The sequence below is a fragment of the Streptomyces sp. B5E4 genome (assembly GCF_039871555.1).
In the GTDB taxonomy this organism is placed as follows: domain Bacteria; phylum Actinomycetota; class Actinomycetes; order Streptomycetales; family Streptomycetaceae; genus Streptomyces.
This window is the reverse complement of sequence record NZ_JBDPMI010000024.1, coordinates 1-115,343: the sequence shown is the minus strand read 5'-3', so window position 1 is coordinate 115,343 and position 115,343 is coordinate 1. Positions and strand designations below refer to the sequence as shown.

Here is a 115,343-nt window from a genome sequence, read left to right as displayed (position 1 = left end):
GGCAGACCAACGGCGTGGTGTGGGCCATGGCCGAGTCGAACGGCGTGGTCTTCGCCGGCGGTACGTTCTCCGCCATCCGCCCGCCCGGCGCGGCGGCCGGCACCAGCGAGACGAAGGTCGCGAACTTCGCCGCCTTCAACGCGGCGACCGGTGAACCGACGAACTGCAAGCTGAACTTCACCGTCGGCTCCGGCACCGCCACCGTACGCGCGCTGACCGTCTCCCCCGACGGCAAGACGCTCTACGCGGGCGGCGAGTTCGGCACCGTGGGCGGCGTCTCGCGCAGCCGCGTCGCGGCCATCGACATCGCCTCGTGCACAGTAAAGGCCGGCTTCAACGCCGGGGCCGTCTCGGCCCGGGTATACGGTCTGGACGCCGCGGCGAGCGGCCGGCTGTACATGGCCGGCGACTTCAAGACCGTCCGCGGCCAGAGCCGGGTGAAGTTCGCCGCCGTCAACGCGACCACGGGTGCGCTGAACTCCTGGAAGGCCAACGCGGGCCCGGACCGGGCCGGCCGCGTCATCGAGGAGACCCCGAACGGGCAGCATGTGGTCGTCGGCGGCGACTTCAACGGGCTCAACGGCGACAGCAGCGTGCACGGCCTGGGCGTCGTCCGCGCCGACACGGGCGCGACCGTACGGGCCTTCAAGGGCGTCAGCAACAACACGAACAACCCGTACGAGCTGCACTGGAACTCCCTCGTCAAGGGCATCCACATCGACGAGTCGGGCATCTACACCGCGCACGAGGGCCACGGCGGCGGCGTCTTCGACGGCCGCCTCGCGATGAACCTCAACAGCACCTTCACCCAGCGCTGGCGCGACACCTGCCTCGGCGCCACCCAGGACGTCACCGTCTACAAGGACGTGCTCTACAGCGTCTCGCACGCGCACAACTGCAGCAGCATGGGCCAGTTCCCGGAGCTGAACGAGCGGCAGCACATGCTCGCCGAGTCCGTGGACAACCCCAAGCCGCTGCTGTCCTGGTTCCCCGACACCGACGACGGCCCCTCCGGCACCGAGCAGATCGGTCCGCGGGTGATGGTCACCTCGTCCAGCGGCGGCAAGGACTACATGTGGATCGGCGGCGAGTTCACCCGGATCCAGTCCAACGGCAACAAGCTCCAGCAGGGCCTGGTCCGCTTCGCCAACACCCCGGACTCCCGCAAGCCCGTCGCCGGGGCCACCGGCGTGACGGCGGCGAACGTCGACGGCGGGGTGCGGCTGCGCTGGAAGGCCGGCTGGGACCGCGACGACAGCAAGCTGACGTACACGATCTACCGCAACGGCGAGGCGCTGGCGACCAAGCCGACCCTGGACTCCAACTTCTGGACGCTGCCGCAGGGCACCTTCACCGACAGCACGGTCAAGCCCGGCACGTCGTACAGCTACCAGATCACCGCGAGCGACGCCGTCGGCAACACCACCGCCAAGTCCGCGGCGGTGACGGTGACCACGCCGGGCACGCCGGCGGAGACCACGGTGGAGCGCACCGCGACCGCCGACGCCTACGTCAACGGCTCGTCGACGAGCACCAACTACGGCTCGCACAACCAGCTCCTGGTCAGGAAGACCTCCCCGTACCTCAGCTACCTGCGGTTCTCGCTGCCCCAGGCGCCGAGCGGGATGACGCTGAAGTCCGCGAAGCTGACGCTGCGCACGACGAACGACGCCAGCGCCGGTACCCCGGACACCGTCAGCGTGCAGCCGGTCACCGGCGCCTGGTCGGAGTCGGAGGTGACCTACGCGGGCCGCCCGGAGCTGTCGTCCACGGTGCTGGGTACGTTCACCGGGGCCACGGAGCTGGACACCGACTACACCGCGTCGCTGTCCGCCGCCCAGCTCAGCGGCTCGCTGGGCGACACCCTGGACGTGGCGCTGACCAGCGACGGCACCGACGCCTGGTGGGTGCGGGCGCGCGAGACCGCGTACGCGCCGAAGCTGACGCTGACGTTCGGAGCGGGCTGATGCCGGCCCGCACGGCAGGGAGGTCGCGGGTGGCGCTGGCGGCGGCGGCAGCCGCGGCGGCAGCCGTCCTGGCCCTGGCCGGCTGCAGCGGCGGCGACGACGGGGACGACGCGGCCGCGAAGCCCTCGGCGTCCCAGCAGGAGGACGACCGCGCCACGAAGGACCCGGGCCCGGCGGACGAGGAGAAGGCCGACGACACCGAGAAGGTGCCGGAGGAGGAGCTGGAGCCCGCCGAGGGCGAGTTCTCCGAGAAGGAGAAGACGTACCTGAAGGACCGGGTGCCCGAGGGCGTGGACCCGGCGGCGATCCTGGAGGCGGGCGAGGAGGCCTGCGCCAAGATCGAGAGCGCGGCGGCGACCGACGAGAAGCTGGCCCAGGAGGCCATCCGCTCCGGCGACATCGCCAACGCCGAGGACGCGATCCACACCCTCTGCCCCCAGTACGAAGACCTGCTGTAGGAGTCCGTCTTGAAGAGACTGCCCATCGTCGTCGCGATACCGACCAAGAACGAGGCCGAGAACATCGCGACGACGGTGCGGTCCGTCATCGACCACTTCGAGGCCGTGGTGGTGGTCGACTCGGACAGCACGGACGACACCCGCGCCCTCGCGGCGGACCAGGGCGCCGAGGTCGTCCCGTACACCTGGGACGGCAAGTACCCGAAGAAGAAGCAGTGGTGCCTGGACCACATCCACCCCGAATTGGACTGGATGCTGTTCGTCGACGGCGACGAGACCCCGAGCCCGGAGCTGATCGCCGAACTCCACCGCATCTTCGACCCGGCGGCCGACGGCTCGCTCAAGGTGGCGCCGGCGGCGTTCGACATCCCGCTGGGCTACTGGTTCGCGGGCAAACGCCTGCGCCACGGCTACACCATCGTCAAACGCGCCCTGATGGACCGCACCCGCGTCCGCTTCCCGGAGCTGGGAGATTTGAACGCGCCGGGCATGGGCGAGCAGGAGGGCCACTACCAGCCGCTCGCGGACGGAAGGGTGGTGCGGTTGAGGGCGACGCTTGAGCACGAGGACCTGGACCCGGTACGCACGTGGTTCGAGCGGCACAACCGCTACTCGGACTGGGAGGCGTGGCTGGAACTCCACCCGGAGGTCCGCGAGGAGATCCGCCAGGCGAAGACCCGCCAGGGCCGGCTCTTCCACAAGGCACCGCTGAAGCCCCTGGTGTCGTTCGCGTACGCCTACGTCTACAAACGCGGCTTCCTCGACGGGCGCGCGGGACTGGACTACGCGCTGGCGATGAGCTTCTACCGCTGGCAGATCGGGCTGAAGACCCGGGAGGAAGGCGCATAGTTTCCCCTCACGGAGTGACTCCGACTCACTACTGTGAGTAGAGAGACGAGGGGTGAGGTGAACGCGGTGACGACGCTTGAGAACTCCCAGCCGCCGGTGCAGTGGCGGTACTGCGGCAACCAGACGAAGCGGTGGCGGACGCGGGCGGGTGTGAGCCGGGAGGAACTGGCGGCGGAGGCGGGGTACGCCTACGACACGGTGAAGATGATGGAGCAGGGCCGTCGTCGGCCGACGCCGCGGTTGTTGCAGGTGGCGGATGAGATGTGCGATGCGCAGGGGATGTTGGTGGCGGCGCTGGGGTACTTGCAGCCGGAGAAGTTCGCGTCGTACTCGCAGGAGTACATGTCGTACGAGGCCGAGGCTGTCGCTCTGAGCTTCTACCAGCCCCACTACGTTCCGGGTCTGTTGCAGACGGAGGAGTACATCCGAGCGGTACTGGCAACGCTCCTACCCCCGCTGGACGGGGAGACGTTCGAAGAGCGGGTCAGTGCCCGACTGGAGCGGCAAGCACTCCTTGATCACGAGAAGCGCTCGTTCAGCTTCGTCATCGAGGAGGCGGTACTACGCCGGCGCTTCGGTGGTGAGAAGACGTACGAACGGCAGTTGCGCCGACTACTGGATGTCGCCGAGCGACGCAACGTCACCCTGCAAATGCTGCCATCGGATCGCGGCCTGCACCCCGGCCTCCGGGGTCCGATCGTCATCCTCGAAACACCTGAGCACGACCACCTCGCCTACGCGGAAAGTCAGGCAGGCGGGGTGCTCTACGCTGATGCGGAGAGGGTCAATATCGCCATGCGCCGCCGCGACATGATCACGGGCGAGGCCCTGTGCCCCCAAGACTCCGTACGGTTCATCACGCGGCTCCTGGAGGAGCGATGAAGGACAGGCTCGACTGGTTCAAGTCCAGCTACAGCGACAGCTCCGGCGGCGCCTGCGTCGAAGTCGCCGTCGCCTGGCGTAAGTCCACCCACAGCGACAACGAAGGCGGGGAGTGCGTCGAGGTGGCCCCCGTCCCCGGTGCCGTCCACGTCCGCGACTCCAAGGACCCCCACGGCCCCCACCTCTGCTTCACCCCCGAAGCCTGGTCCGCCTTCCTCACCCACACCGCCACCCACGCAGGCTGACCACTCCCGGAGCCGCGGAGCGGTACGCCCCCACGTAGCGCTCCGCCCTTCGCGGACAGCGACAACACCAGCTCATCCACGCCGGTCAGCCTGCGCTGCCGCTTCTTGACGATGGCCGGCCCGAACGAGCCGTCGCGATCCCGCGGCACCGCCACCTCGACCGGGCCGACCTCGCGTCGTGCTTGTCGTAGCCCAGGTGGTCAGTCATCTCGGCTTCAAACGCGGTTCCAGCAGCCGCTTCGTCAGCGCCTGCAGCGGCCGGCCCTCCCCGAGCGATGTCTCCGTCACCGCCGCCGGAGGCTTTACTTCTATGTTCTCGCTGGTCACAGGTGCATCCTCTTGGCCGCCTGGTTGGCCTCATTCTCTTTCACCGTGGTTCCCCGCTTCGATCTGGTGCGCTTCTGAATCCATGCGCTCGCGTAACCTGCAGCCTCTCCCGAGCGCTACGATCCAACGGGAGGTTGTGCATCCATGAAGATCCTGAGTCCCTCGGGGGAAGCATTCGCTGAGCACCAATTACTGGAGCTGCTAGCGAACGAGGGGATTGCATTCTTATCTGAAACAGATTGCGATGAGATCGTCACGGCTTTCGGTGGCCTGCTTGATTTCTATCAGCATCCGGACGCAACCAGCTCAGCCTGGACATTGATCCAACCCTACTTCGAAGGCCGGCAGCGATCCGGGTTGGACGGATTCACCCATTCGGCATTAGAACTCCACACCGATAGGAGCATGCTCGATGTGCCGCCTTCTGTTCTTTGCTACCTCATGCTTGCAGAAGCCGTGGGAGGCGGAGATTCGATCCTCTTCGACATAGAGCCGCTGCTATCACGATATGACAGTAAGTCCTTACTGTCCATTGAGCACAACCTCTGGATTCGAAGCAGCGTTCAGGGGTGGCGGCAGAAGGTGTTAACGGTCGGCCGTGACGGGAGAGTCGTCGTTCGTTTTAGGGATGATGACGTAGCGCGGCCTGAAGAGAGTGGTCACCTTCCTGAAGTGCTGCTGCGCCATATCCGTTATCCACGCGAAGGCGTGTACCAAATCCGCCTGCGCGCAGGAGAGGGTTATGTGATTCACAACCATCGAATCCTCCATGGCCGGACCAGCTTTCAGGGTCACAGAAAGGCTGCCCGGTTGCTCTTCCATGTCAAAGACGGATGCCCATTCGAATGCCTGAACCGGGGATTTGTCATTGATCGACAGGAAAACAAAAGAAGGAGTGAAGCCCGGTGACTTCGGCATTCTTTTCAGGAAGGCGTGAGGTGGAAGAGGCTCTGGTTGTTCTGCCGCCGACGAGCGATCCAGCATTCTTGCAGGAGATTCGTCGGGTGATCGACCGAACGAGGAATCCGGAACGCGTGTTCCGCAGGATCTGTGAAGATAGTTCGAAACCGGCCTCCATGCGCTTCTGCGCTTTATACGCGGTATTGTTGCGATTGCGAGGGACGGATGAAATCGAGCTGGCGCGCATCGGTGATCCGACATGCCTTGCTTTTGGTGGTCGAGAGATCGAACTTTCAACGACGTTCTTCGGTCGTCGTGAGGCCCAGGCGATCGAGCGGGCGAACGGTGCAGATCTCTCTGATCTGAATTCCCGGGACGGAATTCGCGAGCGCCGGAGAAAATACATCAAGGGAATATTTCCCGAATCTGTCTTCTCCGGACATCCCGAAGCCGTGTTGCACATTCAGGCGGAATCCATTCGGAAGGACTCCGCTAGGCATATCATTCTTTGCACCGACGGGTTCGCCAGGGCTGTCATGGACTATGGCATCTATTCCGACTGGCCGACTTTGCTTGAGGCTGCGCTGGAGTCAGGACTCAAATCAATCTTGAACAAGATCAGAATGTACGAGGCGGGCGGGATGAACGCCGTGCATTTCAAGAGGTCGGACGACGTGACCGCTTTGTTGGTCGAAGTGTGAGTGTGAACCGATAAATTCGAGAAAGGAAGAGGGAGTGGGAAACGCGAATCAGCCTTACCTCGTCGAGCGCAATCCGGGATATTTTGAGTACCAACTACCCATCTCAGTGAAGATGGTGGTGGAGGTGCGAGGGAAAATTCCTCTCCTGAAGAACGAGCGTGATGAATGGGAGCTACCTGGCGGGAAGCTGGAACTCGGGGAGACCGCGGAATCCACCGTGCTGAGGGAGGTTCAGGAAGAGCTGACGCTTGAGCCGGAGCTAATTTCAGGAACCGAGATCATTGATTCCTGGGTGTACGAGATCTTTCCGCATCGTCATGTCTTCATCGTGAGCTACGGCGCTGAGTACACCGGCTCGAAGGAGCCGAAGCTGTCGCACGAGCACAAAGAACTCGGTCTCTTCGACTATGTGGAGGTTCCCGGGCTCGTGATGCCCGATGCCTACAAGAAGACGATCGAGACTTGGCGTCGTCGACGCCTCGGCTGACGAGAGACAGAGCCTGGCCACGGCTACAGCAGCCCGTCCTGCTGTAGCCGTCGTTGCTTCAGGTGGCCGTGTCCGTGCGTGGCGCGGTCGACCCGTCACTGAACGCCCTGATGTGCGAAGAGTCGACCACGCAGCGAGACCGGTCCAGCCGCGAGGCCGCGTTCAACTCGCCCAGCAGCACTTCGTGCAGCCACTGACACACGCCGGCCTCGTTCCAGTCCCGCAGCCGGCGCCAGCACGTCATGCCCGAGCCGAACCCGAGCTCCTGCGGCAGGTACTCCCGCTGGATCCCGGTGTGCAGCACGTACAGGATCCCGCACAGCACCTCCCGGTCCGGCAGCGGCGCCCTCACCATGTCACTTACTCCTTCGCCGTGACCGGCGAGCACCGCCAGCGGCCCCCACGGCCGCGCCACATGCACCGCCGGACGCATGACGGGAACGAGAGGTAGACGCCTCAGCGGCGGACCTCGTCGTAGACGCCGAGGAGGGTGTCGACCACGCCGTCGATGGCGAAGCGGTCGTTGATGAGGTGCCAGGCGGCCTTCGAGGTCTCCTCGTTGGCCGCCGGGTCCAGGAGTTCCAGGACCGCCTGGCCGACCAGGGGGCCGTTGTCCGTGTCGGCGCGGCTGTCCAGGACGCGGCCCGCGCCGGCCTCCGCGACGTCGGGGCCGAGGCCGCAGGTGCGGGTGATCACGACCGGGACGCCGACCGACATGGCCTCCAGGACCGAGACCGGGAACGGCTCGACGACCGACGGAAGGACGTAGACGTCGGCGGTGCGGTGCCGGTCCAGGACCTCGTCGGGGGTGAGGGAGCCGACGTACGACACCGAGTCCGCCACCCCCAGTTCCGCGGCCAGCCGCATCATCGGCTCGGCCAGCGCGCCGGTGTCGGGTCCTGCGAGGACGAAGCGGGCGTCCGGGTGCTTCGCCAGCACCACGGGGATCGCCCGGATGAAGTCCTCCGGCCGCTTGCGCTCCTGCACCCGCGCGACGTACACGACCGTCGGCGGGCCCGACGTCCGCGCGGGCCTGCGCTCCTGCGGCAGCACGCCGTTGACGAGGCGCCGCGGCCGGTTCAGGGGCGTGTCCGGGATGACGGCCTGGATCTCGCCGTGCTCGAACTCCGTGAGATAGAGCGTCGCGTCCGCCTTGCGCAGCGCCCGGCGCAGCCCGAGCACGTCGACGGCGCGGGCCACCGGCTTCTCGGTGGGGTCGATCATGCCGTGCGTCTGCAGCACCACCGGCACCCCGGCCTGCTGCGCGATGAGCGCGAACGGCAGCGTGATGAGGTCCCGCATGAGGTGGACGTGCACCACGTCCGCGGAGCGGACGAGGCGGCGGGCGCGGGCCAGCAGCGCAGGCGAGGTGATGCCGCTCACCTCGAACCGCGGCAGCACGTGCTTGGCCTGGTACATCCACGTGGGCACGCCGTCGATGTCGCGGGGCAGCGGTCCGTCGAAGCCGTCGCCGAGGGTGGCGATGCGCGAGTCGACACCGCGGGCCCGCAGCCCCTTGGACAGGTTGAGCGCGACGCGCGTGGGCCCGCCGAAGTCGTTCGTGGGCGTGTGCAGCGTGACGACATGCAGAACTCTCAAGACGGTCCCCTCCCCGGCACCCCCCGGCACCGTACGTATGTTCCCGGAGCCTACCCGCCGCACAACCCCGGGCCTATTTAGACTGTCTTCGGTTGCGGGACGGCGATACGGGGCGATACGGGCGGGGGCGGTTCGGGCGATGGCAGACCAAACGGACGGGCCGCGGTCCGGCGACCGCGGAGGAGGCGGCGGAGGCGCCGAGGGCAGGGTGCCCCTCGACGAGACCGTCCAGATCCGGATGGCGCCGCTCGCCGCGAAGGCCGCCCGCCGCGCCCGCGCGGAAACCCCGGAACCGGGCCCCACCGCCACCGCCACCCGCGTCCGCCGGCCGTTCACGCCCTTCGTCATTCCCAAGAGCCCCGCCCCCCGCGCCGTCCTCTCCCGCGCGCTGGCCGTCCCGCTCGTCGTCGCGCTCGTCTTCGTCCTGCCGCTGGCCGTCGCCGGCCGCTCCCAGCCCGACGTACGCGACGCGGTGTTCTGGCTCCAGCTCGCCACCACCTGCTACGCGGGCGCCCGCCTCTCCGCGATGGTCCTCACCACCCGGCGGCGCCTCATCCAGGGCACCGTCTGGCTCTTCTGCTATGTCGCGATGGGCGTCGCGCCGCTGGCGCAGATCGTGCTGGAGCAGACCCCGACCCCCGTCGTCGGCACCCGGGGCGACTTCACCATGGCGGTGTCGCTGGTGCTGCTCGGCTTCGTCGCCTTCGACGTCGGCGCGCTGCTGTCGCGGCACGCCTCGGAGGCGCGGCTGAGCCGGCCGCGCCCGGTGGCCTCGGTCAACAAGCGCCGCCTGTACCTGCTGGTGATCTTCGCGTACGCGGGCAGCGCCCTGCTCATCGCGTCCTTCGGCGGCCCGGCGCCCTTCTTCGGCAGCCGCCAGGCGATCAGCGACGAGCTGACCGCGGGCGGCACGACCGATTCCCAGGTCGGCTCGGCGTTCCTGCGCGGCTTCGGTACGGTGCCCGCGCTGCTGGCGCTGCTGATGATGACGCGCTGGCTGGTGATGTCCCGGCGGGCCCGGCGGCAGCCGGCCGTGGTGCTGCCGTGGGCGGGGCTCGTCCTGATCAACGCGATCGTCAACAACCCGATCTCCAACCCGCGGTACTGGTTCCTCACCGTCGCCTTCGCGCTGCTGTTCACCGCCTTCCCCCGCAGCCCCGTGGTCTACCGGGCGGCGCTCGCGGGGGGCGTGGCGATGGCCGTGCTGCTGTTCCCGTTCGCGGACAAGTTCCGCTACGACGAGGCCGGGCGGAAGCAGACGCAGTCGGGCTCGGTGCTGGAGCCGCTGGTGATGAAGGACTACGACCAGACGGTGATGTTCGCGAACACCATCTCGTACGTGGACTCCGGCACGGGCCACACGTACGGCAAGCAACTGGCGTCGTCGGCCTTCTTCTTCGTGCCCCGGTCGGTGTGGGAGGACAAGCAGCTCGACTCCGGCGTCAAGGTCGGCACGTGGATGGGGATGACGAACGTCAACCTGTCCTCGCCGCTGTGGACGGAGCTGTGGCTCGACTTCGGCCCGCTGGGCATGGCCGGCGGGCTGCTGCTGGTGGGGTACGCGGCGGCGCGTACGGACCGGAGGTTCGCCGAGTCGGGGCACATGTCGCGGGACCCGGGGAACGTGATGGCGACGGTGGTCCCGCTGATCGCGGGGTACTCGTTCATCCTGCTGCGGGGGCCGCTGCTCCAGGCCACGGGACGGATCGGGATCGCGGTGCTGTGTCTGGCGCTGGTGACGACGTTCCGGCCGGAGGAGCACAAGCGGCTGCGCTGACCGCCTTCCGGCGGGGCGGCCGGGAGCGGACCGGGGGGCCGGGGTGGCCCGTTCCACCGGCGGGGTCCGGTACCGCGTTCCGGCGGGGTGCGGCGGGCCGTAGGCTCGGGGTGTGGATGTCGAGGATGATCTTCGGGGCGCGCTCGGACGGCAGTTGGAAGGGCTCGGCACGCGGCGGGCGGGAGCGGCCGTGGAGCGGCTCATCGCCGGCTACCGCGGCGACGGCCCTGCCCCCGCGCTGCGCGACCGGGACGACGTGGCGGCGTACGCCGCGTACCGCATGCCCGCTACGTTCCAGGCCGTGCGGGCCGCCCTGAGCGCGCTGGCCGACGCCGCGCCCGGCTGGGCGCCGGACAGCCACCTCGATGTGGGCGGCGGGACCGGCGCCGCCCTCTGGGCGGCGGCGGCCGTCTGGCCGGAAGACGGGCCGCGCCCGACCGTCGTCCTCGATCACTCCGAGCCGGCGCTGGCGCTCGGCCGCGAGCTGGCGGCCGGCGCCGCCGCGCCCGCGGTACGCGCCGCGCAGTGGCGCCGCGAGGCGCTAGGCGCCGCGGGCTCCGGGTGGGTCCGGAACCAGCCGGCGGACGACACCCGGTTCCGGCAGCCGGGCGGCTCCCGTGGCCGCCCGGCGGACGCCTCGGCGGGCGGCCCCACGGGCGGCTCGGCACACGGCCCCGCCGTCGGCTCGGCGGACGGCACGGCAGGTTCCGCATGGGCACCGGCCGGGCTCGTCACCGTTTCGTACGTGCTCGGGGAGCTGTCCGAGGACGTCCGGCGCGATGTCGTCGCGGAAGCGGCCCGCAGCGCACGCGGCAGCGTCGTGGTCGTGGAACCGGGGACGCCGCACGGCTACCGGCGGGTCCTCGCCGCCCGGCAGCAGCTCGTCGACGCCGGCTACGAGGTGCTGGCGCCGTGTCCGCACAGCGCGGCGTGCCCCATGGAGGGGACCGCCGACTGGTGCCACTTCGCCGCCCGCGTCCAGCGCTCCGCGCTGCACCGCCGGGTCAAGGGCGGCGAGCTGGGGCACGAGGACGAGAAGTTCGCGTACGTCGCGGCGGCCCGGATCCCCGCCGGGACGCCGGCCCCCGCGCGCGTCGTACGGCATCCGCAGCTCCGCAAGGGGCAGGTGCTGCTGGAGCTGTGCACGGCCGGCGAGGGGCTGGCCCGTACCACCGTGTCCAAGCGGCAGGGCCCCCGCTACCGCGCCGCCCGGGACGTGCGGTGGGGCGATGCGTGGCCGCCGCCCGGGGAGGGCGACGGCCACGAGGGGGTGTAGCGGCTCAGTCGCGCAGCTCCAGCGTGCAGCACTTCACGCTGCCGCCGCCCTTGAGCAGCTCCGTCAGATCCATCGGGACCGGCTCGAACCCGCGCGCCCGCAGCGGCGCGACCAGCCCGGCCGCCGCCTGCGGCAGCAGCACGTGCCGGCCGTCGCTGACGGCGTTGAGGCCGAGCGCGAGCGCGTCCTCCTCCCCCGCCAGCACGGCGTCGGGGAAGAGCCGGGCGAGGACGTCGCGGCTGCCCGGGGAGAACGCGGCCGGGTAGTACATGACGTCGGTGTCGGTGGAGTCGTCCAGGACGCACAGCGCGGTGTCGAGATGGTAGAAGCGCGGATCGACCAGGTCGAGGCCGACGACCGGGCGGCCCAGGTACTCCTGCGCCTCGGCGTGCGACTCGGGGCTGCTGCGGAAGCCGCGGCCCGCGAGGATCCAGGAGCGGGTGACGGCGAAGTCGCCCTCGCCCTCGTTGACGTGCTCCGGCAGGTGGTAGTCGGCGAAGCCGTGCGCGCGGAACCAGCGGCGCTGGGCGGCGGCCTCGCCGCTGCGCTGCGGGTACGCGAAGCGCGCGCCCAGCACGCGGCCGTCGACGACGAGCGCGCCGTTGGCGGCGAAGACCATGTCCGGCAGGGCGGGGTCGGGCTCCAGCAGCTCGACGGTGTGACCGAGGGAGCGCTGACGGGCGACCAGGTCCTCCCACTGCGCGAGCGCGAGCTGGAGGTCGACGGGTTTGGCGGGGTCCATCCACGGGTTGATGGAGTACGTGACGGCGAAGTGTGCCGGTGGGCACATCAGGTACCGGCGCGCCGAGGCTGTGCGCAACAACGAGGGCTCCTCACTGCTGACGTCCAAGCGCCGGCCCGCGGATCGCGCGCGCCGACGCACGTAACCGAATGGTGCCTGGTGAACGGCCGCGTGCGCAGTAGTGCGGCACGGGTGGCCGGGGTCGCGCCGCGGGGCGCGGGAGCGCGGACGATGTGCACAGCCCGGCAAAGGTGCATTTAGCGCGATACGCACAGGTGACCGGTGGTCACGTTTTCATCGCGTACGGCGCCGGGCGGGCGGCCTCCCCGTGGCCCGGAACCGACCGCATCCGCGCAGGTCCGGGCGTACGGGCCGGGCCACGGGCGGCGGCCGGGCCACCCTCCGGCGCCTCGGTACCGGAGGGCGGCCCGCGGGCGGGATGGCATACCGTGGCACAGTATCGGCCTACGGGCACCCGCTGCGGTGGCAGCATGAGGATCGGGTCCCTAGGGACGACGGGCCGAGGTGAGGGGACGCATGGCACGGGTACGCAGGCTTCCGCAATGGCTTCCCGGCACCCGCCGCGGCCGGACGCGCGGCAGTGCCGCCGCGGCGGAGCGCCTGCAGGCGGCCGCCGCGGAGCGCAGGGAACTGCTGCTCGCCGCCGCCGACGCGGGCCTGCCGCTGGCCCCCGCCGCGTACCCGGAGGGCTACGGCTGTTCCTGCGACCGCATCGGCTGTCCCTCCCCCGGCCGCCATCCCGTCTCCTTCGCCTGGCAGACGCAGGCCAGCGCCGACGCGCAGCGCGTCGAGCGGTGGCTCGCCGCCCAGCCGGAGGCCAACTTCATCACCGCCACGGGCCGCAGCCACGACGTGCTCGACGTGCCGCTGGAGGCGGGCACGCGGGCGCTGGCGCGGTTGGAGGCGGAAGGCATCGCGGTCGGCCCGGTGGCGGTCAGCCCGGAGCCGCCGGGGCCGGGCCGGATGCTCTTCTTCACCTCCACCCGCGGCACGCCGGAGGACGAGGACGAGTGGTGGCCGTGCGAGCTGGACTGCCGCCCCGAGACCATGGACGAGCATCCCGGGCTGCGCTGGCACTGCCGCGGCAGCTACGTGCTGGTGCCGCCGGCGCGGCTGCCGGGTGACGAGGGCGTGACGTGGCTGCGCGGTCCCGAGCATCCGCTGCCGGACCCGCTGACGCTGCTGGAGGCGCTGACGGATGCGTGCGCGGCGTACGCGGGCGCGGAGCGGGAGCGCGAGGCGGCCTGGCCGCTGAGCTGAGGGCCCGCGCGCCGGGCCGACGGCCCGTACGCGTACGCGGCATTCCGCCCCTCAGCTTCCCTCTGCGCCCACCAGCCCTTCGAGGCGGTTGTAGAAAACGATTCCATCGCCCTCGTCGTCGCGCGGCGGCACCACCGCGGCCTGCTGCGAGACCCGCTCCATCGTCAGCGACTTCTTCGGTGTCCCCGTCCCCTTCATCAAGGGCTCGGCCGCCGACGGCACCTCGACCTCGCGGCCCTCGGCCACGGTCTGCTTGACGAAGTGGCGGCTGCTGAACAGCACGAGCGCGCCGCCGTCGGCCAACCGCAGGGCGACCGGCGGGTATTCGGGGGTGGGCTCGTCGACGTACTGCGTGACGTACTCGGGGGTGCGCCGGTACTGCTCGCGCGCGCCGACCCGCTCGGAGGTGTGCTGCCCCGGCGCGAAGTCGTCGCCCGCACCGTCCTTCAGATACGCCGTGTACGTCTTGCCCAACTGCCCCGGCGCGACGGTCAGCCCGGCGGAGGCGCCGAGCGGCACGCGGCGGACGTGGCCGTCGTCGTCCTCGGCGAACTCGCCGATGGCGGCCAGCTCGGGCTCGTCCAGCAGCGACAGGTGCGTCGCATGCCAGCGCGCCTCCGGCCCCTCCTTGACGAAGACCAGGAGCCAGCGCAGCTCGTTGCGGTTGGTCAGGGTGTCGGCGACGAACCACCGCGGCCAGCCGCGCTGCTGGGGGATCAGATGCCGGGTGTCGCTGAACTCCAGCGGCTCGTAGTCCGGGTTGCCCTCCGGGTAGTCCGCCTTGCGCACCGTCAGGCCCGCCTGGTCGATCTCGCGCAGCCCGCCGGCCTCGATACGGGAGTTGACGTCGAGGTCGTAGTCCTCGTTGGCCTGGTTGTTCAGCTTCCCGAACCGGTCGAGGACGCGGCCGGCCTCGTCCTCGGTCACGGCGGGCTGGAGCACCTCCTCGCCGTGGACCGTGACGCAACCCGTGAGCGTCAGCAGCGCCGCCAGCAACGGCACCGCGGCGACGGTCACCCGGACGCGGCGTATCGGCATGATCTTTTTCTCCGACTCCTGCGCGGGGCCTGGGAACGGCGTCACCTTACCGGTTCCGCGGCCGGTCATCGGAGCGGGACCGGATCTGCCGGGACCTGCGTCCCGCCGGGCAGTGATTCGGCTCTCATTCGGCTCCGGAGGGCCAAACCCCTTCCCTGGGACGGGTCCGAGCGATCATCATGCTGCGCATGACATTCGGGGCAGCACTGAGCGAGTTGCGCAAAGCTCAGAAAACGGCGAAGGGCGTCTCGCTCTACTCGCGCTACGTCAACCGGCCGCTCGGGCGGGTGTTCGCGGCGGGCGCGTACGTCCTCGGGCTGCGGCCGAACCATGTGACGCTGCTCAGCGCGGCGTTCACCGGCGGCGGGATCGCGGCCGTCGCGCTGGTACGCCCCGGCTGGGCACTGGCCGTCGCGGTGTACGCGCTGCTCGTCGCCGGCTTCGCCCTCGACTCGGCCGACGGCCAGCTCGCGCGGCTGCGCCGGGAGTCGAGCGCGGCCGGCGAGTGGCTCGACCACGTCGTCGACTGCGCGAAGGTCACCGCCGTGCACGCCGCCGTCCTCGTCTCCTTCTACCGCTTCTTCGACCTCTCCTCGGACGCCTGGCTGCTGCTACCCCTCGGCTTTCAGCTCGCGGCCGTGCTGATCTTCTGCGGCGGGCTGCTGGCCGACAAGCTCAAGCCGAAGCCCGTCCCCGGCGCCGGTCCCGCGGCCGCCCCGCCGCCCTCGCGGCTGCGCGCGGTGGCGCTGCTGCCCGTGGACTACGGCGTTTTCTGCGTGGTGTTCCTGCTGCTGGGCAGCGAGAGCGCGTTTCTCGCCGGTTATACGGCGCTGGCCGTGGCGGCGGCGCTGTTCCTCATCGCGTTTACGGCGAAATGGTTCCGGGAGCTGTCTGCGACGAGCTGACCGGGCTCTCACCGCGCGGGCCGCGGTCGGAGAGTGCGTCGAGCGCCCGGCGCAGTTGTGTGCTCGACGTGTGCACGGTGTACGGGAAATAGACCACTTCCACGCCCACCGTCCTGAAGTCGGCCTCCAGCTTGTCCCCCTTGGGCGTGCCCCGCCAGTCGTCGCCCTTGAAGATCACGTCGAACCGGACCTGCTGCCAGGTCTCCAGCTTGTCGGGCACGGTCTCGACGAAGGCGGCGTCCACGTGCCGGATGCTGCGTACGATCTCCAGCCGCTCGACCAGCGGCACGACCGGAGCGCGGCCCTTCGCCAACTGCGCCATCTCGTCGGAGACCACACCCGCGACGAGATAGTCGCAACGGCTGCGGGCGTGCCTGAGGATGTTCAGGTGTCCGACGTGAAAGAGGTCGTAGACCCCCGGTGCATAGCCGACCGTGTGCGCCACGGCACCCCCCAAGTATTCCCCCTGATATGGGCGCAACCCCCGGCGCGCCAGGAGTGTCAACCATAACGGGCAGGTGCGGATAAGGTGCAACCCGGGCTTCGGGAAGGCAAACGAGGGATGGCATGGTGACGCGGGTACTGCTGGTCTCGACCAACTATGCGCCAGAACAGGCAGGAATCGGCCCATATGCGACACAGATCGCGGAGCACTGGGCCGAGACCGGTCGCGCCGAGGTGCACGTGCTGGCCGGCATGCCGCACTACCCGAACTGGCGCGTCGCCGAGGACTACCGGGGGGTCTGGCGCACGGAGGAGGAGCCGGCCGGCGTCCGCCTGCACCGCCGCCGCCACTTCGTCCCCGCGCGGCAGACCGCCGTACGGCGCGCGCTGTACGAGGCGTCGATCCTCGCCCACGGCGTCGTCGCGCCGCCCCGCATGCCCGCCCCCGACGCGGTCGTCGCGCAGCTGCCGAGCCTGGCCGGGGGCGCGCTCGGCGCCCGCCTCGCCCGCCGCCACGGCGTGCCCTACATACCCGTCGTCCAGGATCTGATGGGCGCCGCGGCGGCGCAGAGCGGCATCCGCGGCGGGGGCCGCGCGGCCGCGGCGGCGCGTGCGGTGGAGTCCCGGGTACTGCGCCGGGCGACGCTGGTCGGGGTGATCCACGAGACGTTCGTCCCGCGGGTGGCCGCGATGGGCGTCGACGAGAAGCGGATACGCGTCGTCCCCAACTGGTCCCACGTGAGCGGGCCCACACGGCCGCGCGCCGAGATGCGCGCCCGGCTGGGGTGGCGCGAGGGGCAGACGGTGCTGCTGCACTCCGGGAACATGGGGCTGAAGCAGGGCCTGGAAGTGCTCGTCGAGGCGGCCCGTACGGACCCCACGCTGCGGGTCGTGCTGATGGGCGACGGCAACCAGCGCGCGCACCTGGCCGCGCTGGGCGCGGGGCTGCCGAACCTGGACTTCCTGCCGCCCGCGGACGCCGGGGAGTTCACCGACGTGCTGGCCGCGGCGGACGTGCTGGCGGTCACGCAGCGCTCGTCGGTGCTGGACATGAGCGTGCCGTCGAAGCTCACCTCGTACTTCGCCGCGGGACGGCCCGTGGTCGCCTCGGTCGCCGGCGGCGGGGGCACGGCGGAGGAGATGCGGCGCGCGGGCGCGGGGGTGACGGTGCCGCCGGAGGACCCGGCGGCGCTGCTGGAGGCGGTGCGCAAGCTGGCCGGGGACTCGGAGGCGGCCGACGTACTGGGCGCCAGGGGGCCGGTGTACGTGCGGGAGCACCTGAGCAGCGAGGCGGGTCTGGGCCGGATCACGGCGCTGCTGGACGAGGCCCTGGGCGGGGCAGGGGACAAGGCGCTGGACGAGGCACCGGACGGGGCCGGGGAGCCGGTTGTCCACAACCGGCCGGTTGTCCACAGGCGGAAGGCGGCCGGGGAGCCGGCCGTGGAGTCCGTCACGCATACTGACAAGACCGGTTGAGGGGGGCCGCGACCATGTCACAGCACGTTCCGGGCGACAGCCACGCCACGCAGCCGCAGGACGAGCCGGACCTGCTGCGTGACCAGTTCCGGCAACTGCTGCGCTACCGCGGGATGATCGTCCTGGGAGTCGTCCTCGGGCTGTTCGGCGGCGGGTGGATCGCCCTCGCCTCCGGCGACGAGTACATCGCGTCCAGCGAGGTCACGCTCCGCCAGGTCAGCCTGGACCCCTTCTCCTCCGGCAGCGACGCGACGGCCATCAAGGAGAACATCGGCACGGAGCGGCAGACCGCCGCGAGCAACGCGGTGGCCAAGATCGTCGCCGACGAGGTCGGCCAGCCCGAGGACGGCGAGAAGCTCCAGCACGGCCTGCAGGTCACCAACCCGCCGAACACACTGGTGCTCCGCTTCGACTACAGCGCGGACGACGCCGAGACGGCCGCCGAGCGCTCCAACGCCTTCGCCGCCGCCTACCTCGCGTACCGCGAGGACAAGAGCAAGCGGACCATCGACAACATGGTCGAGGCCTACGACGACCAGATCAAACCGCTGATCGCGGAGCGGGACGCGCTCGACGACGAGATCGAGTCCCTCGGCGAGGGCCGCGCGCTGGAATCCGCGCTGTCCGCCCGCTCCTCGCTCAGCCAGAGCATCGGCCAGATCACCGCCGACCGCGCCAAGCTCCAGGCCCTCGACACCACCCCGGGGCACGTCGTGCGGGACGCCACGCGTCCCGCCGAGCCGGCGGGGCCGGGGATCTTCATGCTGCTGGGCCTCGGCGCCGCGTTCGGCGTGGGCCTCGGGCTGCTCGTCGCCTGGGTGCGGCTGGTCTTCGATCCCACGGCGCGCTCGGAGAGCGATGTCGTGCGGGCGCTGCACGCCCCGGTGCTCGGCACCCTGCCGCGCACCCGCAGGCCCGGCGGGCTGCTGGCCACCGGCAGGGTCGCCGAGGAGTACCGCTCGATGGCCTTCCGGCTGGCGTACGACCAGCGCTTCGCCGACCGGCGGCGGCTGCTGGTGGTCGCGCCGCGCGGCAGCATAGACATCCCCGCCGCGGTCTCGGTCAACCTGGCCGCGTCGTTCGTGGAGATGGGGCACGAGGTGCTGCTCGTCGAGGCGGACCTGCGCACGCCGAGCCTGTCGGCGCGGCTCAGCGCCGCCGACGGGGTGCGGCCCGGCTGGGCCCGTACGCCGGCGCGCGGTGACGGCGGCTGGCCGACGGGCCTGCAGATTCCGATCGACGCGGGCGAGTCCGGCGCCTTCGACCTCATCCCCGGCACCCGGGTGCGCAACGCGGCGCGGGCCCTGACGTCCGCCCCGGCCACGCAGTTGATCTCGGAGGCGGACGCCCCGGGCTCCGTCGTGGTGGTGCTGGCGCCGGCGGTGCTGTCGTACGCGGACGCGCTGGCGCTCGCCGACCGGGTCGACGGCGTGCTCGTCGTCTGCGACCCGCGGCAGGTGCACCGCGAGGATCTGGCACGTATCCGCGAGCTGATATCGGGCGCGGGCGGCACGGTGCTCGGCGCGGTGCTGCACTCGCACGGCAGCGGCGAGCCCGACGCGGGCGGGCGCGGCCGGTCCGGCAGAGGCGCGGGCCGCGCCGGCGCCCGGGGCGACGGGCGCGGCGGCGACGCGGGTTCGGGCACGGGGATGCCGGCGCCGCCGGCCGAGGCCACGGGGGCGGACTACCCGGCCGACGGCCGGGCCGTGCGCTCCTCGCGGCGGTAGATGCGCGCCCGCTGGGCGATCGCCTCCTCCGTCGCCGACCAGGGCGTGGCGGCGCTCACGAACATCGCGGTGCTCGTGGTCGCCGCGCGGGAGTCGTCGGCGGAGGGTTTCGCGGTCTTCTCCCTCGTCTACATGACGTTCACCGTCGTGCTCGGCGTGCAGAGCAGCTTCGTGGGCCAGGCGCTGGTGCTGGAGCGCGACGGCGGCAGGAACGGGAAGGCCGGCGCGGGCGGTCCGGGCGTGGGGCCCGACGGGGCCGACGCCACCGCGCACGAGGGGCCGGTCATCCCGTCCTGGGCGGAGCCCGACCCCGACGCGCCGCGCCCGCCGCCCACCGGCGTCGCGTCCGCATGCCGTTCCGCGGTGACGTTCTCGGCGCTGTCGTCCACCGCGGTGGGCGGCACGGCGGCGCTCCTGCTCGCGCTGGTGCCCGGCGAGCTGGCGCACGGGCTGGCCATGCTCGGCGTGGTGCTGCCCGTCGTGCTGCTGCACGACGTGCTGCGGTACTGCTTCGCCGCGCTCCGGCTGCCGCACCACGCGCTCCTCGCCGACCTGTTGCGGCTCGTCGTCGCCGTCCCGGCGCTCGTGCTGCAGCCGGACGGCTCGTCCCCGGCCCGGCTCATCGCCGTGTGGGGCGCCTCCGCGCTGCCCGCGCTGCTGCTCTGCCTGGCGCTGGCCGGGTACCGGCTCCGCGGCGCCCGCGGCGACTGGCGGCGCTATCTGCGCCGGGGGCACCTGGGCCGCCGGTTCGTGGTGGAGTTCGCGGTGGGCAACGGCGCGACGCAGTTGTCGGTCATCGGCCTCGGGCTCGTCGCCAGCCAGCTCGCGGTCGGCGCGCTGCGCGGCGCGACGACCCTGTACGGGCCGATGAACGTCCTCTACAACTCGGCGACTTCCTTCGGCCCGCCGGTGATGCACCGCATCCCGAACCTGCGCAGCAAGCTCCGCTCCGCCGCCGCCCTCGCCGTCCTCCTCGCCGGTACCGCCGCCGCCTGGACGACGGTGCTCGTCCTCCTGCCCGACTCCGCGGGCCGCGAACTCCTCGGCGACACCTGGGCGTCGACGTCCTCCCTGCTGCCCGCCACCGGCAGCCAGTACGCGGGCATAGCCCTGGGCACCAGCGCACTGCTCACGCTGCGCGTGCTGCGCCCGGAGAGCACACTGCCGATCCAGGTGGTCTTCTCCCTGCTGTCGGTCGGCTGCATGCTCACCGGCTACGCCGCCGGGGGCGTACCGGGGGCCGCCTGGGGCCTGTGCGCCGGTTCGGCGCTGAAGGCCGCGGCCCTGTGGCTCAGGGTCGCGGCCGTCAGCCGCTCGGTCGGCGCCACCGGCTCGGGCGGCCCGGGTGGTTCGGGTGGCCCGGGGGGCACCGCCGGGTCGGGCGGCGGTGCCGGGTACACGCCCACGAGCGGCCCCGCGCCCGCAGGCGGGACCGTCACACCCGGTGCAGTCCCGGCCGCCCGGCCTCGATCGCATAGGAAGCCGCGGTCGCGACCGGGGCGCCTTCGGTGGTGATGTACGGCACCACGCGGAAGTCCGCGCGGCACTGCTCGCGGTCCAGCGCGACGGTCACGTAGCCGCGGCGGCCGTCGAAGAACCGCAGATGCGGGTTGGCCTTCGTGAGCCGGTCGTAGCTCGCCGGCCGCTCCGCGCCGTTGCCGCCGCTGCTGATGGAGGTGGCGACGATTTCGCTGGCGACGACGGGCGCGTTCGGATCGGCGTAGTCGCGCTTGACGTCCATCGCGTAGTGCACGTGCACGTCGCCCGTGAGGACGACGAGGTTCTCCACCCGCGCCGCCTCGGCCGCGTCCAGGAACCGGGTGCGGGCGGCGGTGTAGCCGTCCCAGGCGTCCATGCTCACGGTGTACGCCTCGATCGGCTCGCTGCGCCGCTCGGCCAGCACCACCTGCTGCGGCACGATGTTCCACCGGGCCCGGGAGTCGCGCCAGCCGTCCGCGAGCCAGTGCTCCTGCCGTTCGCCGAGCATCGTGCGCGCCGGGTCGTCGGCGTCGGCCCCCGGCCGCGCCCAGGCGCCGCCGTACGCCTGGTCGGTGCGGTACTGCCGGCCGTCGAGGACGTCGAACTGCGCGAGCGTGCCGTAGTGCAGCCGCCGGTACAGCCGCAGGTCGGCGCCGCGCGGGCGCTGCGGCTTGCGGAGCGGCTGGTTCTCCCAGTACGCCCGGTAGGCGGCGGCCCGGCGGACGAGGAACTCCTCGGGCGGCTGGTTGTCCTGGGAGACGGCGCCCGCGTAGTTGTTCTCGACCTCGTGGTCGTCCCAGGTGAGGATCCAGGGGTGGGCGGCCTGGGCGGCGCGCAGGTCGGCGTCGCTGCGGTAGAGGGCGTACCGCAGCCGGTAGTCCTCCAGCGTGACGGTCTCGTGGTTGAAGACGCCGGGCAGGGTGCCGGCGGGGTAGGCGCGGCTGCCGCCGGTGGAGGAGACGGCGCCCTCGTAGATCCAGTCGCCGAGGTGGAAGACGGCGTCGAGGTCTTCGTTCGCAAGGTGCTGGAAGGCGGTGTAGTAGCCGCCGGGGTAGTTCTGACAGGCGATCACGCCGAAGCGCATGGAAGAGTTGCGCGCGTGCTGCGGGGGCGCGGTGGTCGTACGGCCGACGGGGCTGATCCAGGGGCCGAGCCGGAAGCGGTAGTAGTACGGACGGCCCGGCGCGAGCCCGTCGACCTCGGCGTGCACGGTGTGGTGGAACTCGGGGTGGGCCAGCTCCCGTCCGCGCCGGACGACCCGGCGGAAGCCCTCGTCGTGGGCGATCTCCCAGTGGACCAGGAACGGGGTCGGCGGCATCCCGCCGTCGGGCTCGAAGGCCGCGGGCGCGAGCCGGGTCCACAGCACCACGCCGTCGGGGGCCGGGTCGCCGGAGGCGACGCCGAGGGTGAAGGGCTCCTGGCGTATCGTCCCCGGGTCCGCCGGCTCGTCCGCGTGGGCCTGCGGCAGGCCCACGGAGAAGGCGAGCGCGGCGGCGGCACCGGTGACGGTGAGGAAGCGGCGGCGGCTCACGTGTGCCGCGGCGGCACGCAGGGCGTCCTGCGGGTTGGGAGGCGTCATGCGCGGTATTGCAATTGCTGGGGGCAACCGCTGTCCATACCCTGTGCGTCGGCCAGGTGACAGAGCGTTGACGTCTAGAGCGGATTCCAGGCGAACTGACGTTCACGTGATCGCGCCATAGACTCGCGGTATGGCCGAGGTGATCGCGAAAGACGGAACCTGGGAGTTCGACGGCGAGATCATACGGATCATCCCGGGCCGCGACCGGGGGGTGCACAAACTGCGGCAGTTGCTCGGCGAGGTCGCCGTGCCGCTGCCGGCGGTGGCGGGGATCGCGTACGAACCGGGGCGCAAGGGCGGGCTGTTGCGGCTGCGGCTGCGCGACGGCGCGTGTCCGCTGCTCCGGGCCTCGGGCGGCCGGCTGCCGGAGATGGCGAGTCCGTACCTGCTGCGGCCGGAGCGCGACCGCGGCGGGGTGGCGGAGTACTTCGCCGAAGAGGTGCGCAGGGCGCTGCTGTTGGACCAGGTGCCGGACGGCCCCGTCGACCGCTATCTGCTCCCGGGCCCGGCCGTGCCGCTGACCGCGGGCGGCATGGACGGCACCGCGACGTTCGACGGCGAGCAGGTCCGGCTGGAGTGGAACTGGCTGGTCGACGACGTGAAGAAGCGGGTGGGGAACCGGACGTTCCCGCTCGCCGACCTGGCGGGCGTGGAGTGGGCGGGCGGCGCGGGCCTGGAGTCCGGCGGGCTGCGGTTCCGGCCGCAGGGGAACGCGGTCTTCCTCGACCCGGACAAGGATCCCCACACGCTGGCGCTGTGGGGCACCAAGAAGGAGACGGGGGCGGCGGTGCTGCTGGCGGCGGCGGTGACCGTACGGCTGCCGCACCCCCACGCGCCTGCGGACGCCGTGGGCGACGGGGCAGGGCAGCCGCCCGCGGCGCTGCCCGCGGCCGGGCCGGAGCCGGCGGACGCGGTGCCGCCGGAGTTCCGCAAGGAGCCCGCCGCGGCGGACGCGGAGGCACCGGAGGAGACGATTCCGGGTGACGACCACGACGCGGTGCTGCGCCGGCTGCGTGAGCTGGGCGACTTGCACGCCGCCGGGGTGCTGACGGACGAGGAGTTCGCAGCCGCAAAGCGGGCGATACTGCAGCGCATGGGCGGTAACGGCTGACAATGCCCGGCGCCCGGTCCGTAGTCGGCGGAAACTTGGGCCGGAATTAAACGTTCTACGCTCTTCACTCCAGCCCCACCGGCCCCAATAATCGGGCCTCATGACTATTTACGACTCGATCGGCGGGGAGACGGCGGTCTCGACCGCCGTGGACAACTTCTACGACCGAGTGCTCGACGACCCGGAGCTGAAGCCGTTCTTCGACGGCATCGACGTCCAGCGGCTCAAGCGCCACCAGCGCGCCTTCATCGGCGCCGCCCTCGGCGGCCCCGGCGGCTACAACGGCCGCGGCATGCGGAAGGCCCACGAGGGGCTCGGCATCACGCCGGCCCACTTCGAGCGGGTCGTCGACCATCTGACGGCCACCCTCGTCGGCCTCGGCGTACCGGACGAGACCGTGAAGACCATCGGCGCCACCCTGGAGCCGCTGCGCGCGGACATCGCCCAGGAGGCGTAGCACAGGCCCGGAACTTACTCTGCCCGCATGACCGACCTCGGCGGGCTGCCGCACGTCCCGCCCATGCTGGCGGTCTCCGGCAGCCTGCCGACGGCCGCCGCGGACCCCTCGTGGGCGTACGAGCTGAAGTGGGACGGCATCCGCGCCGTCGCATACGCCCCGGGCGACGGCTCGCTGACGCTGCTCACGCGCAACGACAACGACGTCACCGCCCGCTACCCCGAGCTGGCCCCGCTCGGCGAGGCCCTCGCCGCCGCCGGGCACGCCTGCGTGCTCGACGGCGAGATCGTCGCGCTGGCCCCCGACGGCCGGCCCTCCTTCGGTGCGCTGCAGCGCCGCATGAACCTCACCCGCGGCGCGATCATCGCCCGCCTCGCCACCGAGGTGCCGGTCGACTACATGGTGTTCGACGTGGCGTACCTCGACGGCGCGTCCACCCTGCGCCTCCCGTACCGCGAACGCCGCGCGCTGCTCACGGACCTGCACCTGGAAGGACCGCGCTGGCGCACTCCCCCGCACTGGGAGGGCCACGGCACCGAGGCGTGGGAGATGACCAGGCGGTACGGGCTGGAGGGGCTGCTCGCGAAGAGGCTGTCGTCGCCGTATCTGCCGGGGCGGCGCAGCGACCTCTGGCTGAAGATCAAGAACGTCCGCACCCAGGAGGTCGTGGTCGGCGGCTGGACGGAGGGCGCGGGCAGCAGGTCGGACGCGATCGGCGGGCTGCTGATGGGCGTGTGGACGAAGGACGGCGAGCTGGCCTACGCGGGCACGGTGGGCAGCGGCTTCTCCCGGCACGCGCTGGAGGTGCTGCGGGAGCGGCTGGCGGGGCTGGCCCGCGACACGAGCCCGTTCGCGGGGCCGGTCGCGGACCGGCACGTGCGGGCGGCGAGGACGGTGCACTGGGTGGAGCCGGAGCTGGTGGGGGAGGTCGCGTACGGGGAGTGGACGGCGACGGGCGTGCTGCGGCACCCGGTGTGGCGGGGGCTGCGCCCGGACAAGGGCCCGGAGGAGGCGCGGGGACCGGGGGCGTAGCGGGGACCGTACGCGAAGGGCGAGGGCCGGGGCGTGGCGGGAGCCCGTACTGCGAAGGGCGAGGGCCAAGGCGGCGGGAGCCCGTGCTGCGAAGGGCGAGGGCCAGGGCGGCGGGAGCCCATGCGCGAAGGGCGAGCGCCCAGGCGTGGCGGGGGCCCGTACGCGAAGGACGGCAGCCGTACGCGTACGGGCCGGGCCCGGGGCCGGTCCCCGCGGCCCCGGGGGCTCCCCGCTCTCGCCGCGTGCCCAGCGCCCCGAGCACGCCGGGCACGCGGCCGGGGCGCGTCCGCGCCGCCGGTGGGACGGCCGTGCGGAGCGCGCCCGCGACCGGCGGCAGGGATCGTTCGCTATCCGCGGTTCCGGCGCGCGCCGCGCCGTTCGACCTGCGGAGTCATCCTGCTTCTCTGGGACTTGGCATCGTTGTGCGCCGCCGTCGAGGACTGCCGCTGAGCTTCCCTGTCGCGCTCGTTCCGGGCGTTCATCGCCTCCTGGAACGCGGCGTTCCCACCCTGCCGATGCCGGCTGGAGTCGTGCTTGTGGTGCTTGGCCATGACCGACGCCTCCTCGTGACCCTGTCGAACGTGTCGGTCGCTCTCCACTGTCCCACGAATGGACTAATCAGTCATATCCGGCAGGTCAAAGTGCTCGCCGAGCAGTGGCTCCAGCAGGTCACCATGCGTGTCGATGCGCTCCAGCACGTCACCGGGGAGGAAGACCAGCTCGTCGGGGTCCGCGCACGCCTCCACCTCGTCCCAGGTCAGCGGGGTGGACACGGTCGGCCGGTCCTTGGCACGCAGGACGTACGGGGCCACGGTCGTCTTCGCCCGCGAGTTCTGGCTCCAGTCGACGAAGACCTTCCGCGGGCGCAGCTTCCGGGCCATCCGGTGCAGGATCAGCTCCGGATGCTCCCGCTCCAGCCGCCGCGCCAGGGACTTCGCGTACGCGCTGACGGCCTCGGCGGAGGCGGGTGCGAGGGGCACGTACAGGTGCAGGCCCTTGGAGCCGGAGGTCTTCGGCCAGGCGTCGAGCCCGTCGGCGCGCAGCGCCTCGCGCACGAGCAGCGCGGCGCGGCAGCACTCGACGACGGTGGCGGGCGGGCCGGGGTCGAGGTCGAAGACGATCCGGTCGGCGAGCCGTTCGTCCGCCCTGACCGGCGCCCCGGGCTGCGCGCCGGGGTCCAGCGCCCTCCACTGCGGTACGTGCAACTCCAGCGCGGCCAGGTTCGCCGCCCAGAGCAGCGTCGGCAGGTCCTGGACGAGCACGTGGCGCACGGTGCTCCGGGTCAGCTCGACATCGACGGTGCTCACCCATTCAGGCGTGCCCGCGGGGGCGTTCTTGGCGAAGAACCGCTGCCCGTCGACGCCGTCCGGGAAGCGCAGGAAGGAGGCGGCCCGGTCGCGCACGTGCGGCAGGAGGACGTCGGCGACTTGGGCGTAGTGGTGCAACGCCTCGCCCTTGGTGAAGCCGTACTCGGGCCACAGCACCTTGTCGAGGTTGCTGAGCTTCAGGCGGCGTCCTTCGACCTCGGTGACCGGCATATGCTGAACCTCCGGGAGAGAGGACATATGGATGAAATCTATATGGAAGGGTGCGATCTCCTTCGGGTTGGTCAGCATTCCCGTCCAGCTCTACTCCGCCACCGAGGAGCACGGCGTGTCCTTCCGGCAGGTGCACGCCGCGGACGGCGGCCGGATCCGCTACCGCCGGTTCTGCGAGCTGGAGGACCGCGAGGTGCAGTACGCGGAGATCACCAGAGCGTACGAGACGGAGGACGGCGAACTCGTCGTGCTCACCCCCGAGGACCTGGCCGAGCTGCCGCTGCCCAGCAAGAAGATCATCGACGTGGTCGGCTTCGAGGAAGTCGGCTACTTCGACCCCATCCAGTTCTCCCGCGCGTACTACGTCAAGGCCGCCGACGCCGCGGCCGCCAAGCCGTACGTCCTGCTCCGCGAGGCGCTGAAGCGCTCGGGGCGGGTGGCGGTGGTCAAGGTGGCACTCCGCAACCGCGAGGCGCCCGCTCTCGTACGGGTGCTGGAGGAGGAGGACGTCCTCGTCCTGCACACGATGCTCTGGCCCGACGAGGTGCGCTCGGCGCAGACGGTGGCGCCCGACGAGAAGGTGACCGTGCGCCGGCAGGAGCTGGACATGGTCGACTCGCTGATGGACGCGCTGGGCGGATACGACCCGGAGGAGTTCACGGACGAGTACCGCGAGGCGGTCGAGGCGCTGGTGGCGAGCAAGGAGGGGATCGCGCCGCTGCCGAAGGAGGCGGCGGGCGGTGAGGAGCGGGGGCAGGTGATCGACCTGATGTCGGCGCTGGAGGCGAGCGTCCAGGCGGCGAAGGACAAGCGCGGGGGGACGGCGGCGCCACGGAAGAAGGCGGCGGCGAAGAAGACGGCCGCGAAGAAGACGGCGGGGACGAAGGCGACGGGGACGAAGAAGGCGGCGGGGAAGAAGGCCGCGACGGCGGGCAAGACGACGGCGAAGAAGACGGCGGCGAAGAAGACGAGCAAGAAGGCGGCGAAGAAGCCGGGCAAGGCGGCCTGAGGGAGCGGCGGGGGCGACGGGGGCGGTGAGGCTGCTGGGCGGTGAGGCCCGCCTGGACAGTGAGGCCGCTGGGCGGTGAGGGCCCTTCGACGGTGAGGCCGCCGGTGCGGTGGGAACCGACGGGCGGGGGCCCGCACGTCGGCGGGCCCCCGCGCTGGAGGCAGAGCGGGAAGGCGGTCAGAACCAGCGACCGCGCCCCTTGCCCTCCCCGATGTCCTCGGCGGCGCCGGGGGTGTCGGCGCTCTCCGGCGCGGCGGCGTGGCCGGCAGAGCCGCTGCTCTGCTGTTGCTGCTGTCCACGGCGGGAGCCTTCACGCAGGTCGTAGCCTTCCTGGACCTCGCGGACGCTCATCGCCGAACCCGAGTCGGCCGGCACGTTCTCGACGATCTCCTCGGTCTTGAGGACCGTCTCGAACGTCTGGGTGTCCTCGATCCGCCGGGTGCCGATGTCGGCGACGGCGTAGGGCTCGGAGACCTTGTGGACGACGACCTCGGCGTCCTCGCCGTAGAGCGGGACCTTCACGCTGCGCTCCACGAACTCGTGGTGGTCGCCGGCGATCAGATTGCCTTCCTTGCCGTCGATGTCGCTGCGTCGTACGACGCACTCGTCGTGGCCGCGGGTGACCTCGAACCGCTGCGGGGTCTCCCGCACCCGGATCGTGACCTCGGCCTCGCCCATCGGCTGCCGCCGGTCGACGGGCTCGACCTGCAGCCGCTCGCGGTACGCGACGACGCGCTGGTCCTCGGCAGCGCCCCCGCGCTGCGCGTTCTCGGGCTGCTGACCGCGCCGGCTCTGCTCGCCCTGGCCGCCGCCGCCCGCCGCGGCGGCGGCGTCGGTCTCGCGCCCTACCCCCGCGGCTTTCGCGGCCTTGCCACTGCCGCCACTGGCTGTGTTCCTGTCGGTCTGCACAGTTCCTCCCGCTGGATGGTGCGTGCAGGGATAGAAGCGGTCCGCCGACTTTTCTCGACGAAACCGGCATATCACCCATGTAACGCCTCCGCCGTTCAGGTGTCGACCGGAGGGAGTAATCAGCAGCTCGCACGCGGCTCACCGCCGCGCCCCACCGCCCTGCTCACCCCCGGACGACCGACCCGCCCGCTTCCGCAACCGGGCCCGCCCGATCTCACGAAGCTGCGGATCGGCGTCGATGGCCTGATCCCGCTCGTCGTCATACGGATCCCGCGACGACTGCTCGTCGCCCCGGCCACCGTTCTCCCGGCCGGAGCCGCTGGTCGGACGCTTGTCGTGGTGCACGGGTGCCTCCCACCGGAGGTAGGGGATGATCACGACCTTCCCCGGAGGTACGAACCGGGAAAAGCCCGGCGATTCCATGAAAACGCAGGCGACGGGGCGTGTCGAACGCAGGAGGCGGGGCCCGGCGGGGGGCGTGGCGGGCGGGCGGTACGGAGGGCCGGGGGCGCTGGGGGGGGCCGGGGGCGCTGGGGGTGCCGGGGCGCGCTGGGGGTGCCGGGGCGCGACGGTGGCCGGCAGGCGGGACAGGGGGCGGGGGAGGCACGAGGGCGGGCTGGGGGGTGGGCGGTGTCGGAGGGCACGGCGTCGGGGGTGCGGTGCCCCGGTGCCTCTCCTCTGGGCGGCGGGTGGTCCCGGGGCAAGGGGTCCGGCGGCGGGGCGGCTCCGAGGGCCGCCGGAATGCACGCCACCGGTACATGTTCAGGGAGACCGCCCGGCCAAATAGGGCCAAATCGCCCCCCTGGCCCGAGTTTCGCCCCGAAAGGCACACGTCCGCCCCTGAGGGGTCGAAATCCGCGAGGCAAACGACCTGAGCGCACGCAGCGGACACAACTCTTCGACATCACCCTTCCAAAACCTACTCAAATCACCCACGCGAACCGAGTTTTGCACAACGGGACGCGCTGACCCCCGCCCGGCCGCCCAGTGCGGGCCAGCGGTACGAAGTCGCGGTAACGGCTTGCCCGAACTGGGGCAAAGAACCCTAGCGGACCGCCTTTTGCCCATGGAGGGCACGCCTCCGCACCCACCCCCGGGGGCACCCACAACAAGCTTGGGCCCAACTCCGTCGCCCTCCCGCACCCGGGGCGGTCCGCGCGCCGGCTACCCCGCCCCGCAGGGCCCCGTGCCAGGGCGCCGGATGGGGGCGGTGCACCGGCTCGGTTGTCGTCCGGAACCCGGGCTGGTCCGCTTGTCGGGGCCTCGCTCCGGGGGTTCGCCCTGCCGTGCCGGGGTGTCCGATGCAGCAGGCGGCGGCCCGGCTCGTTTCTCGTCCGGAACGGGCGGCTTCCGCGCGCGGTTGGGCCCGGCTCCGGGGGGGGCGGCCCCCGTCCACCGGCCCGCCGACCCGTACGTGGCTTCAAGGAGTGCCAGGCCCTCCGGGCCACCCATAGCCGCCGGTCTGTCACGGGCCGGAGTCCGCAGTCAAGGGTGGGGCGAAGCCCCATCGCGTAGCGACGCCTCTCGGAGCGAAGCGGAGAGGGGCGCCCTTGACGGCGGGCGGAGGCCCGCACACTCAGGAGATGGGTGGCCCGGTGGGTCACCACACGACACCGGCAAACCCCGGCACCCCACCCCCGTGGGGGGCTCCGCCCACGCACCACGTCCGACCCGGTGCCCGGGTGCCGGGGGCGCCGGGGAACGGGGTGGACGCCCGGAACGGGGTGGGCCCCGGGCGGTGGGTACTTCCGTTCCGGGGGTGCGGCGTCGGGGTGTTCGGAGCTCGGTTGCGTGCTGCGTGGACGTGGGTGTGGAGCATGGGGCCCACCTCCCGCAGCCGCCGCCCCCGCAGCAGCGCCGGGCTCCGGCCTCGCGGCGACCGGGCCGGAACCGGCGGCGCCGGTGCCTTCCGGCCGGCCTGGAACGGGGTGGGCCCGGCGGCGGTTGCCGTGTCGCGTGCGGTCGGGCGGCTTGTCGTGCACAGGGTGGACGAATGTGGCCGTAACTCGGGGTTACACCCCCTGATTCAGGCCTGTACGGGGCCCGGGGGCCGACTTTCGCCCCCCGACGTGCGTGTGCCGGCCCGGGTGCGGGGTGGGGAGGGGTGCCCCGGCCCCGCCCCTTCCCGAAACTCAGGGGCTGCGCCCCCGAGACCCCCGCCGAGGGCTCCGCCCCCGGACCCCGCCGGGGGCTCCGCCCCCAAACCCCCAGGGGGCTCCGCCCTCGTACCCCCTGAGGGCTTCGCCCCGAGACCCCGTCCCGGGCTCCGCCCCGAAGGCCTCAGGGCGTGCCCCGAAGCCTGAGGGCGGAACCCCCCTAACCCCACCGCCGGGCGCTACGCCCCCGTCCCCACCGGCTTCGCCCCGACCGCACCTCAAAACCACCGAAGGCAGAACCCCCGCGACTACGCCCTCGCACCCACAGGCCCTCCGCCCCCGAGCCCCGCGAAGGGCCGCCCGCCCCCGGCTCCCCGCTCAGCGGCGGCGCCGTCCAGCTCACCGGCTCCAGGTCACCAGCTCCAACCCGTGGGAGCCGACGACCGCGATATCGCTGCAACACCGCCGCCGCGCACACAGGGCCCGGCGCTCCGCCCGCCCCTCGGGCGGCCTCCTCCCCGGACCCTCACCGGCGCCCCGCCCCGGACCCGCCGGCGCGCTCGGCCCTCGACCTCCTCGGTGCTCGGCCCGGACCCCGTCCGCGGCACCCCCCGCCCGCGCCCCGCCCCCGGCAGGCCTCCCGCCCTCACCCCCGCATGCGTCGTACCGCCCGGCGGGCCACCACCCGGACCAAGTCCTTCACCGGCACATTCCGCACCGGCCGGTCCTCCAGCGCCCCCGGCGCCGCCCGCGTCACCGGCACCTCCGGTGCCGGGGGCGGGGCGGGCGGGGTGGCCTTCGCCGCCAGGGCCGCCGACGCCAGTATTCCGCCCAGGACCGCCTCCGTCGCCGCCTTTGTGGGGATCTCCGTCGGCGTCACCGGCTCCGCCGGGGTGGCCGGCCGCCGCGACAAGGCGTCCAGGTCCCCCACCACCCTGACCCCCGACGCCGCGATGCTCGCCGTCACGCGCTCCGCCACCTCCGCCACCGCCGTCTCCGCCCACGGCGGAGTCGTGATGCGGGGTTCGTCCGGCGCCGGTTCGTACGACTGCAGGCGCGGGACCACCCCCTCGCGGATCACCTTGCTCTGCCGCCACGTGCTCCAGTTGCGGTCCCTCAGCTTGCGGTTGAGCTGCAGCAGCAGCTCCGCCTCGCTCTGCGTCAGCGACGAGTTGCCGCCGCTCTCCTGCGGCTTCAGCACCCCCTCCGGCAGGTCGAGCAACTGCTCGAAGACGCGGAACTGCCACAGCGGCCGCGCCTCGTCGACCACCACCGCCGTCACGTTCTCCGGACCCGCGGCCGCCGCCCAGCGCTCGATCAGCTCGTCGTGCCGCTGCAGGTGCCAGAAGTCCGGCGTCGGCTCCTCGTACGGGGGCTTGCGCAGCATGGCGTCGAGCCAGGTCTCGTACGACTCGCAGAGCCCGTGCTTGACGTACTGCTGCCAGTGCGACGGCATGATCTTCCGCAGCGGGCGCAGCGTCACCACCACGTGTACGCCGCCCTCGCCCGCCAGCTCCTTCACCGCCACCCGCGCCGCGTCCGCGGAGGCCGTCGCGAAGAACTCGCTGCTCGCGAAGAACCGCAGGTCACCCGCCTCCGCCGCTTCCCTGCAGAAAGCCTCCCAGGGCTCCCGCTCCGCCGCCGTCGGGTCCTTCCTGGCGATCGCGACCGCCGGGTCCTTCGCCTGGCGGCCCGGCCCGGCGTAGACGACGCCCTGTTCCCGGAGGGTGTCGCGGGCCTGGTGGAAGGCGGCCTGGAGGGCGGTGGTGCCCGTCTTGTGGGGGCCGATGTGCAGCAGTCTCGTGCCCGGTGGGGTGGGCGCGGTGAATCGCTCTCCCTGCATGGAAGGGCCTTTCGTGTTCCGGAGGAGGGCCTCGATTCTGCAACGGCGTGGCCACCGGTCGGTGAGGTGAAGCCGAACAACGGGCAAACAAACGGCCCCCGACGCGTCCGCGCAACTTTCCCTTCCGGTGATCGTTTCCCCGGTCGTGAACCTTACGAAGCCACGCCTTCGCCTCGCCGCCCTCGCCCTCACCGCGGCCCTCGCCGGTGCCGCCGCGGCCACCGCCCCCGCCGCCCTCGCGGAGGGCGACTCCGCCCCGCCGGTCACCCTGTCGCAGGCCGCGGACCTGGAGCCGTACGTGCAGAGCCACCTGATGTTCGGCACGGTACGGCCCGACGGCGGCCCGGACGTCACCGACCGGCAGTTCCGCGGGTTCGTGGACGAGGTCGTCACCCCGCGCTTCCCGGCGGGACTGACGGTGGACGAGGTACGGGGCCAGTACCGCGACCGGCACGGCACCATCGAGCGGGAGCGCTCGTACGAGGTCTACCTGCTCTACCCGCTCACCGAGGCCCAGGAGCAGGGCGTCCGGATCGAGGAGATCCGCGACGCCTACACGGCACGGTTCGCACAGGAGTCGGTGGCCCGGGTGGACGAGCCCGCCCGCGCCGGCTTCTGATCCCGGGCCCTCCGGTCCGGGTCCTCCGATACGGGCCTTGTCCCGAGGACCCGGATCCGGGTCCTCAGCCCGATTCCCTGACCACCAGCCGCGGCGTCGTCACCACCGGCTCCCGGTCCTCCTGCCCGCCCCCCAGGCTCCGCAGCAGCAGCCCGGCCATCACGCCGCCCATCCCCTCGACGTCCTGGTGCACCGTGGTCAGCGGCGGCTCCGTCCAGGTCGCCGGCTCCAGGTCGTCGTAGCCGACGACCGCGACGTCCGCGGGGACGCGGCGGCCGTGTGCGCGCAGGGTGCGCAGGGCGCCGGTGGCCATGAGGTCGGAGGCGGCGAACACCGCGTCGAGGTCCGGGGCCCGGGCCAGCAGCTCGGCCATCGCGCGCTCGCCGCCCGCCGGGGTGAAGTCGCCCTCCGCGACCAGCTCCTCGCGGGCGCCGGTGCCGCCGTTCCCCGCCAGCGCCGCCCGGTACCCCGCCAGCCGGTCCACCGCCGACGTCTGGTCCAGCGGCCCCGCGATGTGCCCGATCCGCCGCCGCCCCCGCCCCCGCAGGTGCCGGACCGCCAGCTCCGCGCCCGCCCGGTTGTCCGTGTCCACGTACAGCAGGCCCCGCTCCCCCGCCGCCCCCGGCCAGCCGGGCCGGCCGCCGTAGACGACGGGCAGCCCCGCCGCCTCGGCCATGCCCGGCAGCGGGTCGTCGCGGTGCAGCGAGAACATCAGCGCGCCGTCCACGTGTCCGCCGGCCAGGAACCGGCCGATCCGCGGGTAGTCCGCCCGGTCCGCGACGTAGAGCAGCACCAACTGCGTGTCCGCCGCTGCCAGTTCCGCGCTGATCCCCCGCAACTGCCGGGCGAAGAACGGGTCGGCGAAGACCCGGCTCTCGGGTTCGGCGATGACGACGGCGACCGCGCCGGTGCGCCGGGTGACGAGGGTGCGCGCGGCCTGATTCGGTACGTAGCCCAGCTCGGCCACGGCGCGGTGCACCCGCTCGCGCAGCGGCTCGCGTACCCCCGCGCCGCCGTTGACCACGCGCGACACCGTGGCCCGCGACACTCCGGCGCGCTCGGCCACGGCCTCCAGCGTGGGGCGGTTCCCGGACACCTCAACTCCTCTTCACTCGGTGGGCCTTGACAGTAGCCCGCCCACTCGGCAATGTGCCTCAACACAACCTGAGAGCGCTCTCAAACAGGCGCATCCCCAGGGGAGAACCTCCTCATCCCCCCACACCCCGAGGAGCAGCCAGACATGCACGCAACACGACTACGGTGGCGCAGGAGCCTGCTCGGCGCGGTCGCCGCGATGGCTGCGGTCAGCGCCCTGACCCTGCCCTCCGCGACGGCCGGCGAGGACGGCGGAAGCGACCCCGCGCCCCTCGCCGAGGTCTTCCGCGACGACTTCGACGGCGCCGCCGGCTCCCCGCCGGACGCCGCGAACTGGATCGTCGACACCGGCACGTCCTACCCCGGCGGCCCCGCCAACTGGGGCACCGGCGAGATCCAGACGTACACCGACAGCCCGGAGAACCTCCGGAAGGACGGCAACGGCAACCTCACCATCACCCCCCGCCGCGACGCCTCCGGCGGCTGGACGTCCGCGCGGATCGAGACCCGGCGCACCGACTTCCAGGCTCCGGCCGGCGGCGTGATGCGCATCGAGGCCCGGATCCAGATGCCGAACATCACCGGCGCCGAAGCCCTCGGCTACTGGCCCGCGTTCTGGACCCTCGGCGACGCCTACCGCGGCAACTACTGGAACTGGCCGGGCATCGGCGAGTTCGACATCATGGAGAACGTCAACGGCATCGACAGCGTCTGGGGCGTGCTGCACTGCGGCACCGCGCCCGGGGGCCCGTGCAACGAGAACAACGGCCTGGGCGCCTCCCGCGCCTGCCCGGGCGGCAGTTGCCAGTCCGGCTTCCACGAGTACGCCCTGGAGCTGGACCGCAGCGGCCCCGTCGAGGAGCTGCGCTGGTACGTGGACGGCCAGCAGTACCACTCCGTCAACGCCGGCCAGGTGGGCGCCGAGACCTGGGCGAACCTCGCCCACCACGGCCACTTCCTCCTCCTCAACGTCGCCATGGGCGGCGCCTTCCCCGACGGCGTCGCCGGCCACGCCACCCCCACCGACGCCACCCGGCCCGGCGTGCCGATGACCGTCGACTACGTATCGGTCGAGCAGTCCGGAGGTGCCGCCACGTGATCTCGCGACGCAGGCTGCTGGGTGGCCTGGCCGTCGCGTCCGCCGCCGCGGGGACACCTCTGGTGCTCTCCGCGGCGCGGGCGGGCGGCGCCGCCGCGGCCCTCGACGTGACCGTCGTCAACAAGACGGGCGCGTACGAGAACTCCTCCATCAGCGTCTACGTCGTCGGCAACGAGGGCGGCCGGCAGGTCCGCCTCACGCCCGACGGGTCGCTCGCGCCCATCGCGCTCGGCGACAACGGCCCCGACGGCTATACCGACTACGCCCTCCCCTTCGCCGGCAGCGGCGACACGAGCCTGACACTGCCGAACATGTCCGGCCGCCTGTACGTGGCCCTCGGCGGCAAGCTGAAGATGAAGGCGGTCACGGACGGCGCCGGCAACGCGGCGCTCGCCTACCCCGCCGGCTGGGTGGCCACCGACCCCAACTACCCCGTGGTGCACGACTGCATGGAGTTCACGCTCAACGACGCCGGCATGTTCTGCAACACCACCATGGTCGACATGTTCAGCGTGCCGATGTCCATCCACCTGACGGGCGCCGCCGACCAGACGACCGGGACGCTCAAGGACGGCGCCCGGCAGCAGGTGTTCGACACCCTGGCGGGCACCGAGGGCTACGGCCGGCTGGTGGACGCCGACGGGCTGCGGGTCATCGCCCCCGGGCACGGCCTGGACGCCGGACTGTTCGACGGCGCGTATCTCGACGGGTACGTGGACGAGGTCTGGTCGGCGTACGCGGGCAAGGACCTGAAGGTCACCACGAACGCCGGTACCTTCACCGGCCGCGTCGCCGGCGACCGGCTGTCCTTCACCGGCCCCGCCGACGTGGCCTTCGACCGGCCGCCCACCCGCGACGTGCTGTTCTGCGACGGCAAGCTGGCCGCCCCGAACGACGGCACCACGGGACCGGTCGCGGCCGTCCTCGGCGCCGCGCTCAACCGCACCACCCTGCGCGACCACGCCGACCAGCCGGTCACCGACGCGTCCGCCTTCTACGGCACCGACGTCTCGAACCACTACGCGCGGGTGATGCACGAGGTGTCGCAGGACGGGCGGGCGTACGGGTTCGCCTTCGACGACGTGTCCGGCTTCGCGTCGTACATCGAGGACCGGGCGCCGCAGCGGCTCACGCTGACGCTGACGCCCTTCTGACACCCACGGGAGCCGGCGGGGGGCAGCGGGAGCCCGCCGGCTTCCGCGGGGCCGCGGGAGCCGCGGCAGGCCGGGGCTGTCCGGTGGTCAGGGCCGGGCAGCCCGCGGCCGGCGGCGCGCGGGAGCCCCCGCGTCACGCGACCGGGCGGACGTCAGGCGCTGCTCATCGACAGCTTGGCGGCGAAGCCGAGGAACGCCGTCCCCGCGGCCGCCGACATCCCCGCCGTCAGCCGCCGCCTGCGGCGGAAGAGCGCGGCGAGGTGCGTACCGCTGAAGATCAGCGCCGTCAGGTACGTGATGCTGAACAACTGCGCCCACGCCGCCAGCACGAGGAACGTCAGCTCCGGGTGCGCATACGCCGGGTCGATGAACTGCACGAAGAAGGAGACGAAGAACAGGATCGCCTTCGGGTTCAGCAGGCTGACGACGAACGCCCGCCGGTACGGGCGCTCCATCTCCTCCCGCGCCGGCTCCGTCCGCGCCGCCTCGCCCTCCGCCCGCGCGACGGCCCGCGCCTCGCGCTCGCGCCACATCCGCCACGCCCCGCGCAGCATCCCGACCGCCAGCCACGTCAGATACCCGGCGCCCGCGAACTTGACGACGGCGAACGCCGTCGGGCTGGCCTGCAGCAGCGAGGCGACGCCGCCCGCGGAGAGCACCATGAGCACCATGTCGCCGCACATCACGCCGCCGGCCGCGCGGTAGCCGGCCCGGGCGCCGCGGCGGGCGGCGACGGAGACGACGTAGAGGGAGTTGGGGCCCGGGAGCAGGATGATCAGGGCGAGCCCGGCGAGGTACGTCGACAGATCGGTGACTCCAAGCATGGGCGTCAGGCTGCCACGCGCCCGCCGATCCGACGAATCGATTATCGGGCAATCCCGTATGCCGGACAGGGCGGTCCCGGGGCCCGGCGGTTAGGCTCGTAGCGGATCACCGGACACGGCGGAGGGGGCCCGTACGGCATGAACGGCACGGTCACAGCGGTCTGCAGCAGCGGCGAGTACACCTTCCACAAGCCGGCCCGCGAGGCGATCACCCTGCTCGCCGGCCTCGGCGTCGAGGGCGACGCGCACGCCGGCGTCACGGTCAAGCACCGCTCCCGGGTCGCCCGCGACCCGTCCCAGCCGAACCTGCGGCAGGTGCACCTGATGCACGAGGAGCTGTTCGCCGAGGTCGCCGAGGCGGGCTTTCCCGTACGCCCCGGGGAGCTCGGCGAGAACGTCACCACCCGCGGCGTCGACCTGCTCGGCCTGCCCACCGGCACGCTGCTGCACCTCGGCGCCGAGGCCGTCGTGGAGATCACCGGGCTGCGCAACCCCTGCCACCAGATAGACGACTTCCAGAACGGGCTGCTCAAGCAGGTCGTCGGCCGGGACGCGGCGGGGAACGTGGTGCGCAAGGCGGGCGTGATGAGCGTGGTGCTGACGGGCGGCGTGGTACGTCCCGGCGACCCGGTCGTCGTCGTGCTGCCGGACGCCCCGCACCGCCCGCTGGAGAAGGTCTGAGGCTTCTCAGCCCGCGCCGGTCCCCGTGACCGCGGACGCACCGATCACCCGGCCGTCCGCGTCCAGCGCCTCCGCCTGCACGTACGCCGCGTCCACCGCGTGCGCCGGCAGGTCGACGTCCGTGTCCAGCCCGTCCCACGGCGCGCGGGCGACGGGCCGCAGGGCGTCCTGCGCGTCGCCGGCCAGCACCCGCCAGCCGGCGACCTCCGTGGCGCCGTTCCACCATGCGTGCGCGTCGCCGGAGCCGCCGTCGATCCGAACCTCCGGCGCGGTCCCGGGCTCGCCCTCCCACGCGTCGCGGTAGGTGCGGTACGAGCTGTACTCCTCCGGGAAGACGGCGTCGAACACCAGCCGCCCGTCCGCGTCGAACTCCGAGATCCGCCCCGCAGAACCCCAGCCGACCAGGGTGTTGCCGCCCGGCAGGGCCTGGCTGCCGCCGGTGACGGCGGTGGAGACGCGGTCCGGGTGCACGAGCTGGCGCTCCAGCTCGGCGGTGCGGCGCCGCGGGTCGATGCGCACCCAGACGACGCGGGTCTCGTAGCCCTCGGAGTGCGTGTTCTGGTTGTCGAACATGCGGTACGTGCCGTCGCCGACCGCCACGACGTCGTGCTGGGCGATGGTGCGCGCGCCCGCGCCGAGCCGGAAGTCGCTGTTCTTGCCGCCGAGCCGCCAGATGATCTCGCCGGTCCGCCGGTCGAGCTTGTAGACGGTGCTGGTGCCGTGGGCGGAGACGAGGAGGTCGCCGTCGGTGTCCAGGGAGACGGAGTTGGTGTGCAGGTAGTCGAAGGGGCGGGTGCCGGCGCGGCCCGAGGGCCGCTCGTCGGACTCCTGCAGCGGTACGTGGTCGAGGCTGCGCCACTCCAGCAGCGGCTCGCCGGTGGCGACGTCCAGTTCCCACACGACGCTCTCGATCACGTCGCCGTCCGCGGGGCCGCCGACCGGGGTGAGGTCGTAGGGCCGCTGCTGGTAGCTGACGACCAGGGCGGTGCCCTGCGGGGTGAGCCGGAACTCGTGCAGGTCGATGCTCTGTTCCGGGTCCGGGGAGCGGACGGTGGCGATGACGTCGTAGTTCTCGTCCGCGAGGTAGCCGACGCCCTCGCCGAGTCCGGCGGTGTCGCTCGCGCCCTGCCACCAGGTCAGGACCTTCCGGCCGCGGTACTCCTGCACACGGAAGTCGGCGACGTACTCGTCCTTCGGGATGCGGTGGTACCAGACGGGCCGGCCCCGGTCGTCGACGATCTGGGGGCCGCGGCCCGCCTCGGGCGGCGGTTCCTCGCCGGGCGGCCCGGCCCGGCCGGGGTTCCTCTGCGGGCCGACGAAGAGCAGGCCGTCGCTCGTGCCGGGCCGGCGCTCCAGCACGTCGAGGGGCGGGGGCGGCCGGTCGGGCGGCGCCTCGGCGGCGGGTGCGGCCGCGCCGCGTGCCGCGGGCGGTTCCGCGGCCGCAGCGGGCGGGAGGGTCGCGACGAGACCGCCGAGGATGATCGCGGTGCACGTACGCGACAACCGGCGGGGCACACGACGGGATGCATGGGGGGTGGGCATGTCTCTCCCGGAGGTGGGGGCCTCCACGTCTACCAGCCGCGCGGTGACAGAGCGGTCACTCCTGGGGCGCGGGGGGTGGGCCCGGCCGCGGTGGCGCGCCCGGGACGCCCGCCCGAATTAAGGTGATATGCGTGCCCCAACGCATCCTGCACGCCGCCGACGCCGAGGACGCCCCGCTCCGCGCCGCCCTGCGCCGGCTGCGGGCCGCAGAGGACGTGCCCGCGGCGTTCCCGCCCGAGGTGCTCGCCGAGGCCGACCGCGCCGCGAAGGCCCCCCGGCTGCCCGAGCGGGACGCGACCGACATCCCGTTCTACACGGTCGACCCGCCCGGCTCCCGCGATCTGGACCAGGCCCTCCACGTCGCCCGCCGGGGCGGCGGCGGCTTCCGTATCCGCTACGCCGTCGCCGACGTCGCCGCCTTCGTGACCCCCGGCGGCGCCCTCGACGCCGAGGCCCGCCGCCGGGTGACGACGCTGTACTTCCCCGACACCTGGGTGCCCCTGCACCCCGAGCAGCTCTCCGAGGGCGCCGCCAGCCTGCTGCCCGGCCAGACGACCCCCGCGCTGCTCTGGGAGATCGACCTGGACTCCAGCGGCCAGGTCGCCGAGGCCACGGTCGCCCGCGCGCTGGTACGCAGCCGCGCGCGGCTCGACTACGGCGGCGTACAGCAGACGATCGACGAGGGCACCGCGGAGGAGCCGGTCGCGCTGCTGCGCGACGTCGGGCTGCTGCGCGAGGAGGTGGAGCGCGAACGCGGCGGGATCTCGCTGGGCGTACCCGAGCAGGAGGTGGTGCAGCGGGACGGCCGCTACACCCTGGAGTACCGCGCCCCGCTGCCCGCCCACTCGTGGAACGCGCAGGTGTCCCTGCTCACCGGCATGGCCGCCGCGGACCTGATGCTCGCCTCCGGCACCGGCATCCTGCGTACGCTGCCGCCCGCGCGGCGCGGCGCCCTGACGTATCTCCACCGGATCGCCCACGCGCTGGACGTCGACTGGCCCGAGGGCCTGGACTATCCCGAACTGGTCCGCTCCCTCAACCCGCAGATGGCCAACCACGCGGCGTTCCTCCAGGACTGCACCGCGCTGCTGCGCGGCGCCGGGTACACCGTCTTCGACGGCGAGCCGCCGGCCCGGCAGGACGTGATGCACGCCGCGGTGGCCGACGAGTACGCGCACTGCACGGCGCCGCTGCGGCGGCTGGCCGACCGGTACGCCCTGGAGCTGTGCGTGGCGGCGGCGGCCGGCGAGCCGGCGCCGGACTGGGTGCGCGAGGCGCTGGGCGGCATCCCGGAGCTGATGGCCGGGGGCGCGGCGCGGGCGGGGCGGCTGGAGCGGGAGTGCGTGGACCTGGTGGAGGCGGCGCTCATGAGCGGGCGGATCGGGGAGGTCTTCGACGGGCACGTGGTGGCGGTCGACGAGCACCGGCCGACACGGGGGACGGTGCAGCTCTACGAACCGGCGGTCATCGGCCGCGTGGACTCGGAGGACTCGGCGGGCGCCCCGGCGCTCCCGGCGGCCGGCGAGGCCGCGGAAGGCGGGGAGGCCGCGGCGGGCACGGAACGCGTTGAGGGCTCGGCAGACGCGGAGGATTCGGAAGGCGCGGAAGGCGCGGAAGGCACCGAACGCGCCGAGCCCGCGGACGGTGCGGCGCCCGACGGCTCCGCGGAGCCCGCCGACGGCGTGGGGCCCGCCGTCCGCGCCTGGCCCGCCCCCGGCGAGCCGTTGCCGCTGGGCCACCGGGTACGGGTGCGGCTGACGGCGGCGGAGCCCGGGGTGTCCCCGGTGCGCTTCGCGCCCGCGCCCTGAGCCGGCAGCGGCGCCCCGCCGGACTCCCCCCGGCCCTCCGCCCGCTCCCCCGCCTCCTCGCGCGCCGCCCGCGCCGCGCGCAGGGCGTCGACCACCGGCTGCGGGTCGTCCGCGTAGAACCGCAGCACCCGCGCCTTCGCGGGCTTCCCCAGCGGACGCACGAAAGACACCGGCTCCGTCAGCTCGACGGTCACCGACGTCTGCCCCCCGACCGCGAGGTGCGCCGTGCCGTCGTCGTCCAGCCGCAGCAGCCCGCCCCCGTCGGGGAAGCGGCGGTCGAGCCGGGCGTTCGCGATCAGCTCCGCCGGTACGGGGATGTCCAGCAGGACCCCGTACCGCACGCGCAGCGAGCCGTCCGCGCCGACGACGTGCGGCCGGACCGCGCAGGCCGCCTGGAGCGCGAGGATGAAGTAGATGCCCCAGATGTCGAGGACCAGCACGACGGCGTGCACCACCGGCCAGGGGATGACGAGGGCGAGCGCCACGGTCTCGACGACCGAGACGAAGAGGAAGCCGTAGAACGTGAACGCCTGCCCGGAGGCGTACGGCACGGCGGTGTCGCCGGGACCGATCCCGTGCTTCGGACAGCGGGCGAGCCAGCGCAGGGTGGCGGTGAAGAGCTTCACCTCGTGCACGGTCAGCTTGCGCACGGCGGCCGGGACGCTGTCCCGTACGGCCTCCAGACCCGCGGCGCGGGGCACGAGGCCGGCGCCGCGGTGGCGGCGGTAGTCGGCGGCCAGCAGCGTGACCAGGGCCGCGGTGACCAGCAGGACGGCCACCTCGACGGCGAGCAGCACGGGATCCGGGGTGCGGACGCCCGAGACGAGGCAGAGCACGAGCACCAGCTCGCCGGGGACGAGCGCGGCCAGGGCCCAGCGGACCGTACGGCGCAGCGCGTTCACGACGCACTCTCCCCGCGCCGCCGGTCCGTGTGCCCGGCCCCGCCCGCCTCGCCGGCCCCGCCCGTCCGCTCTTCGAGCAGGGTCATCGCCCGGCGCATGACCTCGGCCTGCGCCGGGGGGAAGTCCGCGAAGAACACCTCCGCGAAGGCTTCCCGGCCTTCGTCACCGTCCTCCCCCGCGGCGGTGCCGGCCGCGTCGGGCCCCGCGGCCATCAGCGCCAGCGCCTCGTCCGGCAGGACCGCGACCACGTCACGCGCCAGCTCCCCGACGCGCGGGTCCGTGGCCCCGGCGTCGGCCAGCTCGTCGAGCCGGGCGTAGATGCCGTACGCGCGGGTCATCGCCGCCGGGTCGGCGCTGAGCGCGTGCAGCAGCCCGGCGAGCCAGCCCCGGTGCGCGTCGTCGGCGGTGGTGTCCAGCAGCGCCAGCAGCTCCCGCTCCTTCGCGGCGCTCGCCGGCTCCGGGACGCCGAGCGCCGCGGAGGTGCGGGACATGTCCGCGAACACCGCCGCCAGCTCGGGCGACACCGGCCCCTCGGCGGTCAGCCCGCCGCCCTCCGCGTGCCGCAGCAGCTCGGCGAGTCGGGCCCGGCGCTGCCGGATGGCGGCCTCCTGCCGGGCGAGGTCGGCGTCCAGCTCGGCGAGGATCTCGTGCAGTTCCTTGCCGATGTCGTCGGCGAGCGCGTCGCGGACCTCGTCCAGACTGAGGCCCAGCTCGGTCAGGCGGCGGACACGGGCCAGCTCGACGGCGTCGCGCAGGGTGTAGACGCGGTAGCCGTTGGCCCGGCGGGCGGGCTCGGGCAGCAGCCCGATGCGGTGGTAATGCCGCACGGTACGGGTGGTGACCCCGGCGAGCGCGGCGAGCTCTCCGATACGCATGACCTCAGTAGAAACGTTGACGTCGCGACAAGGTCAAGTGGCGCCCCGCGGGCCCGGCCGGTTCAGGCGGTGCCGGCGGCCTCCTCCCGATCCGCGGTCTCCCCCTCGTCCGCGGCGGCCACCGCGTCCGCCGCGGCACACAGGTCGTCCCACAGCGTCCGTACGTGCCGCTCCTCGGTCTCCAGTCCGCCGACCGCGACCCGCAGCAGATAGCGGCCGTCGACCACCGTGTGCGTGACGTAGGACCGCCCGCCCGCGTTGATCCGCTCCAGCACCGCCTTCGTCGCGGCGTTGTCGGCCCCGGTGCCGCGGCCGGTGACGGCGTGCAGGCACACCAGCGCCAGACTCCGCGGCACCCCCGGCGTGAAGCGGGGGTCGGCCACCGCCCACGACTCCAGCTCCGCGGCCAGCCCGATGTGCCGGCGCACGTGGTCCCGTATGCCTTCGAGGCCGAAGCGGCGCAGCACCGTCCACAGCTTCAGCGCGCGGAAGCGGCGGCCGAGGGGCAGGTGCCAGTCCCGGTAGTCGACGACGGCGCCGGACTCGCTGGCGGCGTTGCGCAGGTACTCCGGCAGCACGGTCAGGGCGCCGACGAGGGTGGCGGTGTCGCGGGTCCAGAAGAGATTGCAGTCGAAGGCGGTGAGCAGCCACTTGTGCCCGTCGGTGCTGTACGAATCGGCCAGCCCGGCGCCGTCGAAGAGCCCGCGGTGCTCGGGGCAGAACGCGGCGGCGCCCGCCCACGCGGCATCGACGTGCAGCCAGATGCCGTACTCGGCGCAGACCGCGGCGATCTCCCGCACCGGGTCGACGGCGCCGGTGCCGGTGGTGCCGATCGTGGCGCAGACCATCACCGGGCGGCGGCCGGCTCCCAGGTCCTCACGTACCGCCGCGGCCAGCGCCTCGGGGGCCATCGTCTGGCCGCCGTCGTCTCCGGCCGCCACGATCCGTACGGCGTCCGCGCCCAGGCCGGCGGCGATCGCCGCCTTCTCCAGCGAGGAGTGCGTGTGCGCCGAGACGTACAGCACCTCGCGCCCGTCCCGGCCCGCCGTCCGCCACGCGCCGCCGGACGTGCGGTGCAGCGCGGCGAGCAGCGCGACCAGCGAGGACGAGGACGCCGAGTCCTGGATGACGCCGCCGCCACCGCCGGCGAAGGTGAACTCGGCGGGCAGTCCGGTGGCGTCGGCGAGCTGGTCGAGCAGGTGCTGCTCCAGCTCCGTGCAGGCCGGGGACGTCGACCAGAGCATGCCCTGGGTGCCGAGGCCGGTGGAGAGCATGTCGCCGAGGAGGGAGGCGAGGGAGGCGTTCGCGGGGAAGTACGCGAAGAAGCCGGGGTGCTGCCAGTGCGTCGAGGCGGGCACCACGACGCGGTCCATGTCCGCCAGCACCTCCGTCAGCGGCTCGCCCTCCTCCGGCAGCTTCGCCGGCAGCCGCTCGCGCACCCAGCCCGGCTCGACGCCGGGGAGCACCGGCAGCTCGCCGACGCGCGCGCGGTAGTCGGCGATCCAGTCGACGTAGGCGTGGCCGAGCTCGCGGAACTCTTCGGGGGACAGATCTCGCTGCGACATCCGCGCATCGTAGGCAGCCGCGGAATCCCGCTGGCAAGGGGCGTACGGCATCGCGCACAATGCGACGCATGAGCGGCAAGGGGGGCGGGCGGGGGCCCGAGGAGTACGCGCGCTGGACGCGAACGCCGCTCGGCGCGGGCCAGTCCCTGTACCTGATGACGGCGTGCTTCACCGACCACCGCTACGCACCGCACGCCCACCACGAGTTCGCCGTCGGGGTGTGCACCGACGGCGCCGAGGTCATCGACTACCGCGGCGAGCGGATCCGGGCCCGGCCCGGCAGCATCGTCGTCCTCGGCCCCGGCGAGGCGCACACCGGCGGCCCGGCGGGCGACGAGGGGTACGCCTACCGCGCGTTCTACCCCTCCATGGCGCTGCTGACCGACGGCGCCTGCACCGACGCGCACTTCGCCGAGCCCGTCATCGACGACCCGGCCCTGGCCGCCGCGCTGCGCGCCGCCCACGTCGCGGTCGACCGCGGCGCGGAGCCGCTGGAGGCGGAGTCGCGGCTGCCGTGGCTGCTCGCCGCGCTGGCCCGCCGGCACGGCCGCGCCCGCCCGGCGGCCCCCGCGCGGCTGGGCGGCGGCGTCGCCCGTGCGGTACGGGACCGGCTGGCCGACGAGCTGACGGACCCGCCGTCGCTGGCGGCGATCGGCTGCGACCTGGGGCTGTCCCGGTACCAGGTGCTGCGGGCGTTCCGGGACACCATGGGCATGCCTCCGTACGCCTGGCTGGCGCAGTACCGGGTGGAGCGGGCGCGCGGGCTGCTGGAGGCGGGGCACCGGCCGGCGGAGGTGGCGGGCCTGGTGGGGTTCGCGGACCAGGCGCATCTGACGCGGTGGTTCCGGCGGGTGCTGGGGGCGACACCGGCGGCGTACCGCAGGAGCGTGCGGCCGTAGCGGCCGCAACGGCATTCAAGACAGCGGGCCGTCGGGGCGCGGACGCTGGGCGGCATGACTGCACGCGGCTGGGTCCTGTTCCTCCTCATGGGCGTCGTCTGGGGAGTCCCGTATCTGATGATCAAGGTGGCGGTGGACGCGGTGTCGCCGTCGGGGGTCGTCTTCGTACGGTGCGCGCTGGGCGCGCTCGTCCTGCTGCCGCTCGCGCTGCGCGGCGGGGGGCTGGTCCGTACCGTACGGGCGCACTGGGCGCCGATGCTGGCGTTCGCCTGCATCGAGATCATCGGCCCGTGGTGGACCCTGACCGATGCCGAACGCACGCTGTCGAGCGCCATGGCCGGGCTGCTGATCGCCGCGGTGCCGACGATCGGTGTGATCCTCGCCCGGCTCCTCGGCGACGAGGAGCGCCTGGGCCGCCGCCGCCGGCTGGGCCTGGGGCTGGGTCTGGCGGGCGTCGCGGTGCTGGCGGCGCCGGAGTTGAGCGGCGGCTCGGCGTGGGCGATCACGGAGGTCATGCTCACCGCCCTCGGCTACGCCACCGCCCCGCTGATCATCGCCCGCCGCCTCAAGGACGTACCGACGCTCCAGCTCATCGCCCCCTGCCTGCTGCTGGCCGCGATCGTCTACGCCCCCGCCGGCATCGCCACCTGGCCGGACACGACGCCCTCGGGCAAGGTGCTCGCGTCGCTCGTGGGCCTGGGGGTGCTGTGCACGGCGCTGGCGTTCGTGGTCTTCCTGGAGCTGATCCGCGAGGTGGGCCCGACGCGCGCGGTGGTCTTCACGTACGTCAACCCGGCGGTCGCGGTCGCCGCGGGCGTCGCCTTCCTCGACGAGCCCCTGACGGGCTCCATCGGCGCCGCCTTCGTCCTCATCCTGGCCGGCTCCTTCCTGGCCACCGCCGCCGGCTCGGACCCGGGCGGCGGCAAGGAGACCGTCGCAGCCACTAACATGGACCCCACGGCGGACGAGCCGGCCGGGCGGTCGCGGCGGTCCCTTCCAGGGATCGTCGAGGAACGTCCGGGCTCCACAGGGCAGGGTGGTGGGTAACGCCCACCCGGGGTGACCCGCGGGACAGTGCCACAGAAAACAGACCGCCGGGGGCGTGCCCCCGGTAAGGGTGAAACGGCGGTGTAAGAGACCACCAGCGCCCGGGGTGACCCGGGCGGCTAGGTAAACCCCACCCGGAGCAAGGTCAAGAGGGGCCGCGGAAGCGGCCCTGCGCGGACGACCGAGGGCGGCCCGCCCGAGTCCGCGGGTAGACCGCACGAGGCCGGTGGCAACACCGGTCCCAGATGGATGACCGCCTCCCCGGCGGCCGCAAGGCCCCCGGGAGACAGAACCCGGCGTACAGGCCGACTCGTCCGCCTTTACGGCCCTGACCTGGGCGTTTACCTGGATCAGGGCCGTTTTCCACGCCAAGATACGCAACGTCTCTACCTGCGGTTTCCCGGGAGTTCCCGCGCGTTTGTGTCATGGATGTGTAACGCGATCTTGGCGTCGGGGCAGACGCGGAATGAACGGAACAGCGTGCGCGAATCCGGTCTCCAAACCGGTGGCATGGTTCTTACCGGCGCCCCACCTTCGGGTCGGGTCGGGTCGGGTCGAGGATCATGGCGAGAGCTTCCGGTTCGGCCGCGCCAAGGTTGTCGATGGGCCGTGCGGCGGGAGCCTGATGCCGTCGGGCCGAAGACATCGGGCTGGGCCTACCGCACGGACACCATCAGCGAGGCTGTCCCCGCCGACAGGGTTGCCCGCCCGGAGCAGGAGAGCGCTCCTTGCCGCTGGACTGCTTCACCAAGCCCGATTGCTTCGGCACCGCCGATCAATACCCAGATGCACGGTCCTGTCAGGCAGTTGAAGCTTTGATGCGCGAATCGTGTGGCACAATAAAGTGACGTCCTGGCCGATCCACGGTTCCGGACGCGGATTGCAGGAGATGCATCACATGACCCCGGACTCGCCCGCCGAAGCTCTCGGCCGTCACGCTGCAAACGTCCGTGATGTGATCGTCGAGGTCGTGCGTTCCCTGCACGACCGCTTCGCTGAAGCGCATCAGATATCGGGATCGCGCTACACCATGGGCTTCGGAGGCCAGTGGCGAGACCTGCTGGAAGACGCTCATGACGCGCTGACGAGGCGCGGCTTCGTTTCGCACAAGCTGAGTCCAGGAGGGTACAAGATCCCGGTTGTCAACGACTGCCTCTTGTACGTATGGCGCATCCCAGACACCGCGGACGCTGTCAGCCAGTTCGCGTCGAGCCCGACTCGGAAGAACGGCTTCAGCGCCCCGCCGCCTGACCCGACGCTGTTCGACCCCGGCTTCATGCACGAGACCGAGCCGGGAGATAACGCTCCTGACGACGGCGGGCTCGGCCGTGAGCTGATGGCGGTGAGCGACACGATGCCAGTGGTGCTCGTAACGGTCCAGTCGTCACCGCGACAACTGCGGTCCATTCAATGGGGGATCGCCGTCTACGACGAGGGAACCGGCACGGTTCACATGCGCGGGCAGGAGGTCATCTGGGAGTCCGAGCCCATCATCGAGACCGAGACGTCGGACGTGGAGTCGTTCGACACCGGTGAACCTGCTGGTCCCACTGTCGAGCTCCGAGAGCAGGAGGGGCCCCGGTCGGATGCGTGAGGACTCTCCGAGCCTGTTCGACCCACCTGTCTCCGGGAAGACGTATGGTCGGTTCGAGCCGGCGCGGCTCACCCAGGCCCGTGCTCGCCTCGCAGTGAGCAAGACCGACCTGGCCTCCGAAGTGGGGGTGTCTGCTGCAGCCGTCGGCCAGTACGAGGCCGGAGTCAACTCGCCCCGCCCCGACGTGCTCGATCGGTTGGCACGGGCGTTGAAAGTGCGACCGGAGTTCTTCGGCGTCGGTCGCCCCCTGGCACGGATCGACAGCGTGAACGCTCACTTCCGGAGCCTACGGTCGGCGCGTGTGAGCGACCGCCAGAAGGCGCTGGCCACAGCAACGCTGGTGTGGGAGCTGACGTTCGCGCTCGAAAGGTATGTCAAGCTCCCCGAAACGGATCTCCCCGAAGTCGAGGGCGGGGCCTCGCCTTCGGACGTCGCCGCGCTCCTGCGGAGGCATTGGGACTTGCCCGACGGCCCGATCAAGCATCTGGTCGCGACGGCGGAGTCCCGAGGCATCGTCGTGGCGGCGCGCCCGCTCGGCGAAATCGATGCCGTGGACGGCTTCTCGGCCGTGATCGTGGACCGTCCCATCATCATCACGACGCCACGACGGAGCGAGAACGTGTTCCGGCACCGATTCTCGATCGCGCACGAGATCGGGCACCTGCTGCTACACGCCAACTCCCGTGATCATAGCCAGGTAGTGGAGCGAGAAGCCGACGAGTTCGCCGCCGCGTTCCTGACACCCGCGTCATCAATGGACACGGTTCTTCCCCGACGGCTCGACCTGGCTGCCTTGGACCGGCTGGGCAGGACATGGGGCGTTTCGTCGCACTCACTTGTACGTCGGATGGTCGAGCGCGGCCGAACAACGGAGTCATCGGCACGACGGGCCTATCAGCGCCTCGCCCTAGCCAACGATCCGTCCGCCGATCCGACCAGTGCGTACTCCGGAGAGGTACCGACGCTCCTGAAGAAGGCCGCGGAGCTTGCCACGGACCACGGAGCCGGGGTGCCGACGCTCGCTGATGCCCTCAGACTCAGTCCCGGACAGGTACGCGATCTGCTCGGAGAAATCGACCGTCGCCCGGTGCTGCGCCTGGTCGGTAACGAATGAAGGCCGGGCACCAACGGGGAGACGGTCTAGCCTCGCGCTTTCACGCGGCGGGGCGTCCGGTGGGTGATCAGAAACCCAGAGAGTGCTCCCGACCTGCAACGATGGGACTTGTCTAGGGTCCAGGTCGTCGCATGAAAGAAGCACTCTCCAGGTGAAGAAGCGTATCGGGTCCTACCCGCGTGTCCGTAGCGAAGGCGGCGGTCGCGGGGTGGTCTGCCAGGCCGGTGGAGTGTTGCTGGTGGAGACGGTTCGCAAGGCCGGCCTGGATCAGGCGATATCGGCGGCGTTGGCGCCGTGGCGCAAGCCGCGGGCGGTGCATGATCCGGGCAAGATCCTGCTGGATGTGGCGCTCGCGGTCGCGCTGGGCGGAGACTGCCTGGCGGATGCGGGCATGCTGCGGGCCGAGCAGGCGGTGTTCGGGCCGGTGGCCTCTGATCCGACGGTGTCCCGGCTGGTCAGCGCGCTGGCAGCGGGCGGGAAGCGTGCGTTGACCGCACTGCGTCAGGCCCGCGCTCAAGTGCGTGAACATGTATGGAGGTTGGCCGGTGACGCGGCGCCGGACGCGGCCGGGCAGGTGGTCGTGGACCTGGACGGGGTGCTGGTAATAGCGCATTCCGAGAAGCAGGATGCGGCCGCGACCTGGAAGAAGACCTACGGGCACCATCCGCTGATGGGGTTCGTCGACCACGGCCGGGGCGGGACCGGAGAACCGGTTGCCGGGCTGCTGCGGCCCGGGAACGCCGGCAGCAACACCGCTGCAGACCACATCGAAGCCGCCCGGCTCGCGCTGGCGCAGCTGCCGAAGAAGTACCGGCGCGGACGGCGGACGCTGATCCGCACCGACTCGGGCGGGGGCACCCACGAGTTCGTCGACTGTCTGTCCGCCCGCGGCCGGTGGCTGGCCTACTCCGTCGGCATGACCATCACCGATGCCATCCACCAGGCCGTCCTGAAGGTCCCGGCCCCGGCCTGGACACCGGCCGTCGAGCCCGACGGCGAGATCCATGACGGCGCCTGGGTAGCTGAGCTCGGCGGTGACTGCCTCAAGGGCTGGCCCGAGGGGATGCGGCTGATCGTGCGGAAGGAACGGCCCCACCCCGGCGCCCAGTTGCGCTTCACCAACGCCGACGGCATGCGCCTGACCTGCTTCGCCACCAACACCAAGCACACCTCGATCGCCGAGCTGGAGCTGCGGCACCGCCAGCGTGCCCGCGCCGAGGACCGTATCCGCGCCGCCCGTGCCACCGGCCTTACCAACCTCCCCCTGCACGACGCCGCTCAGAACCAGATCTGGCTGGAGATCATCCAGATCGCCCTCGATCTGCTGGCCTGGATGCCCCTGCTCGCCCTCACCGGCCAAGCCCGCCTGTGGGAGCCCCGCCGCCTGCGACTTCGCCTTTTCTCCGCCGCCGCGCAGCTCGTCACGACGGGACGACGCCGCATCCTCCGCTTCGCCAAGCACTGGCCCTGGACCGGTCTGATCACCGACGCTCTGCAACGGCTCGCGGCCCTGCCGACCCCCGACTGACCAGCAACTTCCCGTCCCTACGAGCAGCCCCACCCGGCCGGAGCCGTGGAACCCGGCGCACACCCGACGCGACAGCCGGGCCACTAGCCTGCCCACCTGCAGAAATGACCACCCCGAAAGAGCCGAAAGGGCCCATCAGCAAGCTGACGGACCCTCACGCAAGATCGAGGCTAGCCTCGCGCTTTCATGAAGCGGGCTGTCCGACGGGTGGTCAGGTAAGAGAAAAGTGCCTCTGAACTGCAAGAATGAGGATTGTCTAGGTCCTTGTTCCCGCTGAATCCAGAGGCACTTTCCAGGTGAAGCAGCCTATCGGGCTCTATCCCCATGTCCTTGTCCGGGACGACGGCCGGGCCGCGGTCTCGCAGGCCGGTTCAGTGCTGCTGGTCGAAACGGTCCGCAAGACCGGCCTTGACCAGGCCATATCCGCAGCACTTGCACCCTGGCGGAAACCGCGGGCCGTCCACGACCCGGGCAAGATACTCGTAGATCTTGCGCTGGCGGTCGCGCTCGGTGGGGACTGCCTCGCCGACATCGCGATGCTGCGGGCCGAGCCGGCCGTGTTCGGACCGGTCGCTTCCGACCCCGCGGTCTCCCGCCTGATCGACACCCTCGCCACTGTGGGCGAGAAGGCACTGAACGCCATCCGCACCGCCCGCTCCGAAGTCCGGGCCCGCGCCTGGTCGTTGGCCGGCAGCCGGGCACCGGACACCAGTGGGCAGGTGATCGTGGACCTGGACGGAGTCCTGGTCGTCTCCCACTCCGACAAGCAAGATGCCGCCCCGACCTGGAAGAAGACCTACGGCCACCACCCGCTGATGGCCTTCGTCGACCACGGGCCGGGCGGAACCGGCGAACCCGTCGCCACTCTCCTCCGCCCCGGGAACGCGGGCTCGAACACCGCCGCCGACCACATCACCACCGCTCGCCTCGCCCTCGCCCAACTGCCCAAGAAGTACCGGCGCGGACGGCAGACCCTCATCCGCTGCGACTCCGCTGGCGGCACCCACGAGTTCGTCTCCTGGCTCGCCCGGCGCGGGCGCTGGCTGTCCTACTCCGTCGGCATGGTGATCACCCACGCCATCCACCAGCACGTGCTGAAGATCCCCGCCTCGGCATGGACCCCGGCCATCGAGACCGGCGGCGGGGTCCGTGACGGGGCCTGGGTCGCCGAACTCACCGGCGACCTGCTCGAGAGCTGGCCGCGAGGGATGCGGCTGATCGTCCGCAAGGAACGGCCCCATCCCGGTGCCCAGTTGAGGATCACGGATGCGGACGGCATGCGGATCACCTGTTTCGCCACCAATACCCCTGACGGGCCGATCGCCGCACTGGAGCTCCGTCACCGGCTGCGGGCCCGGGCCGAAGACCGGATCCGGGCCGCCCGCGCAACGGGACTGCGCAACCTGCCCCTGCACGACACCGCGCAGAACAAGGTCTGGCTGGAGATCGTCCAGCTCGCGCTCGACCTGCTGGCCTGGATGCCCATGCTCGCCCTGGCCGGCAACGCCCGGCTCTGGGAACCCCGCCGGCTTCGGCTCCGCCTCTTCTCCGCAGCCGCTCAGCTCGTCACGACCGGCCGACGTCGCATCCTCCGCATCGCCCGCCACTGGCCGTGGGCCGACGAGATCACCGCAGCTCTCGCACGGCTCGCTCTCCTACCAAAGCCCGGCTGACCAGCTACTTTACGTCCCTACGAGAAGCACCACTCCTACCGGAGCAGTGGAACCCGGCGCCCACCCCGAGGCGACACTTGGGCTGTCGACCTGCCCGCCCTCAGCCACCGAAAGCGAAACCGTCCGCCGACCCCGTCGGCAGACCGTCAAGAAAGATCGAGGCTAGAGAGAGACACGTCCATCACTACGACTTCCCCTCGGCTGCAACTTAGCCGCCGGCAAAGCTGCGACTCTGGACACCAGAACGACCCGAGTTACTCCGGAAATACTTTTCGAATCACAGGATTTGAAACCAACTCAGGGATCTCTGAAATCAAGCTCGAATGCGCCTCGTGGAGGAAGTTGGAAAAAGCACTCACAAGCTCTTCACGCTCGACGGCTACCTGCCAGGGCCTTTTCGATGAGGTCACAGCAATAAGATCACCATCACGCCGCAAATCAATAACCTCTTCGCTCTCTGTGAAACCGAATGCCGCGTCTCCTCCCGAGGATATACGCCTCGCCGCATGAGAGAGTGAAAGGGCCAGATCTACGAGAGTCACAAACCTTCTCTTCGAGATTACCTCCACGCCAGATACGACCATCTCGACATTAACGCCGAAGTACTTGTAGCGAAGGTCAATCTCCGAAAGATCCGCCGGCTCGGCCTGCTTCGCCCCCTCCCAGGTCTTGCGCCAGGGAGAATCTGGCTCGGGGAGAGAGAAGGAAATACGAATCATGACTCCTCCTTACAGGAAAGGGCACTCGCCTAGAACGGGAAGGCGGTCACAACTTTGCCGTCATTCACGATCACACGGATTCTATTCAAATCTCCGCCCCCGTTTTCCGGACCAGCCTTACCGATCGGGGTACCGAAGTCCCAATCGTATATCTGACCGGGCCGCGGCTCACCAGTGACCGGGTCCGGCGTGTTTGGCCTCGGGGTACTGCGATTGATGGTATCAATAATCCTCTGACGAACCTTCTTCTCCTTACCAATTAGAATGCCCGACTCGTCGTCTACGAGCGAACCACCTGGCCTGTGACGGTCCACAATGTGCTTCCAGTCCCCGTTCTCCAGGGCTGCGGCTCCGCAAAGTCTGTTCGAGTTGTGAACCAGGACTGGAGTCTGGTCCGCGAGCACATAGTACGTGTGCTTGTCGCTGATGGTCAGGTTGTAGACGGTGGTCTGGGTGGTCCAGCGTTTGAGGGCTGTGATCTGGATGTGGGTGCCGGTGCTGGTCTGGAGCCACTGGCCGGGCTGGAGGTTGGCGGCGTCGATCCATTCGTCGAGTTCGGGGACCCAGAAGGGGTGGCCGTCGGTGGCGGTGACGGTGGCGGTCTTCTTACCGGGTTTGCCGTCGAGGTCGATGGTGATCTCGACCAGGTTCTTGGATCCGGTGCCGACGATCTCTGCGGTGACGGTTTCTATGCTGGTTTTGCCGGTTTCGGGGTCGGTGGCGAGTACCTTGTCGCCGACCTTCACGTCTTCGATGGGTTTCGTGGTGCCGTCGGCCATCAGAACCGGCGTGTCGGCAGTGAAGCTGTTGCTTTCACATGAAGGAGACTTGGAACCTGCTTTGGGATCCGCTTCGTCAGATTTTCTTGCCTTCTTGGCGTCTCGGGCCAGCTCACCCGCATTCTTGGCCAGCTTTCCCACGACCTTGAGGCCTTTGAGAAACGGGACATCCAGGAGCATGGACCCACAGACCTTGGTCGGCCCAGGCGCGGTAACGCAGTCTGTTGCAGCTCCCACGTCCGGCAGCAGGAGGTCCTCAACCGCTTCGCGTACTGGCGCGCCGTCTTCCCAGAATGGGGTCACTTTGGGAATGCAGGTGAGCACGTGCATGCCCACACACCCGCCTGACGGGGCGGTTGTGAAGGTTGCCTGGGTTGCGGTCGCACCGCCTCCGCCGCCTCCGCTGCCGCCGCCGCTGGAGACGCTGCGGTTGTAGTTCTTGTGCTGGACGACCCGTCCTACCGTCTCCTGGATGAGGTCGATGATGCCTTTCCAGAAGAGGCCGGTGGGGTCGGCGTGGGTGATCGGGTTGTTGTTGGCGTAGGCGTATCCCTGCCACTGTTGGGGGTCGGTGAGATCCATCAGTGGGTCGACAGAGATGAATCTTCCGGTTGTCGGGTCGTATTCGCGTGCGCCGAGGTGGGTCAGGCCAGTGGTGGTGTCGGTGGTGCCGCCGACGAAGCCCTTGCTGCCGGGCCAGTCGGCCGGTTCCTGGCCGCGGGGGCTGCCGAAGGGCAGTTCGCGGCGGCGCTGGAGGTCCGTGTTGGCGGCGTTGATGGCGAGTTGGCCGGTGGCGTGGTGGTCGGCGATGGTGAACCAGAGGCTGCCGTCGTCTTCCTGGACGGCCTGGTGGCCGTCGCCGAGGTCGTAGTAGCGGGTGGCCTGGGCCTTCGTGGCGCCCTTGGGGAGGGTGACCTCGGTGTGGCCGAGGTAGAGGGTGGTCTCGCTGGAGGTGCGGCCGATGAGGCGGTTGCCGTCTGCGTCGTAGAGGTATGAGGTGCTCTTCGTGCCGCCGGCGCCGTCCGGTTCGGAGACCGAAGCCAGGTGGCCCTCTGCGTCCCAGGTCAGGTTCTGGGTGCTGCCTGCCAGGGTGCGGGTTTTCGTGTTGCCGGCTTCGTCGTAGGTGTAGCTGTCGGTGCTCGTGCCCGTCGGGCCGGTTCTCGTCACGTCGGTGAGAGCGTGGGGCTGCGGCTGGCCGGGGGCGGGGTAGCTGTAGGTGTACTTGGTGTCCTGGGCCGCGCCGCCGGGCGCGGTGTGGTCGGTGTGGGTGGTGCGGTTGCCGGCCTTGTCGTAGGTGAAGGACTGCCAGTACGCCGCCGGGCCGCCCACTACGCCTTGGGACGGTGCTGTCTCGCAGCTCTCGTCGGCTTCGGTCCAGGCTTCGGTCATGCGGCGCAGGTAGTCGTAGGTGAAGCACTGGTTGTCTGTGCCGGTGCGGTTGACGTCCGAGACCGAGGTGATGTTGCCGGTCTCGTCGTAGGCGTAGGTGGCGTACTTCTCGACACCGGGGACGTTCTCCCGGTCCACGCGGGAGTTCTTCAGGCGCTGGGTGCCCCACTCGTAGGTGTTGGTGATCCTCGCGCGCCGGCTGCCATCGCCGGCGGCCAGGTCGTACTGCAGCGGCTGGCCGGTGTTGCGGTACTCGAGGACGGACGAGCTGCCCCAGGCTCCGTACGCCTTGGTGGGCCGCAGGATGTCGTCGTAGGCGAAGGTGATGCCGCCGCCGGGCAGTGATCCGGCCGCCGAGTAGGTTTCCCCGGCGACCAGGCCGTTGGCCTTGTACGAGGTGCCGGCCTGGTAGGTGCCGGCCAGCGCTCCTTCCTTGGCGGGGATGGTGACGGCTGTTCGGAACGGCCGGTAGAGCTGGTCGTAGGCAGTGACCCGGTAGGTGTAGGCGGCTCCGTCTTCGTACCGGGTGGAGGCGGCGAGCTGGCCCTTGGCGCCGGCGATGGTGTCGTAGACCCACTGGGACCGGAGGGTCCCCGTCGGTGAGTCGTTACGCAGCTCGGTCTTGCGGCCCAGGCCGTCGTAGACATGGGCGAGCTTCACCCCGCGGGCGTCGGTGGTCGTGGTGAGCTGGCCGCGGTCGTCGTACGTGGAGGTGGTGGTGCCCTTGTCGGGGTCGTTCGCCGTGATCTGCCGGCCGAGCTGGTCGTAGCGGTAGGACCATTCGTTGCCTGCGGGGTCGGTGAACTTGGCCAGCTCGCCGCGGGGGGTGTAGGCGTAGCGGGTGGTGTCGTAGGCGGCCTCGGCCGCGCGGGCGTGGTGCTGGCGCAGTTCGGTGGTCTGGCCGTGGGCGTCGGTCAGTGTGGTGGTGGCGGTGCCGCCTTGCGGCGGGATGACGGTGGTGCGGTCGCCGTGGTAGCTGGTGGTCGTGGTGGCGAGGATCCGGTGGGGGTTGCCTTCGCCGTTGCCGGAGACCTGCTCCTCTTTGATGACGCGGCCGAGACCGTCGTAGCCGAACCAGGTCTGGGTCTCTACGCTCTCCGCGTCGGCAGGCTTGAACAGGGCCGCGGCCGGGGCGCCGGTGGTGTAGTACTGGGAGAAGATCTTCTCCCTCAGGCCGCGCTCGTCGTAGAACACGTCATTGACCAGCCGCCCCCCATCGGGCCCAGGGGTCTGGGTCTGGCGCTCGCGCAGGAAGCCGTCGTAGAGCAAGTAGGAAGTGAGCTGTCCGCCGCCGCCCTCGGTGAGCGTCTTGGTGGATACGGCGACCGGTTTGCCCTCGGTAACCTGGTAGTCGAACTCGTGGGTGGGCAGTTGGCTGGTGTTGCGGTCGGGCAGCCAGACTTTGGTGGAGCGGCCGAGTGCGTCGTAGGCGAACTCGGTGGCTTTTCCGTTGGTGTCGGTTTCCCTGAGCGGCAGGCCGCGCAACGTGGCCACGTCCGTCGTGGTGGTCTGCGCGGTGGTGGCGTCTCCGGCCTTGGCCGGCGGGCTTGTCGTGACGACCTGGGTGACGAGGCCGGTGGCCGGCTTGTACTGGGTCTTGTCGGTGCGGCCGTCGTCCCGCTGCGTCCGTGAGACGAACTTACCGGCCGCATCGAACACCAGGTTCGCGGTCAGGTCGGTGCTGCTGGTCTCGCGGCCGTAGGCGTCGTAGGTTGCCCCGGATTCCAGGTACACCGCCTCGGAGGCGGTGTGGGACTTCAGTACGGCGGTGGCGGTGGCGTCGCCCTTCGTCGGCTTGCCGGGGGCGGCGGTGATGGCGTCGCCGTCGTAGGCGGTGCGGGTATCGGAGATCACGTCCTTGGTGCGGTCCACCGTCCCGTCGCATCCCTTGGCGACCGTCTCGACCCGGGCGGGCAGGGTGAGGATGTTGTCGTCCTCGTTGGTCGCGTACGTGGTGCGGGTGCAGCGGTTGTCGACCGCGGTGGAGGTGTCGCCGAAGTCGTCGACGTGGGTGACGCGCCCGGCGATGGTGTCGTAGGTGTTGCTGACCTGGGTGGTGCGCCAGTCGGTGCCGGCGCCGTTGTCCAGGGAGGTGAAGGTCTTGCGCTGCGCGGCGCCGGTGAAGTTGGCGGTGACCGTTCCCCAGTTGCGTTCCTTCTTGGCCGTCTGGTGGTGCCAGGGCCGGCTGACGGCCTTGTTGAGTACCTTGCCGCCGGGGCCGGAGAACTCGACCGTCTTGTACGCGAAGCCGGCGGCCGACTCATGGTCGGTGAGCGGGTCGCCCTCCCCGGTGCCGAGGCTGACGGACACGTTCTTGGTGCCGCCGGAGGGGCTCTCTCGGTCGCCGTGCATTCCGCGCAGGAAGTAGGTGTCGGACTGCGACTTCATCGCAGCGTCACCGCCCTGCCCGCCGGTCTTGACGCGCACCTGGCCGTAGCCTCGCCATTGCGACCAGGTCTTGAACTTCTCCTTCGTCAGCCCGTCGTCATCGTCGTAGTGCCAGGCCGCCCCGCCCAGATACTCGTAGCGGGTGACGGAGTCGAGGGCGCTGCCCGTGCGGTCGGAGGCGGTCACGGACGTGGTGACGTACTTGTTGAACCACTGCCGTTCCGGGTCGGCGGCGGCGCTGCCGCCGATGTACTGGGGGAAGCAGCGGGTGGTGTTGGTCTGCGGGGTGGGCAGGGCGTTCCAGTCACAGGCCGGTTCGGAGTAGTTGGCGATGGTCTCGCCGCCGTACTCGTCGGCGATGGTGGACAGCCGGGCCTTGATGAAGGGCGCGTAGCCGTCGCCGGTCTTGTCCAGGCGGTTGGCCAGTTGGGTGTAGGTGAAGGTGGTCTTCGGCAGGGTGATCGCCGGGGTGGCGGTGTGGCCGGTGTGCTGGATCGAGTCGAGCAGGAGTTGGTAGTCGATGTCGGCCTGGCCCCAGCGGTGTTCCAGCTTCCAGGAGTCGACCGGGCCGTAGGTCCCGTCGCTCTTGAGGACCTCGGTGGTCACTTCGGTCAGGCGCTTGCGGGTCCAGAAGCTGGGCGCAAGTCTGCCCTGGTCGCAGGTGGCCGTTTCGCCGCAGTTCAGGTCCCAGGGCGTGTCGTACCAGTAGGCGGAGTCGGTGCCGATCGAGTCGCAGGTCGTCTGCGCGTTCGGCAGGCACCGCTCGCCGCTGCTGAAGTCGACCTTGGCCAGGGGCTTCGTGTCGTACACGGAGGAGTGCTTCAGCCCGTACTCGATACGGTCCAGGCTGCCGCCGCGGGTGTAGCGGGTGTTGTTGTCCGCCTTCAGGTTGCGGCCGTAGGAGTTCTCCTCCTGGTGGTAGTAGTAGGAGATGGCGTTGCCGTGCGGGTCGACGACGTAGTCGAGGTTCCAGCGCCAGGCCTGCTGGCACCAGGACGAGCCGAAGCCGGCGGCGTCGTGGCACGGCTCGCCGGAGTCGTCGCCGAACACCGGGACCTTCCAGGCCGAGCCCGTGGTCTCCTTGCCGCTGGCCCAGCCGGGCAGGCGGTTGTAGCCGAAGTAGTAGCGGATGCCGTTGGGGTCGGTCAGCCGCCAGTACTCGCCGTCGTTGTCCCCGTTGCCGCGGTCTGCTGAGGCGAGGCGCTTGATGCGGGTGCCGTCGTCCTTCTTCAGCTTCCACTCGTCGGCGCCGGCCGGGACGAGTTCACCGGCTTGGCCGTTGAAGGAGATGAACGCGTTGTCGTAGCCCCAGCACAGGTCGGCCGGCTTGTTGCCGTCGGGGTGCTCGACCCCGTCGTCCGCGCACGGCTTGTACCGGCGCTCGATGAACCCGGGCCACATCTCGAATCCGTCGCCGACCCACGAGGACTGGTTGTTGGTGCCGCCCGTGCGCCCGTCGACGCCACCGGAGGAGTACGACAGGCCGACCTTCGGAGTCAGCTCGCCCGGCACCTCCGGAACAGGGATGTCGTACTCCCAGGTGAAGTCGCCTGTGTTCAGGTTGGTGTTCCAGGTGGCAGAGGGAGACAACTGGGTGGCCTTGAAGTCACCCTGGTCGCCTTCCGCCGCGGTAGTGACAGCCAGGACTGTCGGCTCGCCAGCACGGAGGGCGACCGCGTTGCCGGTCAGAGTCTGGTTCTCGGTGTCGTTGGTCGTCGCGACGGGCATGGCCGTGCGGCAGGCGGACTTCGCCGGGGTGGTCAGAGCACAGGCGGGCAACTGGACCAGCGTGAGCCGGGAAGCGTGGCCGCCGCCATATGCCTCCGCGAAGCTGCTGTAGTCCAGTTCGACGCCCGCGCGGCCCTGCGTACCGTCCTTGCCGGTGAGACTGAAAACGGGCCCGCTGGCGCCGGTCTTCTCCGCAGTCGTGCGTGTCAAGGTTCGGATCTCGGCTCGGCCGGTCGCGATCCGCTTGCCATCCTTCACATCGGCCTTGGCTGCGAGCAGCCGGACGGGCGGCCTGCCGGCCGAATCCGCCTTGCGGGCGCCCGCGGCCGGTATCTCGACGGTCGTGCTACCAGGTTCGGGCCATGCCGCCTCGGGGGCTCGTGAGGGTGTGCGGGGGCCGTCGCTCTGAGGGCGGGGCTTGACTTTGCCCACCGTGCCGGGAACCACCTCGCCGGGCGAGGGCGCTTGGGGCAGTACGCCGCTGTCGGCGGTGGCCGCCGGTAGCGCCGCGGCCTGCAGCAGCGTAGCGCTCATCACCGCCGCCGCACCGAGAGCCACCTTCCGGCGCAGCCCGGCGCCGATGTGCCCACGCGATCTGATCATGCTCATGCTTGCCCCTCCCGGGCGCGGCGCCCGCTGTCCAAGGCAGCAGGTACCAGAAGAGAAGATCGAAGACTGGCTGGCGGAACTCGGCGGTGCGTCAGCCGCCCGGTGGTACCTGGGTGGGTACGTCGAACCACTGGGAGGCGAGCCAGGCGACCTGGTCTTCGCTCAGCGGGCCCTGGAAGGCCCAGACGTCGTCGATCGTGCCGGGGAAGTACTCATCGAAGCCGCCGGCTGTCTTCGCGCGGCCGATCTGCAGTTCCCCGGTGGCCTTGAACGACTGCGCGTGTTCCGCCCACGGCACCAGGTCCTTGCACCCGGCCTGGTCAGGCTCACCGTCGCCATCGCTGTCGGCGCAGGCGGTCTCTTCCAGCACGCCGTTGACGTACAGCTTCAGCTCGCGGGCGAAGCCGTCGTAGACCAGTGTCAGGTGGTTCCACTCGCGTACGTCGTAGAAGTTCGCGTTGTCCGCGCGTACCACCGGCGCGTCCGCGGCATCGGATGACGGGAGGACGACCTGCCATCTTCCCGGTGCGTTCGGATCCGCCGCGTCCGGTAGATACCGGACGGAGAAGGCGTTGGTTGCGCTGCCTTCGGCGCTGGCTACCGTCACCGCGCCGTCGGGCGTGGCCGCGGCCTGGGCCCAGCCTGTGAGGGTGAAACTGCCTGAGGTGTCGACCGGCATGCTCGCGGCAGCGTGGTCGTCGACGCCGTCGAGTTGCAGGCCGGAGAAGTCGATCCAGCCCGGGCCCAGTTTCGATCCGCCCTCCAGGGTCATGGGCCTGCCTTCCCCGCTGGCGTCCGGGGTGGTGGCCGGGGCGCTGTCCGACATCTCCTCGAACAGCCACCGGCCCTTGACGAAGGCGCGCTGTTTGTAGAGCTGCTGGACCTCGGCCGGGGAGATGGGTCGGTCGAAGAGGCGGACGTCGTCGATGGTGCCGGGGAAGTGGCTCTTGAGGGTGTTGTTGACGGAGACGGCGCCGACGTACATGGAACCGGCGGCGTAGAAGGCGTCCACGAGGGTGGTGGAGCCGGCTTTCTTGCCGTTGATGTACAGGGTGAGGGTGTTGGCTGTGGTGTCGTGCACGCCGACCAGGTGCGCCCACGTGCCCGCGTAGGCATCTCCTGGCTGGTCGGCCATGGCCCGGACGATCGGCGCGCCGGGAGTGTCGGAGGCGTATTGGTTGAAGACCCAGCGGTCGTAGGCGGCGGAGTAGTAGAGCTCGAAGCCCAGCGCGAACTCCCCTGCCTGGGCGACGACGGTCGCCTGGCGGTCGGGTTTGGCGTCGAGCTTCGCCCAGGCGGAGACGGCGAAGGATCGTTCGCTGTTGATGTGCGGTCCGGAGGTCTGTCCGATACGGGCGTAGCCGTCGGTGCCGTTGAACTTTGTCGCCTTGCCCGCCACGCCGGGCACGCCGGTGGTCACGCCGCCGTGGTACCGCGCGGGGAGCACGCCGCCGCGGCCGGAGACCTCGGTCGCGCCGGCGGGCTCGTCGAGTTCGAAGACGGCGATGGCGGGGCGGCCGGGGTCGCCGATGGTCTGCTTGGCGTAGAGCTTGTCGACCTCGTCCTGCGCGATGCGCTTGTCGAAGATCTGGACCTTGTCGATAGTGCCGGGGAAGAAGTCCCTGGCCAACCCGGCCGCCGAACCGGCGCCGAGTTGCAGCCCGCGGCGCGCGTTCCAGGTACTGACGAAAGGTGCCTCGCCGACGAGGGTGCCGTCGACGAACAACTGCAGCTTGTCCTCGACGGAGTCGTACGAGCCGACGAGGTGGGTCCAGGTGCCGGTCTGGACGCCGCCGGGGTTCGGTGCCATGGCCCGGGAGACGGTGGCGTCGGGGGTGTCGGCGGAGAAGCCGTTGAAGATCCAGCGGTCATGGGCGGCCGCGTAGTGCAGCGCGAAACCCATCCGCTCGCTACCCGGTTGGGAAGCGACGACGGCCGCGCCGGTCGTGGGTTTGGCGTCCAGCTTCACCCAGGCCGAGACCGTGAAGCCACCGGTGTTGTTGACCGCTGACAGATCGGTGGCCGCGTAGGCGTCGGTGCCGTTGAGCCCGAGCGCCGTGCCGTCGGCCCCGGCAGCGCCGGTGGCCGCCCCGCCCTTGAGGGCAAGGGTCCGCGCCGGCGTGGAGCCTTCGGCCTCGGTGGCGCCGGCCGGCTCGTCGAGTTGCCAGGTCGCGCGGTCCGGCTGGCCGGCCTTGACGCGGAACTGGTAGGTGCGGATCTCGCTGTTGTTCCCGGCCGTGTCGAAGGACTGGGCTGTGATGAAGTTCAGCCCCGGCCTCGTCGGGAGGATCTTCACGTCTCTGGCGGCGCCGCCGGAGGTGGAGATCTGGTTGCCGGGCATGGGGTCGCCGTTGATGCCGTACAGATAACGGGTCGCATCCGCGGCGGGCGAGTCGAGGGTGAACGTCCCGTACTGGCCCACTCCGTCGAGCCACGGATCATCGGGGTTCGATGGATCGGATTCCGGATACTCACCTGAGCTGATGGTTGGCGCCGCGGGCTCGTTCGTGTCCCAGACGAAGTAGCAGGCGGTCTTCGTATCGCCCGCGTACGACCACGGCGACCACTGCGCCCCGTCGTAGGCGCGGGCATACCAGTTCACGTCCTTGTTCTTCGGGATGGCGTCGGGGCCCGAATTCGGCAATGCCATCGGGAAGGTGGAGCCGGAGCTCTTGGACGTGGTCTTCGGTGGCTTCCAGCTACCGCCGTCCCATTTGGCCTGGAACTGCACCGCGACGTTGTCGCCGTCCGGGTCTCGGACGTCATGGGCCTGGATCTTGCCCAACGAGCGGATACGGGCCTTCTCACCGGGCCGCTTGCACACCCCGCCGTACTCCATGGTGAGCTGCGCCATCTTGATCTGCGGCGGCGGACGGTTGTACTTCACCCGCAAGAAAGCCTTGTCCGAGAACCGCTTCCACGCGTACTTGTCGTCCTCGCTGGCCGCACGCAGCCCGAACGTCATTGTCGACCACTTGTTGTTGGCCGCCTGCTGCACCGCGGCCTTGATGCCGAACTCCGCGTCCTTCGCGGCACAGCCGTCGTAGCCGTAGGCGAAGGATCTCGTGTCCAGCTTGTCGAGCCAGAACCCGGAACCCGCGTCCTGGCTGTTCCACGTGGTGGACGAGCTGATGTCCTTCGTCCTCCACAGCTCCACACTCCGCTCGGAGCAGGACGCTGACCAGATGTTCCGTACGACGAACTCCGCCGACAGGATCGACTTGCCCGCGAACCGGGACGTCGGGATGCGGTAAAAGACCCGCTTGGTGTCATGCGGCGCGCAGTAGTCCCAGCCGCAGTAGCCCATCCCGGCGTTGTCCTCGCCGTTGAACTTCCACTGCGGCGACGACGCCCAGTACTTCGAGGCGAAGGTCCACGCCGACGCCCGCGGCGAATACCACTGCGGATCGATGAACACCGGATAGACCGTGTCCGCACCCTTCAGCACCTGAGCATCCGGCGTAAGCACCAACTGGTCAGGCGCATGGGCGACCTGGACGTCGACCGGCGCCAGCTTGCCTGTCTCCCCCGCCGCCGGCTCATCCGCCGCAGGATCGCTGCCGGCCGCACCGTGGGCGCCGGGGGTGGTCCCGCCGCTGGAGTCCCACATGACCGGCTGCGGTGCCTCGAACACCGCGCCCCCGGCACCGGCGTCGACCGCTTCGAGGCCACCGGCCGCCGTCTCGCGCACGGACATCCCCGTCGAGTCCAGATGCAGCCGGAGTTGCGCCAGCTCCGGATTCTGCGCGGCCTCCGCGGACTTGACGACCAGCAGTTGGGTGAAGCCGTCAGCCTGCACTCCCATGCGCAAGTCGACTCCCGGCAACACCTCCGGGTAGACGGCCGCGTCATCCTCCAGCCTCGGCTGCGGCAGCTCACCCGGCCACGACAGCGACAACTCCCGCCCGGCCTTGGACATGCGCACCAGCGGCGCCGTACCGCCGCCGGAGAACTCCATACCCACGGTGGTCGCTCCCGGCGCCACCATGCCGTCCTCAGCCGGGGCGAGCCGGGTGTCGATCGCCTTCCACTCACCGCCCACGCGAGTCCGTACGGGCCGGAGGTACTCGCGCGCCTCCAAGTTCCCGTCGGGGGTGGCGAACACGTCACTGGACTCGCCGCGCAGCGAGGCGATCTCCACCGGCTCACCGGTACGTTCCGCCCGCGCCGCCGCCTGTTCCTCGGTGTCCGCAACCTCAGTGTCCTCGGCCGCCGCACCCGCCTTGGCATCCGACGCTGCCGAGGGCGCGCGCGTGCTGCCCGGAGCGGCACCCGCCTCCACGACGGGTGCCGTGCCCAGAAGCAGCGCAGTGCCCAACCCCGCCGTCAACCAAGCCCGATATCGCCGCCATTGCTCACGCATCACCACAGAGCCCCACCCCTGAGACAACGGAACGTAACGTCGCGCTAACCTAACGGGATGAGCACGGGTGGACTAGACCTTCTTAACGGGCAAACCCGGTAATTCACCCGTGCCACTCGTGACTTGCATCACACCAATTGCCCCTTCAGGCATGTGTACTTCAACAAAGACCAGCGAATATAAACCAAAGAGCACCCAAGTCAGGACACTTCTGAAGAGATTCGGGCACACGCGTGCGATTCCCTCGGCCGCCTCCTCCCTCCGCGGCTCCGTCAGTCCCGCAGGCACCTCCGAATCGCGGCGGGCATCGCCGTCACCGGGTTGGGTGCAGAAGTTCACGTCGCGATCGCGTGTGACGTGGGTTCAGGCACGGCGTCCATCGCGGAGGACACGAACCGGCGACCGGCCGTCTATCACGTGACCAGAATGGTGCTGGCAATCACCACTCCCCCAGTCTCCGGTTTCCCCGCCTGTTCCCATGCTCTGGGTCCCCTGCCGGGGATTCGCGGGGGAACGGGATGGCCGAGCGGCCCCGCCCAGCGGCCCACAGGGGCGACGGTGTGCCGTTCACACTCCGCCCCCCGGGGGGGGCGTTCCTCGATTGCTCGGCCGACGCGGGCGTACATGCCCGTCCGCCCGCACTCCGTGCGCCGACTCGCCCGTTGAGCGCTCCCCAGTCAATATCCAGCCAGGGCGTTCTGCCTGATCGACGGCAGATGATTTCAGGGCAGTCCGCTGTGTGTAGTGGGTGTGTAAATGGACCGTAGTGATGCATGAGAAACCCCAGGTCAGCCGCAAGAACGCGCGAGGCGCAACTGCCCTCGGCGTACAGGCCGACTCGTCCGCCTTACGGCCCTGACCTGGGTGTTTACCCGGGTCGGGGTCGTTCTCCACGCCAGGATGCGCAACGTCTCCACGTGCGGTTTCCCGGAAGTTCCCGCGTGTTTGTGTCATGGATGTGTAACGCGATCTTGGTGTCGGGGCAGCAGTGAGGCTGGAGGATAGCTGGACAGCGGTGAGAACCGCCACGGGCCTACTCCCCGAGCCCGAACTGGGCCCTCAGCCACGCCGGGTTGAGCTTCAGCGTCTTGTTGTCGGGGAGGAGTTCGAGGACCTGTATTCCGTCCATGTTCAGGAGCTGGGTGAGGACGGCGGCGTAGCCGCGGGCCCGGGTCGGCGGCATGCCCGCGGCGGCGGCCACGGCCGTCTGAGGGAGCGTGTTGTTCTCGCAGAGCGCGGCAAGGGCCTGGCGGAGTCTTTCCGGGTCCTGTTTGCGAGGGAGCAGAGCGAGCTGGTCACTGAAGGCCGGCGAGACGAAGAGGTCGTCCAACAGCTGCTCCACCGGCGACTGACCTTGCACGGAGAGCACTGTTCCCTCGGTCTCGGAGGGTTGGGGGGACACCGCGACCTCAAACAGACCCGCGTCCTGAGGAGCAGACTTCTTCGGGGTACGCCTGGGCTTCGCCGACTGCGTCGTCCCGGTCTTCACGGAGCGGGGTGCCGAAGTCGCGTGCAGACGCATCGTGTCCAGTTTCCACCAGCGGGGCTCATATGTGTCCGTGAGTTGCCGCCACCCTGGCGGGATGTGCTCGGCCGCGCCGTCCGGCAGGTACGCGAGCACAGGGATCGTGAACTCGGCCGGGTGCACTCCCCCGTGGTAACCGGCGGCACGGTTGGTGTAGCGAGTGTCGGCCGACCACAAGGCGACGATGGGGCCTCCAACCACGCGTGGCCCAGCGAGCACCATCTCCGCCTCGCTTACAAGTGGTTCGGCGCCACCGTCCGGGACCTCGCGGTAGCGCGCGTTGACCACCTCGGGGGTGGGTACCTTGACGCCCCGGTGCTCCAGTACGTGCCCGTGGTCGCTGGTGATCACTACGGCCATACCCTGCCGGCGGGCCTCGTCCAGCAGTGGCGTCAGGGCGTCGATGTCGTCGATCGTCCAGTCCCACTCGTCGAGGCGTTCGTCGTTCTTCAGGCCGTCGTCGACGGTGTTGAGGACGATCGCGAGGTGTGACGCGTCGTCAGCCAGCGCCGCTTCCAGGTCGGGCCCGAAGCATCCACCCGTGTCGGCGGGGCGGAGGTCGTCCTTGTGGAAGACAGCCGCCTTCTGCCCCGACCACAGCCGCAGGGACGGGAATTCACGCCTCTCGGCCTTCTGGTCGCCGCGTTGCAGCCTGGCGGTGAGGAGGGTGGTACGGCTGACGGCGGTGATGGTGGGCAGCGCGGCGGCCATCGCCTGACGGGTGGGCGGAAGCTTCTTCTCGCCGGTGGGGTCGTACTCGGTCCAGTGCGCCGCGAGTTCCTCACCGAGCTGTCCCGCGAGCGCGGCGCTCATGCCGTCCACGACGAGCAGCATCAGCCTCCGTTGGGACTTCACCACAGGCTTCGCGACCCGCTCCAGGAAGGTCTCGACCGTCAGCATCGAACCAGGGGCTGCACCCGCCGCGGTCCACTCGGCGACCTGCTCGGCGAAGGCCCGGTCCATGCGCCGCCGCACCTTGCGCACGTCAGCGGCGAGCGCCTCGTAGGCTCCGGACAGGGCGGGCTCGGTGTCGCCGCCCGCCTCCAGGTGCTCCAACGCGCGGTCGGCCCAGGAGAGTTCGGCGTTGTAGTGGGCCAGGGCACCCGCGACGGTGTCCGGTGTCCACACGGGTTCGGTAGCCAGCCACTGCACCAGGCGCACGGCCATCCGGGCGCGGCCGATCCGGGTGCGGGCCGTCTCCGCGAGGTGGTGCGCCTGTACCGCGCGCAGCGCCGTACGGCAGGCGTCGAGATCGCGGCCGGTGATCGCCGACCCCACGGCGGCCAGGCGCGCTTCGAGTCCGGCCGGCAGGTAGCGGCTGTGCCCCATGGCCTCGGTCGCCCCGAGATGTCCGGCGAGCCGTTCGGCGTCCGGGGTGACCTCGGCGAGGAGTTGTGCGTTGCGTGCGACGAGGTTCTCGACGGATTCCCCGTAGCGCCGCATGGCCTCGTCGGGGTACTCCCGGCCGAGGATGTTCTCCGCTCGACCGCGCGCCCGGAATACCTGGGGGGCGGCTGGGGCGTGGTGCCACAGCGCTCCGGCGACGAGCCCGAACGGCAGGGCGACGGACGGCTCGTCGTGCTCCAGGATGGACAGAAGGACATCGGCGGTCGGCCCGGCCTGCTCCACCTCGGCGAGAAAGCACCGCAGCCCGGCACGCTCCCCGTCGCGCAGTGCGCGGTAGGCGCGCGGCCCTTCGGAGGAGGTGCGGCTCCACAGCAGCAGGGTGTCGATGTCGAGCGGGGAGGCCTCGTCGAGCAGCAGCCGCCGCCGCGCGAGGGCGGTGAGTGCGTGCGTGCGGGACAGGACCTGCCGGTTGAGGCCGGGCCAGCCGCCCGCGGGGGCGGCTTCGAGGAGCGCCTCGGCCACCCCCCAGGTCTCGTCGCTGAGCCTCGGATCGATACCGGAGGCAGTGAAGGTCTCGCGGATGAGGTCCCAGTTGTCGACGTGCTGGATGGCGTGCCGGTAGGCGCGGACCAGGATACCGGGGTCGAGTTCGGCGTCCTCCCGGTCGGTGAGCAGGACGAGAAGGGACGGATCCTCCGCCGAGCCAGGCCCGGGGGCGCCCAGGTGGCTGAGCGTCTCCTGGTAAAGGGCGAGCACGGAGGGCGCGGCGGCCACCCGGGCGCGTCGGCCGCCGTTCCAGGGCAGGATCGCCTGCTCCTCCCACATGGGTGCCGAGCGCAGGAGCACCACCTGGCGAGTCTCGCCGTCCGGCTGCAGTGGCTCTTTGAGCAGCGCGCGCTGACCCGCGAGGTAGTTCGCGACAGCGGTGGGCGTGAGGCGGGCGACCCCCGGGCCGGCCTGAGGCATCAGTCGACCACCTTCCACGTGATCTCGATGCCCTTGCCGGGATGCGCCGCCGCCACCTGGTGCAGGGCCTGCTCGACCTCGGCAGCGCTGCCCTGCAGGGAACCCGTACGCGCAGTGGTGTCGACCTTGGGGTGCGAGGTGTCGGTGGTCAGGGGCACCTGGTCCGGGCCGGGCGAGGCCGGAGTGTCGGTCGGTGGTTCGGTCCGCTGCTGTTGCCGCTGGACGGCCAGAGCCTGGGTGATCGATCGCTGGGCGCGCGGCAGGGAGTCCTGCAGCTTCCTGCTGAACTGATCCTCGCGCGCGTCCTCCTGGAGGGTGGTGAGAGCGTCCATGCCCGTGCCGAGTTCGAGCACGTCCCAGGAGGCGTTCTGCAGGGCGGGCGCCACCACGTCCGCCGTGGTGACGGAGGAGCCGAGCCGTTCCGGCGTCAGTTCGCCGAGGCCGAACGCGGCGAGGGCCTCGACGACCCGCTTGGCCCCGCGTCCCTTCTCGGCGAGCAGCTCCTCGAGCAGGGCCAGCCCGCGGCGTGCGGTGTGCAGGCGGCCGGTGACGGCGGTGTCGTCAAGGCCGAGGAAGTCAGCTCGCCGCTCCAGCTCGGCCACCAGCTCGCGATTGGCCGGCAAGAGCTTGTCGACGTGGGTGCGCACCAGATCGGCGAAGGAGTTGACGATCCGCCCGCGCCGCTGCACGGGGGCCTTCTTGCCGAAGATCTTCTCGTAGCGCGCGCGGGCCGTCTCCCAGTCCGGCTCGGAGGGCAGGGGCTGGCGGCGCAACGCCCAGCCGTCCTTGATCTCGCCCAGCTTGAGGTCGGCGACGGGGGCTCCGCCGATGACCCACACCCGGTCTTCCATCTCGCCGTACGCGGCCGCGACGAGCTGCTGGACGTGGGTCGGGAGCCCCATCCGCTGCGGTTCGTCCATCCACGCGGTCAGCAAGCCGTAGCCGATGTCCGCATCCGGGTCGTTCTTCGCGAGCCGATTGAAGTGCTCACGCCAGTAAGTGCCGAGGGTGAAGTAACTCTCCCCCATCGTACCGAGCTTGAGCGGCTGTGCGACCGTCTCCATCAGCTCCCGGTCTCCGCGCGGCACTACCTCTGCCTTGCCCTCCTTGGCCCGAGCGGCCTCACTGACATAGCCCAGGACGGTGCGCGCCTGGGCGGGCGTGACGGCCTCGGCGCCGAGGTCGGGGTGGCCCGGGTACTGCCAGGCGAGCACCCTGCCCGCGATCTCGCGGATCGCATCACGCGGGGCGGCGCCCAGTGCGAGCGCGGGCGTCGTCACGCCCGGCTTGGTGGCGATGTGGTCCGAGAAGTCGTCGAGGACGTCCCCCTCCTGCTTCTTCGCCAGGCCGTACGCCTGCCTGAACGCGGCGACGACCCGGTCGCGCAGGGTGTCGGCCTGCGTGGAAAGCAATCCTCGAGCCCGCACACGGTCGTCGGGGCCGAGGTGGGCGGCGAACCGGCTGTCGAAGTCACTGCCGCTGTTCAGGATCCGCTTGATGACCACGTACCGGTTGAAGTCCCCGTACATCGTCGTTGTCATATGGGTGGGCACCCAGGCGAGGGAGTGCTGAACCTCGGGGTGCCGCTCCCAGAAGCCGTTCATCCGGTTCACGTCTTCGCGCGGCCCGTACGCACCCTCGTCCCACGGAAGATCTATGACGAGTCGCCAGGTCTCGGTGTCGGTGGGAGTGAGCGTGGCGTAGGGGGTCTCCTCCCGGTCGGCGATATTGGCGAAGACGACCTCGGTACGGCGCTTGCTGCCCCGCCAGGTGAAGTCGAGGGTGTCGTACGCGTCGAAGCCGCCCTGCCCCTTGGCCGCGGTCAGCGCGAACTCCGAGCGCAACAGCTCGACGGCGGCGTCGTGGCGGTAGCGGGGCTTGTCGAAGGCTTCGCGTCCGTTGCGGACGACGGAGTCGATGTCCACACCGGACAGTTCCAGGCGTACGGTCATCGCCACGCCGTCGCCCGCGAGTTTGATCTCGGGAATCCGGCCCGCCCACTCCTTCAGCTTGTTGATCAGGGCGGGGATCTCGCCGCCGGGAAGGAGCGCCTTGATGGTGCCGGCGTTCAGGGCCAGGAGCCGCTTGACCGTCATGTTCTGGAAGGCCGGCGCGGCGGGCGCGAGGGCGGACAGGACGAGGGTCGACATCAGCCGGTCGTCGTCGGTGAACTGCTTGAGCCGACGGGAGAGGTCACCGTCCTCGACGGCGGCGGGGTCCTTCTGGTACGTCGCGACCTGCTCCTCCGTGACCCGGTGCTGGTCGAGGAGGTAGGGGCGCATCCGGTTGCGGTACAGCCGGTCGGCCTCCTCGAAGACGGCCCGCAGCTCGTCGGTGAACGGCTTGTCGCCGCCGCCCGAGATCAGCGCGTAGATGTCGCCGAGCGGCACCAGCTCGCCCACGCGCAGCAGATTGCGGCGGTGGGCAAGGAGTTCACCCATCAGCTTGAGGCCGGTCCGGGAGCGCTGAAGGGCCGAGGACAGGTGGACGAGGGTGTCCATGAAGGCGGGCGAGAAGGGATACGTGAAGCGGAACGCGGTCTCCGTGGCACCCACGTTGTTCCCGTCGCCGCCCAGGAGTTCGTCCCAGAACTTGGCGTTCGTGGACTTCGCCTTCTTGAACGCCTCCTCGATGACCGCCGCCTTCTCGGTCGTGTCCGGTTTGAGGAGGCGCGCGTGGGCGATCTGAGGAAGGTTCCGGTCCTCCAGGCTGATGCGGTCGAACCGGCCCGAGGCGAGCTCCAGGTTATCGACGATGGCCCGCTGGTAGCGGCCCCCGTCCTCAGCGGATCCGACCAGGTCGCGCAGGTCGCGCTGGCGCGCGATGAACGACACGACGGGGATGGCGCGGCGCTCGTCGCCGCTCTCCACCAGATTCGTGATCTTGGCGGTCTCCCGGGACACGAACTCAGACTCGGATATGCGGGAGGCGAACCACAGGATCAACTCGTCGAGGAAGAGCACGATCCCGTCGTAGTTCAGACTCTTCGCGTGCTGGGCGATCACCGACAGGCCCCGGTCGAGGCTGATGAAGCCACCGTCCTGTTCGACAGCACGCTCCTCGTAGCCGGGAAGCACCTTGGCCGTGTCCTGAGCGAGCCGGGCCCGCAGCTCGCCGGGGGTGGACGGATCGGCGGGGTTGAACTCCTGCCCGACCTCCAGCTCCTCGGCGGCCATCGCCTGGTCGAGAAGCTCAGCGGTCCAGGCGAAAGCGGACCCGAACTCGCCCCATTCGCCGCTGGCGGCCTCGGCGGACGCGGCCTCGGCGGACGCGGCACCCTCCAGGAACTTGATCACGTCCTCGTCGCCGAGCCGCTCCCGCATGGACTGCAGGTCGCGGAACATGGCGTCGGTTCGGTACACCCGCGGGATCGGCGCGCCGGGCTCCAACTCCTTGATCCGCTTGACGTATCCGCCGAGGATCCGCTGCTCCATGGACTTCGCGTCCAGCATGTGCACCGGCACCATCAGGAATCGCCGGTCGCCGCCCTGCAGCCACCCGTTCTTCGCGAACACCGGGTCGAAATCGGTTCTGCCGCGAGCTGCCGGCGCCTGGTTGAGCAGGGCGTGCAGTACGGCCATGAAGTGCGACTTACCGGCACCGAACGAGGCGTGCAGATACGCGGCCTTCGAGGAGTGGCTGTCGACGGCCGCCTTGATGATGCCGAGGGCCTCGTTGAAGTGCTTCACGAGGTCGTCGGTGACGACGTACTCGGCCAGGGCCTTCGCCACGCCGTCGGGGGTGGTGGCGTCGGCGAGCTGCAGGACGTAGTCGGAGCTGGACACCTCCGGCTTGATGTTGATCAGCTCGCGGAGGAGAGGGGTGCCGGGGTTGCCGTTCGCGGGGTTCGCTGCCATGTCTGCTTCTCTGCCTCTGCCTCTGTTCACTTCGTCTTCTTGGCGCGCCCGCCGCGCGCCGCCGCCGCGGGCCGCCAGGCCCGGATGTCGTCGTCGGTCAGCCCGTGCTCACCCTGGAGGGCGAGACGGAAGTCGTGGAACGCCTGCGCCGCCGACTGGCCGAAGTCGGGGAGGTACTCGCCGTGCCACTGGTCCAGCCACGGCTGGAGTTCGAGCAGGGCGGCGAGGTACGGGATGAGTTCGTCTTGCGTCAGCTGGTTCTCGTTGAGGTAGCCGACGATCGCCTGTGCCTGCTGGAGGTGGTCCCAGCCCGCCCAGCCGAGGAGCGCGGGGGTCTGGGTGTTGTGCGCGCCGTAGGAGATGAAGCGCTCCTTGGGGACGTCGAGCTTTCCGCGCTGAGCCCAGAAGCTGGTGCGCAGGAAGTCGGCGGAGGTGTACTTGGGTGGCACGTCGGTCGCGGCCCTGATCTTCCGCTTCTCGTCCTCGGAGGTCGCGGCGTCCTCCGCACGCTGCTTCTCCCAGGTCCGCTCCCAGTCGGCACGCTTCTTGAGACCGGCGGGCTTGTAGCGCAGAGCGGCGGTGGCCGGGACGTGCTTGTCGCCGACCAGCTCGGCGACGGTCTTCGCGAAGTCGGCGCGGGGTGTGTAGAGGTTTAGGACGGCGGCGAAGTCGTCGTCCTCCTGGAGGCGGTCGGTCAGACGGGGTAAGGAGATGAGGGACGGCTGATCGGCACCGTCGAACCACAGCTCGCGCTTGGCCTCGATCCGGTCGAGCAGCCAGGCACGCAGGGCCGCCTTCTGCATGGCGTCCCAGCCGTCGGTGGCCCAACGCCGTTTGTACTCGGGGCGCTCGACCATGCCGATGGCGGAGTTCGACTCCATCATCGCGATGCGCTGCTCGACGACGTCCTTGTACGCGGCCGGCCAGTGGTCCGGGAGTTCGGTGATGGGTGAGGAGTTGTGCCGCGTGAACCACTCGGAGGACGCCTCGCCGCGCTCGATGGCTCGGGCCAGCACGATCTCGAAAGCGCGCTCGCCGAGGTCGAGCGGCGGGACGTCGGCCGGGTCGGCGGGGCGGAGGTCGGTGTCGGTGAGGCCGTAGAGGGAGTAGACCTGCCAGTCCAGCTCCTCTTGGAGGGCGATCATTTGGGCACGGGTGGCTTCATAGGTGGCGCGGGCTTCCCGGAGGGATGCGGCGGTGGGGGTGCCTGCGGTGGTTACGGCGGAGGGGGTGGTGGAGAAAAGTCTCTGCGCGGCGGTGTCCAGGGCGGTTGCGAGATGAGTTGGGTAGGCAGGAGGAAGCGGGAAGTCCTGGAGTTTGGTGCCGGTGAACTCGTACCTGTCGGACCAGGGGTGAATGCTCACGCGGGCTCCCTCGTCCCCCACTGGATCCCCGCCCTTGGGGTAGCTGACCATGCGGAGCCAGAATCCCGCCGTCGAACTGTTGAGAACGCCGAGAATCCGAAGGTGCTCCTCCTCCGTGGCACCCTCACGCAGCTGGATCACGGGGGCGTGACGGTTGTAGACACGTCCCGGCCGTGCCATCGAGAAGTGGTTGTGAGTGGCTACGAAAGGAAACGTAAGCAGGAACTGTGCCTGAAGTCGGGAAGTGCTATCGAAGGCATAGTTGGACCACGGGAGACCGCGTTCCTCCTTCGTCTTCGAGAACATGAGGCTCTTCCGTAGGACCGTGCGGCCAGGCCACAGGGTGCGCTTCTCCAGGATGGACCGCTGCTCCGCTGATCCGTCAGGCGCGAAGATTGCCTCAGCTGCGAGATGACAGTCCCAATCCCTCACTTGGTCACCGGTAACGAACGGCCGCGACGGGACGGGACGCGAACTGAGCCAGACGGAGCTCGGCAGTGAGTGGACAAAGAGTTCGTCGTCACCAGTGATCGCGGCAAATCCAATGGATTCGCTCACCAGGGACAATGGTCCCGACGCTCGCTCAGCGAGTTGGTCGAGCATCTCTCGACCGCCCGCGGCCAACACCCAAGGCTGCGCCCCGAAGTATTTCCCCCGATCCAGATCCCCCACCGACACCCATTGACTCACCGATCCCGGCTCATCGATCTGCCCGACGATCGCCGACCACACCAGCCCCCGCTCCGGATCCTCCGGAGCCGAAGGCTCCCCCTGCACCGACCGCACCGTGCGAATCGTGTCCCCACGCCCCTGCGTCCAGTCGCGGTTCCGGCCGACGAGGATGACCGTCGGCGTCCCGTGCCCCGGGATGTACGCGCCGGAGGTGTCGATGACCTCGGTCAGTTCCACCTCGTCGCGGAAGAAGGACTCGATGAGCTTCGTCCCGAACTCCCGCTTCGTGAAGGAGTTCGACGTGATCTGGCCGACCATGCCGTAGCCCTTGCCGTCGGCCCCGCCCTTCTTCGCCAGCCCGAAGAAGCGCTGAGCGAACGGCACCGACAGCGCGTACTTGCCCGAGCAGACGTCGTATAACTCCCGGTAGCGCTTGTTGAGTTCCTTGTCCTTGACTGTGATGTACGGCGGGTTGCCCACCACCACGTCATACCGGCCTTCGTCCAGCAGGTACGACCGCTCCTGGATGTCCTCGGTCGCGTACTTGAACTCGGCGAGCGGGTCGGCCTCGGACGTGAACAACTGATCCGTTACCTGGCGCGGCTTGATGAGGGAGTCCCCCACCGCCAACTGCATAGGCCAGTCGTACCCCGCCGCCTCCCCTAACGTCCGCACCCCCGCCGCCGCCATCGCCGCGATCAGCAGCCGGAACCGCGCGATCGCCACCGCGAACGGGTTGATGTCCACCCCGTGCACCGACTCCAGCGCCCCGCGCACCCGCGCGTGCGGGTCCAGCTCCGGCCGCCGCTCAGCCCACTCCCGTACCAGCCGCCGGAACGCACCCAGCACGAAGTGCCCCGACCCGCACGTCGGGTCGATCATCTTCAGGCCCTCAACGCCGCCCCGCTCCCGTACCACCGGATTCATCGTCCGGTCGAGGATGAACTCCTCCACGAACTCCGGCGTTTGAAGCAGCGCGTAGTTCTTGCGCGCCGCCTCGCTCAGGTCCTGGTACAGGTCGCCCAGGAACCGCGTGTCCCACCCCCGCGCGCCGTCGCCGTCCTCCACCAGCGGGTCCCTGAAGTCGTGGACCAGGACCGACGTACCCGCTTCGTCGTCGACCGTCCGCTGCCAGAAGTCCCGCAGCGCACCGGCCCTCTCGTGCGAGAGCGGAATCTGCCGCAGCGGATTGTGGTCCGAGAACAGCAGCGCCCCCGCCGGCCCCTCCGCCAGTTCCTCGAAGGCCCGCTCGAACCAGCCCCGATACGTGGGGTCCTCCGTCTTGTCCACGTACTCGTCGTACCGCGCCTGCGCGACCTCGCGCCCGGCGATGTCGGGCGCGGTGATGTACGGCTCCGGCAACAGGCCGTTGTCCTCGACGAACCGTACGAAGACCGTCCCGAGCACCCACGCCACCGCCACCTGCGTAATCCGCTCATCGAGCCAGGACTGCCAGGTCGCCGCCGTACGGCCGACCTTCTTCGACGCCTCGTATTCGGCGCGGAGCCGGTCGCGTAACCCGTCCTCGCGCTTCACCTGGCCCTCAAGGTCCGTCTCCGCCGCCTTGACCTGTGCCTGCAGGTCGGACAGCAGCGCCTTGCGGTCGATCACGCGGTGGCTCCTTCGAGAGCGGTCGGTTCGTGCATGCGGGTCCAGGACTTGGGAATGGGGATCCACTCCTGCTGGGCCTCGAGGTACGGAACGGGGCGTCCGGCGAGTTTCGGGACGGCGGTCTCGTCGTCCTGGGCGGCAAGGACCCAGAGGGGGCGGCCACCGCGCCGGGCGAGCGCGGTCAGCCGGTCGAGGACGTGCATGCCGTCGTAGCGGGCGAAGACGGCGGCGTCGGCGAGGAGGACAGGGGCATCCCGGCCATCACCGGAAGTCGGGGCCGAGGCCGAAGCCGCCAGCTCCGCTTCCAGCACCCCCTGCACGGCCTGCCACACCGCTCCCACCAGGTTGGTGAACCCCGTCGGACGCTGCCCGGCCGGAAGGACGTCCGCCCTCACCACGACCTCCCACGCCGGCATCGCGCGCCCGGGCGTGAGTTCGCCCCGCAGTCCCTTCAGGAACAGCTCGGTCACCGACACCGCCCGCGCCCCGTACCGGCGACGCAGCTCCCGTCCCACCGCCGGGGCGCTCCGCGCGCGCACGGTCAGTACCCGGAACCCGTCGCGCCGCGCGGCGCCCGCCAACTGCGCATCGGCCCGCGCCGCGGCCGACTCCGGGTCCAGCGGGCCGCCGGTCCCGGAACCGCTGCCGCTGAAGGCCGAGGTGTACGACAGGACCGCCTCGAATTTCCGGGGCAGGAATGCCTTCTTGTCGGCCGCGTACTTGAGGTCGAACCCCGCCTCACGCAGCGCCTTGAGCAGTTCCTCGGGCCTGTCCTTCATCCCGGCGAGCGCCGCCAGAGCGGGGAAGCGATCGTTGACACGTTCGAGGACCTCGCGCAGGGGCAGCCCCGGCTGCTGCTTCTCGGGCAGACCCGGCAGGACCCGGACCAGACCCGCCTGAGTGAGTCGCAGGGCGCGTATGAGGCCCAGGTCGCGCGGGTAGATCTCGAGCCGCGGCGACAGCGCGGCGTTCTGGCTCGCCTGGGCGGCGAGGGTGGCCACCCGCCGGTCGTCCCAGGAGAAGTCGCCCTCCGGCAGCCTCACCGCGCTCAACTCGGCGAGGACCGTACTCGAACCCGGCAGGGAGTCCCGTCCCGCGAGCCGGTCCGCGGCGTCACCGAGTCGCTTCACATAGCTGAGCAGCGCGGGCGCGGCCGGGGTGTCGGGTCCGTCCGCTTCGTCGTCCGGGTCGACCTCCAGCGCGAGGAAGCCCGCGCGGCGTACCGGATCGGTCGCCTTGTACGGGGCGAAGTGCTGGAAAGCCCCGTCGCCCACGGACAGTTGCTGCTCGCGTTCGATCAGCGCGCGCAACACGGCGAAGGCGGCGGCCCGCCGTACCTCCGGGTCTCCCAGGGAGTAGCCGCGGGTGCCGAGCAGCCAGCCGGCCAGCGCGTCCACGGAGGCGACCCGGCCGAGCGTGCGAAGCTGCTCCAGCACCGCCGCCCGCACGTCCAGCAGGCCCTCATCCTGCGCCCAGAGCTTGCGGAGCTTCTTCAACTCTCTTGAGAACGTCGACTGGTCGGCGAACCCGACGGCCTGCGCGGCATCCTTCTGCAGCGGCCACACTGGAAGGTCCGGCAGCGTGCCGTCGGCGCCGGGTGCGCGCAGCAGGTGCACGGCCACCTCGTGCAGCCGCTTCGTCCGGCCGGCGGCAGGCGGGACGATCCGGGCGAGGAGGTGGTCGATGTCCTGGACGTCGGGGACCACCTCGACGATGTGCTCGAGATGCGCCTCGAGCGGCGTCCTCTCCTGCTCTGACGGCGACGGCTGCAGCTCGGGCTGCGAGCCGAGGCGGCCACGCCACTCCTTCTGCCGTCGCTGGATCTCCGTCCGCGTACGGGCGCCGAGCCCCGGCCGGTTGATGAACGTACGACTGGCCCGGTCGAGGAACTCACCGACCGTGGTGAGCTTCATGTCCCGCAGGATCGAGTACGCGGACGGCGTCAGGCCCGCACGCACCAGAGGAGTGTCACGGGTGGCGACCTCGGCAAGCTGGTCGCGCAGCTCGGCGGTGTCGGCTTCGCCATCCGGTGCGGAGCTCTGCCCCTGCCGCCTCAGCGACTCGTGTCCGGCGCTGGCGGCCAGGCGTTGCGCGTCCAGGAAGACCCGCTGCCAGGACGTGCGCATCTCCCGCAGGTCCTTGTGGCGCTGCTTCGCGTCGCGGGCGAGCGCCTTGCGGAAGAACTCGGTGAGCCCGTCGCGCAGTTCGTCCTCGAAGCCCTCCGAGGCGATCGTCGGGTACGGCCACTCCTTCGGGTCCGTCATCCGCGGGGTGACGGACCCGTCGCCCCACTGCGGCAGCTCGTTCGACGCCATCTGGTGCAGCGTCGCGGCGAGTGCGTACCGTTCCGCGGCGTCGTCGTACAGGTTCCGCATCACCGTGCCGACGAACGGGTCGAGATAGCCGGCTGTGCCCGCGCCGGTCTCGCGGGCCGAGACGGAGGCCAGCGAGAAGTCGAGGAGGAGGGCCTGCCTGGTTCCGTTCGGACGGATCCGGATCGCGATGTTGTCCGGTTTGATGTCGCGATGCCAGACGCCCTCGCCCTCCAGGTAGTAGAGGGCGTTGAACAGGTTGTCGCTGTAGCGCTCCAGCTCGTCCATGGTGAGGCGGCCCTGGCGCCCCAGGACGCGCGCCATGGTCTCGTCCCGCGCCGTGCGGTCGTCGCGCCTATCGTCGGCCTCGGCCTTGATGTTGCCTACGTACTCGGTGGCCAGGACCGTACGCCCGCCCACGGTGAACGTCCCCGGCACGAGCAGCCGGATGATGCTCGAGTCCCGCAGTCGGTCGAGAGTCTCCGCCTCGCGCTGCAACGCCTCCGACTTGTCGTCGTCGAGCGCGACCTTCAGGACCGCGAACGCGTCACTCTTCCCTTGCCGTTCATCCAGCACCAGGAGGGCACGCGCCGTCGAGCCGGTACCGAGGCGGCGGCGCACCCGCCAGCGCCCCTGCAGGAGCGTGCCCGGCGGGACCTCAAGCGGGTCGGGGTCGTCGGCAGGCTCCTGCTCCGGCTGCTGCTCCTCCTGTACGGCGGTGGGCCTGAGGTCCTCCTCGACCGCCGCCAGCATTTCCAGGAAGTCGCTCACCGCGTCGAGCCGCCGGTCCGGCTGCTGAGCGGTGGCGGTGTCGATCAGGTCGTCGAGGAACGGCGGGATGCCGTCCCTGACCGCCGAAGGGGCGAGCCGCTCGCCCCTCTCCGAGCTGGCCTGCAGCTCTGCGCGGGTCCCGGCGGGAGAGCTTCCGGTGATGAGCAGATAGGCGAGTGTGCCGATGCCGTACACGTCCATGCGCGCCGGATCGGCCTTCGGGGCCGTCAACTCCGGCGCCAGATAAGGATCCGAGGCGTCGCCGACGCTCCCGTCCGACACCGTGGACGGTGTCAGGCTCACTCCGCTCGAGGTGATCGTGCGCGAGGCCAGCTGCCAGTCGGATACTTGCATCATGGGCTGCCGCCAGCGCTCCTCCTCGCTCAGTTCACGCCCTTCCGCACCCTTGTAGCGAGGGATGACATGGATCGAGCGCGGCGTGAGAGCACGGTGGTAGAGACGCTTGGCGTGCGCGTACTTGATCGCCTCGGCGATCTGGCGGACGAGTGCGAGCCGGTCTTCCAGGTTCAGCACTTCACCCCACCGGTCGAGGAACTCGTCCAGGTGCAGTCGCTCGGGGTGGTGGTCGAAGGTGAGGGCCGGGCCCGCTTCATGGCCGGAGGGGTAATAGTCCCGAATGCGCACCACACCGGGGTGGTGGATCCGCTTGAGTGTGTCGGCCTCCCGCCTCGCCGCCTCGACGAGTGCCTTACGCGCCTCGCTGCTCGAGTTGCGGGGCCGCAGATGGACCCGCACGCGCACGGTCTCGGATAACTGCTCGTGTCTGCCCGCGTAGTCGGCCCAGGTGACACCCGTGTCGAAGGGCCGCTTGTCCAGGATGAACGGGCCGACCTTCGCCTCCCTGACCACTTGCTGGATACCGACCTGGGTGAGCGCCCTGCCGATGCCCGTGCTGGCCTGCGACGAGATCCTGAACCGGTCCTCGCGAGGCGGCAGCCGGAGCTCCGCGAGGAGGGCCGGGACGCCGTTGTAGATGTGGGCGTTCAGCTCGTGCGGCGGCAGCGCCAGGTCGAGGCCGTCCTCGGTGAAGCACACGCCCTCGGTGACGTACACCCTCGCGCCGTACCTGCGCAGCAGGGAAGCCAGTTCCTTGGACTTCTGGTTGGTGAGGCGCAGTGGATCGCCGAGGCCCTTCCTGTACCCGCGTCGGTTCCCCGGCGGGATCTGCACCCACTGGCCGCCGCGCCGTTCCACCCGGCCGTGCAGACTCTTCAGCTCGATCATGTGCACGCCACCCGGCGTCACGACCAGGAGGTCGACCTCACGAACGTGACCCGTCTGACTGACGAAGGTGAAGTTGGACCACGCCCGCCACGGACCGTCGTCCGGTAGAGGCGTGAGGATCCTCTCGAGGGCCGCCTGTTCGTGCGGGTACTCGGAAGGAGCGACGGCCGTCCAGCAACCCTTCTTCATCAGCCTGGCTCTCCGATCCCCCGCGCCCTGCCGTCAGAACTGGCCTCGGTGGGTGGTTGCACCGAGCAGCTCGTGGCCGGCATCTCGGCAGGCCGCCCTGACGGTTTGTTAGTTTGTTGGATTGTACGGGCGCGATCGCCATCCCCCAGCCCTTTTCGGCTCATCCCGCCCAGGGGCTTCTGGCACTGCGATCGCGGTACCGAAGTCCTCGCGCAACACCGACTCCCGGGCAGCAGGAGGGTCAGGTTTGCGAGGATGGTGCCCGTGAATGACGTACGTGGTCAGGTCAGCACCGTACGGCGGCGAAGCGTCGTGGACGCACTGCGGCGGGGAGCCGTGCCCGAGCAGGGGCTTGATCTGCTCGCGGCCGGCCTCGACCGGTTCACCCCCGCTGTGGACGAGGAGCTGGAAACTGTCGCAGGCGGCGGCTCCGTCTTCAAAGCGGTGCGCGGCGAGTACGGCTCCGGCAAGACGTTCTTCACCCGGTGGCTCGCCGAGCGCGGCAAGGCCCGCGGGTTCGCCGTCTGTGAGATCCAGGTGTCGGAGAACGAGACGCCGCTGCACAAGCTCGAGACCGTCTACCGGCGGCTCATCGAGCGGCTCGCCACCTCGGCCTTCCCGCCCAGCGCGCTGCAGCAGGTCGTCGACGGCTGGTTCTACGCACTGGAGGAGGACGCGCTCGCCGACGGAGTGGGCGAGGACACCCTTGCCGATGCCGTGGACCGGTTGATGTCGGCGCGGCTCGCCGAGGTGTCCCGGCACGCACCGGCCTTCGCCGCCGCACTGCGCGGCTACCGGCAGGCGCTCGAAGCCGGCGATGACACGTCGGCCGCCGCCGTCCTCGCCTGGCTCGGCGGACAGCCGCACGTGTCCGCCGCGGCGCGCAAGACGGCCGGGGTGCGTGGTGACCTCGACCACTTCGGGGCCCTCGGGTTCCTCCAAGGGCTCCTCACCGTCCTGCGTGACACCGGTCACGCCGGCCTCGTCGTCGTACTCGACGAGGTGGAGACGCTGCAGCGGGTCCGCTCCGACGCCCGCGACAAGGCCCTCAACGCGCTGCGCCAGCTCATCGACGAGGTGCACTCCGGCCGGTTCCCCGGCCTCTATCTGGTGATCACCGGCACCCCGGCCTTCTACGACGGGCCGCAGGGTGTGCAGCGACTCGCCCCCCTCGCACAGCGGCTCGCCACCGACTTCACGACCGACCCTCGCTTCGACAACCCGCGTGCCGTGCAGATCCGGCTGCCAGGCTTCACCGGGGAGCGCCTCGTCCAGCTCGGGCTGAAGGTCCGGGACCTGTACACCGCCGGAGCGGGCGATCCGGTACGGATCCGGGAAGTGGCCGACGAGGCGTACATCGACGACCTCGCCAAGGCAGTCGGCGGGCGCCTGGGCGGGAAGGTCGGCGTCGCCCCTCGGATCTTCCTGAAGAAGCTCGTCGGAGACGTCCTCGACCGGATCGACCAGTTCGAGGAGTTCGACCCGCGGCTCCACTATCAACTCACCTTGTCCGGGAGCGAGTTGACGGATGTGGAACGCAACGCGGCGGCAGCGGACGACATCGGCCTGGAGCTGTGATGGAGCCGGACCGGTTGGACCGCCCGGATCCGGTGGACCGTCTGCATCCCGTGCTCCTGCACCACATCGTCAACACCCTCGGCTGGCCCGACCTGCGGCCCCTGCAGAAGGCCGCCATCGACCCGCTGATGGACGGCGAGGACGCCGTGCTGCTCGCCCCCACCGCGGGCGGCAAGACCGAGGCCGCCTCGTTCCCGCTGCTCGCGGCCATGGAGAACAGCGACTGGCAGGGCACCTCGGTGCTCTACCTCGCCCCCCTCAAAGCCCTCCTCAACAACCTTGAACCACGCCTCGGGACCTACGCGGGATGGCTGGGCCGTACTGCGGCGCTGTGGCACGGCGACACCAGGGAATCCGCCCGCAAGCGAATGCGGGTCGACAGCCCTGACATCCTCCTGACCACCCCCGAATCCCTCGAAGCACAACTCATCAGCAAGAAGACCGACCACAAGCACATGCTCGGCGGGGTACGGGCCGTTGTCGTCGACGAGGTGCACGCCTTCGCTTCGGACGACCGCGGCTGGCACCTGCTCGCCGTACTCGAACGCCTTGAGCGCCTCGCGGAGCGGCGCATCCAGCGCATCGGCCTGTCCGCCACCGTCGGCAACCCCGAAGACCTGCTGCACTGGCTGCAAGGGGCACAACCACACGAGCGCGGGGGCCGCGTCGTCGCACCCGGCGTTCCTCCCAAGGCACCCGAAGGAAGCGCCCCACCACCCGGCGACATCGAACTCGACTACGTGGGCTCCCTCGACAACGCGGCCAAACTCATCTCCCTCCTCCACGGTGGCGAAAAGCGTCTCGTCTTCTGCGACTCCCGCGCATCCGTCGAGGAACTCGGTGAGAAGCTTCGTCTCCGCGGCGTGACGACGTACCTCTCCCACTCCTCCCTCTCCCTCGAAGAGCGGCGCCGCTCCGAAGAAGCCTTCGCCGAGGCCCGCGACTGCGTGATCGTCTCCACCTCGACCCTCGAACTCGGCATCGACGTGGGCGACTTGGACCGGGTCGTCCAGATCGGCGCCCCTGACACCGTCGCAGCCTTCCTACAGCGCCTGGGCCGCACAGGACGGCGCACCGGAACGGTACGCAATGCCCTCTTCCTCGCCACCGAAGAGACCGACCTCTTGAAAGCCGCGGCACTGCTCCTGCTGTGGGGCCGCCACTGGATCGAGCCCGTCGTCCCGCCGCCACAGCCGCGCCACCTCGTCGCCCAGCAGATTCTCGCCGCGGCCCTGCAGCAGCACACACTCGGCGACCGCACCTGGCACGAGGAGTGGAACGGTCTCGCACCCTTCGACAAGAGCGCGACGCCGATCATCAAGTACCTGGTCAGCGGCGGATTCCTCGACACCGACGGAGGGCTCCTCTTCATCGGCCCCCAGGCCGAGAAGCACTTCGGCCGCCGCCACTTCATGGCCCTCACCGCGGCCTTCACCGCCCCGCCGCAGTTCACCGTCTACTTCGGCCGCAAGGACCTCGGCACCATCGACCCTCGGCTCCTGCTGGAACAGCATGAGGGGCCGCGCCTGCTGCTCCTCGGCGGACGCAGCTGGCAGATCGGCCACATCGACTTCAACCGCAGACGCGCCTTCGTCGAACCCGCCGAAGGCGGCGGCCGCGCCCGCTGGGACAGCTACGGGCTCAGCGGCCTCTCCTTCCCACTCACCCGCGCCATGCGCGACGTACTCCTCGGCGCGGACCCGCCCGTCCGCCTCACTCGACGCGCGCAAGCACGCCTCGCCGAACTCCGAGAGAACCGGGCCTCGTACGTCGACGCACGCGGGACGCTCCTACGCCGCGAGGGCGACAAGCTCGAGTGGTGGACCTGGGCCGGCTTCCGCGCCAATGCCACCCTCATCGCATCACTCGGGGCCCTCGCCGACCCCGTACAACACCCCGACGACGCCCGGATCCGCCTCAATACGGCAACGACACCGCAGAGTTGGCAGGCCGCCTGTGCCGCCCTCGCCCACCACCTTGTCCTGCCTGACGTCAACCCCCGTGCTGTGCAGGGCCTGAAGTTCTCGGCCGCCCTCCCCGAGCACCTCGCCGCACGCACGGTCGCCGCTCGCCTGGCGGACTTCGACGGCGCCCGGGCCGTCCTTGACGAGGCCGTGCGCTGGGAGACCTGGCACTAGCCTGCCGAAGCCTTGACGTGAGTCCCCATGGGAGCCTCGGGCCCTGAGCTAGGAAGGCCGCACGGAACACGCCGCGGCACGTGTTCGTCCCCCGCTGGTGGGACGCCACCCCGATCGGGGCGGTGCTCTGCGACGGCCGAGCGACCGGTCCGGGTGGATGCGCGCGGCCTACCGTGACGCCACGCTCGTCACCCGCCTCGGCGAACCGCACGCCGACCACGCCAAGCCCGACGACCGCCCCGAATGGTGGCCGTCGTCGTCCTCCAGGCTGCCGTCGCTGGTGGTGCAGATGGCCAGGCACCCGCGCCCGGACGAGGGCGTGGACGTGCTCGACGTGGGCACCGGCACTGGCTACGGCGCGGCCCTACTGAGCCGCCCCCTGGGCGACCGGCAGCCGGAAGTGCGCGGTCTCGTTCGTCTTCGCTCCGACCTCGCCTCGCCCCCCGGTTGCACAGTGGTCTGTACGGCCGGAGCGGACCTTGTAAGAGTTGCAGTTATAATAGGCGCAATTATACTTCTCAAGGATGCGTGCCTCCATGGACAGACCCGCCGAGATGTTCGACCGCGACTTCGAGTGGTCGGAACTGGCTCGCTTCGCAGCCATGCCAGGATCCCGGGCCACCCTCGGCGTGGTCTCCGGACGGCGTCGCCAGGGCAAGACCTTCCTGCTCGACGCCCTTATCCGCGCGAGCGGCGGGTTCATGTTCACTGCTACGGAGACCACGGAAGCTGACGCCTTGCGTCAGTTCGGCGCGGCTCTCGCTCACTACCGCGATCAGCCGACGCCTTTCCGTTTCGCCGACTGGGGTGAAGCTGTCACCGAGCTCATGCGTATCGCGGACGGGGGCAGCCCCGTCACGGCGGTCATCGACGAGTTTCCCTTCGTCGCGAAGGCGTCCCCGGCTCTCCCCTCGATCATCCAGCGTGCCCTCGATCCGACGGCCCAGCGCATCAATACCCCCGTACGGCTCTTGCTGTGCGGTTCCGCGCTGTCCTTCATGGGGGGACTCCTCGCCGGAAACGCCCCGTTGCGCGGCCGCGCCGGCCTGGAGCTCGTCGTCCCCACTCTGGACTTCCGTCTCGCCGCCGAGTTCTGGGAGATCGCCGACCCGCGCACCGCGCTGCTCACCCACGCCATCGTCGGCGGTACTCCCGCCTATCGCCGCGAGTTCACCCAAGGCGACGCCCCCGCCGGCCCCGACGACTTCGACGCCTGGGTCGTCCGCGCAGTCCTCAATCCTGCCCGCCCGCTCTTCCGGGAAGCCCGCTATCTGCTCGCCGAAGAGCCAGAACTCCACGACACCGCCCTCTATCACTCGGTCCTGGCCGCCATCGCCGCCGGAAACACCGCTCGCGGCGGCATCGCCGACTACCTCGGCCGTAAGTCCACCGATCTCGCCCACCCGCTCAGCGTCCTTCAGGACGTCGGCATGATCACGCACGAGGCTGACGCCTTCCGCCGCAACCGCTCCGCCTACCGCATCGCCGAACCCCTCATCGCCTTCTACCACGCAGTCATGCGTCCTGCCTGGGGTGACCTGGAGCGCCCCGGACGCGCCGGTGCGGTGTGGCGCCGCGCCCAGTCCACGTTCCGCAGCAAAGTCGTCGGCCCGCACTTCGAGCAGGTCTGCCGCGAGTGGGCCCGTTGGCACGCCTCGGCCGAAACCCACGGCGGGGTGGCCACCAGAGTGGCGAGCGGCACCGTCAACGACCCCGCCGCGAAGACCGGCCACGAGGTCGACGTCGCCGTCCACGGCGAGATTGAAAACGGCGTCGAGGGGCTTTTGGCCATCGGTGAAGTCAAGTGGAACGACGTCATGGGGCAGAGACATCTGGACCGCCTCCAGCGCATCCGCTCCCTGCTCATGGCACGCGGCACAGCCACCGACGCCACGAGACTGCACTGCTACAGCGCCGCCGGCTTCACCGACGACCTGCGCCTCCGCGCCGAAAGCGACCCCACCATCCAACTGATCGAGCCGCATCGCCTCTACCACGGCGACTGATCGACGCTCGGACCTCGTCACACTGTGCACGGGATGGGTAACGCCGTCGCCGTAACACCGCATCTCTCCAGGTCAGAGCGCTACGCCCGAAAGGGAGACAGGACCCGGCGTACAGGCCGACTCGTCCGCCTTTACGGCCCTGACCTGGGTGTTTACCTGGGTCGGGGTCGTTTCCCACGCCAGGATGCGCCACGTCCCTGCCTGCGGTTTCCCGGAACTTCCCGGCGCGATGGTGTCATGGAGGTGTAACGCGACCTTGGTGTCGGGGCAGAGGTGGAACGGGCGGGGCAGCGTGCGCGAACCGAACCCAACCTCCGAACCATTGCGCAGCCACGGGCGTCGCGGTGGAGTTCCGCTTTAATGTATAGGCCATGCAATGCCGTGGATCCGGCTGCCCGGCGTCACGGCGGTCAGCCTCCCGCCACCGGGGCATGGCCACCGCCGGCACTACGGCGTCCGTACCCTCGGCGGTCAGGGCTGCCACCGAGGCGCAGAACCACAGCGAGCCGACGAGGGCGCCGTCGGCGTGCAACCGCCGAAGCTGCCGTCAGCTCTCGCCGGAGCGCACCACGGCGACCGGGCAGTGCGCGTGATGCAGCACCGCCTGGCTCACCGAGCCGAGCAGCAGTCCCGCGAACCCGCCGCGCCCTCGTGCACCGACGACCAGGAGCTGCGCGGTACTGCTTGCCTCGATCAGAGCCTCACGGGTGGGACCGTGCACGACGCGAAGCTCGACCGGGACGTCCGGGTACCTCTCCCGATGACCCGCGAGCGCCTCGCAGAGCAGACGCTCCTCGGCCTGGGCGAGCATGCCCGGCCTGCTCGCGTACGGTTCTGCGGGATCCTGCGGCGGAGGCACGGGGGCGTTCCACGTGGTCCATGCATGCAGGGCGAGGACGCCTGCGCCGCGCAGCGCAGCCTCCGCGAACGCGAACTCCACCGCCGCCCCACCGGCCCGGGAGCCGTCGGCTCCCAGCACGATCGGCCCGGCCGGCTCCGGCCCGCCCCGCACGACGAGCACGGGACATCGTCCGTGCGCCGCCAGGTGCACCGCCGTGGAGCCCGCCAGCAGCCCGGCGAACCCTCCCATGCCCCGGGACCCGACGACCACCAGCTCCCCGGCCCGCGACTGTCCTTCCAGCACCGTGAGCGGCTCGCCCGTCACCACAGCATGGGTGACGTCCACCGACGGCGCCACGGCTCTGGCCCGATCCACGGCCTCGGTGACGAGGCTCTCCGTCATCTCCCGGATCTCGCGCTCGTCCGGCGGCGGCACCGGCGGCCCCATCGGCACGCGGTTCGGCGGCCAGCGGAAGGCATGGACGATCCGCAGCCCTGCGCTTCGCCACCGGGCCTCCCTGGCGGCGGCGTCCACAGCGACAAGACTCGGCGCCGAGCCGTCCACTCCCACGATCACCACACCACTCACCGCTCTCCTCCGCTAAGGCCCCTTGCGTCAAGCCTGACCCCGATAGAGCCGCACGGCCAACCGGTCGCCGGGGCCTCGGCATCCGCGACGGGCCGGCGCCGGCTCCCGGCCCGCGCTCCGGCGGCGCAGCTCTCGCAGGACGCCTGTTCCACGCCCTTGTCATGTCCTCACCTGGCCAGCGGCGACCGGCCCAGGAGCACGATGCCTGTCACGGCCGCCGCCGCCCCCAGCATCTGCACCGTCAGGGCCCAGTCGGTGAGGGCGAGCTGCTCGCCGAAGACGGCGATGCCGATCGCGACGGCACCGATCGGCTCCAGGGTGTCGATGATCGGCAGGCTGATGGCCAGGGAGCCGGCCTGGAAGGCGCTCTGTGACAGAACCAGGCCCGCCACCCCGACGGTGATCAGCCCATACGGTTCCCAGTGGAAGAGTGTGTCGAGGCCCTCGGTCCTGAACCGGGCGGCCGTGCTCTTGGTCAGGCTGTCGAGAAGCGCCAGCACCGACGCCGCGCAGACGGCGTACGCGGCGGCTCGTAACCGTCCGGGGTGCCACGCTCCCATGGGCGCCAGCAGTGCCACGACGCCGACCACCGCCACGAGCGCAGGCGCCCAGTCGAGGATCCCCGGGATCGTGGTCCGGGGCGAGAGCGGAAGCACTGTCAGGAAAACGGCCACGCCCCCCGCTGTGCAGATGATCCCGGTCATCTCCGAACCGGTCAGTCGCTCCCCACGCCGCAGGGCCAGGAACGGCAGCGCGAAGAGGAGATCGGTTGCCGCCAGCGGCAGGACCAGGGCCAGGGAACCGAAGGCGAGCGCGATCCACAAAAAGGCGAAGGAAGAGATGGCAAGCCCCAGCCCTGCCAGCCATCCCGGCCGTCGGGCCAGGTCGAGCAGGAGCCGAAGCCGCAGCGACATGTGCATCGGCGCCTGCCGCGCTGCCTCGTGCTGCAGCACCGACCCGATACCGAAACACAGGGCGGCCAGCAGAGCGCTCGGCACCGCGACCGCGATGTTCATGTGCCAAGGATCCTCACCGGTGCTGGACGGTCCACGTCCGACACACAGGAGGGCGGCCTGAACGGGCCGATCAGCCCCGCGGGCACGCCGGGCCCCGCCGGGGTGTGCGCGACGGCCCTCGGCGAAGGCACGGTCCGGGCGGCGAACGCGTCAATCATGAGCGATGACGGCGACGGGCACGGGGCAGTGGTGAATCACGGCATGGGTGACGGACCCGATGTGCGCCCCCCAGGGGCCCCTGCGCGCACGCCGGCCGACCACTACGAGGTCCGCGTTGCCCGTGGCGTGCAACAGCAGTTGCGCCGGGCCGCCGATGGGCGATCGTTCGACGACCTCGACCGACGGGAACTTCCGCCGCCACGGTCTCAGGGCTTCCGCGAGGCGCCGCGCGATGTCCGGGCCCACCTCCCGCTCGGCTGCGACGAGCGCCGAGGCGTCGCGGACCACGGGTCGGATCGACCACCCGTACAGGACGACGACGCGGTCGCCACGGGGCGCGGCCTCCCGGAAAGCGAAGTCGAGCAGCGGGGCGAAGCACTGGTCGATGTCCACACCCACGACCACGTCGCGCGTGGGACCGGCCGGGGCGACCCGGTCCGGAGTGTCCGGCCCTCCCGGTTCCCGTACGAGCACGACCGGTCGCTCCGTGACGCTGATCGTCGCCATACCGACCGACCCGAGGAGAAAACCCCTCACCCCGCCCAGTCCGCGCGAGCCGAGTACGAGGAGACCGGCCTCGGCCGCCTCGTCGGCCAGGACACCTGCGGGCTGACCGGACAGGTGCCGGATCTCGATCTCCAGAGCCGGGTACTCGCGCCGCCCTGCTTCCGCTGCCTCGTCCAGTAGCTCTTCGGCCCAGCGGCGCCGTGCTCCGGGGCTGCTGTGCTGAATCGTCTCCGCACCCAGCCACTGATCTGCGTAAACGATACGCAGGTCCACTCCACGCAACGCCGATTCCCGCGCAGCCCATCCGGCAGCCGCGACGGCCTCTGGGGACCCGTCCACACCGACGATCACGGGACGGGACATGCGGCGGCGCACTTCCTTCGTACGGTGGATCGCCGAGCCCTCCCCGGGCTCACGGTCATGACCCGCGCGACGTGACTCCGCACGCCGGGGGAAGCGACGAGCAACTCCCTTCCTGCTCCCATATGCCCAGTATGTCCATGAGATGTCCCGCGGCGCACCCTGCTCGTCGGTGCTGCTCACAAGGGCCGAGCGCAGGGTGTGGGCGCCCGGGCCGGTCGGAGGAAGCCGGGAGCGTACCGCGGCGGCGGATGCCGAGGGGTGACGCAGTGGAACGAGCCGCCGAGCGGACCGCAGTGCAGCAGGGCGCACAGGATGGGGCCCGAAGCCCCGTTCCGGTGCGGCCTTCCGGCACGCTTCCACCGGCGACGGCGAACCCGTCGCACACGACGTGGGCAAGGAATCGATCGCCGCGAAGACAAGCGTGGCCGCCGGCACGGAGGAAGGAGTGCGGGCCGAGCGGCCGTAGGGGAGGCGCGCCGGCCGTTACTGTGGGCCCGTTTCATCATGGTGTGGCCTGGCGTGCGGCATACGGTCACGGGAGGCAGGCTGGGAGGAAATCGAAAGACGCGTGGGCGAGAACCTCTCTGGAGGCAGTCATGGCTGGTGCGACCGGGCGTCGGCCGATCGTGGTGGGCGTCGACCCCGATCGTACGAAGCGTCTGGCACTGGGCTGGGCCGCCGACGAAGCGGGCCGGCGTCACCTGCCGCTGCGGCTCGTGCACGCACAGGCCCTGCCGCCCGTGGCCGGTGGATACCGGGCGGAGGCGACACGGCGGTACCGGGAGGAGTGGGACCGGGCGCTGCGCGGCGTGGGCGACCAGTTGCTCCGTCAGGCGGCTGTGTTCGTCGGGTCCCGGCAGCCGTCGGTGGAGGTGTCGACGGTGCTGGCAGAGGAAGAGCCACCCTGGGTTCTGCTGCAGGAGGCCCGGAACGCCTCCATGGTCGTGGTGGGTTCCCGGCACCTGAGCAGACGGCGCGAGCTGTTCTCCCCCGCCTCGGTGGCGCTCCCGCTCACCGCCCGTGCCCCCTGCCCGGTCGTCGTGGTACGGGAGCCGGAGCACGTGAGCCAGGAGCCCGCGTACTTCGTGGTCGGCGTCGACGGCAGCCCGCAGTCGGCGGCGGCGGTGGACATGGCGTTCGAGGAGGCAGAGCTGCGCGGGGCGCGGCTGCGCGCCCTGTACGTGTGGCATCCCCCGCTCATCGGCGCGCCGGACGAGCACGCCGCGATGCGGGAGTGCCGCCGGGTGCTCTCGGAGACAGTCGCAGGCCGTGAAGCGACGTACCCGGACGTGGAGTTGCACCACGAAGTCGTCCGCGGTCACCCGGTGCAGGCCCTGACGGACGCCTCGGAACACTCTCTGGGCCTGGTGGTGGGGACCCGGGGCCACGGCGGGTTCACGGGAATACTGCTCGGCTCGGTGAGCCAGGGGGTGCTGCATCACGCCCGGTGTCCGGTCATCTCGGTCCCGGCGTGAGCCGACGAACGGCTGAGCGGCACGCCACCGGTGCCGGCCCGCCGGCGCCGGACGGCGGCGCTCCGCCCGGCGGGAGCGCGGGTCCCGATGTGCCCCGGCTCGATGCCGGAGAGGTCCGTGCACCAGATCCACCGCACGCCAGGGCCGCATCGCCGCCCGGCTGGTCGCCGGGGACGCCTGCGAGCCGTCGCTCCTGGAACACGCCGGTGCGCTGGCCGCCGACCTCGTCGTCGCGGTCACGGGCGCCGACGAGGGCAACCTCGTCATCAGCCTCCTCGCCAAGCGCCGGTTCTCGGTGCCCCGGGTGACCGCCCGGGTGAACGAAGCCGACAACACCTGGCTGTTCGACAGTCACTGGGGCGTCGACGTCGTCGTTCCCATCGCCGCGCCGCTGATCTCCCTCATCGAGGAAGCCACCGAGGCCACCGACACGGTCGCGCTGCTGCGGCTCAGCAAGGCCGGTGTCGCCGTCATCGAAACGGCCATCACCTCGCAGTCCAGAGCGTCGGGCCGGACACTGGGCGAGATGAGGCTGCCCGAAGGGACGATCGTCGCCACCGTCGTCCGGAACGGACAGCCCACCGTGCCGGACCCGTCGGTGCTGCTCCGGCCCGGCGACGAACTGCTCCTCGTCTCGCACTCGGCGACCGAGCAGGAGATCCACGCGGCTTTCCAGTAAGCATGCGCCGGGTTACCGCGTGCGGGCGACGAGGAAGTCGGCGCTGCCGGACAGCGTGGAAAGCCGGGGCGCGTCCTCGTCCTCGATCCGGACGCCAGACCGTTCGCTGAGCAGTTCCACGAAGCTCAGGAAGTCCAGCGAGTCCATGTCGAGCATGTCGCGGAACGGATCGTCGGGGGCCAGGTCAGTGACATCGGCGCCGGGGACGACACGGGAGATCGACTCCCTGACCAGGTCCAGTGCGTCGGTTCGGTTCATGGTCACAGTCCCTCCGGGTTCTGGAGGAGGTGGCCGACCGCATCGAGGTAGCGGGCGCCGACGGCACCGTCCGTGGCCCGGTGGTCCGCCGCAAGCGTCGCCGTGACCACGGGGCGCACCCCCAGCAGACCGTCGACGGCGCAAGGCCGGTCGGCCACCCGGCCGAAGCCGATCAGCGCCACCTGCGGCGGGTAGATGACGCCGAGGACGGTCTCCACCCCTTGATCGCCGAGATGGGTGACCGTCATCGTGGCGTCGGACACTTCGGAAGCCCGCAGCCTGCCCGCACGGGCCCGGCTGACCACGTCCTTCAGGGCGGTCATGAGCTGCGGAAGGGCCAGGGTGTCGGCGTGGCGGAGCGCCGGGGCGACGAGTCCTCCGCCGCGCAGGGACACGGCCACGCCGAGGTGGATGCCCTCGCCGGCCGTGAAGTGGTCGCCGGTCCAGAAACCGTTGAGCCCGGGGACCTCCCGGGCGGCCAGGGCCGACGCCTTGAGCAGCAGCGCCGCCGGGAGCAGCCGTTCACTGAGCGGGCTGCGCCGGTTGTGCTCATGCAGCCACTCCATGGCGGTGGCCATGTCCACGGTGGTGGAGAGGTAGTAGTGGGGGATGTCCCGGTTGGCGCGGCTCATCAGGGCCGCGATCGCCTGCCGCCTGGCTGCCACCCGGTCTTCTGGCGGACCCGTGGTGGACGGCCGTACGGCGGACGGAGGCCTGGCGGTACGTGCGGGCGGGGCCGGCTGCCCGGAGGCCGCCTTCCGTACGTCGCCGGCACGGACGGACGACTCCTTGCCCGTCCCGTTCACCTCGGCCAGGTCGACGCCCAACTCGGCGGCGAGGCGCCGGGCGAGGGGGGTTGCCCGCACCCGCCGCGTCCGGGGGACCGTGCGAAGGGCGGCTTCTTCGACGTCGGCCCGGGTGACTCGTCCGCCGGGACCGGAGCCGTGCAGTGTCTCCAGGTCGACACCCGTGTCCTCGGCGCGACGACGGGCCAGAGGGCCCGACTCGATGTGTCCGTGCCGTCGTGTGGCAGACACCTGCTCGGCCTCTGCGTGCTTCCCGGCTTTGCCGGACTTTCGCGGTCTGCCTGGCGCGCGCCGCTTCACCGGCTTCTCCTGCGCGGGTCCGATCACGGCGAGCGGTGTCCCGACCGGCACCGTGGTGCCGGGCTCGGCGAGCAGCTCCGTCATGGTCCCGGTCTCGAAACATTCCACCTCGATCGTCGACTTGGCGGTTTCGACGACCGCGACCGGATCGCCTCTGTGTACGAAATCTCCGGGCCCCACCAGCCATTCCAGGAGGGTGCCCTCGTCCATGTCGGCGCCGAGGGAGGGCATGGTGAACTCCGCCATGCTCAGTCCACCGCCCGGTGGGCCGCCGCGACGATGTCGGCGGTCTGCGGCAGGGCGGCCTCCTCCAACTGCCGGGCATACGGCATGGGAACCTCCGCACTGCACAACCGCTCGACGGGCGCGTCCAGTTCGTAGAACGACTCTTCGGCGATGCGCGCGGAGACCTCGGCGGCGAGGCTGCCTGTACGCCAGGCTTCGTCGATGACCACCGCACGGTGGGTCCGGGCCACGGAAGCCGCGATTGCCGCGTCGTCGAGAGGACGCAGCGTGCGCAGGTCGATCACCTCGGCGCTGATGCCTTCGACGGCCAGCTCGTCCGCTGCCGCGAGTGCCTTGGGCAGCGAACCACCGTAGGTGATCAGTGAGATGTCGGTGCCGGACCTGCGGACGGCCGCGTGATCCAGGTCCACGGGGGCCGCGGAGGCGGGGAGTTCACCGGAGACGTTGTAGAGGCTCCCGTGCTCGAAGATCAGTACGGGGTCCGGGTCCGCGATCGCCGGGGCCAGCATGCCGCGGGCGTCCTCCAGGGTGGCGGGGGCGAGGACACGAATGCCGGGGATGTGCGCGTACCAGCCCTCCAGACTGTGGGAGTGCTGGGCGGCGAGCTGCCGCCCGGCTCCCGTGGTCATGCGGATGACCAGGGGGACGGGCAGTTGGCCACCCGACATGTGCAACAGCGTGGCCGCGTTGTTGAGGATCTGGTCGAGGGCGAGCAGGCTGAAGTTGACGGTCATGATCTCGACGACCGGGCGCAGTCCCGCCAGGGCGGCGCCGATGCCGGCGCCCACGAACGCGGACTCCGACAGCGGGGTGTCACGTACGCGTTCGGGGCCGAACTCCTCCAGCAGGCCGAGGCTGACGCCGAAGCATCCGCCGTACCGTCCCACGTCCTCTCCCATCAGGAAGACACGGTCGTCGGAGCGCAGCGCGTCCCGGAGCGCCTCGCGCAGCGCCTCGCGGAAAGTCGTCTTCGCCCCGCGCTCTCCGTCGGTGCTCACCGCCGGGTCACCGCCTCCGCGGCGGAGCTGGTGACGTGGCGGAGCAGGTTCTCCACCGGTTCCTCGGGCGCCTTTTCGGCTGCGGCGACGGCGTGGTCGATCTCGTCGTCGATCCGTTGCCCGATCCGTGCCAGGTCCTCGTCGCTCAACTCGCCGTTGTCGCGCATGCGGTCCGTGAGCAGGGCGATCGGATCCCTGGTCTTCCACTGCTCGATCTCGGCCTTCTCGCGGTAGCGGTCGGGGTCGTACATCGAGTGGGCGCGGAACCGGTACGTGCGCAGCTCCAGGAAGTGGGGTCCGGCGCCTGCCCGGATGCCCTCGGCGGCCCGTCGGGCGGCCTGCTCGGCGGCTTCCACGTCCATGCCGTCCACCGCCCAGGAGGCCATGCCGTAGGAGGCGGCGCGCATGGCCAGGTCGGTCTGCCCCTCGTGCCGCTCCAGCGCCGTGCCCATGGCATAGAGGTTGTTCTCGCAGACCAGCAGCAGGGGGAGCTTCCACAGAACGGCCAGGTTCGCGGTCTCGTGGAACGCGCCTTCGGCGAAGGCCCCGTCGCCGAAGAAGCAGCAGGTGACGTTGGCCTGCCCGCTCATGCGGTCCGCGAGGGCGAGGCCGCCGGCAAGCGGGAGCCCGCCGGCGACGATGGCGTTGCCGCCGTAGAAGCGGCGACTCGCGTCGAACAGGTGCATGGATCCGCCCCGGCCGCCGCTGCATCCGGTGGTCCTGCCGTGCATCTCGGCCATGACCGCCTCGGCTGTGATTCCGCGGGCCAGCGCGTGACCGTGCTCACGGTAGGTGGCGACGACCGCGTCCCCGGGTGCCAGCGCCTCGTTGACGCCGACCGCGACGGCCTCCTCGCCGATGTAGAGGTGGACGAATCCGCGGATCCTCGCGGCGCTGTACAGCTCGACGCACCGTTCCTCGAAGCGCCGGATGCGCATCATCGACTCCAGCAGGCCCGCTCGGTGTCCTGCGGGCCCTTGCCGGGTCGGCGGCGCGGTGCCTGTGCTCCGCTTGGCCGTCGCGGTCTTCTTGCCGGACTTCTTCTTCGCGGTACGCGCGGTCGCCGGGTCCCTCCTCGCGCGCGTGGGGCGGGCCGCGCTCATACGGGCCTCTCCCACGTGGACACGTCCCCGCTGGGAAGTCCGAGTTCACGTGCGCGCAGCACACGGCGCATCACCTTCCCGCTGCGGGTCTTGGGAAGGTTCTGATCGAACGTGATCTCCCGGGGAGCGGCGGCGGGGCCCAGCCTGCGGCGGCCGAAAGCCAGCAGCTCCCGCTCCAGATCCGTGGTCGGCCCCACACCGGGGTGCAGCGACACGAACGCCTTCACCACGTTCCCGGCGACCGGGTCCGGCCGGCCGATCACCCCGGCCTCCGCCACCGCAGGGTGCTCCATGAGCGCGCTCTCCACCTCGAACGGGCCGATCAGATGACCTGCCGACTTGATGACGTCGTCGGCACGCCCCACGAACCAGTACCAGCCGTCCGCATCCCGGCGGACCAGGTCACCGGTCAGGTACCAGCCGTCGGCGAAGGCGGCCTGGTAGCGCCGCTTGTCGTGGAGGTACCCCCGGAACATCGACGGCCAGCCCGGCCGGAGCGCCAGCTCGCCCTCGGTGTCCGGGCTTTCCGCCTGGGTGACCTTTCCGTCGGTGACCAGTGCCCGGCCGTCCTCGCCGCGCTTCAGTACCGTCGCTTCCACGCCGGGCAGCGGACGTCCCATCGAACCGGGCCGGATCTCGCTGGCCGCAAAGTTCGCGATCATGATGCAACCGGTCTCGGTCTGCCACCAGTTGTCATGCACCGGCAGGCCCAGCACGTCCTGGCCCCATACGACGGCCTCCGGGTTCAGCGGCTCGCCGACGGAGGCGACGAAGCGCAGTGCCGACAGGTCGTAGGAGCGCGGCAGGTCGTAGGGGCCGTTACGGGGGGTGGCGCGCATGAGCATCCGCAGGGCCGTGGGTGCGGTGTACCAGACGGTGACCCGCTGCTCGCCGAGGATCCGGTACCAGCGGCGGGCCTCGTAGTCGCCTTCGTCGACCACCACGGTCACGCCGTGGACGAGCGGGGCGATGATCCCGTATGACATGCCGGTCACCCAGCCGGGATCGGCGGTGCACCAGTACACGTCCTCGGGGTGCAGGTCCAGCGCGTATGCCGCTGTGGCGTAGTGGGCGACGACGGCTTCGTGGACGTGGACCGCGCCTTTGGGGGCGCCGGTGGTGCCGCTGGTGAAGTGCAGCAGCGCCATGTCGTCCGGCGAGGTCGGCGGGATGGTGAAGGTGTCCGGAGCGGCTGCCATCAGCTCGTCGAAGGGGGAGGTGCCGGTCAGGTCCTCGGCGCCGGGCCCGACGATCAGGACGTGCTTCAGGCCGGGGACCGACGCCCGGCGCCCGGCGACCTTCCGCCGGTACAGGGCCGCGGTGGTGACCAGGACCCGCGCGTCGCCGAGGCGCAGCCGCTGCTCCACCGGGTCGGGTCCGAAGGCGGAGAAGAGCGGGCAGAGGACGCTGGTGTTCTTGAGTGTGCCCAGCACCGCGGTGTACAGCTCGGGGCAGCGGCCCAGCAGCGTGACCACCCGGTCCCCGCGACCGACGCCGAGTGCCCGCAGCACGTTGGCGAAGCGGGCCGTACGGCGGGCCAGTTCCCCGTAGGTGACGGTCGAGACGGAGCCGTCCTTGGCGACGCACCGCAGCGCGACCGTGTCCGAGCGATCCGATGCGGCGTGCCGGTCGACCGCCTCGTGTGCCATGTTGAGCCCGCCGCCGGGCAGCCCGGCCAGTGCGGCGCGCGCCTGCGCCCAGGTGAAGGCGGAGCGTGTCCGGTCGTAGTCGGTGAGACGGGGAGTGACGACCGGTGCGGTGTCCTTGTGGATCGTGTCCCGGTGCACAGGCATTCCTCCAGCACTCCCCGGGAGCCGCCTGCCCGGCACTGGCCGACCGTCGACTCGGGGCCGGACCACCGTCCCGGATGGCGAAGGATCGGATAGGGCATCTTTCGGATAAATCAACTTTAAGGAGAAGATGCCCATCACGCGAACCGACCGGCAGGGCGATCACGACTGCCGACCGCGGCACAGCCGTGCGCGACAGGGAGTGCGGGTGCACGCTGAGAAAGCGGGCGAGACGTCGCCGGGCGGGGCGGCCGGGAAGCTGACGGGAGTGGCGGATGGCACCCGACGCACAGCCGTCCGGGCACGACACCGGTGCGGGTGCACGTCCCGACCGACCCGGCCGGCGGGTCGCGGCCGGCGCCGATCCGGACCCGCGCCCCGCTCCGGCCCCGGGGCTCTCGCCGGACGAGGCGGCGCGGCGGCTTGCCCGCCACGGGCCCAACGAGATCCCCGCGGAGCCGCGGACGCCTGTGGTCCGGCGGGTGCTGCACCAGTTGTGCGACCCGCTGATCCTCGTGCTGCTCGTGGCCGCCGCCTTGACGCTGGCCACCGGCGATCTCTCGGACGCGACCGTGATCCTCTTCGTGATCACCGTGAACACCGTGGTCGGTGTCGCACAGGAGGTCCGGGCGGAACAGGCGGTCATGGCCTTGTCCGCCATGAGCGCCCCGGCCGCCAGGGTGGTACGGGACGGCACCGAACGCTCCGTGCCGGCCGCGGAGGTGGTGCCGGGCGACCTGGTCCTGCTGGCCGAGGGAGACATCGTCCCGGCGGACGCGGACCTGGTCGTCGCGGTACGGCTGCTGGTGGACGAGTCCTCGCTGACGGGCGAATCCGTAGCGGTGGAGAAGGCATCCGACGGGGACCCGGCCCGCGGCCGGGTGTCGGCGGGGACGGTCGTCGTCCGCGGTCGCGGCCGGGCCGTGGTCACCGCCACCGGGGCCGACAGCGCGCTCGGCCGGATCGCCTCCCTGATGGGCACCGCACCCGGACTGACCCCCCTGCAACGCCGCCTGGCGAGGTTCGGCCGGACCCTGGCGGCCGTCATCGTGGCGTTGTGTGCGGCGGTCCTCGCACTCGGGCTGGTTCAGGGGCAGCCCGTGGAGCTGATGATCGTAGCGGCGATCAGCCTCGCCGTCGCCGCCGTGCCGGAGTCCCTGCCCGCCGTCGTGACGCTCTCCCTCGCTCTGGGAGCACGGCGGATGGCGGAACGGCACGCCATCGTCCGCCGGCTGCCCGCGGTGGAAACCCTGGGCTCCGTCACCGTGATCGCCACCGACAAGACCGGCACGCTGACCGAGGGCCGGATGGCGGCCGAGCAGCTGTGGACGCCGCGCGGCGAGGCCACGGTCGAGGGCACCGGCTACGACCCCGGGGGCCGGGTGGTGCGTGCCGGGGCGACGGCGACCCCGGAGGCCGCACCCGACCTGGCGGAACTGCTCGGTGCCGCGATGCTGTGCAACGACGCGGCGCTGGCGCCTCCTTCCGACGGCTCCTCGGAGTGGAGTGCGCTCGGCGATCCCATGGAGGCGGCCCTGCTCGTGGCCGGAGCGCGCCTCGGGCTCGACCGCGCGGCGCAGGCCCGCGAACTGCCGCGCGTGGCGGAGGTCCCGTTCGACAGCGACCGTAAGCGCATGACCACCGTGCACCGACGGCCGGACGGCGGCTTGCGGGTCGCCTGCAAGGGAGCGCCCGAGTCCGTGCTCCGGCCGGGGATCCTGCGCGACGGCCCCGAGGCCGTGGCCAGGGCGGCTGCGCAAGCGGAGGTGCTGGCCCGCCGTGGGTACCGCGTGCTCGCCGTCGCCTCGGCCGACCTCGGCGAGGAGGCGGCGCGGCGGCCCGCGGTACGGGAGTCGGGCCTTTCGTTGCGCGGCCTCGTGGGCATCATGGACCCGCCCGGCAGCGGGGCGGCGCCGATGATCGCGGACTGCAAGCGGGCCGGCATCATCCCGGTACTGATCACCGGCGACCACCCGCTGACCGCGCGCGCCGTGGCCGAACGGCTCGGCATCGCCTCCCGGGACGAGGACGTCACCACGGGCGACCGGATCCGCAAGGGCACGGCGGGCGACCTGGCGGGGGTACGCGTCCTTGCCCGGACCAGTCCCGAGCAGAAGCTGGACATCGTCCAGGCGTGGCGCGGGGCCGGGCACGTGGTGGCGATGACGGGCGACGGCGTCAACGACGGCCCCGCCCTGCGCCACGCCGACATCGGCGTCGCCATGGGCGGGCGCGGCACCGAGGTGGCCCGGCAGGCGGCCGATCTCGTGCTCGCCGACGACGACCCCGCCACCATCGTGGCCGCGGTCGAGGAAGGGCGCCGCATCTACGCGAACGTGCGCCGCTTCCTGCTCTACGGACTCGCCGGCGGCACCGCGGAGATCCTCGTCATGCTCCTCGGCCCGTTCCTGGGGATGCCGCTGCCACTGCTGCCCGCGCAGATCCTGTGGATCAACCTGCTCACCCACGGCCTGCCCGGCGTCGCCCTGGGCGCCGAACCCGTCGAGCCGGGCGCGATGCGCCACCGCCCGCGCCCTCCCGAGGAGAGCGTGCTGGGAGCCGGTCTGTGGCCCCGCATCCTCCTCATGGGTGCCTTCATCGCCGTGGTGACCCTCGTGGTCGGAGTCTGGGCCCGGGAGACCGGCCGGCCCTGGCAGTCCATGATGTTCCTGATCCTCGGCGCCACGCAGCTCGGCGTGGCGCTCGGCTCGCGGGCCCGTCCGGGCAGCGCGGCCAACCCGTTCCTCCTGGTCGCCGTGGGCACGGCGCTTTGTCTCCAGGTCGCGGGCGTGTACCTGCCGCTCCTGCGGGAGCTGCTGGGCACCGAGCCCCTCCCCCTCACCGACCTGGTGATCGTCTGCGCGGTGTCCGGCCTGGGTCACGTCGTCATGCGTCTCCAGGCCCGGCTCAAACCGGAACGGCCACCGCGCGGAGGGCCGCCCGGAGCAGAACGGCGTTGACGCGGGGAGACGGCGGCCTCATCGGGCCGTGACGCGTACCGCGGTGACCTTGTACTCGGGGCAGGACGTGACGACGTCGGCGTGGGCGGAGGTCAGGCGGTTGACCCCGCTCGCGGGGAAGTGGAAGGAGCAGAAGACCTGGCCGGGCGCTGTCCGCTCGCCGACCCGGGCGACGAGCCGGGCCTCGCCGTGCCGGCTTTCCACGGTAACGCCGGCGCCGTCCGGGACCCGGAACCGGGCGGCGTCCGCCGGGTGCAGGTCGAGGACGTCGACCGGGTCGAGTGCGAGGTTGCCGCCGCGGCGGGTCATGCTGCCGGAGTTGTAGTGCGCCCAGCGCCGCCCGGTGACAAGGAGCAGCGGGTAGTCGTCGTCGGGCTGTTCACCGGGGGGGAGGTACGGTGCCGCAGCGAGGTGTGCCCGCCCGTCGGGCGTGGCGAACTCCTTCGTGTAGAGCGTGGCTTCACCCGGGCGGCCGGGGTCGGGGCAGGGCCACGGGACGGCGCCTTCCCGATCCAGCCGGTCGTGGGAGAGGCCGGCGAAGGCGGGCGCGACCCGTCCGCACTCGGCCAGCGCGTCCGCCGGAGTGGGGCAGCCCAGGTCGACGCCCATGGCCGAGGCGAGGGCGCGTACGACGTCGTAATCGCTACGTGCTCCGCCCGGCGGGGCCACGGCGGAGCGGACCCGCTGGAAGCGGCGGTCGAAGTTGACGAAGGTGCCGTCCTTCTCCAGCCATGACGCCACGGGGAGCACGACGTCGGCGCGGCGGGCGGTCTCCGACAGGAACAGCTCGTTGCACACCACCAGCGGGCACGCATCCAGAGCGCGGGCCACCTGGTCGGCGTCGGGGTCGGTGGCGCAGACGTCCTCGCCGATGATCCACAGCGCCCGCAGCGTCCCAGCCCGGGCGGCGGCGAACATGTCCGGAATCCTCAGACCGGGGCGCTCCGGAACCCGTACGCCCCAGACCGCCTCGACCCGGGCCCGTGCGGCCGGGTCGACGACCTTGCCGTAGCCGGGCAGGAGGTCGGGCAGCGCGCCCATGTCGGAGGCGCCCTGGACATTGTTCTGGCCACGCAGCGGGTTGACCCCGTATCCCCGGTCGGTGCCGACGGCGCCGCGCAGGATCGCCAGGTTGGCCAGGGACCGCACCCCGTCGGTGCCGTGCAGGTGCTCGGTGACCCCCAGGCCGTAGACGATCGCGGGCCGACGAGCGCGGCCGTACAGCCGGGCAGCGGCGACCAGGTCGTCCGCGGGCACCCCGGTGATGTCCTCGACCCGGTCGGGCGGGTAGTCCTCCAGCAGTGCGGTGAGTTCCGGAAGCCCCGCGGCCCGCTCGTGCAGGAACTCCTCATCGGCCAACCCTTCGTCGAGCAGCACGTGGGCGAGCCCGTGGAAGAGCGCGACGTTGGTGCCGGGCCGGGGCCGGAGGTGGACGTCCGCGTGCAGAGCGAGGCCGACCGCGCGGGGGTCGGCGACGACCAGCCCGGCGCCGCGAAGCACCCGCCGCAGCAACCGTGCCCCGACCACCGGGTGGGCTTCCACGGGGTTGGCACCGACGACCAGCAGGCAGTCGGATCTCCTCACGTCATCGAAGGAGTCGGTGCCGCCGGGCAGGCCGAAGGACGCGGTCAGGCCGGCAGCGGACGGGGAGTGGCACAGGCGTGAGCAGTTGTCGACGTTGTTGGTGCCGATCACGGCCCGCATGAACTTCTGTACGAGATAGTTCTCCTCGTTCGTGGCGCGGGCCGAGGAGATCGCCGCCACCGCGTCCGAGCCGCCCGCGGCGACGGCCGCGCGCATCTCCCGGGCGATCCGGTCGAGCGCCTCGTCCCAGCCGGCGGGCTCCAGGCGGCCGTCGCGGCGGAGCAGCGGCCGGGTCAGCCGTTCGGGGGAGGTGAGGTAGCCGTGGGCGAAGCGGCCCTTGACGCAGGCGTGCCCCTGGTTGACCGGGCCGTCCGGGGCGGGCAGGACCGCCGCGACCTCGCCGTCGGAGGTGACGACGTCCAGGGAGCAGCCGACGCCGCAGTATCCGCACGTCGTACGGGTCGCGCCCGGCCGGTGGGCGGAGGTGAGTCCGCGCCCGGGGCCGGGCTGGGTGATCGCACCGGTGGGGCAGGAGTCGACGCAGCCACCGCACGCCACGCAGTCCGACTCGGCCCAGGAGCCACCGGTGCCGGGAGCGACCACGGTGTCGGTACCGCGGCCGGTCAGGGTGAGGGCGAAAGTGCCCTGGACCTCGGCGCACATCTGTACGCAGCGCCCGCAGGCGATGCACAGATCCCGGTCCAGGTGGACGAACGGGTGCGAGACGTCCGCGCCCCGGCCCCCGGTGCCCCGGGCTGTCTCGGGGCCGAGGCCCATCGACCGGCAGACGTGCGCCAGTTCGCTGGGGTTGCCGTCCGCCAGCGCGCGAGGCGGCAGGGCGGAGGCGATGAGGGCCACGGCGTCCCGGCGCAGCCGCCGGAGGTCTACGGCGTCGGTTTCGACGCGTACGCCCGGTGCGGCCGGGGTCACGCAGGCCGCCACGATCCGCCCGCCGGCCCTCACGAGACACGTACGGCACGAGCCGGCCGGGCTGAGCCGGTCGTCGTGACAGAGCGAGGGCAGCTCAGCTCCGGCCGCTCGCACCGCCGTGAGCAGGGACGCTCCCTCCTCCACCGCGACGCTGACTCCATCGATGCCGACATCGAGCCGCCCGGTCGCACTCACGGCACCCACCCCGCCAGGCGCTCGCCGTAGACGCGGGCGAGGCTGTGCACCGCGGGCGGGATCCGCCGGCCGAAGGCGCACAGGCTCGCCTCGGCCAGTACCCGTCCGAGCTCTTCCCATTCCCGTCCGGGAGCGTTGCCCGTGGAGGCCAGCTCCAGCCCCCGGGGTGCGCCCACGCGGCAGGGAGAGCAGGCACCGCAGCTCTCTGCCGCCGCGAACCGCCAGACGTGCCGCAGCACTTCTTCCGGGGCCACCTGCTGGTCGAAGGCGACAAGCCCGGCATGGCCGAGCGCGGCACCGCGGGCCGCGAGGCCGGCTGTGGTCAGGGGCACGTCCAGGTCGTCCGGTCCGAGAAACCCGCCCAGCGGCCCGCCGACCTGCACTGCGGCCGGTTCGCCGCCGCCCTTGAGGCCACCGCCCAGTTCGGTGACGATCCGCAGCAGCGGCGTACCGAGTTCGACCTCGTACGCGCCCGGCCGGACGAACCGCTCCGACAGGCACACCAGCTTCGTCCCGCTCTCGCCCGGAACCCCCCGGCGGGCGTATGCCTCTCCGCCGCGGGCGACGATCCACGGGACGGAGGCCAGGGTCTCCACGTTGTTCACCACCGTCGGCGCGTCCCACAAGCCGCGCTGGGTCGGATACGGCGGACGCGGCCGGGCACAGCCACGGTCCCCTTCCAGACTCGCGATCAGAGCCGTCTCCTCACCCGCGACATACGACCCGGCGCCCTCCGCCACCGCCACGTGCAGGGTGACGCCCGTCCCATGCACCGACGGCCCGAAGTGCCCGTCGGCGTAACCTTGCTCAACCGCCTCCCGCATCCGTGCCAGCGCGTGCGGATACTCCGAGCGCACCAGCACGACCCCCTGCTCGGCCCCGCAAGCGAAGCAGGCCAGCGCCAGGCCCTCCAGCACCCGCTCCGGGTCCGCCTCCAGCAGCAGCCGATCGGCGTACGAGCCGGGATCGCCCTCGTCCCCGTTGGCCACCACCACAGTGCCGGGGGCCTGCCCGGCCGCCTCCCACTTCGCGGCCACCCGGAACCCGGCGCCCCCGCGTCCCCGCAGCCCGGACAGGGCCACCTGAGCCCGGACCTCATCGGCGGCACCGGTGGTGACGATCCGCGGCCACACCCGCCACGACGGCTCGCCGGCCACCGCGCCTCCCAGCAGGACGGGGTCGCCGGTGTCGTCGGCTGCCGGGATCCCGGGCACCCGGGCCGGCTCGCGTCCCGCGAGCTGACGGGCGAGCGTCGGGCCGGTGCAGGGTGTGTCGCCGTCGAGCGCGGCGGGACCCGCATAGCAATACCCCAGACAGCGGACGGATTGCAGCGATGTCTCCCCGTCCGATGAGGCCGTACCTGCCCGGACTCCCAGCGCCTGCTCCGTCTCGCCGAGATGACGTCCGGCTCGCGCGGCGAAGCATGCCGTCGCCGTACAGACGCGTACGTGACGGCGGCCGTGCGGTGTAGCGAGATCCTCGTAGTAGGTCGCCGGTCCGAGCCCGGCGGCAGCGGGCAGGCCCATATCCGCGACGACAGCCGGAGCCCAGGCTCCGGGGTCTTCTCCCGTACCCGCCCTGCTCACGGCCAGGGACTCCAGCAGCCGTCGGCCCGGCCGCCCGCACCGGTCGGCCAGCGCGCGAAAGGCGTCGAAGCGGTCTCCTGGGCCCGTGGGATTCATGCCCTCATCCTGAAGTCAGCCGCAAAACCGCGCAATCGAGGCATAGGGAATTGGCAGGTGGCCGGGCCGCGAGGACAGAGGCCGTCCCGGCACGAGGGGCAAGCCCGCGCCTGATCTCTTTCCTTGAGGCCGCCCGTCGGCTGCGGACTGAGCCGTGCGGGTCCGCGCTCGTCAGGGACACCCTCGCCGGCCGGTGGCTCCGCCATGATGGGTGGGGATGGACCGCACGGTACCGGGGCGAGGGCCGCGGATCTGAAGCGGTGCGGCGCGCTTCTGGTGGTTCGTGATCCGGTGGGGCTGGTCGACCCATGAGCGGCGACCGGACCCGGTCGTACGTGGGCCAGGACCCGCGGCAGGAACGGCTACGCGAGGCGCTGTGCGACATGCGCACCGGCTGCGTCGCCACGCACGGCGCCGTTCCCGGGTCCGGCGACTTCCGGAGGCGCTCACCGCGACGTGGCCGGTGCTCAAGGGCGAAAGCACGCTCGGGCGGTCATTCATGCGGGACGACGGCGACGGGCGCGGTGGCGTGGTGCATCAGGGCGTGCGTCACCGGGCCGATCAGCGTGGGGAACCGCAGGCGCTTGTGCGTGCGGCGCCCTACGACGAGCAGATGGGCGTCGGCGCCCTGCTCCAGCAAGCGTGGTGCCACCTCACCCTCCAGCAGCGCACGCTCCACCTCCACGTCCGGATAACCGGTCCGGAACGTGTCGAGGGCGGAGTCGAACTTCTTCCGTGTGGTCGCCCGCAAGTCGGTCCCGACCTGCGGGTTCGGCAGTGCCGACGGGTAGGCGTAGATGGACGAGCGCTGCCACATGTGGACGACGCGGAGCGTACGATGCGCCCGGCGGGCGGCATCGAAAGCGAACTCCAGCACCGGTTCGAAGCGGTGCTGGAGATCCACGCCCACCACCACGGGGAGGTCCCGTTCCCCGGTGCCCGGCTGCCAGTCCTGCCGGACCAGGACGGTGGGCCCGGTGGCGTGCGCGATCACCGGCAACGCCACACTTCCGGTGAAGAAGCCCGTAGCCACACCGATGCCCCGCGACCCCAGGACGAGTAGTTCTCCCTCCTGCGATGCGTCGAGAAGTGCCTTCACCGCCGGTTCCGCTGTCGCGCCCCCGCTGATCTCTACTTCCGGGTACCGTTCCGCCGTCTCCCGGCATGCGGTGGCGATCCGGCCCCGGACCCACTCCTCGTGCAGAGAGCCGCCGGGGCTGCCCGGCTGGTCCCTCGTCACTGCCTCGGCGTGGACGATGCGCAGAGAAGTCCGACGCGAGGCCGCTTCCGCCGCTGCCCACCGAACGGCCGCCATACTCGGATCCGACCCGTCCACACCTACTACCACGTGCGGCGTTGTCATCGCTGCCTCCCCGGGGAGTGGACCGGGCGACGTGGTGACAAGTAGTGCCCGGTCGCGGAAGAGCTTCGCGGCATCCGGGACGCCGCTCTTGCAGACTGCCGCTGCGGCAATACGGCACACGAGAGCCGTACGGGTTCACCGCAGGGACCTTCGGGCACCACCCTTGCCGCGTGCAGCGTCCGGTGACACTGCGCAACGCATCCAGTGCTCCGCGCAACGTCACCGCGCTCCGGAAGCAGGCCCGCTCTGTCGTCGACGTGATCAGCGGGCGTGGAGTCAGGCGCCACGGAGGGATACCGCGCGGCGGCCGTCGCAGCGGCCTCGCGAACTCGCCGATCGCGCGGAAAGCTCGGCGACGGCTCTCGGTCGCGGCTCCGCGTGAGGGCGGCACGTGCGTGACGCGGTCGGTGCCCCTCACCCGTCGATGACCGGGCGGCGGGCGCGGCTCCGGTCCGGTCACCGGTCTGGGTGCCGTACACGGCCGGAAGGGGAGCCTGATGTCGAGGACCGCGACGTCGGGCCGGAGCGCGGGGCCGCGGGCCACGGCCTCCTCGGCCGTCGCCGCCTCTCCCGCGACCCGGATGTCGGGCTCGTCCTCCAGCAGGTCCCGCAGCCCGCGCCGCACCACGTCGTGGTCGTCCAAAGGAAGCCTCCGGCCCGACCGCGACGACCGTGTGCGTCATGACGTCGCTGACCAGATACGGCGAATGGTTCATGACGATCCTCCCGGGGCCGGAACAGGGCACGGGCCGCGCGCCGGATGAGCAAGGTCGAACTACCACGCCGGCAGGGAGACCTGCTCGTGCGCGCCGGAGTATCACCCGTACGGCGAACAGATCAGAACCGACCGGCCGGGTCCCCCGCGGTCGCTCCTCCTGCAGGCCTCACCCCTGCGGGACGGACCACTGGCCCCGGCCCGGGCCCTCCGGCCCGCTTCCGGGACGAGTGGCCCCTGCACCGGGCGGTCCTCGGCGAAGGATCCTTGAGGAGGACCGCGATGGCGCCTTTTGCAGCCGGGGAGGCGACCTCGACGAAAGGACGTGAGCGTGATGGAACACCCCGTGGTCGTGGGTACCGACGGCTCCACTCCCAGCCTGCAGGCCATCGACCTGGCGGCCGACGAGGCAGCCCGGCACGGCGTACCGCTGAGGGTCGTTTTCGCCTCTCTCTGGGAGAGGTACGAATCGGTGGTCCCCGACATCAGGGAGGACAAGCGCCCACCGCTGGAAGTGCTCGCCGAGACCATCGCCGCCTCCGGGGCCGAGCGGGCCGGGAGGCGTCAGCCGGATCTGAAGGTGACTGGCCGGGTCCTGGCCGACGAGCCGGCGACTGCCCTCCAGGAGGAGAGCCATGAGGCGTTCGCCGTGGTCACCGGCTCCCGCGGCCGGGGCGGCATCGCGTCTTTGCTGCTCGGCTCGGTGAGTCTCGCGGTGGCCGCCCGAGCCACCTGCCCGGTCATCGTGGTACACGGCGACGAGAAGACGTGGGACGACAGCTCCCGTCCCGTAGTCCTGGGAGTGAGCGAACTGGCCGAAGGCCAGGCAGCCACCGAGTTCGCCTTCCGTGAGGCGGCCGCACGGCACAGCCCGCTGCTCGCCGTACGGGCATGGCGATGCCCCGTCTACGAGACGCAGGGCCATCTCGGACACGGCTCGGTGGCGCTCCACGAGGAGAAGGCCGCAACGGTCCTCACCAATGTGCTGCATGAGCCGCACCGCGCTCACCCCGGCGTCGAAGTACGGCACCGCGTCGCCGAAGGCCCGGCCCATCACGTCCTCATGGGTGCCTCCGCGGAAGCCGGGCTGGTCGTGCTCGGCGCCCCGCGCCGGCGAGGCCGCGCCGGACTGCAGTTGGGGCGCGTCACGCACGCGCTCCTGCACCACGCCACGTGCCCCGTCGCCGTTGTCCCCGAGCGGCACTGACACTCGGCCGTGCCCCGCGGGAGAAAGCCACACCCACCGGATTCATGCGCTGTGGCTCACGTCGCTGCCCGCGGCCTGCGGCTTCCGCCGGCGGCGCGAGTCGGGTGGGGGAGCCCAGGCTACAGGCCGACTCGTCTGTCTTCACGGCCCCGACTTGGGCGTTTGCCCTGGTCAGGGCGACCGACGCGGACGGCGGCCATCAGGGCACCGGTCTGGTCATCCCATGAACAACCGTTTCGGAATGGGCTGTCACGGCAGAACGAGCGGTGAACGCACGATGCGGAATCCCACGTCGTCGATCCGGAAGGTCGGGTGGCTTCGCCGACGTACCGAGGCCCGGCAACTCCACTGCTCGTCGGCCCATCCACCGCCGCGGAGCACCCGATAGGTGCCATACACCTCGGCGTCGTAGACATCCCAGCACCAGTCCCACACGTTGCCCAGCATGTCGTACAGGCCCCAGGCATTGGGTCGTTTGCCGCCCACAGCGTGGATTTGCCCATCCGAGTTGCCCCGGTACCAGGCGACTTCGTCGAGTTGGCCGTACCGCGGGCCGGTAGTGCCCGCACGACAGGCGTGCTCCCATTCGGCCTCGGTCGGCAACCGGTACCCGTCCGCGCGGGTGTCCCATTCGACCGTCTCCGCGGTGGCATGGAGCTGATAAGTGGGCGGCAGCCCTTCACGCTGGGACAACGCATTACAGAACCGGACCGCGTCCCACCACGAAACGCCCTCAACGGGCAGCCGGTCGCCCCGAGCGGTACTCGGCCGCTGACCGGTGACCTGTGCGTACAGCAACTGCGTGACCGGGAACGCCGCCATGTGGAACGGCGCGACCTCGACCGGCCAACTGCGCTGCGTCCGCCGGTCCGACAGCGTCACGCGCCCGGGTGGGACCGCGACCATCTCGTTCCCTGCCCCCGTCTCCATATCAGGCCACCCTATCTGCGTCTTCCTACGGGTACCGATCCTTCTGAGGGGGTCCGCGGAGGCGGCGAAGACAGATCATGCTGCAGGCCAGTTCCAGCAGTGCTGGGTGGAGGTCCGCTCTGCGCTCGTCACGGATGCGGAGTCGTTTGAACTGATGGGGCCAGGCGGTTGGGCCGGCCGCGCGGCGAGGTGCTCGCCGAGAGGCGAGTCCTGTTCCGCGCGGCCTCCCGCCGAACCGGACATGACGGTTTCCCTGTCATCCGGCTCTCCCGTGACTACTGCGTGAGTGGTCTGGCCGGCCGTTCCGAGTGGATGCGGTCGTGGCATACGTCGCAGGCCACGACGGTTTTGCGGCGCCGTTGAAGCATGACGCGCGCCCAGTCGGAAGGCGGGTTCGGCGGTCGTCGGGTTGTTCGCGGCGCTGGTCCCGGCGTTCCGGGCGGGCCGGATGAACGTGCTGAACGCCATCGCGACCGAGTAGCGGCGGTACGCGGTGGAGGGGCCCGGCGAGGCTGGTGGGCATCGCCGGGCCCCATGCCCGTTTCCCGGTACGGGGGTGCCGATCACGGGCGGCCCGTGCCCGATACGGGGGCAGCGGTCACGGGCGTCTGCGGGGAGCGGGCCGCCAGGAGCGGCCCGCTCAAGTGGCGCCTGCGAGAAGCGACCTGCGAGCCGGCGCCGGCTACGGGGTCCAGACGATCGGCTTGTCCTCGTAGTCGTCCTCCTCGTACGAGGCGCCGGCGACGGCGGCGCCGGGCCCGGCGCCCTGCAGCCGCTTCGTCTCGTACGAGGCGCCCGCCTCGGCGAACTCGTCGGGCGCCACGCCCTCCGCGCAGCCCTCGACGTCCGCGCCGAAGACCGTGGCCCCCGTCTCGCCGCCGTCCGCGGTGGTGCCGACGAGGTCCGGCGGGTACGAGCCGCCGAGGTCGCTGCCGTCCGCGTTCTCGATCGTGTACTCGACGCAGAACGGCGTGATGTCCGCGTCGCCGTTCTCCCCGAGCGCGGCGTCGAAGGCCGCCTTGTCCACGTCCGACACCCCGGTGACGGTGATCCCGATGTGGCCGGTGGCGCCCGCCCTGTCGTAGGGGACCACCGCCTGCTCGCCGATCTTCAGCTTCGTCCCCGGCGGCGTCACCTCGACCTCCTTCGGCGCGGCGGCCGGGCTCTCCTCCTCCGCGGCCTCCGGCTCCGACTCCGGCTCGGGCGCGGCCTCCTCGGAAGTCCCGGACTCCGGATCCGCCGCGGAGGAGTCGGAGTCGTCGTCCGAGCAGCCCGCAAGGGCGAGCGCGGCGAAGCAGACCAGCGCCGGCACGGTCATCCGAGTTCGGTTCACTTCGGTGATGCCTTTCGGAAATGCGCGGTGGCGCGCGCGGTCTCCCGCAGGTAGGTGCACGAGAGGTATGCGTAAAGGACACGAGCGGCGCCCCGCACGCAGATTCGTGTCGCACCCACGATTCCACCCCGGGGCGCGGAAGGTCATTGACGCTCTGAGGACACTTTCTTGAAGATGCGTGCACTGCGCCGCGGCGCGCGTCTCAGGATCCGGCCCGGGTAAATGGCGGGTAAACGCGTGCCCTAGGCTCGGGTGCCCTGCCTCGGGGGCAGAAGGGGTGGAGCGTGATCGGGGACGAGTTCCGCAACGACGGGGTGCCGGCGGCCGAGCGGTTCACGCACTGGCGGGACCGCATGTGCGGGCGGATGGAGGGATTCTGCGTCGAGGAGGCGGACGCGGCGGACCGGGCCGACTCCGGATTCCTCGCCGAGGAACTGGAGATCGGCCTCGGCGGGCTGGGGGTCGCGTCCCGCAGGTATTCGCCCGTGGACATCCACCGCAAGAGCGCCGACGCCAACAAGGAGGGCTACCAGATCCTGATGCCCGTCCAGGGCGCGCTGCTCACGGACTGGGAGGGCCGGCCCACCGTCTCCCGGCCGGGCGCCCTGTACTTCCACGACGGGACCCGGCTCAACACCCTCGGCCTGCGCGCCCCGGACGCCCGCGGCCACTTCCACGCGCTGACCATCGACATCCCCAAGGACACCCTCACGCTCCCGGCCAGGAGCCTCGGGCGGCTCATCGGGCAGAACCTCCCCGGCGACGAGGGCCCCGGCGCGCTCCTGACCGGCGTCGTCAGCCACGTACTGGACAGCGCCACCGCCTACCGCCCCACCGACACCACCCGGCTGGGCGCCGCCGTACTGGACCTGGTCCACGCCTACCTGGCCCACCAGCTGGAGTCGAAGACGACGGCGGCGCTGGACCCCGAGCACCGCCAGCACGCCCTGCTGGTGCGGGTGGTGGACTTCATGCGCCACCAGCTCGCGGACCCGGAGCTGACCCCGCAGCGGGTCGCGGACGCCCACCACATCTCCGTCAGCTACCTGCACCGGATCTTCCGCGCGCACACCGAGGGCCGCCAGACGGTCGCGGGCTGGATCCGCCGCCAGCGCCTGGAGCACGCCCGCCGCGACCTGGCGGACCCCGTCCTCGCAGCGGTCCCGGTGCACCGGATCGCCGCCCGCTGGGGCTACACCCACGCGGCCGCGTTCACCCGCAACTTCCGCGCGGCGTACGGGGTGACGCCCCGGGAGTACCGGCACGGGTCGGTCGGCGACTCCTGACGACGACGGCCTGGCCGGGTAGGACCGCCGCATTGCTGCGGCGGTCCCCCCTCAGAACCGTGCGGGCCCGTTGTCCGAGCACACGGCTCAAGCGAGCCCTGACGGCTCGCGGGCGTGTGCAGGTGCCGGCTGGTGTTCGGTTACGACGAGGTGATCCTGCGCGATCAGGTCGCCGACGTGGGTGAGTTCGACGTCGTGGTCGACATGGTCGGCGGTGCGACCCGGCCCGCCAGTCTGGACCGGCCGGCCCCGATGGGATGCCTGGTGGTGACGGGCAACGCGTCGGGTGGCCCGTCTCCACGGGCTGCCGGGCGGGTGGCCGCATCAGTCGTCCCGTACGTCCCGGATCGCCGGCGTGGCCGGGTTGGCGCGGCCGGCGGCGGCGTTCAGCCGGAACGCGCCGCGCAGGCCGTGGAAGACGGCCATGACGTAGGCGCCGGCGGCGATGGCCAGGGCGGCGGCCCACGGGTGGCTGGGTATCTCGGCCCAGAGCGCGAAGAGGGCGGTCAGCAGGATTCCGGTCAGGCCGGCAAGCGCGTTGCGCAGGGGTGAATTGCCGAGCAGGTTCGGGAACTCCTCGCCGACGAGGCCCTTGATCAGGTGCGGGAGCGCGTTGGTGCCCGTGAGGCCGACAAGCGCGGCAAACGCGATGGTCTGGAACATGACTTCCTCGATTTCGGTCAACAGGTGTTGCCTGAAAGCTAACGTCGACCCTCCTTCGAGTCAACATGTGTAGACTGAACCGATGGCTTCCGCACCTGTCCCCCGGGCCGAGCAGCGTCGCCGTACCCAAGATCGGATCTTGGCGGCGGCGCGGAAGCTGTTCGCCGAGAACGGCTACGACCGCACGACGATCCGCGCGATCGCGGCCGCGGCGAAGACCGATCCCGGCCTGGTGATGAGGTACTTCGAGTCGAAGGAGAAGCTCTTCGCCCGGATCGCCGTGGTCGACCGGCACGAGCGCGTCGGCGGAACCCCCGAGGAGGTCGCTGAGCTGCTGCTGGCGTCGCTGGGTGAGAAGGTCACGGCGGAGCCGGCAGGAGCGCTGGCGGCCATCAGGTCGATGTTCACCCATCCCGAGGCGGCCGAGGCGGTGCGCGAGGCGATGCTCGCCGAGCAGCGCCAGGCTACTGAGACGTTGCCGGGGCAGGACGCGGACCTGCGGACCGGGCTGATCGGGGCGCTGACACTGGGGACCGTCATCGGGCGGTACCTGCTGGGCCTGGACGGGCTGCGGGACGCGCCGCCGGAGCGGATCACGGCATTGCTGCGCCAGTCGTTCCACTCGATCGTCCACGGCGATCCGGATCCCGGCCCGAGCGCGCGTTCCGAGTGAGATCGAGCCATCTGCGGGTGGGGGGAGGCCACAACGCCGATCAGGGGGCGGAGCGGGAGCGTGCCGCCTTGGCGCGGTTACCGCAGGTGTTCACTCCGCACACCACCAGCGGCGCCGGCCACGGGAGGCGCCGGCGAAGAACCAACCGCCGCGATCGCAGCTGCCCACGGGAACCAAGCCCAGGTCCAGAGCGTGTTTCGGCTCGCCGAGGAGTTCGTACTCTGGTCCGTGCCCGGGGTACGGCGTCCAGCAGAAGGCCGGCTCGGCACTCTGCACCACAGTGGCCGCCGCGTGACGGATCCACATCTCTCGTTCGTGGTCGAGGTTGTGCGGGGTGTGCCCCGGCTCGCTCCTCGGCGCCGGGGCGCGGCGTGGTGGTCCGGTTTCACCCCCGGTCGATACCTGACATGGCGCAGGCAGCTCCAAGACCCGGTCGCCATCCGGTCGCTGGCCCTCGGCATCAGCCAGACGAACGGTGACAGGGACAACGAGGCCGGGGCGTGGATCAATCCCGGCTCCGCTCTTCGGGAGGTTCGGCGCTTCGACGAAGCCATCACCGCCCACGAGACCGCACCCGACTCATGCCAGGAGATCGGCGCCACCCATCACCAAGCCATCGCCTGGAACAACCTCGGCACCGCCTTCGGGGTCGTCGTAAGTTCGACGAAGCCATCGCCGTCTCCGAACGCGCCGTCAGGCTGTTCACCGAAACCGCCGACGCCTTCCGCACCGGTCAGGCTCTCGGTGAACTCGCCGTCACCCTCGCCGAGTCCGGTGCCTCCCCCGCCGACGTACGCGCCACCCTGCTGCGTGCCGCCGACGCCTACGAACAGGCCGGGGCCGCCGACGAGGCGGCCGGCGCGCGGGCGGAAGCCGACAAGTCGACCTGAGCAGAAGTCATTGGTCTACACCTTGTCTTGGTGCAGACCAAGGTGATTGACTGCGCCCCGTCAAGCTCCCACACCGGCGTTCGCGCCGGTGACCCCCCACCAGGAGAGTGATGAGGTGCTGAGGAAACTCGGAACGAAGGTCAAAGCCCTGCTCGCGATCGGGGCGCTGGCCGCGGCGCTGGCCGTCGTGGTGCCCGTGACCGCGTCGGCCGGTGAAGGCGGCGAGGGCGGCACGGCGGGCAAAGGAGGCGCGGACAAAGCGGCGGCTGCGGAATTCATCGTCAGCGAGGCGCAGTTCAACCAGATGTTCCCTGGTCGGAATGCCTTCTACACGTACCAGGGGCTGACCGACGCGCTCAGCGCGTACCCCGCGTTCACCGACACCGGCGACGAGACCACCAAGAAGCGGGAGGCCGCCGCCTTCCTGGCGAACGTGAGCCATGAGACCGGCGGGCTCGTGCACATCGTCGAGCAGAACCAGGACAACTACCCGCACTACTGCGACGCGTCGCAGCCCTACGGCTGTCCCGCCGGGCAGGCCGCGTACTACGGGCGCGGGCCCATCCAGCTCAGCTGGAACTTCAACTACAAGGCCGCCGGCGACGCCCTCGGCATCGACTTGCTGAACGACCCCTGGCAGGTGGAGCGGAACGCCGCCGTCGCGTGGAAGACCGGCATCTGGTACTGGATGACGCAGTCCGGGCCCGGGTCGATGCCCGCGCACGACGCGATCGTCGGCGGGCACGGTTTCGGCGAGACCATCCGGGCCATCAACGGGTCGCTGGAGTGCAACGGCGGCAACCCCGGCCAGGTGCAGAGCCGGATCGACAAGTACACGCAGTTCGTGCAGATCCTCGGCACGACCCCCGGCGACAACCTCAGCTGCTGACCGGCGCCGCTGACCGCCGCTGATCCCGGCCGGGCGCGCGGCCCGGTCCCGCCCTTCCCGGGCGGGTCGCGTGCCCGGCCGTACCCCCCACGTAACCACCCCCCACCCGGAGGCAGTTGTGGCACGCGTACGTACACACAAGTTCCGGAGGACACGTCACCGCCTCGTCGGTGCCCTCGCCGCCGCGTCGCTCACCGCTGGCGCGCTCGTCGCCGCGGCCGTCACCGAGGCCGCCGCCGACCCCGAGCCGGTGCCCCACGGCGCCGCCGCGGTTCCCGCGCACGCCGTCACCGGCTACTGGCAGAACTTCGACAACGGCGCCACCGTCCAGACCCTCGCCGACGTCCCCGAGGCGTACGACATCATCGCCGTCGCCTTCGCCGACGCGACCGGCGCGCCCGGCCAGGTCGACTTCGCCGTCGACCCCGCGCTCGACTACACCGAGGAGGCCTTCAAGGCGGACATCGCCGCCATGCAGGAGAGCGGCAGGTCGGTCGTGATCTCGGTCGGCGGCGAGCGCGGCGCGGTCTCCGTCAACGACGCGGCGTCCGCGGAGGCCTTCGCCACCAGCATCCTGGCGCTCATGGAGGAGTACGGGTTCGACGGCGTCGACATCGACCTGGAGAACGGGCTCAACTCCACGTACATGACGCAGGCCCTGGAGGCGATCCACGCGGGCGCGGGCGACGGCCTGGTGGTGACGATGGCGCCGCAGACCATCGACATGCAGTCGCCGGACAACGAGTACTTCAAGACGGCGCTGAACATCAAGGACTTCCTCACCGTCGTCAACATGCAGTACTACAACAGCGGTTCCATGCTGGGCTGCGACGGGCAGGTCTACTCCCAGGGCACGGTCGACTTCCTCACCGCCCTGGCCTGCATCCAGCTTGAGAACGGGCTCGACCCCTCGCAGGTCGGCCTCGGCACGCCCGCCTCGCCGCGGGCGGCGGGCGGCGGGCATGTGGAGCCGGGCGTGGTGACCGACGCGCTCGACTGCCTGACGCGGGGCACCGGCTGCGGCTCGTTCACGCCGGAGAAGACGTACCCGGGCCTGCGCGGCGCGATGACCTGGTCGACCAACTGGGACGCCGCCAACGGCAACGCCTGGTCGGGCACGGTCGGGCCGCACGTCGACGAACTGCCCTAGCCGTACGGAGAACAGCGGCCCGTAGCAGGAAGGACTGAGGGCCGGGGTGCCGTTC

Annotated in this window: 80 protein-coding genes, 1 other RNA gene and 3 pseudogenes (1 of these 84 running past the window's edge); 42 read left to right on the top strand and 42 right to left on the bottom strand. The window is 71.1% G+C overall.

What is annotated here, in order from left to right:
- The 5 genes from ABGA99_RS26510 to ABGA99_RS26490 all read left to right on the top strand — a co-directional run.
- Window positions 1–1,967, top strand: the 3' portion of a protein-coding gene (locus ABGA99_RS26510) for a DNRLRE domain-containing protein (RefSeq protein ID WP_347583577.1). The gene continues 157 nt to the left of window position 1, outside the view; only the last 1,967 of its 2,124 coding nucleotides appear in the window; its start codon lies beyond the left edge, outside the window; it ends in the stop codon at window positions 1,965–1,967.
- Window positions 1,967–2,425 (top strand): hypothetical protein, encoded by a 459-nt coding sequence (locus ABGA99_RS26505; protein WP_347583576.1) that lies wholly within the window; start codon window positions 1,967–1,969, stop codon window positions 2,423–2,425. The genes ABGA99_RS26510 and ABGA99_RS26505 overlap by 1 nt, the downstream gene beginning before the upstream one ends.
- 9 nt (window positions 2,426–2,434) lie before the next feature.
- Window positions 2,435–3,274, top strand: a complete 840-nt coding sequence (locus ABGA99_RS26500) for a glycosyltransferase family 2 protein (protein ID WP_347581562.1) — start codon at window positions 2,435–2,437, stop codon at window positions 3,272–3,274.
- A 66-nt stretch (window positions 3,275–3,340) separates the two neighbouring features.
- Complete coding sequence (locus ABGA99_RS26495) at window positions 3,341–4,156, top strand: helix-turn-helix transcriptional regulator (protein WP_347583575.1); 816 nt, start codon at window positions 3,341–3,343, stop codon at window positions 4,154–4,156.
- Window positions 4,153–4,401, top strand: a complete 249-nt coding sequence (locus ABGA99_RS26490; RefSeq protein WP_347583574.1) for a DUF397 domain-containing protein — start codon at window positions 4,153–4,155, stop codon at window positions 4,399–4,401. The genes ABGA99_RS26495 and ABGA99_RS26490 overlap by 4 nt, the downstream gene beginning before the upstream one ends.
- Window positions 4,402–4,445: 44 nt before the next feature.
- On the opposite strand, the pseudogene ABGA99_RS26485 reads toward ABGA99_RS26490, so the two are convergent.
- Together ABGA99_RS26485 and ABGA99_RS26480 are read right to left on the bottom strand one after the other, a co-directional pair.
- A pseudogene (locus tag ABGA99_RS26485) lies at window positions 4,446–4,571 on the bottom strand (transposase); the annotation flags it as partial.
- Between the two features lie 34 nt (window positions 4,572–4,605).
- A complete protein-coding gene (locus tag ABGA99_RS26480) occupies window positions 4,606–4,728 on the bottom strand; it encodes a hypothetical protein (protein WP_347581559.1) in 123 nt (40 codons plus the stop codon).
- Between the two features lie 144 nt (window positions 4,729–4,872).
- Between ABGA99_RS26480 and ABGA99_RS26475 the strand changes: the two genes are divergently transcribed.
- From ABGA99_RS26475 to ABGA99_RS26465, 3 genes are read left to right on the top strand one after another with little or no spacing between them, the layout of a single operon-like run.
- Window positions 4,873–5,637: a TauD/TfdA family dioxygenase gene (locus ABGA99_RS26475; RefSeq protein WP_347583573.1), complete on the top strand. Its 765-nt coding sequence runs from the start codon at window positions 4,873–4,875 to the stop codon at window positions 5,635–5,637.
- The gene (locus ABGA99_RS26470) at window positions 5,634–6,329 is read left to right on the top strand and encodes a hypothetical protein (protein WP_347583572.1); all 696 of its coding nucleotides are present in this window, start codon (window positions 5,634–5,636) and stop codon (window positions 6,327–6,329) included. The genes ABGA99_RS26475 and ABGA99_RS26470 overlap by 4 nt, the downstream gene beginning before the upstream one ends.
- A gap of 34 nt (window positions 6,330–6,363) precedes the next feature.
- A complete protein-coding gene (locus ABGA99_RS26465) occupies window positions 6,364–6,816 on the top strand; it encodes an NUDIX domain-containing protein (protein WP_347583571.1) in 453 nt (150 codons plus the stop codon).
- 103 nt (window positions 6,817–6,919) lie between these two features.
- Here ABGA99_RS26465 and ABGA99_RS26460 read toward each other — a convergent pair.
- Window positions 6,920–7,165: pseudogene (locus ABGA99_RS26460) on the bottom strand (transposase); the annotation flags it as partial.
- A gap of 107 nt (window positions 7,166–7,272) precedes the next feature.
- A complete protein-coding gene (locus ABGA99_RS26455) occupies window positions 7,273–8,415 on the bottom strand; it encodes a glycosyltransferase (RefSeq protein ID WP_347583570.1) in 1,143 nt (380 codons plus the stop codon).
- Window positions 8,416–8,554: 139 nt separating this feature from the next.
- Between ABGA99_RS26455 and ABGA99_RS26450 the strand changes: the two genes are divergently transcribed.
- Together ABGA99_RS26450 and ABGA99_RS26445 are read left to right on the top strand one after the other, a co-directional pair.
- Complete coding sequence (locus ABGA99_RS26450) at window positions 8,555–10,192, top strand: hypothetical protein (protein WP_347583569.1); 1,638 nt, start codon at window positions 8,555–8,557, stop codon at window positions 10,190–10,192.
- A 154-nt stretch (window positions 10,193–10,346) separates the two neighbouring features.
- Window positions 10,347–11,468 carry a small ribosomal subunit Rsm22 family protein gene (locus tag ABGA99_RS26445; protein WP_347583587.1) on the top strand — a complete coding sequence of 374 codons (1,122 nt, stop codon included), beginning with the start codon at window positions 10,347–10,349 and terminating at the stop codon, window positions 11,466–11,468.
- 4 nt (window positions 11,469–11,472) lie between these two features.
- Here the strand turns inward: ABGA99_RS26445 and ddaH are convergent, their stop codons facing one another.
- Window positions 11,473–12,291 carry a dimethylargininase gene (ddaH, locus tag ABGA99_RS26440; RefSeq protein WP_347581552.1) on the bottom strand — a complete coding sequence of 273 codons (819 nt, stop codon included), beginning with the start codon at window positions 12,289–12,291 and terminating at the stop codon, window positions 11,473–11,475.
- A 456-nt stretch (window positions 12,292–12,747) separates the two neighbouring features.
- On the opposite strand from ddaH, the gene ABGA99_RS26435 reads away from it, so the two are divergent.
- The gene (locus tag ABGA99_RS26435) at window positions 12,748–13,491 is read left to right on the top strand and encodes a bifunctional DNA primase/polymerase (RefSeq protein ID WP_347581551.1); all 744 of its coding nucleotides are present in this window, start codon (window positions 12,748–12,750) and stop codon (window positions 13,489–13,491) included.
- Window positions 13,492–13,542: 51 nt separating this feature from the next.
- Here ABGA99_RS26435 and ABGA99_RS26430 read toward each other — a convergent pair whose 3' ends face one another.
- Entirely contained in the window at window positions 13,543–14,529 is a 987-nt protein-coding gene (locus tag ABGA99_RS26430; RefSeq protein WP_347581550.1) for a hypothetical protein, read from the bottom strand.
- Between the two features lie 179 nt (window positions 14,530–14,708).
- On the opposite strand from ABGA99_RS26430, the gene ABGA99_RS26425 reads away from it, so the two are divergent.
- Complete coding sequence (locus ABGA99_RS26425) at window positions 14,709–15,434, top strand: CDP-alcohol phosphatidyltransferase family protein (RefSeq protein WP_347583568.1); 726 nt, start codon at window positions 14,709–14,711, stop codon at window positions 15,432–15,434.
- Here the strand turns inward: ABGA99_RS26425 and ABGA99_RS26420 are convergent.
- Window positions 15,394–15,879, bottom strand: coding sequence for an adenylyltransferase/cytidyltransferase family protein (locus ABGA99_RS26420; protein ID WP_347581548.1), 486 nt, complete (start codon window positions 15,877–15,879; stop codon window positions 15,394–15,396). The two genes, ABGA99_RS26425 and ABGA99_RS26420, sit on opposite strands and share 41 nt — an antisense overlap.
- A 122-nt stretch (window positions 15,880–16,001) precedes the next feature.
- Between ABGA99_RS26420 and ABGA99_RS26415 the strand changes: the two genes are divergently transcribed.
- From ABGA99_RS26415 to ABGA99_RS26405, 3 genes are read left to right on the top strand one after another with little or no spacing between them, the layout of a single operon-like run.
- Complete coding sequence (locus ABGA99_RS26415; RefSeq protein ID WP_347583567.1) at window positions 16,002–17,354, top strand: glycosyltransferase family 4 protein; 1,353 nt, start codon at window positions 16,002–16,004, stop codon at window positions 17,352–17,354.
- Window positions 17,355–17,368: 14 nt separating this feature from the next.
- Window positions 17,369–19,081 (top strand): lipopolysaccharide biosynthesis protein, encoded by a 1,713-nt coding sequence (locus tag ABGA99_RS26410; protein WP_347581546.1) that lies wholly within the window; start codon window positions 17,369–17,371, stop codon window positions 19,079–19,081.
- Window positions 19,082–20,596: a hypothetical protein gene (locus ABGA99_RS26405; RefSeq protein WP_347583566.1), complete on the top strand. Its 1,515-nt coding sequence runs from the start codon at window positions 19,082–19,084 to the stop codon at window positions 20,594–20,596.
- Here ABGA99_RS26405 and ABGA99_RS26400 read toward each other — a convergent pair.
- Window positions 20,517–22,139 carry an alkaline phosphatase D family protein gene (locus ABGA99_RS26400; RefSeq protein ID WP_347583565.1) on the bottom strand — a complete coding sequence of 541 codons (1,623 nt, stop codon included), beginning with the start codon at window positions 22,137–22,139 and terminating at the stop codon, window positions 20,517–20,519. The two genes, ABGA99_RS26405 and ABGA99_RS26400, sit on opposite strands and share 80 nt — an antisense overlap.
- Before the next feature lie 130 nt (window positions 22,140–22,269).
- Here ABGA99_RS26400 and ABGA99_RS26395 point away from each other — a divergent pair, with 130 nt between their 5' ends.
- From ABGA99_RS26395 to ligD (ABGA99_RS26385), 3 genes are all read left to right on the top strand, one after another.
- Window positions 22,270–23,250, top strand: a complete 981-nt coding sequence (locus ABGA99_RS26395; RefSeq protein ID WP_347581543.1) for a DUF4429 domain-containing protein — start codon at window positions 22,270–22,272, stop codon at window positions 23,248–23,250.
- A 100-nt stretch (window positions 23,251–23,350) separates the two neighbouring features.
- Window positions 23,351–23,707: a group 1 truncated hemoglobin gene (locus tag ABGA99_RS26390; protein WP_101424839.1), complete on the top strand. Its 357-nt coding sequence runs from the start codon at window positions 23,351–23,353 to the stop codon at window positions 23,705–23,707.
- A gap of 27 nt (window positions 23,708–23,734) precedes the next feature.
- Window positions 23,735–24,739, top strand: a complete 1,005-nt coding sequence (ligD, locus tag ABGA99_RS26385; protein ID WP_347581542.1) for a non-homologous end-joining DNA ligase — start codon at window positions 23,735–23,737, stop codon at window positions 24,737–24,739.
- 347 nt (window positions 24,740–25,086) lie between these two features.
- Here ligD (ABGA99_RS26385) and ABGA99_RS26380 read toward each other — a convergent pair whose 3' ends face one another.
- Together ABGA99_RS26380 and ligD (ABGA99_RS26375) are read right to left on the bottom strand one after the other, a co-directional pair.
- A complete protein-coding gene (locus ABGA99_RS26380) occupies window positions 25,087–25,290 on the bottom strand; it encodes a hypothetical protein (protein WP_347583564.1) in 204 nt (67 codons plus the stop codon).
- A gap of 63 nt (window positions 25,291–25,353) precedes the next feature.
- Window positions 25,354–26,277, bottom strand: a complete 924-nt coding sequence (gene ligD / locus ABGA99_RS26375) for a non-homologous end-joining DNA ligase (RefSeq protein ID WP_347581540.1) — start codon at window positions 26,275–26,277, stop codon at window positions 25,354–25,356.
- 31 nt (window positions 26,278–26,308) lie between these two features.
- On the opposite strand from ligD (ABGA99_RS26375), the gene ABGA99_RS26370 reads away from it, so the two are divergent.
- Window positions 26,309–27,286 carry a Ku protein gene (locus ABGA99_RS26370; protein WP_347581539.1) on the top strand — a complete coding sequence of 326 codons (978 nt, stop codon included), beginning with the start codon at window positions 26,309–26,311 and terminating at the stop codon, window positions 27,284–27,286.
- A 177-nt stretch (window positions 27,287–27,463) separates the two neighbouring features.
- Here the strand turns inward: ABGA99_RS26370 and ABGA99_RS26365 are convergent, their stop codons facing one another.
- From ABGA99_RS26365 to ABGA99_RS26355, 3 genes are all read right to left on the bottom strand, one after another.
- Window positions 27,464–28,195, bottom strand: a complete 732-nt coding sequence (locus tag ABGA99_RS26365; RefSeq protein ID WP_347581538.1) for a DUF2382 domain-containing protein — start codon at window positions 28,193–28,195, stop codon at window positions 27,464–27,466.
- Between the two features lie 138 nt (window positions 28,196–28,333).
- Window positions 28,334–28,540: a hypothetical protein gene (locus tag ABGA99_RS26360; RefSeq protein ID WP_347583563.1), complete on the bottom strand. Its 207-nt coding sequence runs from the start codon at window positions 28,538–28,540 to the stop codon at window positions 28,334–28,336.
- Between the two features lie 2,397 nt (window positions 28,541–30,937).
- On the bottom strand, window positions 30,938–32,134 hold the full coding sequence (locus ABGA99_RS26355; protein WP_347579440.1) for a hypothetical protein: 1,197 nt from the start codon (window positions 32,132–32,134) through the stop codon (window positions 30,938–30,940).
- 145 nt (window positions 32,135–32,279) lie between these two features.
- On the opposite strand from ABGA99_RS26355, the gene ABGA99_RS26350 reads away from it, so the two are divergent.
- Window positions 32,280–32,753, top strand: coding sequence for a DUF3574 domain-containing protein (locus ABGA99_RS26350; RefSeq protein WP_347583562.1), 474 nt, complete (start codon window positions 32,280–32,282; stop codon window positions 32,751–32,753).
- Between the two features lie 64 nt (window positions 32,754–32,817).
- Here the strand turns inward: ABGA99_RS26350 and ABGA99_RS26345 are convergent, their stop codons facing one another.
- Complete coding sequence (locus tag ABGA99_RS26345) at window positions 32,818–33,849, bottom strand: LacI family DNA-binding transcriptional regulator (RefSeq protein ID WP_347579442.1); 1,032 nt, start codon at window positions 33,847–33,849, stop codon at window positions 32,818–32,820.
- A gap of 144 nt (window positions 33,850–33,993) precedes the next feature.
- On the opposite strand from ABGA99_RS26345, the gene ABGA99_RS26340 reads away from it, so the two are divergent.
- Together ABGA99_RS26340 and ABGA99_RS26335 are read left to right on the top strand one after the other, a co-directional pair.
- A complete protein-coding gene (locus ABGA99_RS26340) occupies window positions 33,994–34,947 on the top strand; it encodes a glycoside hydrolase family 16 protein (protein WP_347579443.1) in 954 nt (317 codons plus the stop codon).
- Entirely contained in the window at window positions 34,944–36,101 is a 1,158-nt protein-coding gene (locus ABGA99_RS26335; RefSeq protein ID WP_347583561.1) for a beta-1,3-glucanase family protein, read from the top strand. Before ABGA99_RS26340 ends, ABGA99_RS26335 begins: the two co-directional genes overlap by 4 nt.
- A gap of 152 nt (window positions 36,102–36,253) precedes the next feature.
- Here ABGA99_RS26335 and leuE read toward each other — a convergent pair whose 3' ends face one another.
- Window positions 36,254–36,925 carry a leucine efflux protein LeuE gene (leuE, locus tag ABGA99_RS26330; RefSeq protein ID WP_347579445.1) on the bottom strand — a complete coding sequence of 224 codons (672 nt, stop codon included), beginning with the start codon at window positions 36,923–36,925 and terminating at the stop codon, window positions 36,254–36,256.
- A gap of 138 nt (window positions 36,926–37,063) precedes the next feature.
- On the opposite strand from leuE, the gene ABGA99_RS26325 reads away from it, so the two are divergent.
- Complete coding sequence (locus ABGA99_RS26325) at window positions 37,064–37,606, top strand: MOSC domain-containing protein (RefSeq protein ID WP_347583560.1); 543 nt, start codon at window positions 37,064–37,066, stop codon at window positions 37,604–37,606.
- A 6-nt stretch (window positions 37,607–37,612) separates the two neighbouring features.
- Here ABGA99_RS26325 and ABGA99_RS26320 read toward each other — a convergent pair whose 3' ends face one another.
- Entirely contained in the window at window positions 37,613–39,148 is a 1,536-nt protein-coding gene (locus ABGA99_RS26320) for an arylsulfotransferase family protein (RefSeq protein ID WP_347583559.1), read from the bottom strand.
- A gap of 131 nt (window positions 39,149–39,279) precedes the next feature.
- Between ABGA99_RS26320 and ABGA99_RS26315 the strand changes: the two genes are divergently transcribed.
- Window positions 39,280–40,956: an RNB domain-containing ribonuclease gene (locus ABGA99_RS26315; RefSeq protein ID WP_347583558.1), complete on the top strand. Its 1,677-nt coding sequence runs from the start codon at window positions 39,280–39,282 to the stop codon at window positions 40,954–40,956.
- Between the two features lie 898 nt (window positions 40,957–41,854).
- On the opposite strand, the gene ABGA99_RS26310 is transcribed toward ABGA99_RS26315, so the two are convergent.
- The gene (locus tag ABGA99_RS26310; RefSeq protein ID WP_347579449.1) at window positions 41,855–42,733 is read right to left on the bottom strand and encodes a MerR family transcriptional regulator; all 879 of its coding nucleotides are present in this window, start codon (window positions 42,731–42,733) and stop codon (window positions 41,855–41,857) included.
- 62 nt (window positions 42,734–42,795) lie between these two features.
- On the bottom strand, window positions 42,796–44,298 hold the full coding sequence (locus tag ABGA99_RS26305) for a pyridoxal-dependent decarboxylase (RefSeq protein ID WP_347579450.1): 1,503 nt from the start codon (window positions 44,296–44,298) through the stop codon (window positions 42,796–42,798).
- A gap of 68 nt (window positions 44,299–44,366) precedes the next feature.
- Here ABGA99_RS26305 and ABGA99_RS26300 point away from each other — a divergent pair, with 68 nt between their 5' ends.
- On the top strand, window positions 44,367–45,197 hold the full coding sequence (locus ABGA99_RS26300) for an AraC family transcriptional regulator (RefSeq protein WP_347579451.1): 831 nt from the start codon (window positions 44,367–44,369) through the stop codon (window positions 45,195–45,197).
- Window positions 45,198–45,820: 623 nt separating this feature from the next.
- On the opposite strand, the gene ABGA99_RS26295 is transcribed toward ABGA99_RS26300, so the two are convergent.
- On the bottom strand, window positions 45,821–46,069 hold the full coding sequence (locus ABGA99_RS26295) for a hypothetical protein (RefSeq protein WP_347579452.1): 249 nt from the start codon (window positions 46,067–46,069) through the stop codon (window positions 45,821–45,823).
- Between the two features lie 93 nt (window positions 46,070–46,162).
- Here ABGA99_RS26295 and rnpB point away from each other — a divergent pair.
- The 5 genes from rnpB to ABGA99_RS26270 all read left to right on the top strand — a co-directional run bounded on the left by rnpB (window position 46,163) and on the right by ABGA99_RS26270 (window position 52,153).
- An RNA gene (gene rnpB, locus ABGA99_RS26290) (RNase P RNA component class A) lies at window positions 46,163–46,561 on the top strand.
- 581 nt (window positions 46,562–47,142) lie between these two features.
- Complete coding sequence (locus ABGA99_RS26285) at window positions 47,143–47,838, top strand: hypothetical protein (protein ID WP_347583557.1); 696 nt, start codon at window positions 47,143–47,145, stop codon at window positions 47,836–47,838.
- The gene (locus tag ABGA99_RS26280) at window positions 47,831–48,952 is read left to right on the top strand and encodes an XRE family transcriptional regulator (protein ID WP_347583556.1); all 1,122 of its coding nucleotides are present in this window, start codon (window positions 47,831–47,833) and stop codon (window positions 48,950–48,952) included. Before ABGA99_RS26285 ends, ABGA99_RS26280 begins: the two co-directional genes overlap by 8 nt.
- Window positions 48,953–49,103: 151 nt before the next feature.
- Window positions 49,104–50,480 (top strand): IS1380 family transposase, encoded by a 1,377-nt coding sequence (locus ABGA99_RS26275; RefSeq protein ID WP_347583555.1) that lies wholly within the window; start codon window positions 49,104–49,106, stop codon window positions 50,478–50,480.
- A 296-nt stretch (window positions 50,481–50,776) separates the two neighbouring features.
- A complete protein-coding gene (locus ABGA99_RS26270) occupies window positions 50,777–52,153 on the top strand; it encodes an IS1380 family transposase (RefSeq protein WP_347583554.1) in 1,377 nt (458 codons plus the stop codon).
- 254 nt (window positions 52,154–52,407) lie between these two features.
- Here ABGA99_RS26270 and ABGA99_RS26265 read toward each other — a convergent pair whose 3' ends face one another.
- The 7 genes from ABGA99_RS26265 to pglW form a co-directional block, all read right to left on the bottom strand.
- Window positions 52,408–52,872, bottom strand: coding sequence for a hypothetical protein (locus ABGA99_RS26265; RefSeq protein WP_347583553.1), 465 nt, complete (start codon window positions 52,870–52,872; stop codon window positions 52,408–52,410).
- 29 nt (window positions 52,873–52,901) lie between these two features.
- A complete protein-coding gene (locus ABGA99_RS26260) occupies window positions 52,902–59,690 on the bottom strand; it encodes a polymorphic toxin-type HINT domain-containing protein (protein ID WP_347583586.1) in 6,789 nt (2,262 codons plus the stop codon).
- A gap of 166 nt (window positions 59,691–59,856) precedes the next feature.
- A complete protein-coding gene (locus tag ABGA99_RS26255) occupies window positions 59,857–64,128 on the bottom strand; it encodes a LamG-like jellyroll fold domain-containing protein (RefSeq protein WP_347583585.1) in 4,272 nt (1,423 codons plus the stop codon).
- A gap of 1,033 nt (window positions 64,129–65,161) precedes the next feature.
- On the bottom strand, window positions 65,162–67,966 hold the full coding sequence (gene pglZ, locus ABGA99_RS26250) for a BREX-2 system phosphatase PglZ (RefSeq protein WP_347583552.1): 2,805 nt from the start codon (window positions 67,964–67,966) through the stop codon (window positions 65,162–65,164).
- Entirely contained in the window at window positions 67,966–71,823 is a 3,858-nt protein-coding gene (locus tag ABGA99_RS26245) for a DUF6079 family protein (protein ID WP_347583551.1), read from the bottom strand. Before ABGA99_RS26245 ends, pglZ begins: the two co-directional genes overlap by 1 nt.
- Window positions 71,824–71,849: 26 nt before the next feature.
- Window positions 71,850–75,470, bottom strand: coding sequence for a BREX-2 system adenine-specific DNA-methyltransferase PglX (pglX, locus tag ABGA99_RS26240; RefSeq protein WP_347583550.1), 3,621 nt, complete (start codon window positions 75,468–75,470; stop codon window positions 71,850–71,852).
- Window positions 75,467–79,987, bottom strand: a complete 4,521-nt coding sequence (gene pglW / locus ABGA99_RS26235; RefSeq protein WP_347583549.1) for a BREX system serine/threonine kinase PglW — start codon at window positions 79,985–79,987, stop codon at window positions 75,467–75,469. Before pglW ends, pglX begins: the two co-directional genes overlap by 4 nt.
- Window positions 79,988–80,242: 255 nt before the next feature.
- Here pglW and brxD point away from each other — a divergent pair, with 255 nt between their 5' ends.
- The 3 genes from brxD (at window position 80,243) to ABGA99_RS26220 (ending at window position 85,709) form a co-directional block, all read left to right on the top strand.
- Window positions 80,243–81,565 carry a BREX system ATP-binding protein BrxD gene (brxD, locus tag ABGA99_RS26230; protein ID WP_347583548.1) on the top strand — a complete coding sequence of 441 codons (1,323 nt, stop codon included), beginning with the start codon at window positions 80,243–80,245 and terminating at the stop codon, window positions 81,563–81,565.
- Window positions 81,565–83,703 (top strand): DEAD/DEAH box helicase, encoded by a 2,139-nt coding sequence (locus ABGA99_RS26225; protein WP_347583547.1) that lies wholly within the window; start codon window positions 81,565–81,567, stop codon window positions 83,701–83,703. The genes brxD and ABGA99_RS26225 overlap by 1 nt, the downstream gene beginning before the upstream one ends.
- A gap of 554 nt (window positions 83,704–84,257) precedes the next feature.
- Window positions 84,258–85,709, top strand: coding sequence for an ATP-binding protein (locus tag ABGA99_RS26220; RefSeq protein WP_347583546.1), 1,452 nt, complete (start codon window positions 84,258–84,260; stop codon window positions 85,707–85,709).
- Window positions 85,710–86,256: 547 nt separating this feature from the next.
- Here ABGA99_RS26220 and ABGA99_RS26215 read toward each other — a convergent pair.
- From ABGA99_RS26215 to ABGA99_RS26205, 3 genes are all read right to left on the bottom strand, one after another.
- Window positions 86,257–87,138 (bottom strand): universal stress protein, encoded by an 882-nt coding sequence (locus ABGA99_RS26215; protein WP_347583545.1) that lies wholly within the window; start codon window positions 87,136–87,138, stop codon window positions 86,257–86,259.
- A 167-nt stretch (window positions 87,139–87,305) separates the two neighbouring features.
- Window positions 87,306–88,154, bottom strand: coding sequence for a DMT family transporter (locus ABGA99_RS26210; protein ID WP_347579459.1), 849 nt, complete (start codon window positions 88,152–88,154; stop codon window positions 87,306–87,308).
- A 150-nt stretch (window positions 88,155–88,304) separates the two neighbouring features.
- Entirely contained in the window at window positions 88,305–89,183 is an 879-nt protein-coding gene (locus tag ABGA99_RS26205; RefSeq protein ID WP_347579460.1) for a universal stress protein, read from the bottom strand.
- 596 nt (window positions 89,184–89,779) lie between these two features.
- Here ABGA99_RS26205 and ABGA99_RS26200 point away from each other — a divergent pair.
- Complete coding sequence (locus ABGA99_RS26200; RefSeq protein WP_347579461.1) at window positions 89,780–90,658, top strand: universal stress protein; 879 nt, start codon at window positions 89,780–89,782, stop codon at window positions 90,656–90,658.
- Between the two features lie 148 nt (window positions 90,659–90,806).
- Window positions 90,807–91,337 carry a TrkA family potassium uptake protein gene (locus tag ABGA99_RS26195; protein WP_347583584.1) on the top strand — a complete coding sequence of 177 codons (531 nt, stop codon included), beginning with the start codon at window positions 90,807–90,809 and terminating at the stop codon, window positions 91,335–91,337.
- Window positions 91,338–91,349: 12 nt separating this feature from the next.
- On the opposite strand, the gene ABGA99_RS26190 is transcribed toward ABGA99_RS26195, so the two are convergent.
- The 5 genes from ABGA99_RS26190 to acsA are packed head-to-tail and all read right to left on the bottom strand — an operon-like array spanning window position 91,350 to window position 96,841.
- On the bottom strand, window positions 91,350–91,595 hold the full coding sequence (locus ABGA99_RS26190; protein WP_347579462.1) for an acyl carrier protein: 246 nt from the start codon (window positions 91,593–91,595) through the stop codon (window positions 91,350–91,352).
- A 2-nt stretch (window positions 91,596–91,597) separates the two neighbouring features.
- Window positions 91,598–92,947 carry a 2-oxo acid dehydrogenase subunit E2 gene (locus tag ABGA99_RS26185; protein ID WP_347579463.1) on the bottom strand — a complete coding sequence of 450 codons (1,350 nt, stop codon included), beginning with the start codon at window positions 92,945–92,947 and terminating at the stop codon, window positions 91,598–91,600.
- Window positions 92,948–92,949: 2 nt separating this feature from the next.
- A complete protein-coding gene (locus ABGA99_RS26180) occupies window positions 92,950–93,945 on the bottom strand; it encodes an alpha-ketoacid dehydrogenase subunit beta (RefSeq protein ID WP_347579464.1) in 996 nt (331 codons plus the stop codon).
- The gene (gene pdhA / locus ABGA99_RS26175) at window positions 93,942–95,048 is read right to left on the bottom strand and encodes a pyruvate dehydrogenase (acetyl-transferring) E1 component subunit alpha (RefSeq protein WP_347579465.1); all 1,107 of its coding nucleotides are present in this window, start codon (window positions 95,046–95,048) and stop codon (window positions 93,942–93,944) included. The genes ABGA99_RS26180 and pdhA overlap by 4 nt, the downstream gene beginning before the upstream one ends.
- On the bottom strand, window positions 95,045–96,841 hold the full coding sequence (gene acsA / locus ABGA99_RS26170) for an acetate--CoA ligase (protein ID WP_347579466.1): 1,797 nt from the start codon (window positions 96,839–96,841) through the stop codon (window positions 95,045–95,047). Before acsA ends, pdhA begins: the two co-directional genes overlap by 4 nt.
- Window positions 96,842–97,113: 272 nt before the next feature.
- On the opposite strand from acsA, the gene ABGA99_RS26165 reads away from it, so the two are divergent.
- Window positions 97,114–99,798, top strand: coding sequence for a cation-transporting P-type ATPase (locus ABGA99_RS26165; protein WP_347583544.1), 2,685 nt, complete (start codon window positions 97,114–97,116; stop codon window positions 99,796–99,798).
- Between the two features lie 18 nt (window positions 99,799–99,816).
- Here the strand turns inward: ABGA99_RS26165 and fdhF are convergent, their stop codons facing one another.
- From fdhF to ABGA99_RS26145, 4 genes and pseudogenes are all read right to left on the bottom strand, one after another.
- Window positions 99,817–102,507, bottom strand: coding sequence for a formate dehydrogenase subunit alpha (fdhF, locus tag ABGA99_RS26160; RefSeq protein WP_347579468.1), 2,691 nt, complete (start codon window positions 102,505–102,507; stop codon window positions 99,817–99,819).
- Window positions 102,504–104,189: an NAD(P)H-dependent oxidoreductase subunit E gene (locus ABGA99_RS26155; RefSeq protein WP_347583543.1), complete on the bottom strand. Its 1,686-nt coding sequence runs from the start codon at window positions 104,187–104,189 to the stop codon at window positions 102,504–102,506. The genes fdhF and ABGA99_RS26155 overlap by 4 nt, the downstream gene beginning before the upstream one ends.
- A gap of 493 nt (window positions 104,190–104,682) precedes the next feature.
- Window positions 104,683–105,552, bottom strand: a complete 870-nt coding sequence (locus ABGA99_RS26150; RefSeq protein ID WP_347583542.1) for a universal stress protein — start codon at window positions 105,550–105,552, stop codon at window positions 104,683–104,685.
- A gap of 487 nt (window positions 105,553–106,039) precedes the next feature.
- A pseudogene (locus ABGA99_RS26145) lies at window positions 106,040–106,195 on the bottom strand (response regulator); the annotation flags it as partial.
- Between the two features lie 406 nt (window positions 106,196–106,601).
- Here ABGA99_RS26145 and ABGA99_RS26140 point away from each other — a divergent pair.
- Window positions 106,602–107,474, top strand: coding sequence for a universal stress protein (locus ABGA99_RS26140; RefSeq protein WP_347583541.1), 873 nt, complete (start codon window positions 106,602–106,604; stop codon window positions 107,472–107,474).
- Between the two features lie 249 nt (window positions 107,475–107,723).
- Here the strand turns inward: ABGA99_RS26140 and ABGA99_RS26135 are convergent, their stop codons facing one another.
- The 3 genes from ABGA99_RS26135 to ABGA99_RS26125 form a co-directional block, all read right to left on the bottom strand.
- Complete coding sequence (locus tag ABGA99_RS26135; protein WP_347579472.1) at window positions 107,724–108,404, bottom strand: formylglycine-generating enzyme family protein; 681 nt, start codon at window positions 108,402–108,404, stop codon at window positions 107,724–107,726.
- 275 nt (window positions 108,405–108,679) lie between these two features.
- The gene (locus ABGA99_RS26130) at window positions 108,680–108,940 is read right to left on the bottom strand and encodes a hypothetical protein (protein ID WP_347583540.1); all 261 of its coding nucleotides are present in this window, start codon (window positions 108,938–108,940) and stop codon (window positions 108,680–108,682) included.
- Window positions 108,941–109,086: 146 nt separating this feature from the next.
- Window positions 109,087–109,722 carry a hypothetical protein gene (locus ABGA99_RS26125; protein WP_347583539.1) on the bottom strand — a complete coding sequence of 212 codons (636 nt, stop codon included), beginning with the start codon at window positions 109,720–109,722 and terminating at the stop codon, window positions 109,087–109,089.
- A 299-nt stretch (window positions 109,723–110,021) separates the two neighbouring features.
- Here ABGA99_RS26125 and ABGA99_RS26120 point away from each other — a divergent pair, with 299 nt between their 5' ends.
- A complete protein-coding gene (locus tag ABGA99_RS26120) occupies window positions 110,022–111,023 on the top strand; it encodes a helix-turn-helix transcriptional regulator (protein ID WP_347583538.1) in 1,002 nt (333 codons plus the stop codon).
- 324 nt (window positions 111,024–111,347) lie between these two features.
- Here the strand turns inward: ABGA99_RS26120 and ABGA99_RS26115 are convergent, their stop codons facing one another.
- On the bottom strand, window positions 111,348–111,686 hold the full coding sequence (locus ABGA99_RS26115; protein ID WP_347579476.1) for a hypothetical protein: 339 nt from the start codon (window positions 111,684–111,686) through the stop codon (window positions 111,348–111,350).
- An 82-nt stretch (window positions 111,687–111,768) separates the two neighbouring features.
- On the opposite strand from ABGA99_RS26115, the gene ABGA99_RS26110 reads away from it, so the two are divergent.
- The 4 genes from ABGA99_RS26110 to ABGA99_RS26095 all read left to right on the top strand — a co-directional run bounded on the left by ABGA99_RS26110 (window position 111,769) and on the right by ABGA99_RS26095 (window position 115,288).
- Window positions 111,769–112,359, top strand: coding sequence for a TetR family transcriptional regulator (locus ABGA99_RS26110; RefSeq protein ID WP_347583537.1), 591 nt, complete (start codon window positions 111,769–111,771; stop codon window positions 112,357–112,359).
- 581 nt (window positions 112,360–112,940) lie between these two features.
- A complete protein-coding gene (locus ABGA99_RS26105) occupies window positions 112,941–113,249 on the top strand; it encodes a hypothetical protein (RefSeq protein ID WP_347583536.1) in 309 nt (102 codons plus the stop codon).
- 115 nt (window positions 113,250–113,364) lie between these two features.
- Entirely contained in the window at window positions 113,365–114,138 is a 774-nt protein-coding gene (locus ABGA99_RS26100) for a chitinase (protein ID WP_347579479.1), read from the top strand.
- 118 nt (window positions 114,139–114,256) lie between these two features.
- Entirely contained in the window at window positions 114,257–115,288 is a 1,032-nt protein-coding gene (locus ABGA99_RS26095; RefSeq protein ID WP_347583535.1) for a chitinase, read from the top strand.
- Window positions 115,289–115,343 lie beyond the last annotated feature (55 nt).

Excerpts from the sequence above, each read along its gene's own strand:
- ABGA99_RS26505 (WP_347583576.1), top strand. The coding sequence starts at position 1,967 with ATGCCGGCCCGCACGGCAGGGAGGTCGCGGGTGGCGCTGGCGGCGGCG.
- ABGA99_RS26490 (WP_347583574.1), top strand. The coding sequence starts at position 4,153 with ATGAAGGACAGGCTCGACTGGTTCAAGTCCAGCTACAGCGACAGCTCC.
- ABGA99_RS26475 (WP_347583573.1), top strand. The coding sequence starts at position 4,873 with ATGAAGATCCTGAGTCCCTCGGGGGAAGCATTCGCTGAGCACCAATTA.
- ABGA99_RS26450 (WP_347583569.1), top strand. The coding sequence starts at position 8,555 with ATGGCAGACCAAACGGACGGGCCGCGGTCCGGCGACCGCGGAGGAGGC.
- ABGA99_RS26435 (WP_347581551.1), top strand. The coding sequence starts at position 12,748 with ATGGCACGGGTACGCAGGCTTCCGCAATGGCTTCCCGGCACCCGCCGC.
- ABGA99_RS26430 (WP_347581550.1), bottom strand. The coding sequence starts at position 14,529 with ATGCCGATACGCCGCGTCCGGGTGACCGTCGCCGCGGTGCCGTTGCTG.
- ABGA99_RS26425 (WP_347583568.1), top strand. The coding sequence starts at position 14,709 with ATGCTGCGCATGACATTCGGGGCAGCACTGAGCGAGTTGCGCAAAGCT.
- ABGA99_RS26415 (WP_347583567.1), top strand. The coding sequence starts at position 16,002 with ATGGTGACGCGGGTACTGCTGGTCTCGACCAACTATGCGCCAGAACAG.
- ABGA99_RS26410 (WP_347581546.1), top strand. The coding sequence starts at position 17,369 with ATGTCACAGCACGTTCCGGGCGACAGCCACGCCACGCAGCCGCAGGAC.
- ABGA99_RS26405 (WP_347583566.1), top strand. The coding sequence starts at position 19,082 with ATGCGCGCCCGCTGGGCGATCGCCTCCTCCGTCGCCGACCAGGGCGTG.
- ABGA99_RS26400 (WP_347583565.1), bottom strand. The coding sequence starts at position 22,139 with ATGACGCCTCCCAACCCGCAGGACGCCCTGCGTGCCGCCGCGGCACAC.
- ABGA99_RS26395 (WP_347581543.1), top strand. The coding sequence starts at position 22,270 with ATGGCCGAGGTGATCGCGAAAGACGGAACCTGGGAGTTCGACGGCGAG.
- ABGA99_RS26390 (WP_101424839.1), top strand. The coding sequence starts at position 23,351 with ATGACTATTTACGACTCGATCGGCGGGGAGACGGCGGTCTCGACCGCC.
- ligD (WP_347581542.1), top strand. The coding sequence starts at position 23,735 with ATGACCGACCTCGGCGGGCTGCCGCACGTCCCGCCCATGCTGGCGGTC.
- ABGA99_RS26380 (WP_347583564.1), bottom strand. The coding sequence starts at position 25,290 with ATGGCCAAGCACCACAAGCACGACTCCAGCCGGCATCGGCAGGGTGGG.
- ligD (WP_347581540.1), bottom strand. The coding sequence starts at position 26,277 with ATGCCGGTCACCGAGGTCGAAGGACGCCGCCTGAAGCTCAGCAACCTC.
- ABGA99_RS26370 (WP_347581539.1), top strand. The coding sequence starts at position 26,309 with ATGAAATCTATATGGAAGGGTGCGATCTCCTTCGGGTTGGTCAGCATT.
- ABGA99_RS26355 (WP_347579440.1), bottom strand. The coding sequence starts at position 32,134 with ATGCAGGGAGAGCGATTCACCGCGCCCACCCCACCGGGCACGAGACTG.
- ABGA99_RS26340 (WP_347579443.1), top strand. The coding sequence starts at position 33,994 with ATGCACGCAACACGACTACGGTGGCGCAGGAGCCTGCTCGGCGCGGTC.
- leuE (WP_347579445.1), bottom strand. The coding sequence starts at position 36,925 with ATGCTTGGAGTCACCGATCTGTCGACGTACCTCGCCGGGCTCGCCCTG.
- ABGA99_RS26325 (WP_347583560.1), top strand. The coding sequence starts at position 37,064 with ATGAACGGCACGGTCACAGCGGTCTGCAGCAGCGGCGAGTACACCTTC.
- ABGA99_RS26320 (WP_347583559.1), bottom strand. The coding sequence starts at position 39,148 with ATGCCCACCCCCCATGCATCCCGTCGTGTGCCCCGCCGGTTGTCGCGT.
- ABGA99_RS26310 (WP_347579449.1), bottom strand. The coding sequence starts at position 42,733 with ATGCGTATCGGAGAGCTCGCCGCGCTCGCCGGGGTCACCACCCGTACC.
- ABGA99_RS26305 (WP_347579450.1), bottom strand. The coding sequence starts at position 44,298 with ATGTCGCAGCGAGATCTGTCCCCCGAAGAGTTCCGCGAGCTCGGCCAC.
- ABGA99_RS26300 (WP_347579451.1), top strand. The coding sequence starts at position 44,367 with ATGAGCGGCAAGGGGGGCGGGCGGGGGCCCGAGGAGTACGCGCGCTGG.
- ABGA99_RS26295 (WP_347579452.1), bottom strand. The coding sequence starts at position 46,069 with ATGAGGACGAAGGCGGCGCCGATGGAGCCCGTCAGGGGCTCGTCGAGG.
- ABGA99_RS26285 (WP_347583557.1), top strand. The coding sequence starts at position 47,143 with ATGACCCCGGACTCGCCCGCCGAAGCTCTCGGCCGTCACGCTGCAAAC.
- ABGA99_RS26280 (WP_347583556.1), top strand. The coding sequence starts at position 47,831 with ATGCGTGAGGACTCTCCGAGCCTGTTCGACCCACCTGTCTCCGGGAAG.
- ABGA99_RS26265 (WP_347583553.1), bottom strand. The coding sequence starts at position 52,872 with ATGATTCGTATTTCCTTCTCTCTCCCCGAGCCAGATTCTCCCTGGCGC.
- ABGA99_RS26260 (WP_347583586.1), bottom strand. The coding sequence starts at position 59,690 with ATGAGCGCTACGCTGCTGCAGGCCGCGGCGCTACCGGCGGCCACCGCC.
- ABGA99_RS26255 (WP_347583585.1), bottom strand. The coding sequence starts at position 64,128 with ATGCGTGAGCAATGGCGGCGATATCGGGCTTGGTTGACGGCGGGGTTG.
- pglZ (WP_347583552.1), bottom strand. The coding sequence starts at position 67,966 with ATGCCTCAGGCCGGCCCGGGGGTCGCCCGCCTCACGCCCACCGCTGTC.
- ABGA99_RS26245 (WP_347583551.1), bottom strand. The coding sequence starts at position 71,823 with ATGGCAGCGAACCCCGCGAACGGCAACCCCGGCACCCCTCTCCTCCGC.
- pglW (WP_347583549.1), bottom strand. The coding sequence starts at position 79,987 with ATGAAGAAGGGTTGCTGGACGGCCGTCGCTCCTTCCGAGTACCCGCAC.
- brxD (WP_347583548.1), top strand. The coding sequence starts at position 80,243 with ATGGTGCCCGTGAATGACGTACGTGGTCAGGTCAGCACCGTACGGCGG.
- ABGA99_RS26225 (WP_347583547.1), top strand. The coding sequence starts at position 81,565 with ATGGAGCCGGACCGGTTGGACCGCCCGGATCCGGTGGACCGTCTGCAT.
- ABGA99_RS26220 (WP_347583546.1), top strand. The coding sequence starts at position 84,258 with ATGTTCGACCGCGACTTCGAGTGGTCGGAACTGGCTCGCTTCGCAGCC.
- ABGA99_RS26210 (WP_347579459.1), bottom strand. The coding sequence starts at position 88,154 with ATGAACATCGCGGTCGCGGTGCCGAGCGCTCTGCTGGCCGCCCTGTGT.
- ABGA99_RS26205 (WP_347579460.1), bottom strand. The coding sequence starts at position 89,183 with ATGTCCCGTCCCGTGATCGTCGGTGTGGACGGGTCCCCAGAGGCCGTC.
- ABGA99_RS26200 (WP_347579461.1), top strand. The coding sequence starts at position 89,780 with ATGGCTGGTGCGACCGGGCGTCGGCCGATCGTGGTGGGCGTCGACCCC.
- ABGA99_RS26190 (WP_347579462.1), bottom strand. The coding sequence starts at position 91,595 with ATGAACCGAACCGACGCACTGGACCTGGTCAGGGAGTCGATCTCCCGT.
- ABGA99_RS26185 (WP_347579463.1), bottom strand. The coding sequence starts at position 92,947 with ATGGCGGAGTTCACCATGCCCTCCCTCGGCGCCGACATGGACGAGGGC.
- pdhA (WP_347579465.1), bottom strand. The coding sequence starts at position 95,048 with ATGAGCGCGGCCCGCCCCACGCGCGCGAGGAGGGACCCGGCGACCGCG.
- acsA (WP_347579466.1), bottom strand. The coding sequence starts at position 96,841 with ATGCCTGTGCACCGGGACACGATCCACAAGGACACCGCACCGGTCGTC.
- ABGA99_RS26165 (WP_347583544.1), top strand. The coding sequence starts at position 97,114 with ATGGCACCCGACGCACAGCCGTCCGGGCACGACACCGGTGCGGGTGCA.
- ABGA99_RS26155 (WP_347583543.1), bottom strand. The coding sequence starts at position 104,189 with ATGAATCCCACGGGCCCAGGAGACCGCTTCGACGCCTTTCGCGCGCTG.
- ABGA99_RS26150 (WP_347583542.1), bottom strand. The coding sequence starts at position 105,552 with ATGACAACGCCGCACGTGGTAGTAGGTGTGGACGGGTCGGATCCGAGT.
- ABGA99_RS26140 (WP_347583541.1), top strand. The coding sequence starts at position 106,602 with ATGGAACACCCCGTGGTCGTGGGTACCGACGGCTCCACTCCCAGCCTG.
- ABGA99_RS26135 (WP_347579472.1), bottom strand. The coding sequence starts at position 108,404 with ATGGAGACGGGGGCAGGGAACGAGATGGTCGCGGTCCCACCCGGGCGC.
- ABGA99_RS26130 (WP_347583540.1), bottom strand. The coding sequence starts at position 108,940 with ATGGGGCCCGGCGATGCCCACCAGCCTCGCCGGGCCCCTCCACCGCGT.
- ABGA99_RS26125 (WP_347583539.1), bottom strand. The coding sequence starts at position 109,722 with ATGACCGTGCCGGCGCTGGTCTGCTTCGCCGCGCTCGCCCTTGCGGGC.
- ABGA99_RS26115 (WP_347579476.1), bottom strand. The coding sequence starts at position 111,686 with ATGTTCCAGACCATCGCGTTTGCCGCGCTTGTCGGCCTCACGGGCACC.
- ABGA99_RS26110 (WP_347583537.1), top strand. The coding sequence starts at position 111,769 with ATGGCTTCCGCACCTGTCCCCCGGGCCGAGCAGCGTCGCCGTACCCAA.
- ABGA99_RS26105 (WP_347583536.1), top strand. The coding sequence starts at position 112,941 with ATGCCAGGAGATCGGCGCCACCCATCACCAAGCCATCGCCTGGAACAA.